The organism is Acutalibacter intestini (assembly GCF_034334985.1).
Classification (GTDB): domain Bacteria; phylum Bacillota; class Clostridia; order Oscillospirales; family Acutalibacteraceae; genus Acutalibacter; species Acutalibacter intestini.
The window spans coordinates 1-88,714 of record NZ_JAWXXL010000013.1 but is presented as its reverse complement, the minus strand read 5'-3'; the positions used below and the strand labels follow the sequence as shown (position 1 = coordinate 88,714).

At 54.3% G+C, this 88,714-nt stretch carries 82 protein-coding genes, 1 tRNA gene and 2 pseudogenes; 33 read left to right on the top strand and 52 right to left on the bottom strand.

Annotated elements, in window-relative coordinates; genetic code table 11:
* Positions 1 to 106, top strand: a pseudogene (locus tag U8U68_RS11235) (IS5/IS1182 family transposase); the annotation flags it as partial.
* A 215-nt stretch (positions 107 to 321) separates the two neighbouring features.
* Here U8U68_RS11235 and U8U68_RS11230 read toward each other — a convergent pair.
* The 9 genes from U8U68_RS11230 to U8U68_RS11190 form a co-directional block, all read right to left on the bottom strand.
* Entirely contained in the window at positions 322 to 531 is a 210-nt protein-coding gene (locus tag U8U68_RS11230; RefSeq protein WP_322200886.1) for a hypothetical protein, read from the bottom strand.
* A gap of 357 nt (positions 532 to 888) precedes the next feature.
* Positions 889 to 1,401, bottom strand: coding sequence for an Abi family protein (locus U8U68_RS11225; RefSeq protein WP_322200885.1), 513 nt, complete (start codon positions 1,399 to 1,401; stop codon positions 889 to 891).
* A 337-nt stretch (positions 1,402 to 1,738) separates the two neighbouring features.
* Positions 1,739 to 2,185 (bottom strand): hypothetical protein, encoded by a 447-nt coding sequence (locus U8U68_RS11220; protein WP_322200884.1) that lies wholly within the window; start codon positions 2,183 to 2,185, stop codon positions 1,739 to 1,741.
* A 13-nt stretch (positions 2,186 to 2,198) separates the two neighbouring features.
* Entirely contained in the window at positions 2,199 to 2,330 is a 132-nt protein-coding gene (locus U8U68_RS11215) for a DUF6440 family protein (protein ID WP_322200883.1), read from the bottom strand.
* 289 nt (positions 2,331 to 2,619) lie between these two features.
* Positions 2,620 to 3,357, bottom strand: a complete 738-nt coding sequence (locus U8U68_RS11210; protein WP_322200882.1) for a LytR/AlgR family response regulator transcription factor — start codon at positions 3,355 to 3,357, stop codon at positions 2,620 to 2,622.
* Positions 3,354 to 4,673 carry a sensor histidine kinase gene (locus U8U68_RS11205; RefSeq protein ID WP_322200881.1) on the bottom strand — a complete coding sequence of 440 codons (1,320 nt, stop codon included), beginning with the start codon at positions 4,671 to 4,673 and terminating at the stop codon, positions 3,354 to 3,356. The genes U8U68_RS11210 and U8U68_RS11205 overlap by 4 nt, the downstream gene beginning before the upstream one ends.
* 85 nt (positions 4,674 to 4,758) lie before the next feature.
* On the bottom strand, positions 4,759 to 6,402 hold the full coding sequence (locus U8U68_RS11200) for a glycoside hydrolase family 2 protein (protein WP_322200880.1): 1,644 nt from the start codon (positions 6,400 to 6,402) through the stop codon (positions 4,759 to 4,761).
* 78 nt (positions 6,403 to 6,480) lie between these two features.
* Positions 6,481 to 6,702: a hypothetical protein gene (locus tag U8U68_RS11195; RefSeq protein ID WP_367575812.1), complete on the bottom strand. Its 222-nt coding sequence runs from the start codon at positions 6,700 to 6,702 to the stop codon at positions 6,481 to 6,483.
* 260 nt (positions 6,703 to 6,962) lie between these two features.
* Positions 6,963 to 7,970 (bottom strand): LacI family DNA-binding transcriptional regulator, encoded by a 1,008-nt coding sequence (locus U8U68_RS11190; protein WP_322200879.1) that lies wholly within the window; start codon positions 7,968 to 7,970, stop codon positions 6,963 to 6,965.
* Positions 7,971 to 8,097: 127 nt separating this feature from the next.
* Between U8U68_RS11190 and U8U68_RS11185 the strand changes: the two genes are divergently transcribed.
* From U8U68_RS11185 to U8U68_RS11165, 5 genes are read left to right on the top strand one after another with little or no spacing between them, the layout of a single operon-like run.
* Entirely contained in the window at positions 8,098 to 9,498 is a 1,401-nt protein-coding gene (locus U8U68_RS11185; RefSeq protein ID WP_322200878.1) for an L-fucose/L-arabinose isomerase family protein, read from the top strand.
* Positions 9,488 to 10,324 (top strand): transketolase, encoded by an 837-nt coding sequence (locus U8U68_RS11180; RefSeq protein ID WP_367575811.1) that lies wholly within the window; start codon positions 9,488 to 9,490, stop codon positions 10,322 to 10,324. Before U8U68_RS11185 ends, U8U68_RS11180 begins: the two co-directional genes overlap by 11 nt.
* Positions 10,317 to 11,258, top strand: a complete 942-nt coding sequence (locus U8U68_RS11175; RefSeq protein ID WP_322200877.1) for a transketolase family protein — start codon at positions 10,317 to 10,319, stop codon at positions 11,256 to 11,258. The genes U8U68_RS11180 and U8U68_RS11175 overlap by 8 nt, the downstream gene beginning before the upstream one ends.
* Entirely contained in the window at positions 11,255 to 12,694 is a 1,440-nt protein-coding gene (locus tag U8U68_RS11170; RefSeq protein WP_322200876.1) for an FGGY-family carbohydrate kinase, read from the top strand. The genes U8U68_RS11175 and U8U68_RS11170 overlap by 4 nt, the downstream gene beginning before the upstream one ends.
* Before the next feature lie 13 nt (positions 12,695 to 12,707).
* Positions 12,708 to 14,228, top strand: a complete 1,521-nt coding sequence (locus U8U68_RS11165; RefSeq protein WP_322200875.1) for a DUF5605 domain-containing protein — start codon at positions 12,708 to 12,710, stop codon at positions 14,226 to 14,228.
* Between the two features lie 157 nt (positions 14,229 to 14,385).
* Here U8U68_RS11165 and U8U68_RS11160 read toward each other — a convergent pair whose 3' ends face one another.
* Positions 14,386 to 14,532 carry a helix-turn-helix domain-containing protein gene (locus U8U68_RS11160; protein ID WP_322200891.1) on the bottom strand — a complete coding sequence of 49 codons (147 nt, stop codon included), beginning with the start codon at positions 14,530 to 14,532 and terminating at the stop codon, positions 14,386 to 14,388.
* A gap of 32 nt (positions 14,533 to 14,564) precedes the next feature.
* On the opposite strand from U8U68_RS11160, the gene U8U68_RS11155 reads away from it, so the two are divergent.
* From U8U68_RS11155 to U8U68_RS11135, 5 genes are all read left to right on the top strand, one after another.
* Complete coding sequence (locus U8U68_RS11155; RefSeq protein WP_322200874.1) at positions 14,565 to 14,816, top strand: hypothetical protein; 252 nt, start codon at positions 14,565 to 14,567, stop codon at positions 14,814 to 14,816.
* Positions 14,779 to 15,387, top strand: a complete 609-nt coding sequence (locus tag U8U68_RS11150; protein ID WP_322200873.1) for a hypothetical protein — start codon at positions 14,779 to 14,781, stop codon at positions 15,385 to 15,387. Before U8U68_RS11155 ends, U8U68_RS11150 begins: the two co-directional genes overlap by 38 nt.
* A complete protein-coding gene (locus U8U68_RS11145; protein ID WP_322200872.1) occupies positions 15,368 to 15,796 on the top strand; it encodes a hypothetical protein in 429 nt (142 codons plus the stop codon). The genes U8U68_RS11150 and U8U68_RS11145 overlap by 20 nt, the downstream gene beginning before the upstream one ends.
* A gap of 121 nt (positions 15,797 to 15,917) precedes the next feature.
* Positions 15,918 to 16,649, top strand: a complete 732-nt coding sequence (locus U8U68_RS11140; protein ID WP_322200890.1) for a tyrosine-type recombinase/integrase — start codon at positions 15,918 to 15,920, stop codon at positions 16,647 to 16,649.
* Between the two features lie 174 nt (positions 16,650 to 16,823).
* Complete coding sequence (locus U8U68_RS11135) at positions 16,824 to 17,030, top strand: hypothetical protein (protein WP_322200871.1); 207 nt, start codon at positions 16,824 to 16,826, stop codon at positions 17,028 to 17,030.
* Between the two features lie 483 nt (positions 17,031 to 17,513).
* On the opposite strand, the gene U8U68_RS11130 is transcribed toward U8U68_RS11135, so the two are convergent.
* The 9 genes from U8U68_RS11130 to U8U68_RS11090 all read right to left on the bottom strand — a co-directional run bounded on the left by U8U68_RS11130 (position 17,514) and on the right by U8U68_RS11090 (position 23,888).
* Complete coding sequence (locus U8U68_RS11130; protein ID WP_322200870.1) at positions 17,514 to 18,179, bottom strand: phosphotransferase; 666 nt, start codon at positions 18,177 to 18,179, stop codon at positions 17,514 to 17,516.
* 3 nt (positions 18,180 to 18,182) lie between these two features.
* Positions 18,183 to 18,485: a hypothetical protein gene (locus tag U8U68_RS11125; RefSeq protein WP_322200869.1), complete on the bottom strand. Its 303-nt coding sequence runs from the start codon at positions 18,483 to 18,485 to the stop codon at positions 18,183 to 18,185.
* Positions 18,486 to 18,616: 131 nt separating this feature from the next.
* Positions 18,617 to 19,075 carry an HD domain-containing protein gene (locus U8U68_RS11120; protein WP_322200868.1) on the bottom strand — a complete coding sequence of 153 codons (459 nt, stop codon included), beginning with the start codon at positions 19,073 to 19,075 and terminating at the stop codon, positions 18,617 to 18,619.
* Positions 19,072 to 19,920: an MBL fold metallo-hydrolase gene (locus tag U8U68_RS11115; RefSeq protein WP_322200867.1), complete on the bottom strand. Its 849-nt coding sequence runs from the start codon at positions 19,918 to 19,920 to the stop codon at positions 19,072 to 19,074. The genes U8U68_RS11120 and U8U68_RS11115 overlap by 4 nt, the downstream gene beginning before the upstream one ends.
* Before the next feature lie 12 nt (positions 19,921 to 19,932).
* Positions 19,933 to 20,553 (bottom strand): AAA family ATPase, encoded by a 621-nt coding sequence (locus U8U68_RS11110; protein WP_496196378.1) that lies wholly within the window; start codon positions 20,551 to 20,553, stop codon positions 19,933 to 19,935.
* A gap of 261 nt (positions 20,554 to 20,814) precedes the next feature.
* Positions 20,815 to 21,090 carry a HepT-like ribonuclease domain-containing protein gene (locus U8U68_RS11105; RefSeq protein WP_322200865.1) on the bottom strand — a complete coding sequence of 92 codons (276 nt, stop codon included), beginning with the start codon at positions 21,088 to 21,090 and terminating at the stop codon, positions 20,815 to 20,817.
* A gap of 53 nt (positions 21,091 to 21,143) precedes the next feature.
* A complete protein-coding gene (locus U8U68_RS11100; protein ID WP_322200864.1) occupies positions 21,144 to 21,446 on the bottom strand; it encodes a nucleotidyltransferase family protein in 303 nt (100 codons plus the stop codon).
* Positions 21,447 to 21,626: 180 nt separating this feature from the next.
* Entirely contained in the window at positions 21,627 to 22,829 is a 1,203-nt protein-coding gene (locus U8U68_RS11095) for a retron St85 family RNA-directed DNA polymerase (protein WP_322200863.1), read from the bottom strand.
* Positions 22,830 to 22,991: 162 nt separating this feature from the next.
* Entirely contained in the window at positions 22,992 to 23,888 is an 897-nt protein-coding gene (locus U8U68_RS11090; protein ID WP_322200862.1) for a retron St85 family effector protein, read from the bottom strand.
* 201 nt (positions 23,889 to 24,089) lie between these two features.
* On the opposite strand from U8U68_RS11090, the gene U8U68_RS11085 reads away from it, so the two are divergent.
* Entirely contained in the window at positions 24,090 to 24,377 is a 288-nt protein-coding gene (locus U8U68_RS11085; protein WP_322200861.1) for a DUF6809 family protein, read from the top strand.
* 7 nt (positions 24,378 to 24,384) lie between these two features.
* On the opposite strand, the gene U8U68_RS11080 is transcribed toward U8U68_RS11085, so the two are convergent.
* From U8U68_RS11080 to U8U68_RS11060, 5 genes and pseudogenes are all read right to left on the bottom strand, one after another.
* Positions 24,385 to 24,867: a DUF2971 domain-containing protein gene (locus tag U8U68_RS11080; RefSeq protein WP_322200860.1), complete on the bottom strand. Its 483-nt coding sequence runs from the start codon at positions 24,865 to 24,867 to the stop codon at positions 24,385 to 24,387.
* A 633-nt stretch (positions 24,868 to 25,500) separates the two neighbouring features.
* A pseudogene (locus tag U8U68_RS22785) lies at positions 25,501 to 25,944 on the bottom strand (YfbO family protein).
* 27 nt (positions 25,945 to 25,971) lie between these two features.
* Positions 25,972 to 26,520: an SMI1/KNR4 family protein gene (locus U8U68_RS11070; RefSeq protein WP_016304741.1), complete on the bottom strand. Its 549-nt coding sequence runs from the start codon at positions 26,518 to 26,520 to the stop codon at positions 25,972 to 25,974.
* A 35-nt stretch (positions 26,521 to 26,555) separates the two neighbouring features.
* Positions 26,556 to 27,356, bottom strand: a complete 801-nt coding sequence (locus tag U8U68_RS11065) for a helix-turn-helix domain-containing protein (protein ID WP_322200859.1) — start codon at positions 27,354 to 27,356, stop codon at positions 26,556 to 26,558.
* Positions 27,357 to 27,392: 36 nt separating this feature from the next.
* Positions 27,393 to 28,112 (bottom strand): MBL fold metallo-hydrolase, encoded by a 720-nt coding sequence (locus U8U68_RS11060; RefSeq protein ID WP_016304739.1) that lies wholly within the window; start codon positions 28,110 to 28,112, stop codon positions 27,393 to 27,395.
* A gap of 370 nt (positions 28,113 to 28,482) precedes the next feature.
* Here U8U68_RS11060 and U8U68_RS11055 point away from each other — a divergent pair, with 370 nt between their 5' ends.
* From U8U68_RS11055 to U8U68_RS11035, 5 genes are all read left to right on the top strand, one after another.
* Positions 28,483 to 28,896, top strand: a complete 414-nt coding sequence (locus U8U68_RS11055) for a cysteine-rich VLP domain-containing protein (protein WP_322200858.1) — start codon at positions 28,483 to 28,485, stop codon at positions 28,894 to 28,896.
* A gap of 111 nt (positions 28,897 to 29,007) precedes the next feature.
* Complete coding sequence (locus U8U68_RS11050; protein ID WP_160203196.1) at positions 29,008 to 29,403, top strand: replication initiator protein A; 396 nt, start codon at positions 29,008 to 29,010, stop codon at positions 29,401 to 29,403.
* Between the two features lie 173 nt (positions 29,404 to 29,576).
* Positions 29,577 to 30,518, top strand: a complete 942-nt coding sequence (gene mobV, locus U8U68_RS11045; RefSeq protein WP_066534335.1) for a MobV family relaxase — start codon at positions 29,577 to 29,579, stop codon at positions 30,516 to 30,518.
* Between the two features lie 4 nt (positions 30,519 to 30,522).
* Entirely contained in the window at positions 30,523 to 30,714 is a 192-nt protein-coding gene (locus U8U68_RS11040; RefSeq protein ID WP_430981912.1) for a hypothetical protein, read from the top strand.
* Positions 30,715 to 30,808: 94 nt separating this feature from the next.
* Positions 30,809 to 32,320, top strand: a complete 1,512-nt coding sequence (locus U8U68_RS11035; protein ID WP_160203198.1) for a recombinase family protein — start codon at positions 30,809 to 30,811, stop codon at positions 32,318 to 32,320.
* Between the two features lie 433 nt (positions 32,321 to 32,753).
* On the opposite strand, the gene U8U68_RS11030 is transcribed toward U8U68_RS11035, so the two are convergent.
* Positions 32,754 to 33,296 carry a DUF6076 domain-containing protein gene (locus U8U68_RS11030; protein WP_322200857.1) on the bottom strand — a complete coding sequence of 181 codons (543 nt, stop codon included), beginning with the start codon at positions 33,294 to 33,296 and terminating at the stop codon, positions 32,754 to 32,756.
* Positions 33,297 to 33,310: 14 nt separating this feature from the next.
* Positions 33,311 to 33,718 carry a hypothetical protein gene (locus U8U68_RS11025; RefSeq protein WP_322200856.1) on the bottom strand — a complete coding sequence of 136 codons (408 nt, stop codon included), beginning with the start codon at positions 33,716 to 33,718 and terminating at the stop codon, positions 33,311 to 33,313.
* 191 nt (positions 33,719 to 33,909) lie between these two features.
* Between U8U68_RS11025 and U8U68_RS11020 the strand changes: the two genes are divergently transcribed.
* From U8U68_RS11020 to U8U68_RS10995, 6 genes are all read left to right on the top strand, one after another.
* Positions 33,910 to 34,515 (top strand): AAA family ATPase, encoded by a 606-nt coding sequence (locus U8U68_RS11020; RefSeq protein ID WP_322200855.1) that lies wholly within the window; start codon positions 33,910 to 33,912, stop codon positions 34,513 to 34,515.
* A 5-nt stretch (positions 34,516 to 34,520) separates the two neighbouring features.
* Entirely contained in the window at positions 34,521 to 34,874 is a 354-nt protein-coding gene (locus U8U68_RS11015) for a hypothetical protein (RefSeq protein WP_322200854.1), read from the top strand.
* Between the two features lie 469 nt (positions 34,875 to 35,343).
* Complete coding sequence (locus U8U68_RS11010; protein WP_322200853.1) at positions 35,344 to 35,664, top strand: plasmid mobilization protein; 321 nt, start codon at positions 35,344 to 35,346, stop codon at positions 35,662 to 35,664.
* A complete protein-coding gene (locus U8U68_RS11005) occupies positions 35,628 to 37,013 on the top strand; it encodes a relaxase/mobilization nuclease domain-containing protein (RefSeq protein WP_322200889.1) in 1,386 nt (461 codons plus the stop codon). The genes U8U68_RS11010 and U8U68_RS11005 overlap by 37 nt, the downstream gene beginning before the upstream one ends.
* A 12-nt stretch (positions 37,014 to 37,025) precedes the next feature.
* A complete protein-coding gene (locus tag U8U68_RS11000; protein WP_322200852.1) occupies positions 37,026 to 38,186 on the top strand; it encodes a tyrosine-type recombinase/integrase in 1,161 nt (386 codons plus the stop codon).
* Between the two features lie 149 nt (positions 38,187 to 38,335).
* Positions 38,336 to 39,517, top strand: coding sequence for a tyrosine-type recombinase/integrase (locus U8U68_RS10995; RefSeq protein WP_322200851.1), 1,182 nt, complete (start codon positions 38,336 to 38,338; stop codon positions 39,515 to 39,517).
* A 36-nt stretch (positions 39,518 to 39,553) separates the two neighbouring features.
* Here U8U68_RS10995 and U8U68_RS10990 read toward each other — a convergent pair whose 3' ends face one another.
* The 6 genes from U8U68_RS10990 to U8U68_RS10965 form a co-directional block, all read right to left on the bottom strand.
* Positions 39,554 to 39,979: a hypothetical protein gene (locus U8U68_RS10990; RefSeq protein WP_322200850.1), complete on the bottom strand. Its 426-nt coding sequence runs from the start codon at positions 39,977 to 39,979 to the stop codon at positions 39,554 to 39,556.
* Between the two features lie 4 nt (positions 39,980 to 39,983).
* Entirely contained in the window at positions 39,984 to 40,613 is a 630-nt protein-coding gene (locus U8U68_RS10985; protein ID WP_322200849.1) for an AAA family ATPase, read from the bottom strand.
* Between the two features lie 64 nt (positions 40,614 to 40,677).
* Positions 40,678 to 40,754: transfer RNA gene (locus U8U68_RS10980), tRNA-Arg, on the bottom strand.
* Positions 40,755 to 40,848: 94 nt separating this feature from the next.
* Complete coding sequence (locus U8U68_RS10975; protein WP_322200848.1) at positions 40,849 to 41,301, bottom strand: helix-turn-helix domain-containing protein; 453 nt, start codon at positions 41,299 to 41,301, stop codon at positions 40,849 to 40,851.
* Positions 41,302 to 41,684: 383 nt separating this feature from the next.
* On the bottom strand, positions 41,685 to 44,582 hold the full coding sequence (locus U8U68_RS10970) for an insulinase family protein (protein ID WP_322200847.1): 2,898 nt from the start codon (positions 44,580 to 44,582) through the stop codon (positions 41,685 to 41,687).
* A 371-nt stretch (positions 44,583 to 44,953) separates the two neighbouring features.
* Entirely contained in the window at positions 44,954 to 45,997 is a 1,044-nt protein-coding gene (locus tag U8U68_RS10965) for a glycosyltransferase family 2 protein (protein WP_322200846.1), read from the bottom strand.
* Positions 45,998 to 46,261: 264 nt separating this feature from the next.
* Between U8U68_RS10965 and U8U68_RS10960 the strand changes: the two genes are divergently transcribed.
* Positions 46,262 to 47,635 carry an MATE family efflux transporter gene (locus U8U68_RS10960; RefSeq protein WP_322200845.1) on the top strand — a complete coding sequence of 458 codons (1,374 nt, stop codon included), beginning with the start codon at positions 46,262 to 46,264 and terminating at the stop codon, positions 47,633 to 47,635.
* A gap of 173 nt (positions 47,636 to 47,808) precedes the next feature.
* Positions 47,809 to 48,573, top strand: coding sequence for a sporulation transcription factor Spo0A (spo0A, locus tag U8U68_RS10955; RefSeq protein ID WP_322200844.1), 765 nt, complete (start codon positions 47,809 to 47,811; stop codon positions 48,571 to 48,573).
* A gap of 188 nt (positions 48,574 to 48,761) precedes the next feature.
* On the opposite strand, the gene U8U68_RS10950 is transcribed toward spo0A, so the two are convergent.
* Entirely contained in the window at positions 48,762 to 51,416 is a 2,655-nt protein-coding gene (locus U8U68_RS10950) for a calcium-translocating P-type ATPase, PMCA-type (RefSeq protein WP_322200843.1), read from the bottom strand.
* A gap of 124 nt (positions 51,417 to 51,540) precedes the next feature.
* Between U8U68_RS10950 and U8U68_RS10945 the strand changes: the two genes are divergently transcribed.
* A complete protein-coding gene (locus tag U8U68_RS10945) occupies positions 51,541 to 52,113 on the top strand; it encodes a phosphatase PAP2 family protein (protein WP_322200842.1) in 573 nt (190 codons plus the stop codon).
* Between the two features lie 470 nt (positions 52,114 to 52,583).
* On the opposite strand, the gene leuA is transcribed toward U8U68_RS10945, so the two are convergent.
* The gene (leuA, locus tag U8U68_RS10940; RefSeq protein WP_322200841.1) at positions 52,584 to 54,278 is read right to left on the bottom strand and encodes a 2-isopropylmalate synthase; all 1,695 of its coding nucleotides are present in this window, start codon (positions 54,276 to 54,278) and stop codon (positions 52,584 to 52,586) included.
* A gap of 428 nt (positions 54,279 to 54,706) precedes the next feature.
* Positions 54,707 to 55,486 (bottom strand): methyltransferase domain-containing protein, encoded by a 780-nt coding sequence (locus U8U68_RS10935; RefSeq protein ID WP_322200840.1) that lies wholly within the window; start codon positions 55,484 to 55,486, stop codon positions 54,707 to 54,709.
* Positions 55,487 to 56,207: 721 nt separating this feature from the next.
* Here U8U68_RS10935 and U8U68_RS10930 point away from each other — a divergent pair.
* The gene (locus tag U8U68_RS10930) at positions 56,208 to 56,753 is read left to right on the top strand and encodes a methylated-DNA--[protein]-cysteine S-methyltransferase (RefSeq protein ID WP_322200839.1); all 546 of its coding nucleotides are present in this window, start codon (positions 56,208 to 56,210) and stop codon (positions 56,751 to 56,753) included.
* 266 nt (positions 56,754 to 57,019) lie between these two features.
* Here the strand turns inward: U8U68_RS10930 and U8U68_RS10925 are convergent, their stop codons facing one another.
* Positions 57,020 to 58,678 (bottom strand): DUF4091 domain-containing protein, encoded by a 1,659-nt coding sequence (locus tag U8U68_RS10925; RefSeq protein WP_322200888.1) that lies wholly within the window; start codon positions 58,676 to 58,678, stop codon positions 57,020 to 57,022.
* A 302-nt stretch (positions 58,679 to 58,980) separates the two neighbouring features.
* Positions 58,981 to 60,987: a DUF5054 domain-containing protein gene (locus tag U8U68_RS10920; protein ID WP_322200838.1), complete on the bottom strand. Its 2,007-nt coding sequence runs from the start codon at positions 60,985 to 60,987 to the stop codon at positions 58,981 to 58,983.
* Between the two features lie 280 nt (positions 60,988 to 61,267).
* Here U8U68_RS10920 and U8U68_RS10915 point away from each other — a divergent pair, with 280 nt between their 5' ends.
* Complete coding sequence (locus U8U68_RS10915) at positions 61,268 to 62,896, top strand: leucine-rich repeat protein (protein WP_322200837.1); 1,629 nt, start codon at positions 61,268 to 61,270, stop codon at positions 62,894 to 62,896.
* Between the two features lie 196 nt (positions 62,897 to 63,092).
* Here U8U68_RS10915 and U8U68_RS10910 read toward each other — a convergent pair whose 3' ends face one another.
* From U8U68_RS10910 to U8U68_RS10850, 13 genes are all read right to left on the bottom strand, one after another.
* Positions 63,093 to 64,097 (bottom strand): glycoside hydrolase family 130 protein, encoded by a 1,005-nt coding sequence (locus tag U8U68_RS10910; RefSeq protein ID WP_322200887.1) that lies wholly within the window; start codon positions 64,095 to 64,097, stop codon positions 63,093 to 63,095.
* A gap of 92 nt (positions 64,098 to 64,189) precedes the next feature.
* Positions 64,190 to 64,501, bottom strand: a complete 312-nt coding sequence (locus U8U68_RS10905) for a class I SAM-dependent methyltransferase (protein WP_322200836.1) — start codon at positions 64,499 to 64,501, stop codon at positions 64,190 to 64,192.
* A 55-nt stretch (positions 64,502 to 64,556) separates the two neighbouring features.
* Positions 64,557 to 65,213, bottom strand: a complete 657-nt coding sequence (locus tag U8U68_RS10900; RefSeq protein ID WP_322200835.1) for a V-type ATP synthase subunit D — start codon at positions 65,211 to 65,213, stop codon at positions 64,557 to 64,559.
* A gap of 6 nt (positions 65,214 to 65,219) precedes the next feature.
* Positions 65,220 to 66,593: a V-type ATP synthase subunit B gene (locus U8U68_RS10895; protein WP_322200834.1), complete on the bottom strand. Its 1,374-nt coding sequence runs from the start codon at positions 66,591 to 66,593 to the stop codon at positions 65,220 to 65,222.
* Positions 66,593 to 68,362, bottom strand: coding sequence for a V-type ATP synthase subunit A (locus tag U8U68_RS10890; protein ID WP_322200833.1), 1,770 nt, complete (start codon positions 68,360 to 68,362; stop codon positions 66,593 to 66,595). Before U8U68_RS10890 ends, U8U68_RS10895 begins: the two co-directional genes overlap by 1 nt.
* A gap of 120 nt (positions 68,363 to 68,482) precedes the next feature.
* Positions 68,483 to 68,803, bottom strand: coding sequence for a V-type ATP synthase subunit F (locus tag U8U68_RS10885; RefSeq protein ID WP_322200832.1), 321 nt, complete (start codon positions 68,801 to 68,803; stop codon positions 68,483 to 68,485).
* The gene (locus U8U68_RS10880) at positions 68,796 to 69,761 is read right to left on the bottom strand and encodes a V-type ATPase subunit (protein ID WP_322200831.1); all 966 of its coding nucleotides are present in this window, start codon (positions 69,759 to 69,761) and stop codon (positions 68,796 to 68,798) included. Before U8U68_RS10880 ends, U8U68_RS10885 begins: the two co-directional genes overlap by 8 nt.
* A 30-nt stretch (positions 69,762 to 69,791) precedes the next feature.
* Positions 69,792 to 70,385: a V-type ATP synthase subunit E gene (locus U8U68_RS10875; protein ID WP_322200830.1), complete on the bottom strand. Its 594-nt coding sequence runs from the start codon at positions 70,383 to 70,385 to the stop codon at positions 69,792 to 69,794.
* Between the two features lie 37 nt (positions 70,386 to 70,422).
* Positions 70,423 to 70,920 (bottom strand): V-type ATP synthase subunit K, encoded by a 498-nt coding sequence (locus U8U68_RS10870; protein ID WP_322200829.1) that lies wholly within the window; start codon positions 70,918 to 70,920, stop codon positions 70,423 to 70,425.
* Positions 70,921 to 70,923: 3 nt separating this feature from the next.
* A complete protein-coding gene (locus U8U68_RS10865; RefSeq protein WP_322200828.1) occupies positions 70,924 to 72,975 on the bottom strand; it encodes a V-type ATP synthase subunit I in 2,052 nt (683 codons plus the stop codon).
* An 18-nt stretch (positions 72,976 to 72,993) separates the two neighbouring features.
* Positions 72,994 to 73,311, bottom strand: coding sequence for a hypothetical protein (locus U8U68_RS10860; RefSeq protein ID WP_322200827.1), 318 nt, complete (start codon positions 73,309 to 73,311; stop codon positions 72,994 to 72,996).
* Positions 73,312 to 73,691: 380 nt separating this feature from the next.
* Complete coding sequence (locus tag U8U68_RS10855; RefSeq protein ID WP_322200826.1) at positions 73,692 to 74,984, bottom strand: hypothetical protein; 1,293 nt, start codon at positions 74,982 to 74,984, stop codon at positions 73,692 to 73,694.
* A 305-nt stretch (positions 74,985 to 75,289) separates the two neighbouring features.
* Positions 75,290 to 76,558, bottom strand: coding sequence for an HlyC/CorC family transporter (locus U8U68_RS10850; RefSeq protein ID WP_322200825.1), 1,269 nt, complete (start codon positions 76,556 to 76,558; stop codon positions 75,290 to 75,292).
* A 369-nt stretch (positions 76,559 to 76,927) separates the two neighbouring features.
* Here U8U68_RS10850 and U8U68_RS10845 point away from each other — a divergent pair, with 369 nt between their 5' ends.
* The 5 genes from U8U68_RS10845 (at position 76,928) to U8U68_RS10825 (ending at position 85,614) form a co-directional block, all read left to right on the top strand.
* Entirely contained in the window at positions 76,928 to 80,674 is a 3,747-nt protein-coding gene (locus U8U68_RS10845; protein WP_322200824.1) for a phosphoribosylformylglycinamidine synthase, read from the top strand.
* 142 nt (positions 80,675 to 80,816) lie between these two features.
* Positions 80,817 to 81,851 carry a 3-deoxy-7-phosphoheptulonate synthase gene (locus U8U68_RS10840; protein WP_322200823.1) on the top strand — a complete coding sequence of 345 codons (1,035 nt, stop codon included), beginning with the start codon at positions 80,817 to 80,819 and terminating at the stop codon, positions 81,849 to 81,851.
* A gap of 224 nt (positions 81,852 to 82,075) precedes the next feature.
* Entirely contained in the window at positions 82,076 to 82,567 is a 492-nt protein-coding gene (locus U8U68_RS10835) for an NUDIX domain-containing protein (RefSeq protein WP_322200822.1), read from the top strand.
* 742 nt (positions 82,568 to 83,309) lie between these two features.
* The gene (locus tag U8U68_RS10830; protein WP_322200821.1) at positions 83,310 to 84,515 is read left to right on the top strand and encodes a Gfo/Idh/MocA family protein; all 1,206 of its coding nucleotides are present in this window, start codon (positions 83,310 to 83,312) and stop codon (positions 84,513 to 84,515) included.
* A 271-nt stretch (positions 84,516 to 84,786) separates the two neighbouring features.
* Positions 84,787 to 85,614, top strand: a complete 828-nt coding sequence (locus U8U68_RS10825; protein WP_322200820.1) for a sugar phosphate isomerase/epimerase family protein — start codon at positions 84,787 to 84,789, stop codon at positions 85,612 to 85,614.
* A 162-nt stretch (positions 85,615 to 85,776) separates the two neighbouring features.
* Here the strand turns inward: U8U68_RS10825 and U8U68_RS10820 are convergent, their stop codons facing one another.
* Both U8U68_RS10820 and U8U68_RS10815 read right to left on the bottom strand, forming a co-directional pair.
* Positions 85,777 to 86,763 (bottom strand): ComEC/Rec2 family competence protein, encoded by a 987-nt coding sequence (locus U8U68_RS10820; RefSeq protein ID WP_322200819.1) that lies wholly within the window; start codon positions 86,761 to 86,763, stop codon positions 85,777 to 85,779.
* A gap of 156 nt (positions 86,764 to 86,919) precedes the next feature.
* On the bottom strand, positions 86,920 to 88,714 hold a 1,795-nt coding region (locus tag U8U68_RS10815; protein WP_322200818.1), incomplete at its 5' end, for a DUF4097 family beta strand repeat-containing protein.

The window sequence follows — 88,714 nt, the reverse complement described above, 5'->3', positions numbered from 1 at the left end:
GCTCGACAAATGTCGGAGACTCTGGAAAAACTGCGAACGTAAATTACAGAACTCTTTTCAAATGTTTTCTCTTGCCTTTATTCGTCTGCTCTTAAATAGATGCTAAACAGATTCTAAGAAATGGGTACATCACGCTAGAGCACTCCTAATTGAAGGGAAAGGCCCTACAAAGGGCCTATTCCTTTTCGCTATTTGTGTCCAGCAGACACTGGATTCCATCATCCGTATACGACAGTAATTTTCCATACCGCCGAGCGATATCTTTGCGGCGATCCTCGTAATTACCCGCCGCGATTGCCTTTTCTTTCTCTGCCTTCAAGTCTAGATACTCCGCAAGGCCGATTCATCCTGGTATAAAATCACATTGAACTTTCCCTGATTCAGCGACAGGGGAAAGAGGTCGGTCAAAAACGCCTCATCCTCCACATAGTAGTGAACACCGTACTTCTCACACAGCCTACCGAACTCCGGCAGAAAGCTGTCCCGCTCCTCTTTTGAATCACATGGATGGGATAGCGCGATGCGTTTCACCCCAGCCCGAACCATCTCACAAAAACAATCTGCCGCGCCTAAGTGCTAGGAGAATTTATCGATTTTCATAATGATGCCCTTTTCTAAAATTTATAGTAAAAAAACCTCCAAGAGTTCAACTCCTGGAGGCTTTGGCGCGCTTGACTGGAATCGAACCAGCGGCCCTCAGAGTCGGAGTGATCAGGCCGTAAAGGGGGAAAGCCCGAAAACGTTGGGTTTTGTCCAGAGCGCACAAAAATAGCAATATATTGGTCCTGTGCCGGGAGTTCAAGAAACAGTGGGGTTCCGGCTATTTTATTGATTTTTTAAAATAGTAGTCAAACAGTAGTCAGAGAAATCGCCTGCAAGGTTATCAAACTAAACATCCCCGTCCAGAAGACTTTGCCAGTCTTCTGGAAACCCCATAGTTTCAATTTTTACTGAACTGTACTTATCGATTAATATGGCAATGGTGTCCACAAAATCTTTCCAATGAGTATCATGGGGAACCAAATGGCTGATGCACAGCAACACTCCATAAATCCTGATATTACCAATGCCTTGCAGGGCATATTGCTTGTATAGAATCGGCGTTTTCGCAAGTTTGGCATTATATAGCCGACCATAGTGGGCACAGAGATTACGGACAAAGGCAATACTCTCAATCCAGCTTTCAAAGTATGTATAGCCCACATTGTAGATGGAGGCAACAGCTTTCTTGTCCGGGTTCTTCATGTTCTTAAAAAACTTTGACAGGGTTCCAAAGCTGAATAACTCCACCAGAGCGTACATCGGGATTTTACCGTCTTTATAGTTTGTCCTGAAATTTCTAACAAAGGGAGATTTCGAATTGCGGCGAATCTCCTCGGTCGACCTTATTTGTGCGCCCATAAGCAGTAAATGCTTTGCGGAGCAGTTTCAACCGTGCGTTGAAACGAATGATAGGCGTTTTTACGGCCTAAAGTCAGATTTTTTGGGGCAAGTGCCTATTTCTCCATAGTCGCATGGCGGCATCCTCCCACGTGCCGCCGATGAATATAAAAGCGGCGGTCTTGAAATTTGTTGTTTCAAAACCGCCGTTTGGTGTTCGTTGCAGTTTAGGGCGCGTTGATAGACAACCTCCATCCAACGGTTTTTATATGTCGTTTCCATTGGCATCTTTGTGTCCATGATTCACTTTTACGATACTTACACAATTAATACCGGCACTCTCACCGTCAATTCAGTTTCAGTTATTTCCTAATTCGGTTAGCGCTTTCAGCGTACCATCCAGATTTTCCTTATGCCAGTTTTTGAAAAAACCGGCATATATGGTGGCGTAGATGCCGGAACTCCGCAGGTCGCTTAGCTCCGCCTGCTGGGTGGTCAGGCGAATGGTGTCCGACCCGGTACGGATGGTGATGACCGTGTTGAGCAGGTCATCCCGCAGCTCCACTGACTGGATGTCCCCATAGGGAAGGACCAAGGATACGTCTTTGCACAGGTTGCCCCATGTGGTGTTGAAGGGGAGCAGGATGATCTCGTGTTCACACATCTGGAGAACATAAAATTCCGAGTTAAAAAACGCCGCAAATTGTTCGCTCAGGTTTTCCGGGGCGTATTTGACGATGATGCAGCGGTTTTCCAGTGGCTTATATCCGGCCTCCTGGGTGAATTTCTGGACTTCTCTTGCCATGGTTATGTGCCTCCTATATCGTTGCAATTCGTTTCAGTGCGGACGAGGCCAGCACATAATTCACGCCGGTCTGGGTGTCCACGATAATTTTCTCCGCATTGGTAACTCCCTGGGAGTAAACTTCCACAAAGCGGTCCTTGGCCATAGCGGTTCCCTCCTTTCACATCCCGCCTGCCTGTGAACAGAAGAATAGCACAATGCGGTCCCGCTGTGGGCAAATCTTCCTGGACGGCACAAATCGTTCCTAGGGCTTGTTTGAAAATAGAGGAAATGACGAATTTTGGGCCAGAAGGGGACAATTTCAAGGAGAAAACCGCAAGGCAATCTCGCGATTGACGAGGATTTTCGACGTAGAAAGTGGCCTCTTATGGCAAAAAAGACGACGTTTTCGATTTTTCAAACAAGCCCTAAGTGGCAAAAATAAAGAGGGAACCTCAAAAGTTCCCTCTCAGTTTCTTCTTCAATTCGGCTTTTCCAGTTCGGGACAGCAAACACATTCTGCCGCCCACCCGGACTTGATTTCCCTTTCCATCCACTGCCTCAATTTTGTCCCACGCCGCCAGAAAGGACCGGTGGACCCGGACAAATTGCCCGTCCAGTTCCTTTTCCAGCTCGTTCAAGCTGCCCACGAAATCCAGACGGCTGTCCGCCGTATGAAGATATACATGGTGAGCTTTGGGAGCGGACTCAAAGAACAAGATGTCGGCCAGGGGAATGTGGCGGGTTTCATCACCCGTTCGTAAAGAGAACATCTCTGCCGGGTCATGGCGCTCGTCCAATAAGCGGGCGTGGACCGCCTCCAGGCAGCGGGTGATGGCAGGGCCGGTCTGCTCTCCCTCCTTCACGATGTAGTCGAATGCCTCCAAATGGTATTGGAAGGTTTTCCAGGCTAGATCGCCATAGCTGGTAATGTAGACCAGTGTGCCATGGGGGTCCCGCCGCCGCAGTTCCCGCCCCAGCGTAAAGCCGTCCCACGCTCCATCCTTCAAATCCACGTCCAGAAAATAGACTCCGCGCCGGCTGCTCCGCGCCATGTCCAGCAATTCTTGGGCAGTCGATGCGGCGCATACCACTTTCATGTCGTAGTTCTCTATGAAAATCTTCCACTCCAGAGCGGTTTTGAGCTGGTGGCGGACACTTTCTTCATCGTCACAGAGATAGATCGAGATCATGCTTTTTCCTCCACCGTCAATTCCTGAATAAACACGCCGTCCGCCCAACTTGTGGATGCCGCCGCATTGGGATAGTCCACCAAAATCCGCTGGTAGCTGGGCAGTCCCAATCCCCGGCCCTCTCCCTTGGTAGAAAAGCCCTCCGTCCAAATTTTATCCGGATTGATAGTGCCAGTGTAGGGGTTGGAAACCCGAAGGGACAGCCTGTCCTTTTGAGGCAGCAGAATAATCTCCACCCAGGGCATTTCCGTTTCCAAAGCGGCCTCGGCAGCGTTTTCCAGCAGGATGCCCAGACAGCGGGTAAAGTCCCATGGGTCCATGCCAATCCTCTCCACAGGGTAGAGTACCTCCAGGCGGCAGTTGATACCCTGCTCCCCCATAGCGGCCAGCTTGGACAGTAGGAGGCTGCGCACCTGGGGAACGCGCACATTGCCGATTTGAGTGGACGCCTGAATTTTTTCTCCTATGCGCCGGTCAAAGCCCGTGTCCAGTTCCGACAAGGCGGCGCGCAGTTGGTCCAGTTCCCCCTCGTCCGCCTGCTCTGACAGCCCCGCCAGCAGGTTTTTGTAGTCGTGGCGGAAAGTCCGCACCTCCTGTCGGATGGCCTCCAGGTCCCGCTCGTAGAGCTGCTGCTGTGCGATGACATCCTGCTGGGCCGCTACCTTCCGGGCGGCGCCCAGCCGCTGGGCCAAATGGACCACCAGCCCCGCCTCCAGCGCCGCCATCGCCAGCACCAGCATAAAGTAGGGGACCAGATATTCCGGTTGAATCCCCGCCTGCAGGATTAAGAATGTTTCCATAGCCGCTTCCAGGGCGCAAAGGAACAGGGCCGTCCGGCGCTGGCCGAAGCTCTCCTCCAGCAGAAAGCGGAACCAGCGCCCGAAGCGCAGACGGTGCAGCAGGAGGGCTGAGATCGGAACCACAACCAAATACACCACCACTGTAAACTGGAGTTCGCTGTTCAGGAGCAGGATCTGGGATAGGCAGGACGTGGACACTTGAAACACGCCTCCCATACATACGGCGGAAAAGGCCCTCCAGAATTCGGTTCGCCAGGCCCACCGGGTCCAAAAGGTACACATCAGCAGGACGGCGAAGGAGCTTATGTAGTAGCGGACCAGCACGTGGCAGGGAATGAGCACATACAGGCCCACCTGTAGCAAGGAGGCCGCCAAGGGGGAGAGCAGCAAGGCGGGCAGCTTTTTCAGTATCCGCCACCCCCGCACATCCATCATCACAAACAGGTAGACTGCCAAGGCGGCATGGGCTGTCAGAGAACCGACAAATGCAGTCAGGTAATCCTCCAACGTGAGCATAGCGGTCATCTCCTTTCTGCGGGCTATTATACCATGTAGCCCTATGATAGCGGCGTTCTTTGACCTATGATTTACGCTGCAATACTCAGCTTTTCCACATGCTTTTCACGCCGCCGCACCCAATTTCCACTGTAACTTCCCCCTGGCCTGTGCGCCTCAAAACCGCCAGGGCGCAGCCATCGGTAAGGGTGGCGGCGGTTTTTTCATAGCCCTGGTGGTGTCTTGCCCGCTCGCTGCCAAAGGCCAAAAGCTCCGCCGAGCCCGTGAGGTTTATGCCCACCTCGCCCAGATAGTCCCAGCCCGTCCAGGTGAAGTCCCCCAGCACGGCGGAGGTCCGGGTAATGGCGTCCCAGTTTTCGGCAATCTGCTTGGGGTAGGTCTCGCTGCCCACCATCACCCGGTGGGGGTACCGGGCGGCATCCGTCCGATAGTGGGCGGTCATGTAGTTATAGCCCAGCACGTCCATGGTGGGCTCCAGCTTTTCCAGGATATCCCCTACGATTTTGTGCCGGGTGATTTCCGGCACATGGTTGGCCATGGCCCCCATAAAGACGTTCACGTCCCCGGGCCCGGGCTCCTGGCCTGTGATATCCCTGACGATCTGCGCCAGTCCGTCCCCGGCGGCAAAGGCCCCGTTGATGCCGTTGGTGGTGAAGCGGGTGGGGTCCAGCTCATGGAATTTTTCCCCCAGCATCCGGCTGGTCTCCAGGCCCTTTTCCGTAGCGATCTCAAAAATTTCATTGCCGGTAGAGTAGAGCACCGCGCTGGGGTGGTTGTAGTCCGCTGTGACCATGGACTCTACGTCCTGCTCCCAGCTGTGCTCAAAATCCTCATACGCTGCCGCCCCCAGAAGCCCCTGGTCGTGGTGCAGGCAGGCCCCCCGCAGCTTCACGGGCATGCCGTTGACCCGCAGGCCGTGCTTGGCGTCCAGGGCCAGCAGCCGTATGCCGGTGGTGGTTTTGTCCCTGTCCCCGCCCTCTATGGCCAACTCCGCGGTGTAAAGCTCCGGGTGCTCTGCGTCCCACAAACAGGCGTTTTCCAGGAAGAATCGCCTGTGCAGCCGGACCTTCTGCCCGGGCCGCACCCGCAGAGGGTACTCCGCCTGCAAAACGGCCCGGCCCGTTCCCTCCCGGATGGTAACGGCTGCTGTGAAGCTGTGAGGAGTGACGTCCCCATTTTCGATCTCTGCGGCGATTTCTACCGCAGCGCCGCCCTCTTCCACGCTTAGGGTGGTCAGGCGCAGGCTCCCCGGCAGCACCCGCAGGGCCGGGCTGTGCAGCAGGTACACCTCCCGGTAAATACCGGCCCCGCTGTACCAGCGGCTGTTCTGTGTGCCGCATTTCACGGTGACGAGCACTTGGTTCTCCTGGCCAAAGCGCAGGTAGTCCTGTATCTCCACGCCAAATTCACTGTAGCCAAAGGCCCGCTCCCCCGCCAGAGACTGGTTGACGAACACAGCGGCGTGGCGGTATACGCCCTCAAACCAGAGCATAACCTTCCCGCCCCGCCAGTCCTCCGGCACAAAAAAGGTTTTGTGATATTTATACGCGCCGCCGTCCAAAAAGCCTGTGCTGCCCTTGTTGACGCTGTCCTCCTGCTGTTCTTCATGGAACATGGCGTCATAGGGCAGGGTGACGGGCTTGGCATGGGGCGGGACAGCGGCCACCAGTTCAAAGGGGTTTTCGTCCTTCCACACTTTCCAGCCGGTGTTGAAATTTTCGCGTTTCATACGCAAAACCTCCGTCTTTGCAATATTGTTGTAATGATTATATCACTTGCAGGCTCCCTGGTCAAACAGGGGGCGCCCCTACTTTTCCTTCTTTGCCAGCAGGAAACACCCTAAAAACAATAGGATCTGTACGGCTGTAGAGCTGGGTGTGGCCAGTCTCACCCGGAACAAGCTTACAGGCGTGAGACGGCTCATCAGGAAGGACACGGGTATCCGCACCAGGAACGCCGCCACAACGCCTTGGATCATAACGAAGGCGGTCTTGCCGCAGCCGTTGAAATACCCCACAAAGCAGAACATGATGGAGCTCAGCAGGGTGTCAATGGCATAGGCCGCAGGTAGTCGGCTGCGGCGGACACATCGGCAGGGGAGCCGAACTGCCCCACCACCAGCAAGTCCACCGCGCCATACATGGCCTGCAAAAACAGCGCCGCCAGCAGCGGCGAGAGTATGGGCCCCTTGGTAAAGGAAATCTGGCAACACTCGCAAAGAAGTGGGAGTACCTAATCCCAAGAGTTTGTGCCTCTGGCTGCCAAGGGGCATGGGGGCGCTGGCACCGCTCATACACTTTTACGCTTTATCAGCACCGCGCTGATTTCAATTTTCATGGCATGACAATCCTTTTTCTCTACCATTTCCGCCAGCCTGCCCACGGCCGTTTCCCCCATGAGCTGGGTGGGGACGTGGACGGTGGTCAACGGAGGGTCCATGTAATTGCAGAGGGGCAGGTCGTCAAAGCCTACCACGGCCACGTCCTCAGGGATCCGGTACCCGGCCTCCTTCAGCGCCGCGATGGCCCCGATAGCAATGTGGTCGTTGTCCGCAAAGTAGCAGTCTGCCGGTTCTTCCCCGCTTTCCAGCAGGGCCTTCATGTCGGCGTAGGCGCCTTCCTGGGAGGGCGTAAGCTGGTGGACAACAGACTTTGCGGTGGACATGCCGTTTTTGCGGATAGCCTTGTAAAAACCGTCGGCCCGCTCGGCAAAATTGCTGATTTGATAGGAGGAGCACAGGTAGCCCGGCTGCGCCCTGCGCTTAGAAATAAGATACTGGGTGGCAAGGAACGCGCCCTGGATATTGTTGATGAGGACATAGTTATAGTCTGCCGTTTCAAAATAAGCGTCTAAGATGACAAGAGGCATTTTGATTTGCGAAAAGCGGGAAAGCGACAGGGCATCCAGCTCTGTGGCCAGAAGGATGATCCCCCGGAAGCCGGATGCCTCTAAAGTGTAAAGCTGGTCGGGCAGGGTCTCATCCTCGTAGAGATAACGGATGAGTAAATCATATTGCGCTTTTTTACAGCCAACGCTTACGCCGTTTGTCAGGTCTGCAAAAAAGGGGGTGTCCCCCACGACCGCGCCGCTGCGCCTGTATACCACCAGGCAGAACTGCCCTTTCCAGTTGCCGCGGGCAACGGCCTTCCGAGAGAAATCGTACCCTAAGCGCTGAGCGCCCTCTATCACCTGCCGCCTTGTGGCGGTGCTGACGCCGGGTTTGTTGTTCAGCGCCATAGAAACCGCCGCTTGGGAAAGCCCCAGCGCCTTTGCCAGCTCTTTTGCTGTAATCGCCATACTGCTCACCTCCGTTCCAGTATAGAAGATTCAGTGAATTAAGTCAAGAAACACTGAATTTTTTCTGTAAATTAAGCTCCCGGTCTGGTATCCTTTTAAATATGGAAAACTTTGAAGGAGGAATTTTATGGCAGCTATCAAGCTGGGCTTTGCGCCTACCAGGAGAAGTATTTTCAGCGCGCCGGACGCGGTGAAATACCGGGGCCTTACCGCCGCCCGCCTGCGGGAGCTGGGCGTGGAGTTCGTAGAGATTGACGACATAAACGAAGAGGGCCTGCTCTATGATGAAAACGACCAGCTGAAGATCCTGGAAAAATTCACGGCGGCGCAGGTGGACGGCCTTTTCCTGCCCCACTGCAATTTTGGCACAGAATACCTGTGCGCCAGGCTGGCAAAAGACTTGGGCGTGCCCGTGCTGCTGTGGGGTCCCCTGGATGAGCGGCCTGAGCCAAACGGCGTGCGGCTGCGGGACACCCAGTGCGGGCTGTTTGCTACCGGGAAGGTGCTCAGGCGCTTTGGTGTGCCCTTTACCTATATGACGAACTGCCGATTGGAGGATCCTGTGTTTGCCCGGGGCATAAAGGATTTCCTGGCCGTGTGCAATGTGGTGAAAACCTTCCGCCATATCCGCATTCTACAGATAGGGCCGAGGCCCTTTGACTTTTGGAGCACCATGTGCAACGAAGGGGAGCTGCTGGAAAAATTCGGCGTAGAGCTGTCTCCCATCCCCCTGCCGGAGCTGACCTCGGAAGTGAAGCGGGCCATTGCCGATAAGGACGAGGTGCGGGAAACCATTGCCTATTGCAGGGCCAATATGGAAATCAACGTCACCGAGGAGCAGCTTGAAAACGTGGCGGGGCTGGCTGTGGCCATGGAGCGCCTGATGGAAAAGTACCATTGCAGCGCCGGAGCCATCCAGTGCTGGAACGCCTTGCAGGGCGAGCTGGGCATTATGCCCTGCGCCGCCAACGCCCTCCTCAACGAAAAGGGCCTGCCCGTTGTTTGTGAAACGGACATCCACGGGGCCATCACCGCTTTGCTGGTGGAAGCCGCCGCAGGCGACGGGACCCGCAGCTTTTTTGCCGACTGGACCATCCGCCATCCGGACATTAAAAACGGCGAGCTTTTGCAGCACTGCGGCCCCTGGCCCATTTCCTGCGCCAAAGAGAAGCCATGCATCACGTACCCGCTGGCTTTCGATTCCCCCGGTGCCATCACAGCCGAGGCAAAGCATGGGGAGCTGACCCTGGCCCGGTTCGACGGCGACAACGGCCAGTACAGCCTGCTTTTGGGCAACGCAAAAGGCGTGGACGGCCCCAAGGGCATGGGCACCTACCTGTGGGTAGAGGTGGAGAACATCAAGCGGCTGGAAGCCAAGATCGTGGAGGGGCCATATATCCACCACTGTGTGGGCATACACAAAAACGTGGTGCCGGTGCTGTATGAAGCCTGCAAATACCTGGGCGTTGCGCCCGACCTTTACGATCCCATTGAGGAGGAAGTGAGGGCGTATCTCCGTGGGGAATAAGGAATTAGAGATGCTCTCGTGGGACCTGCGCCGAGACGTGCTGGAGATTATCATGGCGGGGGGCGGCGGGCACATCGGCGGGGATATGAGCGTGCTGAACGCCCTGCTGGTGCTGTACAAAAACCACCTGCATATTACGCCGGAAACCACCGATGACCCGGACCGTGACCGCTTTGTGCTGTCAAAGGGCCATGCCATGGAAGCCTATTACGCCGTGCTGTGCCACCAGGGGTTCCTTGACCTGGACGACGTGAAGGCACGGTTCAACAAATACGGCTCGCCCTATATCGGGCACCCCAATAACAAGCTGCCGGGCATTGAGATGAATTCCGGCTCGCTGGGCCACGGCCTGCCCGTCTGCGTGGGCATGGCCCTGGCAGGCAGGCGAGATGGCAAACCGTATCGGGTCTATACCATTTTAGGCGATGGCGAGCTGGCTGAAGGCTCGGTGTGGGAAGGGGCCATGGCCGCCGGCCACTATAAGCTGGACAACCTCTGCGCCCTGGTCGACCGCAACGGCCTGCAGATCTCCGGAGCAACGAAAGAAGTCATGGGCCACGAGCCCCTGGGTGCCCGCTGGGAAAGCTTTGGCTGGCATGTGCTGGAGGTAAACGGCGACAGCATTCCAGAGCTGGACGGGGCTTTCTCCCAGGCCAAGTCCCTTAAGGGGAAGCCCACGGTCATTATAAGCCGCACTACCAAGGGCTTTGGCAGCCCGCTGATGGAGAACAAGGCCGAGTGGCACCACCACCTGCCTGTTGCTGAAGAATATGAAGCCATCAAAAAAGATTTTCAAAAGGGGAAGGAGGCGGCTGCCCGTGAATAATATCCCGAACCGGCAGGCCATCTGCCAAACGCTTCTGAAGTACGCTGCACAGGACAAAAGCATCTTTGCCCTGTGCAGCGACAGCCGGGGCAGCGCCAGCATGTCGCCTTTCTTTGAGCGGCTCCCGGAGCAGTCTGTGGAAACGGGCATTGCGGAGCAGAACCTGGTCAGCATAGCGGCGGGCCTGGCCGCCTGTGGGAAAAAGCCCTATGCCTTTTCCCCTGCCTGCTTCCTTGCCGCCCGCTCCTACGAGCAGGCCAAGGTGGACTGCGCCTATTCCAACACCAACGTGAAGCTCATCGGCATTTCTGGCGGGGTCAGCTACGGCGCTTTGGGCATGAGCCACCACAGCGCCCAGGACATTGCCGCCATGGCGGCGCTGCCCAACATGCGGGTGTATCTGCCCAGCGACCGCTTCCAGACGGAAAAGCTGATAGAAGCCCTTTTGCAGGATGAAAAGCCCGCCTATGTCCGGGTGGGCCGCAACCCTGTGGAGGATATTTACAGCGAGGGGGCCTGTCCCTTTCTGCTGGATAAGGCCGCATGGCTGCGGGGGAAAGGGGAAGCCGTGCGGGCCGCCATCATTGCCTGCGGGGAGATGGTGCGCCCGGCCCTGGAGGCGGCGGAAGCCCTGGCAGAAGCGGGCATAAGCGCCAGCGTGCTGGATATGTACTGCGTAAAACCATTGGACAGGGAAGCGGTTTTGGAAGCTGCCGGGCTGGCGGATATTGTAGTTGCCGTGGAGGAGCATGGCCCCTTTGGCGGGCTGGGAAGCATGGTGGCACAGGTGGTGGGCGAACGCTGCCCCAAACGGGTAAAGTGCCTGTCCCTGCCGGACGCGCCTGTGATAACCGGCACCTCGGCAGAGGTTTTTGAGCACTATGGGCTCACCGGCCGGGGCATTGCAAAAACGGTGAAGGAGCTGCTGGGATGAAATACGTATTAGCCATTGACCAAAGCACCTCCGGCACCAAGGCGCTGCTTTTGGACGGGGCCGGAGCGCTCCTCAAACGGGCGGATCTGCCCCACCGGCAGAAAATCAGCAGCCGGGGCTGGGTCAGCCACGACCCTATGGAGATCTACCAAAACACCATCGAAGCGGCCCGCCGGGTAGTTTCCGGCATCGCCCCGGCAAAGGTGGCGGCTATTGGCATCAGCAACCAGCGGGAAACCGCCCTTGTCTGGGATCGTGGAACCGGGCTGCCTGTAGCGGACGCCGTTGTGTGGCAATGTGGGCGGGCGCAGGAGATCTGCGGTCGTTTGGAAAACCAGGCAGAAGGCATACGCAAAAAAACCGGGCTGCGGCTTTCCCCCTATTTCCCCGCGGCAAAATGGGCGTGGATCTTGGAGAACACGCCAGGCCTTGAAAACCGCCCGTTATGCGCGGGAACCATCGACAGTTGGCTCATCTACAAGCTGGCCGGGGAGTTTAAGACTGATTTTTCCAACGCAAGCCGCACCCAGCTTTTCAATATCCATTCGCTGCAATGGGACAAAGAACTGTGTGGGCTGTTCGGCGTGCCCTTGGCATCACTCCCCGAGGTCTGTATGAGTAACAGTTGCTTTGGCGAGACTGACATGGAGGGCGTGCTGCCCAGGCCTGTCCCCATATGCGGCGTTCTGGGCGACTCCCACGGAGCGCTTTTCGGCCAGGGCTGTGTAAAGCCTGGCATGGGGAAGGCCACCTATGGCACAGGCTCTTCCGTTATGGTAAACGTGGGGGAAAAGCCCGTGTTCAGCGACGGCGGCATCGTGACTTCCCTGGCCTGGGGCATGGGCGGCAAAATCAATTATGTGCTGGAGGGGAATATCAACTACACCGGCTCTGTAATCAAATGGCTGGTGGACGATGTAAAGCTGCTGGGTTCCTCGAAAGAAGCCGGGGAAGTGGCCGCTGGCGCAGACCCGGAGGACGGCACCTACCTGGTCCCGGCCTTTACCGGCCTGGGGGCGCCTTACTGGAAGCCGGATGCCAGGGCCATTCTCTGGGGCATGGGCCGGGGCACCGGCCGCGCTGAGATCGTCAAGGCCGCGGAGGAAAGCATTGCCTACCAGATCGCGGACGTGGCCTTTGCCATAGAACAGGGGGCCGGGATAAGCCTCAATGAGCTGCGGGCAGACGGCGGGCCTACCCGGGATAAATTCCTAATGCAGTTTCAAAGCGACCTGCTGGGCCGTCCCATGGCTGTTTCCCAACGGGAGGAGCTGTCCGGCATAGGCGCGGCCTACTGCGCGGGGATCGCCTGCGGTCTGTATGACTGGGGGATACTGGAAAAACAGGGCCGCACCCGGTTCCTTCCCCAAAGGGAAGCGGCCTGGCGGGAAAATAAATATGATGGCTGGAAACAGGCAGTAAGCCTGTTGCTATAAGGAGGATAGTGTTATGTTAACTAACAGAACAGAACGCTGGGGCGTGTTTGAAATCGCTGTAAACGGCCCGGAGGCGGGCAACCCCTTTACAGAGCGGGAATTTTCCGGGGTGTTCCGGGGCAAAAACGAGGAAAAGCTTGTCTCAGGCTTTTATGACGGCGGGGGCGTGTACCGGGTGCGCTTCATGCCCAGCTTTGAGGGGGAATACACCTACGAGACCACCGGCAATTTCCCGGGAGCCCAGACCTCCGGCAGCTTTACAGTGACGCCGCCCAGGGAGGGAAACCACGGCCCCATGCGCGTTGTGAATCAATTCCACTTCGCCTATGAGGATACTACGCCCTATTATTCCGTGGGTACCACCTGCTACGCCTGGGCCCATCAGCCCGAGGAAATCCACCAGGAGACCCTTAAGGAGCTGGACAAGGGGTATTTCAACAAAATGCGCTTCTGTGTGTTTCCCAAGCACTATATCCATAATTTCCGGGATCCAGAGACCTTCCCCTATGAGGGTACGCCTATGGATAACTCTGGCCTGTGCGAAGAAACCTTTACTTATGAAATGGATATCTCAGGCAACCACTGGGACTTCACCCGTTTCAACCCCGAGCATTTCCGGCGCATCGAGCGGTGCATTTTAGAGCTACAGGAGCGGGGCATCGAGGCGGATTTGATTGTTATGCACCCCTACGACCGTTGGGGCTTCAAATCCATGACCCCGGAGCAGGACGATTTGTATTGGAAGTATGTCATTGCCCGGTTTGCCTGCTACCGCAACGTGTGGTGGAGCCTGGCAAATGAATACGACCTGCTTTTTGCCAAGAAACTGGAAGATTGGGAGCGCTATGCGAAAATCCTCTGTGAAAAGGATCCGTATAACCACCTGCGGGGCATACACCAGTGCTTGAAGTTTTACGACCATTCCCGGCCCTGGATCACCCACTGCAGCCTGCAAAGGCAGGACCTTTACAGGCATGTGGAATACACCGACGAATACCGGGTGCGCTGGGGCAAGCCTATCGTCTGGGATGAGATCAGCTATGAGGGCAACATCGACATGGGATGGGGAAACATCTCCGGCCAGGAACTGACCCGGCGCTTCTGGGAGGCCAGCCTGCGGGGCGGCTACGCAGGCCACGGGGAGACTTTTGTGAACAACGAAAACGATATCCTCTGGTGGAGCCACGGCGGGCCCCTGCACGGGGAGAGCCCCCAGCGCATTAGGTTCCTGCACAAGATACTGTGCGAGACCCCCGGCTGCGGCCTCAAGCGCGGCCAGGGAAGCTTTGACGAAACAGTAGGCGTGCCTGACGGCATTGACTTCCTTCCCGGCGGGGCCTCCTACGAGATACACTACTACGGATTTGGCCGGCCCAGCTTCCGGGATTTCATGAAGCCTGAGGGTAAGTGGAAGGTGGAAATTATCGACACCTGGGGGATGACCATCACCGACGCCGGGGTACACAGTGGGAAATTCCGCGTTTCCCTGCCGGGCAGGGAGTATATGGCTGTGAGGCTTAGGCGGCTTTCTTGAGGGGAAGAAAAGGTACTGGCAATAAAAAGAATGCTGTAAGGAACCTTCGGCATAAAAAAGACCCAGAAAAACGCTCCCTGAATTACAGGGAGCGTTTCGCTTTGGCGTACTCGACCGGTGGGTTACAAGCTTTTCCCGGCAGATGTGCATACAGGTTCTAAGAGGTGGCGCCCTCGCCCCCCTGTTCCAAACGCATCATCTCCATGGTAAGCTGCAGGCATAGCCGTACATGCCCGTCATTCAGGTCAATGGGGAAAAGCTCCTTGAGCTTGTTCATCCGGTAATACAGGGTATTCTTATGGATGTGGAGGCGTTTTTATTTTTGCCGTGGCCCTGATGGACACGGACAGGATCCGCAAAGCAGCCACCGTGGTCTCTTACATCCTAATGATTGGTATCCTTTGTGTTTTTATCCCAAACATTATCGCCCAGTGGGGGCCCATCACCCAGACCATAAGCCAAATGGCGGCCGGGGCCCTGCCGGTAGGCTCTCAGGAACGCGGCAGCTTTGGCAGCGCTTTGTGGTACTGCGTGCTGTACGGGGCCTACCATGTGGCGTCGATTGGGCTGTATGTGGCCCAAGTTTGAAAGCCGCAGGCAGTGCCTCACCAGCATGGTGTATGGGTTTGTTATCAACACGGTTGTGATCACCCTGGTAGCGGTGGGCCTGCTGGCCATGAGTCCCATGTGGAAAATCATCGACAACGACAAGTTCCAGTGGAGCAAGACCATCCTGATGGACGACGAGGCCCTGGCCCGCGCCCACCAGACCGGCGTAAACCTGGCAAAAGCCGCCGAGGACATAGAGCACGCCGCCTGGCAGGGCCCCGAGGGCGTGTGCCCCCACTGCCACACCAACAATTTCTATATCGAGCCCGGCACCACCCACGCCATCTGCGGTCTGTGCGGCATGGAGGGCGAGATGGAGGTTGCTGACGGCAAGATCAACTGCCCAGAGGAGCAGTACGCTCTGGCCCACGGCAGCATGTCCGGCAAGCTCAAGCATGGCCAGGACATCCAGTACAACGAGGGCAGGCTTGCGGATCTGCAGAAGAACAGCGAGAAATTCAAAGCCCGCAAGAAGAAATATATGGATTTCATCCAGTCCATTTACCCGGGCATGGAGGAAGGAGGAAGCCATGCAAAAGCCAAGCGCTAAATTTATTGTGGTGTTCAACCTGGTGCAGAACATCCCCACGGCCATTGCCATGTCCGTCACCGCGCCGCTGCTGGTGCACCAGCCTGTATTTACCATAAACCTGCTGGCAAATATCCTCATCGGCTTCGTGCTGGCCACCCTGATCAACCTGCTCATCCCCATTCCCAAAATCGCTATGGGCTTTCCGGCCCTGTTCAAGCTGAACCCAGAGGGCTTCGCCGGGCGCATAGTGGGGAACATTCCGGTGTGCTTCATTTTCCATGTCATCATCGGCCTGGTGCTGAACCTTTATAATGTCCGCGCCGGATTTCCTGTTCGCCTTTTTGGGGACATTTATCCCCATGTACCTGGTGCTGTTTGTGGTAGGGCTGATTTTCGTGCCCATCGCCAGACGGCAGATAAAAAATAGAATCACAGAAAAAGCAGGGCTGGCTGCCGGCATGGCACCAGCCCTGTTTTTTCTATGGCCAGCCCGGTGGACACCGGCCGATATTTTGTAAAGAAATCATCAACAGCCAGATCGCTGTGCCCTGCACCAGCTGCTCCTGCTGCACCGAGGGCTGCTCCCAGAAGATCTGCATCCCCCAGTATTTCTCCCTATACAACGAGGAAATGCGGGAGAGCGTGAGCCGTTTATTCCTACCGAGGAAGATGCCAACCCTTTCCTCAATGCACTCCTGGATGAACCGCAGGAGTATAAAATTTTCTATGTGCTGGCGCTCTACACTGGGTGCCGCCGTGGAGAGTTATGCGCTCTGAAATGGCACGACTTTATCATGACGGACAAATACCGCTGTGTGCTTACGGTCAGCCGCTCCCGGAGCCACATACCGGGGCAAGACGTGATGGAGGGGCCGACCAAGAATGGACACAGTCGCACTATTGTTATCGAGGAAGATATCACTTCGCTGCTGTTGGGGTATTGCAGCTACAAGACTGCCCAGGCTGAAAAGGTTGGGCGCAAGGTCAGCCCGTATCTGTTCGTAGATGAGTACGGTCACTTTATCCACCCGGACACGTTCACAAAACATCTTCGCAAAATTTTTAGGGAGAATGATTTTCCAGAGTCTTTCCATCTTCACACCTTGCGCCACTATGTGATTTCATCTTTACTTCATCCTGGTGTGGACAAGCAGACTGTGGCTGAAATAGCTGGTCACGCCGACACCTCTTTCTTGGAGCGAACCTACTGTCACCCGCAGATGGAATTGAAAAAACAGGCCGCGAATGTTATGACAGACGTGCTCCTGCACAGTGCATAACGGCAGGGTGATGGACATACAGACCGCCATAGCAAGCGCATTTGGTTGGGTAGGTAGAAAGTGAAAATGCCCATGGACTTCCGGCGGACGGTGTGGTATCGTGAGGTTGCCTCAACAGGGCAAATCACAAACGGAAAGGAGGTAAATCGTTGACGTTGCACGTCAACGATCACTATGGCAAGCATCCGCAAACGAGGAAACAGCTACCTGCTGATCGTCTCCATGGGCTATGATTTCGATGGCAAGCGCCGCAAGCCCCAGCAGAAAACCGTCCATCCACCCGAAGATTTAAGGCAATACCGCAGAATTCTAAGTACCGTATTGTGCAGTCAGATTTTTCGTCAGAGTGTACAGATTGAGCTCCGTCCATCTCACCATTGACCAGCGAAAGCTGTGCGCTATCACGGAAAATCTGCAAGCAAGACGGTGCTTAAGGCGCCACCCGCGAATGGTGCGGTGTTGCCTTAACACCAAAGGCCAAGGAGAAATGGCTTGAGGAATAGACCGCTCTCTTTGAACGCCAGTGTAAGAACGAGCTGTTGAAAGTGGATAAGTCCATCACCCTTGCAGACTAGACTGCGATATAGCTCCGGAAGATTGCTCCATCCAAACTGGCAAAATCACATTGGCCCGGGACAAGCAGGACATCGACCGTTTTATGCCGTACCTGGGTGGTTACAAATTAACCGACCTAAAGCCAGAACACTTTCGAAATCTCTACGCTGAACTTCGTAAGCAAAAGAATTTTGTGACAGGAAAGCCGCTCTCCGAATGTACCGTTGAGGGTGTCCACGCTTGCTTGTGTGGCATCCTCTCCGACGCGATGGAGGGCGGCTTTTTGTCGCATAATCCGGCGTGGCGCACCTATAAATACGCTGGCAAAAAGAAGAAAAAGCAGAATGTTGCTGACGAGGAAACGACGCAGAAACTCATCGCCGCGCTGGAGGAAGAAAGCATCAAATGCGAAAAACCTGGGACTTTTTCTCTTTCTGCCAAGTCCAAAAGCATATTCGCACCGAAATCGTGTATGCACACAGCGTCCAGAACCCGCTCCACAAATACTTCCGAATCGGTGTCCACAAACATCCGCAACAAATCTTCCCGGCAGTGAAATAGCTCGAATACCAGCGGGGCCAACTTATACCACCACGGCGCAAGGCAGGCATCAGCGCAATCGATAATCACCAGGCTACCACCCTCATCAACCAGAATATTCTCACCTGTCAAATCCCCAAGCACCAACACCGTATCCGTCAAATCAAGACTTGCCGCGCGCGCAGCCATCTCAGCACGCAGACTCTCTGGCAAGCGCTCCAACCTAGGATTTTCCAATACTCGACCCAGCAAATCAACCGGCGGAATCAACCGCGCGAAAGACCGCATTGGTGCCGGGAGAGTGAGGTTTTCCAGACTGGTAAATTCCAGCTGTTCACGATGGAAAATCTCCTGCGCTAGAGGCGTGAATTCCTCGATTAATTGGAACACATTACCCCAATCAGCCCAATTCTTAATCGTGTAATGGAACAGCATTTCTTATACCTCAATCTCGCTATTTGTGTCCAACAAGCGCTGAACCCCCTCGTTAGTATACGAGAGCAGTTTGCCATACCGACGGGCGATATCTTTGCGGCAAACATCGTAATTACCCGCAGCGATCGCCTTTTCTTTCTCTGCTTTCAAGCCAAGATATTCTTCCAGCACGGCCTCATCCTGATAAAAAATCACGTTGAACTTGCCTTGATTCAAGGACAGGGGAAAGAGGTCGGTCAAGAACGCCTTGTCCTCGACATAGTAACGAACGCCGTACTTCTCACACAGCTTATCAAACTCCGGCATAAAGCTATCCCGCTCCTCCTTGGTATCACATGGATGGGACAACGCAATACGCTTTACCCCTGACCGAACCATCTCACAAAAACAATCTGCCGCGCCCAGTTGGTATGAAAATTTATCTATCTTTATAAAAATCACTTCCCGAAAGTTTCTTTAATGGCGCAAACCTTGTCCGCCACCACCAAAATCCAACTCTCCTTACACTTCGGCGGCGGGAGCGTCAGCGGAAACATATGCGTTTTAATCATGTTGCGCTCGGTGGGAGAGAGGGAGAAGTCACGCTCCGCATTTCTTAGCGCCCGGCCAGGGTGGAAGAATCCGTGCAAGCTGTGTCCCTCATGCTTGGTGTGCCAGTCATAGAGGAAATAGTCATGCAAAAGCGCGCCGCGCACCAGCGCCCGCTTGTTCAAGTGTTTCGATAGGAACTTCGGCAGAAAATAGGCAATCTGGACGCAAATCAAAGCCACCGCCAGCGAGTGCGCGAACACGCTGGTGTCCCCGTGCTGCATGAACCCCTTGCTCATTTCCATACCGGGCGATTCCAGAATATCCCTGCCGTAGTGCTGGACGATTATCAGCGGGTTGATTTTCATTGTAAATCCTTTTTCCAGATACGATTTTTGGCGTAGGCAATGTTCGCCACGCCGCCGTCCAAGCGCTGAAAACGCTCGTTCTTGGCCTTGGCGTACCAGCAGGGCCTGCCAATACTAACAGACTCGACCCCGTCATCTGTCCCGGCCATGATTTCGTCGCAGAGTTGGAGCGCGTCCTCGATGATAGATTTCTTTTCCGCTTGACCGCCGTGGCCGCCCCACAGCAGCTCAAAAGTGTCCGCAAAGCTCTGGAAGTGCAACAGGCTCTCCTTGTACTCTTCAATAGAGGTGGAGAACTCCGTGAACAGCAAGGTATTGCGGTTACAGGCGTCACCGGAGTACACCACGCCCCTTGCCCGGTCAAGGAAAACTACCGTACCTCTGGTGTGGCCGGGAACAGAAATGGTTTCCAACTGAACGCCGCCCAAGTCAAAGATATCACCATCTTTCAGCGGCATGGTCTTGATGGGACCGGGTACAGTTACATCGTCCAGTCGAGGCTCAACAGGCAGCGGCCCGAACATGGCGCCGCTCTTGGCAAATCCCAGGCGCATTTCACGGTCGGAGTGCTCATACAGCAGGGCAATGTCTGCCGGGTCGATGTAGACCTCGCCGTACTCGAAATCTGCGCCGATGTGGTCGACATGGCCGTGGGTATTCACCAGCGTAACAGGCAGGTCGGTCAGTTCCCTCACAAAAGATTTCAAACTTCCTACACCGGCTAGTCCATCAATAAGCAGGGCCTTCTCGCTGCCCTCGATTAAATAGCTTTGCTCACCGCCCAGACCGGCAATCAGGGTCACGTTGTCGTAAATCTTCTTTGCTCTGAAAAATTTGGATTCCATAATTTTTCTTCCTTACCTTTTTGATATGTCCTTGATGATTTTATCAAAAACGGATTCTCGCTCCATTGATGTATCGTAGATTGCGAAACCATACTTTGTCAAATAATCGGTCATAGTACAATTAAACGGAATGGCGTCTTGTGTAACATAATCTCTCAGTTCATCCTCGCTCAAATTGTACGTCCAATCGTCCTTAGTGTCGTACTTTTTGAAGTCGCTTACATACTCATCAACTGTCTTTTGGCCCTGTACCAAGCCAATCAGTATGAACCTATCTTTTAGTTCTTCCGTTCCGTACTCCTCCAAAATGGACGATATCATCTCAAAATTGAAATACCCACCCTCCAGCACAAAATGATTCCCTTCAACATGATGTGCGCGGAGGTTCAAATCATCTTTAATTCCGTCATCGGAAGAGAAAAGGCCCAGAAAATGGCCGATGAACGGCGCTATGTTTTCCGTTGTTTTATCCCTGTTCCAGTTCAGGCGAATGTCCAGTTGGGGATAAGCCGCTTGGAATGTAGCGACCAGCTTATCAAGGCTGATGACAAAATAATTGAATTTTTCGTGGAGTCGTTTTGCCAAAGTTGTCTTCCCGGCCCTGGACGGCCCGACAATAATTATATTTTTCATAGCACACCTCAGAGCAGATAATTTGAAAAAAGCGGAAAAGTTCACACTGAACTTCTCCGCTTTTTGGCGCGCTTGACTGGATTCGAACCAGCGGCCCTCAGAGTCGGAGTTATCAGGCAGTAAAGGGAGAAAGCCCATGATAGCGGACTTTTTGTCAGGCGCGCACAAAATAGCAAGGTGTTTCCAAGAGCTTGGGAGCCTTAGAAACGCCTTGATTTATGCGGATTTTTGAGTTTCCCGAAAATAGTAGTCTGGTAGTAGTCAGAGGGTTCGGAGTTCCTCCAAAAAACCAGGCAACTCGTCAAAAAGAACAGCACAAATCAACGACCAGTTTGTATTATCATAGTCATGAACCAGCCGATGCCGGAGGCCGGATATTTTCGCCCAGGGAATTTGGCCATGCCTCTGCTTGAAATCATCTGGGAGGTTGTAGATCTGTTCGCCAATATTGTATAGCGGAGTTGTTATCGTCCAACGGATCGTTTCCTCTGCCATAACTTTTTCGGCGGTGATAGATTCATCACGCAGATAAGCCATCAGCTTTTCGGTCGTGGTGCATATCTTCTCAAGCCGCTACTTGTCTGTATACTTCACGCAATCTGCACTCCTTCCGCAAAAATAGTGTTGTAAAAGTCCGAGCCAGCGTTAATCTCGCACAACTCATATACGTCCACATTTTTTGCAAGAATGTGGTAAAGATCATCTGCGATACAAAAGACATCCGTAGGCACGAAATGCTCGCCGCCGATGATAAGGAGATCTATGTCCGACTTGCTATCGGCCTCGTTTCTGGCGTATGAGCCAAACAGGATAGCTTTCTCGGCCCGATACTTTTTGAGCAAAGGAAGAATTGCTGAGCGTATCTCTTCGCCTGTTAGAATTTTGTCAGACATTAGTTCCACCTCCACTTCCAGTAGCTCGTCCAGCGTTCATTCCACATTCCCACGTTTATCTCTATAATTCTTTCTGACAAGGTTTGCTTTCTATTTTTCATATGTTGTGTATCCACTTCATCCTTTCGGAGCCAGCTAACTGTGTCACATTTTCATTTGCGCTATTAATTTATACATTTTTCAAAATGGCGAATCGTCCTCATCTTCACAGATAGATTGCTCCAACTCATCTATCGAAACAGGCCAATCATTATATTCACATATATCGTCTATCTGATGCTTTTTCAGGAACTCGCAACGATCAGATAACAAGTAATATAGATACTCAATATCTTCTTTGCGCAACGATGCAGTGTCTTGTACCACGTCAGGTTGGCATGAGTAAAATTTATTTTCATTATAAGCATTTACCAGTTCTGGGAAAGAGGATATTTTTTCGACCAGTCTAGAGATATATTTCTTGATGCTTTCTCTGTAATTAAAATCGCATTCTCTCTCAATATAATCTACGTAGGCTATTTCACCCAAAATATGGCGCCTTTTAGTATAATCACCAGAGAAAATGCAATTATGTATCTCTGCTCTAATCTTGCGCTTTAATTCTCTAGGGGCTTTTAATTCGGATTTGTAATCATCTTGAACGACTGTAATACCCGTAATAAGCTTTTTCCCTGATGGCGTTTGGTAGTGTGTTTTGTGCTCGTTGATTTCAAAACCAAAGGATTCAATTATTTCTCGGATCTGAATAGATGCTTTTTTCAAAAGATCCTTATTGTCGCAAGAGAAATACATATCATCTGCATACCGTGAATAACGAATGCCGCGCTTATCACATAAACCTATCAGAGCTTTATCAAACTGTATACATACAGTATTAGAAAGTGCCGGAGAAGTTGATGCTCCTTGCGGAAGTTGATTATTTACGGTACATAAACGTGATAGAATTGTGGCAGCAAAGTCATTATACCCTATGGAGGAAAAGAAGGAAAAGATACGTTTCCTGGTAATACTAGGAAAGAAGTCCTTTAAATCGATGGAAAGGCCGTATAATGTATTCATGTGACCTGCCGCATTTTGCTTTTGCCCAAATGAAGTCCCTATACGGAAAGCCATTGCCCGATTAGATGGGGGAATTTTATTTAGGATTTCTGTGAGTATCCAGTGCTGTACAATGGAAAGCGTGTAGGATGGCACGGACAAAACCCGAACGCCGCCCCGACGTTTTGGAATTTCTTTACCCGTATAATACTTTTCGGTTTTCATGGATAGACAGTAGAGTAAGCGCTTACTTAATCTAATTATCTCTGATAATTCATCCAAAGTTTTGAAACGGGGCAGTCCAAGTGAATCCATAAGCAGTACGTTTGTACTATTTTGGGGCATGAAAAAGCCACTCCTTTTACCAAAGTCTTTCGTTGAGGTTCGGTGAGGGTTCCACTCAAATGTGGAAACATCGCCGAAGCTCGAGGAATCCATAAGTAGCTGATATACCAGAGAAGGCGAATCGCCTTCCTATAGGTCTCTAGACTAAAAAGAGTGGCTTATTCATTTTTGCCTCCTCATTATAGCACATCTGATTTGATCATGCAAGATGGTTTTTTCTCGTGCAGTTGAAGTCTGCAGTATTGCGCTAGTAATATGATATCCCTTTTGTGAGAGAGATAGTATTTCTTTATATTGTGGGGATTTCTTACTCTTTTCCGTTTCGCTTTGATTGATTGCGCGATAGGTCGTTTCAATAACGTTTGAGTTGAGCAGGTATTTTATGGATGCATTGAAAATATCATTATACTCTTTTGGAAGGTTGCCATTCATTTTAATCATATTTTTAATGCCATTAAATACTGCATTCCGGTTAATGCTGCGATAAAAGAACAAAGCAAGAGGAATAAAGCTAATGTAAAAAGAAAGGCTTGAAAATGAGGGTGTTTCTTTTACCCAATGTTGTCTTTTCATCCTTTTAGCTTGCTTAACAATTGCACTGACTAGATCGTCTAGTGCGTCCTTACGGTACTCTATGACCGCATCCTTCCGCTCTTTTTGAATATGTTTTATTGGGCCCAACATGATAAAGCTTCTGTCACGCGCATAACGCTTTTCAATACCTACTATCATTTTATCTCGAATCGCATCAACTTGGCAAAATGCTCCTAACTCTACAGCAGATCCGAAACTCTCGCATAATACACATATTATGTCGGCGTTCTGTGCTAGCAGGTTCTCGTATTCCAGCAAATCCGCATACTTATTCCGATTGAGAAGTTCCATAAAAAGGTCTTCGGGATAAAAAATGCGGAGGTCCTCCTTTTCTAAAAGGGAACGCACCTTGTTCCGTACATTATCTTTACCTGCACCTCCGCAGAGAAATAAGTATATTGATTTAGCGTAGACTTTCAAAAATACATCATCATATATTTGTTTGAATATATCAAGGCAATCCATATATTTTCCCCTTACAATTTCTTGTTTCAAGCCTTTAATGATATTATACTATAAGCTGGTCAAATAATCAACTGTTCGCTGGGATGTCGACTCTCGCAGTGTAGTGTATTTCCTCAGTCAGCACATTGAAAAAAAGGAAAAATTTCTCTGGACTTTTGCAAAAAAATGTGGTAGTGTCGTGTTGAAAGGCAGGGAAAGAAAATGAAAATTTTAGAAGAATTCTGGTACGGCAACATACAACCCAACGAGCGGGACATTATACCTAACAGTCGGTTTGCTAAGCTGCTTAAACTAGTCGCTAAGAATGAGGAGAACTTGGCCCCCATGCTATCAGAAGACGCAAAAGTGGTGTTTGAAAAATTGAAAGACACTCAGGATGAATTGTCCAGTATAAGCGAGCGTGATTCGTTTGTACTGGGTTTTCGTTTGGGTGCAAGGTTTATGCTAGAGGTTATGGAGGATATGGATGTGCCGTTTATTGATAGATAAGGCTGGCCTAAGTTGAGTTTCCTATTTCCTCTGGCATTAGCCTGTAGTAATCGGGTTGTAATTCCATCTTGAAAACTTTCACATCAGTCCCACGATAATGCGCACAGATTTTTTCGCAATCCTTTTCTGAGGCTTTTGCACCAAGATATACGGCAGTTATGTAATTGTGTACATCAAAGTAATAACGAGATATGTCGAATGGGAATGGATTAAGGTTTTGACGGTGAAACACGCAACGCCACTCTTCTTCATACTTCCATCCCTCGAATTTATGCAAAGCTGCCTCATAAATAATATGGTTTGCCATTGCTCCATCTGAGTTAGCAAAGGTTCCAGGAATAAATTTTCGTTCTTTAGTGTATTGCACAGGGTGGAGATGTTGCTTCAAAGGGGAGTGACTAAAATCATACTCAATACAAAATCCTGTATGATTTTCAGCGTAGTGGCTCCACATTAAGATGGAGTTCTTCACCTGCGAGAAACAAGCCACTCTGAAGTCTCTTTTGAGTTCCTGGAAGGAATTATTTATACAATTCATTAGGTCAGTTTACAAGGAACTACACGCAGACCGTGAAACGGGCTGCTGACAACAAACGGCGCTATGCTCCCGGTAAGGGGCATAGCGCCTGTTTATTGTGGGGGTATCCAAAGGGGGCAGCGCCCCATTTGGCACACGACTTTGCGAAGCAAAGTGTAGTGTGTTATACGCTCTGTCGGCGTTGCCGTGAAAATGCCGTTGCCGCCGGGGAGGGCAAGGGCATTTGAAGCGGCAGGAAAACAGGGCTTTGTTTGGGGCTGGGAAGCCGGAAACAAAGGGCTGGTTTCAGCAGCAGACAGGGCGTATATGAAAGCCCTCGTCCACCGTCCTCAGCCTATGGGACAAAATGTGCCAAACCTTTAGACACCGTGACTATATGTGTGGCCACACTCATTTATTTTAGTGGTCGTTCTTTTCTCAAAATTGAAATGGGCGGGAAGCCATTTTAGGGCTTTCCCGCCTTGATTGCCCATCAGCAAAGGCAGGCGGGGCTGTCAACGGCGGCGCATTTGTGCGCCGTTCATCTTGACCGTTGACTGGCTCGGCTGCCTTTGCTATCTCCCCCGATAAACTGAAAGTTTTAGATTAGTCCCACACGATTTCCAAACAATCGAAGTTATCTGGAATTGGTGGTACGCACGAATAAGTATTTAATTCAAATGCCTCTATTGTAATTACTCCATCAGAGCATAGCCATTCGCAATTTACTAATTTTTCTAATTCCGCAGGCAAAATGGTTGTGCAAATCACGATTGTATCTCCTGCAAGAACTAATTCTTCTTTCCCATTGTTTTCTACGATTTCTGTATCATCGTGGAGAGCAACACGCACCCATGCTATGTCAGGCATTAACTCAATCTTTTGTAGCATATTTCGTATTTCAGAAAGCGTTGGACGGCCAAATTCCCATTAGTTCGGAGCAATGGAATCCTCCTCTGTGTTTCCATCGAAAAATTCATCAAGCGTTAGTAATGGCAAGCGTTCTTCATTTTCTTCCAATATTTTTTTGAATGTATTCAACTCTATCATAGTCACAATTCTCCTCGCAAATCAGAATTAGTTGATTTTATCCTCTCCCCGGATTTTCTTGTTTTTCCGTTCTTCTAACTCCGCAATTTGGTTCATCAAGCAATCTGAAAAAGTCCCCTCAATCGGTGTAGCTTCTCCTGTTGTGTAGTAGTCAAGAAGGACTATGTTATTATTCTTGTCAAAACAAAATATTTCATCACCATTCCCTATAATGGACAAGAATGGGATAAAATCAGTAAAACCTTCATCGTGTAGTTCTTTCGTTTTTTCACGAATATCCAAAAAATCGGGTATTCCATTGGCAATTCCATAGACTATAATTCCTCGACAGAACGACCAAAATGGGCCTATGTCATATTGTTTCGCTTGTGGCCATATTTCTTCTCGAACCTCCATATAAAGCCCACCTAATGGGGACATAGTGAACTCTCTAAAATCAGCAGGAAGATTTATCCCATACTGATTTTCAAAATCCTTTATATCCTGCTCCGATGGCTCATTTCCCATACAAGCTACAACCTGATAAGTCTGCTTATCATAATTATGGAAATAATCATAAACTTTTTCCAATGACATAATATACCTCCTACAAAATGCGATTTTTTATTTTCTTACTTCCGTCCCCGCTGTGGGGTTGGTTTTTTCAGCAAGTCCGACTTCTGTGCAATCTTTTTCAGCCACTTCTTTTCTTCCCCGGACAGCTTCTTAAAGTTCAGCCGCAGCCGTTTGCAGATAAACGCCAAAGACGCTTGCTCCGGGTCACTGTCTGGGTTGGTAATTTCGGTAGCGGCTTCCAATAATCCTTTCAGCGGGTTATCCTCCGGGACGCTGAAAAAATCCTCCCTGTGGGCTTCCCGCAGGCCGGCGGCTATCTCGTCTATGTCCTGCTGGATTATGTAACGGCAAAAGCTGTCATCATCAATATGGGCAGCGATAAGCTGTCTTAACTGCGGGTCGGTCAAGCCGGGATTGTGCTGTTTCATAATCATTGCGCTCATAGCGTCCACAATGGCGTTTGCGCTCTGTACCTGCTTCACCGCCGTTCCGTTCACATAGATTTCAAGGTCGGCCATCAGCTTGATAAAATCCGGGTGCGCCGCCAATTCGCACAGCAGAGCATTATCCACCCGCCCGCTTTTCAACAGGTCAATCATTTCGTCACTCAAACGCAGGCCTGCAAGATCAGCGTTTGGGTGACGCTTCATTTCAGACAGCCCCAGCAGATAGTCGGTGGTCACGCCGTAAAACTTCGCCAGCTTGATAAGAGCATAGTGGCTGATGTCCTTAAAATCGTCCGCTTCATAACTGCCCAACGCAGACTTGGAGAGGTTCGTCTGCTCTGCAAGCTGTTCCAGCGTCAAGCCATGCTGCACACGCAGGTCTTTCAAGCGTTCTTGAATGGATAAAGACATTTTCTCGCCCTCCTTGTCTGTTCGATAAATCGGAAGTTAGTGAATCGGTAATAATTCCATATTTTTTGCCCGCTTTAGATTTATTTTAAGGTCGTCATATCCAAACGGCTTGCCATGTCCCGGATATATTAGATTTGGTCTAAGTGCGATGATTGTTTCCCAAGATTTTAGGAAATCCGTTTTATCCTCCGCCCAAATAGTTATTCTGTGTAAACTTGGCAATCCGTTCATAGCAGCGTCGCCGCAGAATAGAGAACCGTCATTAGTTAAAAGAGATATGGAATCGGCGGTGTGACCGGGAGTATCAATGATTTTTCCTTGCAATAAAAGTTCCACTTGCTTACGGTTTTGTTCGGTCACTTGAATACATCTACATGAATATTCTTGCGTTATTGGAGGAAACAAATGCTTGCCCTTGCCAACAAATTTCATTAAGAAACAAAAGAGCAAGGCAATCTTGGTTGTGCAACCGCCATGAAAAGAGTTTTGCCCTTTATATAATCTTTCTAACGCCTTGTCACTCATAACGATTTGAATGTCAGAGCATTCCGAGAGTATTTCATTCAAATAGCCTGCATGGTCATCGTGAGCGTGTGTCAGAAAAATATATCGTATCTGTTGAGGGGCTATTTGCATCTTTGCCAGTTGCTTTTTGAAATGTGCAAATCCTCTTTCATACCCTGTATCAATCAGTACATAGCCGTTGTCAATAGGATATATCCAATTATTTACTATCCTGCTTCCTGCATTGAGCATAGATGTTCTCTCTTTTCATTTATTTTCATCGGCGTCAACTTTCAATTTACTGTTCTGTATTTTCCCATTATACCACAATTCCGAGAGCGTGGAAATAGCGAGTTTTCCGGGCTGATTTCCTACCTCTTGGATATACGGCACAGGCAATCAAAAAAGTATACACTTGAGATAGTTCATCGATGGACAAGCCTCTTGAAAACTAAATGACCGTCTGAAAAGGAATACCCCGGCTGGGGAAGTGTGCTGTGACCCCGCTTCTGGACACCGTGACCAGAGAGGGTGAGCGTACCAACGCCGGAACACGCCGCAGGAATGGGGCAGGAAGCCTTTTCGGGGAAAACGGCAGCAAGAAGAACAACGGAGGGAGTGCATGAAAGAAAGACCCTATCAACATTTGCCACCGCTGGAACACAGGCCGGACAGCTTCCCCTACCGCATGACCCCGGCGCAGAGGAAGCGGGCCAGCAGCCTGATCCGCCGGGAGTGCTGCAACTGTGGTGGTGGAAACTGCTTTGCGCTGGACGATGGCGACACCTGCACCTGTCCGCAGATGATTACATTCTCCGTCTGCTGCAAGTGGTTCCGCTGGGCAGTCTTACCGCTGGACGGGACGCTGGAAGCGGAGATTTACCGTGACAGTGCTTTGAAACGCTGCTCGGTCTGCGGAAAGCCCTATGTGCCAAAATCCAACCGGGGCAAATACTGCCCGGACTGCGCCGCCAGAGTTCACAGGCGGCAGAAAACAGAAAGTGAACGGAAAAGGAGGTCTGCTGTGGACAGTTAAGGCGGGAAAAAGCCTTGATTTGCAAGGCTCCGCAAGTCCCAAACCGGGGCGGGCGGTATGTTTTATCGCCCACCCCGGAAAACGGGCTTCTAACCGTCCACAAAACACGCTATGACAAACACGATTTACATTCACCAGCCGGAGAAAGTCATCAGCTTCACCCGGCTCCCCAATTTCCTTTTTGAAGCCCCATCATTCAAGCCCCTGTCCAACGAAGCGAAGGTGCTGTACGCCTTTATCCTGCGGCGGGCGGAGTTATCCCGGAAAAACGGGTGGGCGGACGAATATGGGCGGATTTACCTGTATTACCCCATCTGCGAGGTGGTCGCCCTGCTCCACTGTGGGCGGCAGAAGGCGGTGAATACCCTGCGGGAGTTGCAGTATGCGGGGCTGGTGGAAATACAGAAACAGGGCTGTGGAAAACCCAACCGCATTTACCCAAAATCCTATGAAGCGGTTCCAAACACCGACTTCAAGAAGTCCGGCTGCGGTACGCCGGAGGGATGAAAACCGTACCCTACAAGTACGAAAATCAATCCTCTTGGAGTACGGAAACCGGACGATATATAGAAATACAGAGATTAAAACCATCTATTTATATCGATTCCATTCCAATCCTATCAGAGATATTTTCGGCGGGAAAACCCGCCGGAAAGGAATGGAATGGGGAAAGGAGTTCAATGGCGCAACACGCAATTTTGCGATTTGAGAAACACAAGGGCAACCCGGCAAGACCGCTGGAAGCCCACCACGAACGGAAAAAGGAGCAGTACGCCAGCAACCCGGACATTGACACCAGCCGGAGCAAGTACAATTTCCATATCGTCAAGCCGGAGGGGCGCTACTACCATTTCATTCAGAGCCGCATTGAACAGTCTGGGTGCAGAACGAGGAAAGACAGTACACGCTTTGTCGATACGCTGATAACCGCCAGCCCGGAGTTTTTCAAGAAGAAATCCCCGGAGGAAATACAGGCGTTTTTCAAAAGAGCGGCGGACTTCCTCATTGACCGGGTAGGCCGGGAAAATATCGTGTCGGCGATAGTACACATGGACGAGAAAACGCCCCACCTGCATTTGACCTTTGTTCCGCTGACGAAAGACAACCGCCTGTGCGCCAAAGAAATCATAGGCAACCGGGCCAATCTGACAAAGTGGCAGGACGATTTTCACGCCTATATGTTGGAGAAGTACCCCAGCTTGGAGCGTGGGGAGAGCGCAAGCAAAACGGGAAGAAAGCATATCCCCACCCGGCTTTTCAAACAGGCGGTTTCCCTCTCCAAACAGGCGAGGGCGATTGAAGCCACGCTGGACGGTATCAATCCAATTAACGCCGGAAAGAAGAAAGAGGAAGCCCTCTCTATGCTCAAAAAGTGGTTTCCGCAGATGGAGAACTTCTCCGGGCAGTTGAAGAAATACAAGGTCACGATAAATGACCTCTTGGCAGAAAATGAAAAACTGGAGGCAAGGGCAAAGGCCAGCGAAAAGGACAAGATGAAAGGCGTTATGGAACGGGCAAAGCTGGAAAGCGAGTTACACAACATTCAACGGCTGGTTGACCGTATCCCGCCGGAAGTGCTGGCAGAGTTGAAGCGGCAACCGAACTATGGAAAGGAAAGGTGATTTTATAACGAATATCAGATACAAAAAGGAAACAGAAATCGTGACTTTTCAAGGAAAGGAAATCACGCTGGAAAATCTCTCCCCGGTATTTACACCGGAGCAGGAAGCGGCCAAACGCCGGGAACTGGAACAGCAGCTTTATGAGGTGTTCCGCAAGTACGCCGACAAGCGGCAGAAAGAGGAAGCCGGGGCGTAAGTTTTTCCAGCCACATCATTGATTTACGGGGCTGTTGGCGGTATAATAAGACTGTCAGCAGCTCCGTTTCTTTTTTAAGAAAAGGAGCGACAATATGAATAATCGGATAGACGCAATCTATGCAAGACAATCGGTAGACAAAAAGGACAGCATTTCCATTGAAAGCCAGATTGAGTTTTGCAAATACGAATTGAAAGGCGGTAGTTGCAGGGAATACACAGATAAAGGATACAGCGGCAAAAACACAGACCGCCCGAAATTTCAAGAGTTGGTGCGGGATATTAAAAAGGGCCTGATAGCAAAAGTCATTGTCTACAAACTTGACCGTATCAGCCGTTCCATTCTGGATTTCGCAACCATGATGGAGCTGTTCCAGCAGTACAATGTGGAGTTTGTTTCTTCCACGGAAAAGTTTGATACTTCAACCCCGATGGGCCGGGCCATGCTGAATATTTGTATCGTGTTCGCACAGTTGGAACGGGAAACGATACAGAAGCGGGTGACGGACGCTTACTATTCCCGCAGTCAGCGGGGCTTCAAGATGGGCGGGAAAGCCCCCTATGGCTTCCATACGGAGCCTATCAAGATGGACGGTATCAATACAAAGCGGCTGGTAGTGAAGCCGGAGGAAGCGGCAAATATCCGGCTGATGTTTGAAATGTACGCCGAGCCGACAACTTCCTATGGGGACATTACCCGGCACTTTGCGGAACAGGGCATTTTATTTAATGGCCGGGAACTGATACGCCCCACGCTGGCGCAGATGTTACGCAACCCCGTCTATGTGCAGGCGGACTTGGATGTGTACGAGTTTTTCAAGAGCCAGGGGACGGTGCTTGTCAATGACGTCGCCGACTTCACGGGCATGAACGGGTGTTATCTCTATCAAGGCCGGGATGTGAAGCCGGGCAAGGCCCAAAGCCTGAAAGACCAAATGCTGGTGCTTGCGCCCCATGAGGGGATTGTCCCCTCGGATATATGGCTGACCTGCCGCAAGAAGCTGATGAACAACATGAAAATCCAGTCCGCCCGGAAAGCCACCCATACATGGCTGGCGGGGAAAATCAAGTGCGGGAACTGCGGGTACGCCCTTATGAGTATCTTCAATCCCTCCGGCAGACAGTACCTCCGCTGTACGAAACGGCTGGACAACAAAAGCTGTCCCGGCTGTGGGAAAATCATCACGGCGGAACTGGAAGCGGTGGTGTATCGGCAGATGGTGAAAAAGCTGGACAGCTACAAGACACTGACGGGCAGGAAGAAAGCGGCAAAGGCCAATCCCAAAATCACCGCCCTGCAAGTGGAACTTGCCCATGTGGATAGCGAGATTGAAAAGTTGCTGGACAGTCTGACAGGCGCAAATAATGTGCTGCTCTCCTATGTGAATGTGAAGATAGCCGAACTGGACGGACGCAAGCAGGAACTTCTGGCGAAGATGGCGGAGTTGACCGTGGAAGCCATCAGCCCGGAACAGGTCAGCCAGATTTCCGGCTACCTCGACACTTGGAAGAACGTATCCTTTGACGACAAGCGGCGGGTGGTGGATTTGATGATTACCACCATTGCCGCCACAAGCGACAGCTTAAACATCACATGGAAAATCTGACGGGCATATCAGCGCCCGTCAGACCGTTACCTTGTGTAGTCCCTTGTAAACTGTACTTTAGGTTTGTCGCAAGACTGCCCGATAACGACATTTGCAGAATAGATTCCAATGCGGTTTTCCAATCTTCCGTAGTTCGTAACAGCTGTTTCTCTTGCTCCGTTAAGGCTTTCCACTGTTCGACCGTTTCGATGTATAGCTCTCTGGCTGCTTTCTCATGTAAAAAGCTACCCTCAATGACTAAATCACAATCATAAGGATCGTTAAAGACTGTGGGTGGAACAGGAGATATCATACCATCAAAGAGTTCATGCTGCCATTTAGGTTTCTGCTCTCCGCTGGGTGTATTTATCCTATCGCGAATAAAGCATCTATATTTATAAAGCTTGGGTATCTCCGTGTCAGTCTCTCCTATGTGAGTTTGTATAAGTTCGCATTATTCAGCACAAATGAGTTTCAGCGCGTCCTCTTCTTTCATTTTGCCCGCCAGATAACTGTCCCTGGCCTGCATCGCTCTGTCCAGCCACGCGTAATAGTCAGCATAGCTCAAATTTTTATTCGCTGGATTTGCTCCCATATTGTCCGTTCTCTCATACCGTTTGTACATCCTGCGCTTGGCCCGGTCGAACTCCTCAATGACCTTTTTGCTTTGGGCCTGCAGTTTATGTTTCAAGAATGGAGCCAATTCCTTGCAGGTCTTTCCGTCTTTCAGCACCCTGTCGCAATACAGGGTGCGCTTTTTTGTTTTGGGAATGAAATAGCGGCCACAGCATTCGCACAGAGAAATAGTGGGGTTGAACTCGATAAAATGAACCAGCAAAAAGTAATAGTAATCTTTCAGAGAGCGAAACCTGTAGCGAGAGGTCCATCCCTCTCCAAACTCAAAAATCTGAGTAAAAGCCAGCATTTGTAAATAGCTATGTTTCTTTTTAATATCAGGCGGCAGCCCCTTCCTCATGTCGCTTAGGATCTCGTTCATCCTCATCTGGAGAATCATCGCCTCACTACAAACAGCAAAATCCTATCAGCCGCCCGATAGATGTACAAGCCGGTTCCGTTATCCTCCGGCACTTGATCTTCCAGAGAGGTTCGGGTCAGAGTACCGTGCAGGGGATGCTCAGACTCCAGTGAAGTTACTAAATCATTTGCGGTGTCCACCAAAAACTGGAACTCCTCTACATCAACTTCTTCCATGCACCTTTCTGCAGATAAATTGGATGCAGAGTAGGCAAGAAGATCAACGATTGCCGCATATGGGCCGAATTCCAGTTCAGAAAAAGTGATAATCTCCTGTTCAACAGTAGTGCTTTCCAAGCAGATTTTTCCGTTTATAGTGGCAAGTTCTCTTTCAATTTTTCCGTCCGGGAGAACTTCTACATACAGTGCACAGTCCTTTTTCATGGGTATCTCCTCTGTCTGAAAGTGAACTTTGCCATTTAAGCAAAAGATCACTTGTGGATTTCAAAGTGAAATCTTTTCTTGTATTATAGCATAAGAGCAGGAAAACGGAAAGTCCTTTTGAAATATGGCGATTGGTAACATGAATACTGCTCCCACTTTTCACAGAGCGGCAAACTGAAAGGAGGGTTTCAATGACTCAAAATCAAACCAAACTTCGCCTGATCCGAATGTCCGAAGTGGAAACCCAGGAGGTACACTGGCTCTGGCATCCCTACATACCAGAGGGCAAGCTGACCATCATCCAAGGCAACCCCGGCGAGGGAAAGACCACACTTGCACTATGGATCGCCGCCATGTGCAGTCAAGGGTTAGCGCTACCTGACATGGACCCGACCTCACCCATTAACATTCTCTATCAGACCGCTGAGGACGGCCTGGGTGACACAATCAAGCCCCGACTCATGACCGCCGGTACTGACCTCAACCGCATCATCTGCATCGACGAAACTGAGCACTCCCTTTCCCTGCTGGATGAGCGCATTGAGAAAGCGGTCAAAGAAACCAATGCCAAGCTGATGATCCTCGACCCGCTCCAAGGCTACCTGGGCCGGAACGTGGATATGAATCGCGCCAACGAGATTCGGGATGTGCTCAAGCGTCTCACCACCATTGCCGAGCAGAATGGCTGCGCAATCGTTTTGATTGGCCACCTTAACAAAGCTGTCGGGGCAAACAGCGCCTACCGCGGGCTGGGGTCCATGGACTTCCGTGCGGCGGCTCGGAGCGTCTGCTGGTAGGCAGAATGAAAAAAGAACCGCACATCAGAGTAATCGTCCACGACAAATCCTCTCTTGCGCCAGAGGGAAAGTCGATTGCTTTCTCCATCGAAGATGGCGTCCTGCATTGGGTAGATGGCTACGACAAAATCACCGCAGAGGATTTGCTGAACGGCGGGCCAGCAAATTCCAAGGTCGAGCAGACCGAAAAATTAGTAAGGGAGCAACTGGCAAAGGGGCCTACACCAGTTAAGGAAATTCAAAAACTCGTCAAGCAGGCGGGGATTTCATCAAGAACACTGGACATCGCAAAGAAAAATATGCGCGATGTGGTTTCAAGGAAGGAGGGTGGACATTGGAAATGGGTGTTGATAAGTTGAAGGGCGTAAGAGCGCAAAGGCACTTAAGGTGTGTTCTTCTATTTTGTGTCCTTGATATTATGGTTGCATATATCTTGTGTGCGGCAAGAACACAGATAAACAAGGTTTGCGTCCTTGCGTTCTTCCATGCCTCGGGTCAGCCAAGTGACAGCCACCCGCTGTTTCGCCCGTGTCGGCCCCGTGGGGCGCATTTATGGGCCAGGTGGGGTAGGAACCGCAGCCCGCCAGTACAGGCCCGTGTGGGGCCGCACAGGGGCGATTCTGAGAGCGCAAAGGGTTGACGCGCAGATATTTTTCTTTTCTGCAAATGCCCTAAACTTGAAAATCCGCAACCGATTGTGTCCTACAAAAAACCTCCCCTTTGGGGAGGGCAAGCAGAGCGCTCGTCCGACGTTGTCGGACGGCACATAAGCGGGCAGTAGCCCGCACCCACTTCGGTGAAAGACCGCTATACGATTGGAGGAATCACATGAGTAATAAAAAGGACAGGGCTTTTACAGTCCGATTCACGGAAGAACAATTCCAGCACATTTTGGAGCAGGCAGAATTGGCTATGATGTCACCCAGCAACTACCTCCGCGCAGCGGCGATGCGCGGCAAGGTAAACGTCATTCTTGACGGTAAGTTGGTGGCGCGAGAGTTGAAAGCCATCGGCAATAACCTCAACCAGCTGACGGTGCTGGCGAACGTGGGCCACATCAATACGGTGCATTTGGAGCAGGCACATGAGGATTTGAGCAAGCTCTACGATACATTTTTCGCACTGACCGACAAGGAGGCGCGCCAATAGCTACCGTCAATTTTATCCGATACCAAAAGCAATCTACCACAGCGCTAAGCAAGGTTGCAGCCTATATTTCTCAAGAGCAGAAGACCCAAGACGATTTTTCCGGTCAGAAATTCGTCAGCGGAACCAACTGCTCTCCGCAGTTCGCGGCGCAAGAGTTCAGAGCAACCCGCGCGGCCTGCCACAAAGATAGTCCTGTGTGGTTCTATCATTATACGCAATCATTCTCGCCGGACGAGTCTATTACCGGGGAACAGGCTCACAAATTGGCGATGGAGTTTGCGGAAAAGTCTTGGCCTGACAGCCAGATTCTGGTGGCAACCCACATTGATAGGGAGCACATTCACTCGCATTTTCTGGTCAATGCAGTGTGCTACGAGAGCGGCTATATGCTCCGCCAGGGGCCGACTACGCTCACAAAGTTACGAAAGCTCTCCGATGAAATCTGCTTGGCTCATGGGTTCTCGGTGCTATCTCCTGATCTTCCCAAGCACAGTAAGCAGCTTAGTGCCCGCGAGTACCGTTCCATGGAGAAGAACCAGAGCTGGAAGATGCAGCTGGTGATTGCCATCGAGGACGCCATGGCGCTGGCGCGATCCAAGAATCATTTCATCAAGCTGTTAAGGGAAAAGGGCTATCAGGTCAAGTGGACAGACGAGCGAAAGAGCATCACGTATACCACACCTAGCGGTATGAAGTGCCGTGATGTTAAGTTATATGAATCAAAATTTCTGAAGGAGATGATGGAGAATGAGTTCGAACTTCGAGCGAAAATCCTTGGGGGAATTGAAAGACCAGGCTCGCAGGCTGGCGCAGGCGGCATCAGAGATGGAGCCTTGCCTGACAGTAACAGAGAAAAGCTGGAAGGCTTTGATTGGCCTGCAAGATACGCTAGTTCAGTTGCTAGTGGAGGTGCAAACAGCGGAAGCGCGGCTGGCAACCAAAGAGGAACTGGTGGAGTACCTCGACCAGCGAGTGCAGGAGTTGGAGAATTGCACTCTGAAAATGCAGTCCTCAGCGCAGAGGTTCCAGCGGGAGATGGAACGGTCTGCCTCAGAGATAGCGAAGAACTTGTCGTTACAGGCTGGGAGAATGAGCGAAGATTTTTCGAGGAATCTCTACTTGGAGCAGGAGAGAATGAGGAAACACACGGACAGACTGTTCTGGACAGCGCTGATTCCATCGGTGGCGCTGGTGATTTTGGAACTGATCTCGCATATCTTTCCGCTGATATTGCCGGGATAATTGATGACCGTCGTCCGCAGGACAGCGCGACCTTGAAGAAACAGAAGAATAAAAAGCGCGCGCTGGGTCAGAAACCTGACGAGCGTGACTTTGAACAGAAGATGTAAGGGGGAATTTATTTGGCAAGTATCAAGCAGTTAGATGAACGTAAATTCAAGATTACTGTCAGCAATGGCTACCGTCCGGATGGCAGGAAAATTTCAAAGGCTAAGACGATTACTGTGCCGGAAAGGGTGGGCAAACGCGGTATCCGGCAGTACGTTTCTCATGCCGCTGAGGAAATGGAGCGTACCATTAAGCAGGGCTTCTGTGAGGATGGGGAGATGACCTTTGAGGAATACTCCTTGCGCTGGCTGGACAGGCAGGTAAAGTATGCAGCGGGTACTATCGCCAGCTACCGGCGAATGTTGAAAGTAACCTACCCTTTCATCGGAGCCATCAAGCTGAATAAGTTGCGGCCCATTGCTCTGGAGAATATGCTGGTGGAGCTTCGCAAGCGCAGTAATCACGGCAAGCCTGTGCAGGAGGCCACAGTGCAGAAATATTTGACGGTGGTATCAGCGGTGCTCAGTGATGCCAAGCGGAACGAAATCATCCAGAAGAACCCGGCACGGATGATTGACTTGCCCGGCACTGAAAAGCGCGAGCAGTTTATTCCCAGCGAGGAAGATGCAAACCGTTTCCTCAATGCTCTCCTTGACGAGCCGCAGGAGTACAAAATTTTCTATGTGCTGGCACTCTACACCGGGTGCCGCCGGGGTGAACTCTGCGCTCTGAGGTGGCACGACTTTATCATGACCGACAAATACCGTTGCGTACTTACGGTCAGCCGTTCCAGGAGTAATGTGCCTGGTTTGGGTGTGCAGGAGGGGCCGACCAAGAACGGCCGCAGCCGTACTATTGTTATCGAGGAAGATATCATGTCGTTGCTACAAGGATACTGCTGTTACAAGACGGCCCAGGCAGAAAAGATTGGGCGCGAGGTTAGCCCATATCTGTTCGCTGACGAGTACGGTAACTTTATCCACCCGGACACATTCACAAAGCATCTGCGGAAGATTTTTAGGGAGAACGATTTTCCTGAATCTTTCCATCTACACACCCTGCGCCATTATGTGATCTCATCTTTACTGCATCATGGCGTGGACAAGCAGACGGTTGCTGAACTGGCAGGCCATGCCGATACTTCTTTCTTGGAGCGTACCTACTGTCACCCGCAGATGGAGTTGAAGAAACAGGCCGCAAGCGTCATGACAGATGTGCTCCTGCACAGTGCATAACAGCAGGGTGATGGACATACAGACCATCATAGCAAGAGCATTTTGTTGGGTAGGTAGAAAGTGAAAACGCCCATGGACTTCCGACAGACGGTGTGGTATTGTGAGGTTGCCTCAACAGGGCAAATCACAACAGGAAAGAGGTTATTATAGTGGCGAGCATCCGTAAACGAGGGAACAGCTACTTGCTGGTCGTATCCATGGGCTATGATTTCTATGGCAAACGCCGCAAGCCCCAGCAGAAAACCGTACATCCGCCCGATGGTCTAACGCCGAAGGCCAAGGAAAAGTGGCTCGAAGAAGAAGCCGCACTCTTCGAGCGACAGTGCCGTAATGAGCCACTCAAGGCGGTGGATAAAACCATCACTCTCGCAGCTTATACCGAGATGTGGCTGCGGGAAATTGCTCCAAATAAGCTGGCAAAATCCACCTTGGCCCGCGACAAGCAAGATATTGACCGCTTCATGCCGCGCCTGGGCGGCTACAAGCTGACCGACCTCAAGCCCGAACATTTCCGAAACCTTTACGCTGAACTTCGTAAGCAAAAGAATTCTGTGACCGGAAAGCCGCTCTCCGAATGCACCATTGAAGGTGTCTATGCTTGCTTGTGTGGTATCCTCTCTGATGCGATGGAGGGCGGCTTTTTGTCGCATAACCCTGCTTGGCGCACCTACAAGTACGCTGGCAAAAAGAAGAAAAAGCAGAATGTGGCCGACGAGGAAACTACGCAGAAACTCATTGCCGCGCTGGAGGAAGAAAGCATCAAATACGAAACTTACTTCAAACTAATCATTGCCACTGGTATGCGCCGAGGCGAGTGCTGTGGGCTGAAGTGGTGCGATGTAAACTTCAAGGAGAAGTCCATCCACATCTGCCGGAACGTGGTTAAAGTTACAGGCGAGGATATTATCGTCAAGGAACCGAAGACTGCTTCGGGTGACCGTTACGTTTATTTCTCGGCTGAGATGGCGAGTCTTCTCAAAGAGTACCGCAAGTTCTGTGAGCAGGAAACGGAAACCTATGATGAACGCGAACTGACTCCCGATGACTACATTTTCCGTAGACATGGAATGGAGCTTCCTATGACCCCCAGCAGCTTTACGTGGCGGTTCAAGCTGATTCTCAAGAAACATGGCCTACCGTCAAATCTTAATGTCCACAGCCTCAGACACACTGCGGCGAGCCTTATGATTGCAGGCGGGGCCGATGTAGCTACGGTGTCTGGTTTACTCGGACACTCTCAGGTGTCCACTACGCTGGACATCTACACCCACGCCTTCGATGACAAGAAGAAAGCAGCCAGCGCGGTTTTGCAGGAGAGTCTTGACATCTGACAGAAGAAAAAGAGTTCAAGTCCTCATAAAGAGGGCTTACTCTTTCTCTGTGTTGGCATCCAGTAGTCGCTGGATGCCTTCGTCAGTGTACGAGAGCAGCTTGCCATATTGATGGGCAATATTTTCGCGGCACTCTGCATAAGTACCAGTAGAGATAGCCTTTTCTTTTTCTGCCTTCAAATCAAGATATTCCTTCAACGCCGATTCATCCTGATAAAAAATCACGTTGAACTTGCCCTGATTCAGCGACAGGGGAAAGAGGTCGGTAAGAAATGCTGCATTTTCAACGTAGTAATGAACGCCGTACTTATCACACAGCTTATCGAACTCCGGCAGAAAGCTATCACGCTCATCTTTTGAATCGCAAGGGTGTGACAGCGCAATGCGTTTTACACCTGCGTGAACCATCTCGCAAAAGCAATCGGCAGCGCCTAAGCGGTAGGATAATTTATCGATTTTCATGAAATCAACTCTTATTAGCAATCATGATATCTTCAATAATCTTATCAAAAACACGCTCTCGATCTGACGATGTATCGTAAATTGTGAATCTATATTTTGCCAGATAATCCATCATAACCCGGTTAAATGGAATAGCGTCTCGTGTAACATAATCTGTCAATTCGTCCTTACTCAAATTATATGTCCAGTCGTCTTCTGTATCGTACTTTTTGAAGTCGCTTACATACTCATCAACCGTCTTTTGGCCCTGCACCAATCCGATCAAAATAAAGCGGTCTTTCAATTCATTCACTCCATATTCTTTCAGGATAGAGGTGATTTTTTCAAAATCAAAATACCCGCCTTCCAGCACAAAATGATTCCCTTCAACATGATGTGCGCGGAGGTTCAAGTCATCTTTGATTCCGTCATCTGAGGAAAATAGCCCCAGGAAATGCCCAATAAACGGCGCTATATTTTCCGTTGTCTTATCCCTATTCCAGTTGAGCCGGATGTCAAGCTGGGGATAGGCCGCTTGGAATGTAGCGACCAGCTTATCAAGGCTGATGACAAAATAATTGAACTTTTCGTGGAGTCGTTTTGCCAAAGTTGTCTTCCCGGCCCTGGACGGCCCGACAATAATTATATTTTTCATAGCACACCTCATGCCAGATAATTTGAAAAAAGCGGAAAAGTTCACACTGAACTTTTCCGCTCTCTGGCGCGCTTGACTGGATTCGAACCAGCGGCCCTCAGAGTCGGAGTCTGATACTCTATCCAACTGAGCTACAAGCGCATATTTCGTCTTTACAAAACGAAAAGACATTTTACCAACGAAACTTAGTATATCACAGCCAAAAGAAAACCCGTGTCGAATTGTGTCGAATCCTTTAATAAGTTTTAGGAATATCCGGCATACTATAAAAACGCTCTAACAGTTCAATGATTTTTTCTGAAGAAAGATTTCGGTCACGAATAAACGCAATAATCGTTTTTTCGTCCACACTCAGGTCTCCCACCTTCACTGGGTCCGCTTTCACCTTTTTAGGCGGCCGGCGCGCTCCGGAATCATATAAAATTAATTGGGAATCCAAACTACTATCCGACTCTGGGAAAAACTCCTCAATCGGCACTCCAAAAATCCGAGAGATCCGGGTTAAAGTAGCCGGATCCGGCGTGGTCTTGCCTGTTTCATAATACGTATATGTGGAACGGCTGATGTTCAGAATGTCCGCAACATTTTTCTGCGAAAAGCCCGCCTCTATCCGCAGTTTTCGCAGTTTTTCAGCAAATGAAAGAATTATATTTTCCTCTTGCGCAAAATATCCCGAGTTTGTATTCATTAATTATTTCCTTTTCCTTAAAAATTCCCCATAATATCCCTTGCATACCGCGCGTAAAAGTGATACGATAGTAATAATTTGCAAACTATGGTTCATTATATGCGAAACAATTTTAGAAATCCAGTAGGTTTGCAATATCTGTTTGATAGGGTGAATTATTATCACGAAATATATGCCTAAAAAGAAAAGGCAGCCGCGTTTTTTTAGCGACTGCTTTTTCTTTTATATATCATGAGTTATAATGTGTAAAAACTATCCTTTCAAATAGCGCAAGCAAGTAAAATATATAGCAAGATTTACGCGAATCTCCTTGGCACAAAAAGCATATGCCGGTCTACTTTTAATACGAACAATTCCACCTTAATTTGTTTCAAAAATAGACTTTAGAGCACACTAACTTGCTCCAGTTTTTCTCCACATTCATCCACCTGCCGCTGAGCCCCCAGCACGCACACCGAGCCCTCTTCTGTCAACCGCTCCAAGTCCCCGGCCAGCTTAGGCAGGTCCCCGGGCATGGTCTGAAGCATCTCCCGCCGGACGCGTGCCAGCTCCTCTCGGGTAATTCCACGCCAATACCTGGCGTCCGCTGTCTTACCCTTCAACCGGGGGGAAAGCAGTGGGTCCGACTCTGCCACAGCCCCGATGATCATACCGGTCAAATCCATTTCCTGTGTCTGGCGCAGATATTCCCCAGCCTTTTGGTAGCAGTCCAACGTACGGCTCGCGCTGGGGTCCCGGTAGGAGTAGAATCCGCCAAAACCCGTATCTCTTAGCCCAAGCCCCACGCCGTAGGCGCCGCCCTGCACCCGCACCGCGTTCCATAGATAGCCAAGGGACACCGCCCGGGCCGCCACTCGGGACTGGCCCTGCTTGGCGGCGGGAAAAAGTCCTCCTGCCGCAGCGTAGGATACGTCCGCCGGAATGACAATGCCCTCCCGCCGGGGCCCCCAGGGTTTCACAGCGGGTCCCCCCGGCAGGGAAAGGCTGCCTTCTGGCAAGCGCGTGGCCAGCAGCCGGGCCGCCTCTTCCACCGCGGTTTCCTTTGTGCCGGTTACGCTAAGGGTCAGCGGCTTTTGGGTAAAGATCGTCCCGCTCATCTCCGCCAGCTCTTTTGCCAGGTCAGGGAAGCGGCTGTCAAACCGCTCTTCCAAGTCTTTCAGCCAGCGCAGGTATTCGATACCGCCGCAATATTCCTGAACCATGCCCTCGGCCGTAAAGCCCGCCTGCACCCGGGTCATGGCGGCCTGGTGGCCCGCCATGGAGATCTGCTCGGCAAAAGCCCCCCGGTGCTGAAGCAAAAATTCTCGCACCCGCCGGGGATCATCCAGCTGGGTCTGAGTCAATATTTCAGCCAATAGGGACAGGGCGTCCTCCAGTTTGCTGTCCAAAACACTGCATCCTGCGCAGAGAAAGGCTTTGCACTGGGCCGGGCTGCCCTGTTTGCCATAGGACTCCACCCCAAAGCTTACCTGCCCAAAGAGAGCGCGCAGTTTTCTTTGCAGTTCTTCCAGTTCCGTGGATTCTGTCGCTAACTGTCCCAGCAGCTTAGCCAAAAAGCTGGCGCGGCTTAGCCCGGGACCGTCTAGGCCATCCAGCGCGAAATATAGGTTCAGATAGGTGATGCCCCCGGTAGGCAGCCGGTGGCTGAACACCCGCAGCCCATGGGACTCCTCCATGCTCATGGGCAAGGCCTCCGGATGCGAGGAAATCTGGTCCAGACGCAGCATGGGGATGGCGGCCACGGCCTCCGGGGCATCCGGCGCAGCCTGCCAGGCCTCTATATTGGCCTGATACCGGCGCAGCTCCTGCTCCTGCACAGGGGTCCACTGGGCCCGGGCCGCCTGTAGGCGGGCGTCTTCCCTCTGCTGGCGCTCCTGCCCCAGGGTATGAGAAGGGCGCGCCAGCACCCGGCAGCGGTGGGCGTTTTGCAAAAAGACCCGCCGGGCCAGCTCTTCAAAATAGCCCTTTTCGCACTTCTCCCGCAGCCGCTGGAACAGGTCCCCCACACTTAAAAAGGCCCCGGGCTCTCCCCCGTACAGCCAGCTCTGCAACACCTGTAGCCCCAGCCCCAGACCCTGGGGCATCCGGCCAAAGTCCCGCTCCCGCTCGTTAAACTCCAGGTTATCCAGGGTGGCTAAAATACGTTTGTGGTCCAGGCCTTCCTGAGCCAGCCGGGCCAGCTCCCCATACAGCGCGTCGGAAACCTCTTGAAAACGCTCTTCCTCCACGTCCCTGGCCTCTACCGTGACAAAGGTCTGCAAAATATGGCCGCCGTTTACATCCATCATCAGGTCCCGGGCCAGGCCCTTTTCCAGCAGGCAGCGCTTTAAGGGCGCCTGGTTGTCCCCGCACAGGGCGTCGGCCAGGGCGTGCAGGGCCATGAGCTCTTCCCGGTCCGCAAAGCTTCCGGCCACAAAGCCGTCCACCAGCCGGGCCCGGCCCGCCAGCTCCTCCCCGGCAGAGAGCTCATAGCTGATCTCACTGACGCCGCCGTCTACGGGCTGCTGATAGGGGATAGGCCCTGGGGCCTCTGCCCGCTGGAAACGGCATAGGTACTCCTGGTCCAAAAGCCGTAGAAGCTTCTCAATATCCATCTGACCGTCCAGGAAAATATAGGCGTTAGAGGGGTGGTACAGCCGCCGGTGGGCCTCGCAAAACTGCTCATAGGTCAGCTCGGGGATATGCTCCGGGTCGCCGCCGGAGACAAAGCGGTAGCAGGTGTCTGGAAACAGCCGGCGGGCCACCTCATAGGCCGCGATGGTGTCTGGGGAGGAGAAGGCCCCCTTCATCTCGTTAAACACCACACCCTTATAGCTGGGAGCACCCTGCTGGTCCAGCTCATAGTGCCAGCCCTCCTGGCCGAATATTTCAGGTTTTTGGTGGATAACAGGGAACAGCACAGCGTCCATATACACCCGGATCAGATTGATAAAGTCCTGGTCGTTGCGGCTGGAAACCGGGTAGACCGTCTTGTCCCAAAAGGTCATGGCGTTCAAAAAGGTGTTCATAGAGCTCTTCATCAGCTCCACAAAGGGTTCTTTCACCGGATACTTCTCCGAGCCACAGAGCACAGAATGCTCTAAAATATGAAAAAACCCTGTGTCATCCCAGGGCTGGGTCTGAAAGGCAATGCCAAAGGTTTTGTTTTCGTCGGGTCTGTCCAGCCACACCAGCCGCGCCCCAGAGCGCCCGTGCTCCATCTCATAAAGAGTGGCCTCCAGCTCCTCCACAGGCTGAATGGCAGTTACCGTAAAATTTCCGATCATTTGGTTCTGTTTCATTGAGAAACCTCCTTTATTTATAGTGTCTAATCTTACCATGAATGGAAAACGAAATACAGGCGCCCGGTCCATTATCGTAAACGCACTTGAAAATCGGTACATACCGATTTTCAAACAGAGCGCGCGGGCATACCCGTGCCGCCAGGTTCAAAAAAGGTGATACTTCTTTTGGACCGCGTTAACTATAAGAGTAAAAGTTTGCGGGGAGAAGCGGAGAGCTCCCTTTCGGCCAGCGGCCAAAACACGCAATAGAAACACAGCTTTAGCGTAATACCAAGCAGCCTCTTGGGCATCCGCCCAACCCCACCAATGCTTTTCCAGGACCCGTAAGGAGCCTGCCGCGCCTTGACCGCATCTCTGGTTAAGCCCATCTACGATTTACGCCAGCCTGCCAGGGTCCACAAGCCCCAAGTTACCGGTCCATACCAGCGCCGCCGGCAGGCCAGGGCCATGCCCCGCATTCCCCACCGCCAGGCCAAAGAGCGGACCTCCCCCACATACTTGCCCTGGCTTAGCGCCTCGATTGTTTGGGCCGCCAGGGGAATTTGCGCCTGCCTGCCAAAAGCCTTTGCCACCGCCCCCAGCCCCTGGCGGCGGAACGCTCTCTCGTGAAACACAAAAGAGACCAGGCCAAAAAACACTTGAAAGGCCACCAGAGCGGCGAATTCCTCCTCCAACCCCCGACTTATCAGAAAGGCCTTTAGGTCCTCCGCCACGCCAAACCAAGCCCCGGCCATATCTGGGGTATAACGGGCTGTGGCAGAGCTTTTATTGTCCCGGTACAGGTAGACCGTTTCCTGGGTAAAAGCGTACGCTGGCCCACAGGCGCAGCAGCATAGATTAAAAAATTTGTCCTCCATCAGCCGCCGGCCCCCACAGGCCAAGCGGTTCTTCTCCACAAACTCCCGTCTATAAAGCTTGCCGCACAGAGACACCATAAAAGCCTGGGAGAAAAAGGCCCGGAAGAGAAAATCCACCTGCCGGCGTACCCCGGCAGGCTCGGCCCCGGGGGCCACCCGGCCAAAAAATCCCCCTTCCGGTCCTTGCCTGCACACCCCGCCCAGGACTACGTCCGCCCCCTCCCGCCGGGCCAGCTCCGCCAAAAGACCTACCGCGCCGGGACCGGCCAGCAGGTCGTCGGAATCCATAAACATCAAGTATTCCCCCCGGGCCAGGGCCATGCCGGTGTTTCGGGCTGGTCCCGCCCCCTGGTTTTCTGTATGAAGCGCCCGCCAGTCCTTGTGTTCCTGGACATACCGCTCACAAATGGCGGGGGAAGCGTCCGTGGAACCATCGTCCACCAAAACCACCTCCAGGGCTGAATAGTCCTGGGCCAAAATACTTTCCAGACAGGCAGGCAAATATGTCTCCGCGTTGTAAACCGGAATGATTACACTAATAAAAGGATTGCTCATAAAAACCCCCTTGTCAAAAAAAGCGCCCAAAACCACACCCAAAACCAGGAAGGGTTGGCGGGTCATCTTTATTGGGGCGGATAAGGGCCTCCGCGTTTCTCCGCGCCTTGCGGGTCATCGTAAATGGGTCTCTCCACCCCGTGGACAATATATACATTATTATAGTCCATCCCTCCCCACTTTTCAATGTAAAATACCTCTTTCTTTTTTCGTCATTTTATGATAAAATGTGAGGTGTAAATTATAGTAATAAGGAGGTTCCTTATGAGCGAAAAAGTGCAGGCTCAAAACCGGATGGGCACAGAAAAGATGCTGCCCCTCATTTTTTCCATGGCCCTGCCCGCCATGTTTTCCATGCTGGTGCAGGCCCTTTACAACATTGTGGACACGTACTATGTCTCAAAGGTCAGCGAAAAGGCCATGTCCGCCGTATCCCTGGCCTTTCCCCTGCAAAACCTGCAAATCGCCTTTGCGGTAGGCACCGCGGTGGGCGTTACATCCCTGATCTCCCGCAGGCTGGGGCAGGGATGCCGGGAAGAGGCCGGCACCGCGGCGGTGCACGGCATTTTGCTGGGGCTCGTCACCTGGCTGGCTTTTGCGGTGTACGGCGCGTTTTTTACCACACCCTTTTTTGAAATGTTCGAGTCCGACCCGGAAATTGTCCTCATGGGCGACCAATACATTTCTATCTGCTGTATCTTTTCCTTTGGCAGTTTTGTGGTGGTCATGCTGGAAAAGATCCTACAGGCCACAGGCAACATGTTTTGGCCCATGATTTTCCAGCTGGTGGGCGCTGTGGCCAATATCTTGCTGGACCCCATCTTTATTTTTGGCTATTTCGGCCTTCCGGCTATGGGAGTCACCGGCGCGGCGGTGGCCACCGTAAGCGGACAGATTCTCTCAATGCTGTTGGCCATTCTGGTTATATCCCACCAGGAGCACGCCATTGACATTCGTTTCAAAGGCTTCCGACTAGACTGGAAAACCGTAAAAGACATCTATGCCGTGGGGCTGCCCGCCATTGTCATGCAGGCCATTGGTACTGTAATGAATATGGCCATGAACGGCATTCTCTCCGGTTTTTCCACCGCGGCCTATACTGTGTTTGGACTATACTTCAAGCTACAGTCCTTTGTGTTTATGCCCGTGTTCGGCCTTACCCAGGGGCTGCTGCCCATTATGGGCTATAACTACGGTGCGCGCAACAAGAAGCGCCTAAATGCCGCTCTGCGCCAGGGCTGCGTCATTGCCCTGGTGATCATGACCGCTGGTATGCTGGCATTTCTGCTTTTACCAAAGTATTTGCTGGGGATCTTCAACGCCTCCCCAGAACTTCTGGCCATTGGTGTGCCGGCCCTGCGCATCATCTGCACCTGCTTTTTGTTTGCCGCCCTGGGCATTGTATCCTCCACCCTATTTCAAGCCACAGGCCGGGGTACCTACAGCCTGGTGGTCTCCCTTATGCGCCAGCTGGTGGTTTTGGTACCGGCCGCGTGGCTGCTGGCCCAAACCATTGGGCAGGTCTCAGCCGTGTGGTGGGCCTTCCCCATTGCGGAAACCTTCTCTTTATTAGTAAGTATTATTTTTTATATCCGATTGAACAAAAAGGAAATCAGTAAAATGGACATTATAGAATAATTTACAAATCACTTTTGTCGAAATATGCAGAAAAAGGGCGCATTCTATAAATGCGCCCTTTTTTGACACGTAGTTACAGTTTATTCATACTCTTTTTTCTCATTTAGGCCTTGCGAGAAAACTCAAATTATGGTAAGATTTATTCACATCAAAAAGCCACTAGGAGGTTTGGCATGGAAAAACAAATAAAAATACTCATTTGTACGGAAGAAGACGAATGGACCCAAGAAGCCCTGGAACTCATCCAGCAGCGGGGGGGCACCGCCATCCTGGTAGAAAAGCACGGAGGCACCGCGCTGGAGCGTATTGCCCACGAAAAGCCCCAGATCGTTCTAATGGATCTGTTCATGCCTGGCAGAGACGCCATTGGAGTGATGCGCGAGGCGGCGAAGCTGCCGGACCTGGACCGTCCGGTTTACATTATCGCCGCCCCTTACACCACACCGATGCTAGAGCGTGAAGTAATGGCCGCAGGCGCCGCCTACTTCGCCCTTTCTCCCTACAAGAAAGAGGAAATGGTGGAGCGCATGTTTTCCATTTACGCTACCAGGGGCAAGCATTTCAGCACAGAGCCCGCGGACCCGGGCCTGAAGCTGCAAATTACCGAGATCCTCCATCAAATCGGTGTGCCCGCGCACATCAAAGGCTACTACTACCTTCGGGACTCTATCTTAATGGCCATAGCGGACCCAGAGATTATCAATTCCGTTACCAAACGGCTGTACCCCAGTGTGGCAAAAATCTATAATACCACCAGTTCTCGGGTAGAGCGGGCCATCCGCCATGCTATCGAAGTGGCCTGGGACCGGGGAGACGTAGAGGTGCTTACCTCTTACTTTGGCTACACCATACATACTTCCCGGGGAAAGCCCACCAATAGCGAATTTATCGCTCTGATCTCGGACCGGCTGTGCCTGCGGGCGGCAGGGACCTCGTAAGCCAAGGGGGCAGTGCCGCTGCCCTAGCTTTCGCCTACCACTGACAGTACTATATCATAGTATATGTGGAAAAATTGTCGAAACTTGGGGTGAAATCGGGTTTGTTGTAAAAAAAATTTGAACAAAGGCTATATCCTGTGATTTTTTGGAAGAATTTGGGGGTGAAAGCTCATTATGTGGGGGACCGGCTACCGGGTCCCCCTCTTCTTTTTCAGACGTTCCGCAGCTATTCCTCCACGAGTTGTCAACCACTTTTCCCCTTCCACCGCAACCAGGGGGAACAGCGAAAGCCCTGCCACCAGCAGCCACTGCACAGGGTTCAGGGCAGCGGTTTTAAAGATGGCGGAAAGGGGCGGAAACACCAGCACGCTTACCATCAAAAAGGCGCAAACCCCACAGGCTAAGTTCAGCTTTTTGTTGGAAAAGAGGCCTACCTCCAGCACCGAGTGGGAAGAGCGCATGTTAAAGCTGTGGACCAGTTGGGAGAGACTGAGCACCCCAAAAGCCATGGTGCGGCCAATGGCCGGCTGGGCGGGGTCCAGATCAAACCAAGCCCGGCCCATGGTATATGCCAAAAGTGCCAGGGCCCCCACCAGGCAGCCCTCTAGGGCCACGGAAAGACCCATGCCGCCGGAAAACACGCTTTCGTCCCGGGGGTGGGGGGGCTCCTCCATCACGTCCCGGGGGATAGGCTCTGCCCCCAGGGCCAGGGCGGGCAGGGAGTCGGTGACCAGATTGACCCACAGCAGCTGAATGGCCAAAAGGGGCGCCGGAGCCCCCAGCAAAAAGGCGGCAAACACCACTAGGATCTCGCCAATATTGCAGGAAAGTAAAAAATGGATCGTCTTGCGGATGTTCTGGTAAATCCCCCTGCCCTCCCGGACAGCGGAGACAATGGTGGAAAAGTTGTCGTCGGTCAGCACCATATCTGCGGCGGACTTGGCCACCTCTGTGCCATTTTTGCCCATGGCGCAGCCAATGTCCGCGGCCTTTAGGGCTGGGGCGTCGTTTACCCCGTCGCCGGTCATGGCCACCACCAGGCCCCGGCGCTGGCAGGCCTTGACCAGCTTCACCTTATGCTGGGGCGAAACCCGGGCAAACACCCGGCAGCTGTCCAGCTTCTGGGCCAGTTCCCCATCAGTAAGCCGGTCCAGGTCCGCGCCTGTCAGCGCCTGGTCTCCCTCTTTGGCAATGCCTACCCGTTTGGCCACTGCCAGGGCCGTGGCGGCGTGGTCCCCTGTAATCATCACTGGAACAATGCCCGCCTGCCTGCACTGTAATACCGCCGCCCGCACGCCCTTGCGGGGTGGGTCCTCCATGCCAATGAGCCCGCAAAAGGTCAGGCCGGTTTCCATCTGCTTGTCGTCTCCGGGCAGGCGGTCTACGTCCTTATACGCTACGGCCAGCACCCGCAGGGCCCCCTGGGCCAGCCGGCCGTTGTCTGCCAGCAGCTTTGCTTTGTCTGAGCCAGAAAGGGCGCCCTCACTGTGCCCCCGCAGCTGGTGGGTACACCGGGGAATGAGCACATCCGGCGCGCCTTTGGCAATGATCCGCCAGCCGGTGGAGGTCTTGTGCACAGTGGTCATCATTTTTCGGGATGAGGTAAAGGGAATCTCCCCCACCCGGGGAAAGTCCTGCTCCAGCCGGGCCTTGGGGGTAGGACAAGCCAGCAGAAACGCGGCCTCGGTGGAGTCCCCTGTCACCACCTCCCCCTCTTGTTCCGAGTTATTGCACAGGGTTGCCAGCTCCAGGGCAAACCGGGCATTTGGGCTCTCCAGCGGTTCGCTGCCAAAGGCTCCACAAAAAGCTGTGACCGTCATTTTGTTTTGGGTTAGGGTGCCTGTTTTGTCCGAGCAGATGACCTGGGTGCTGCCCAGGGTCTCTACTGCCGGCAGGTGCCGGACAATGGCCCGCTTGGCCGCCATGCGCTTTACACCCATGGCCAGCACAATGGTGACCACTGCCGTAAGGCCCTCGGGAATAGCGGCTACCCCCAGGCTAATGGCAATCATAAACATTTCCAGGGGCTGAATCCTTTGCAGCAGTCCCAAAAGGAAAATGAACCCGCAAATGGCCACCACCCCCAGGCCCAGCACCTTGCCAGTTTGTTTCAGCTTGCGCTGCAAGGGGGTCTGGGGAGACTTCTCCTGGTCCAGCATTCCGGCGATCTTGCCCATGGCCGTGTCCATGCCTGTGGCAGCCACCAGCCCCACCCCTGCCCCCGAGGCCACCCCAGTGGACGCAAAGGCCATATTTTTTCTCTCCGCCAAGGGGGCCTCTCCCCCGCATACAGCGGCCGCGTCCTTTTCTACTGGGAGAGACTCCCCAGTGAGAGCGGATTCCTCTGTTCGCAGCTCTACAGACTTGATCAGCCGCAGGTCGGCGGGCACCAGGTCTCCGGCCTTTAAGATCACCACGTCCCCAGGCACCAGCTGGGCGCTTTCCAGGGTCAAGCGTTTCCCGCCCCGCAGCACCCGGGCATGGGGAGAGGAGAGCTTCTTCAAGGCGTCGATGGCCTTGTCTGCCCGCAGCTCCTGGACCGTTCCAATTATGGCGTTGCAAATCACAATGGCAAGGATTATAATAGAGTCAAAGTACTCCGCGTCCCCCCGCAGGTGTGAGGCCCAAAAGGAGACCCCGGCGCTGACCAAGAGAATCAGCACCATAAAGTCTTTGAACTGCCCCAGGAACCGGGCCAGAATGCTCTGCCGCCCAGACTCCTTAATCTCGTTGGGCCCGTACTGGGCATAGCGCTTGGCGGCCTCGGCGGGGCTTAGGCCCCGGGCGGGATCCACGCCCAGCTTTTCAGCGGCCTGCTGCCAGCCGGTTTGATGGAGCTCCATAGATAACTTCCCCCTAAAACTTGATTGGGAAATATATATGAGCGGCGGAGGGCGATTATGTTCCCAGGGCAGCGCGGCCCTCTGGGACGGCGGCCATCCTAATCCCCAAGAAAGGACTCAACCCATGGAAATGCCAAACCCCTTCGACAACGCAGTGATGTCTTTTGTGCAGAACCACTGCCACAACCCCTTTACCGACACGGTGTTCCCCTCCATCACTTATTTGGGCGAAAGCGGCATCGTCTGGATCGCCCTAGCGGTTCTGCTGCTGTATTTCGGCAAAAAGAGCGGCTGGCGCACCCAGGGGCTGCTCATCCTTGTCGCCATGCTGGCTGGGCTGCTCATTGGCGAAGTGACGATTAAGAACTTAGTATGCCGGCCCCGTCCCTTCCAGCTCATTTCAGGGGACATCCGCCTGCTGATCCCGCCGCCTTCTGGCTGGTCCTTTCCCTCTGGGCACAGCTGCTCTTCCTTTGCGGCGGCCACAGTGGTATTCTTCCGAGACAAGCGCTGGGGTGCGGCGGCCTTGGTTTTGGCGGCGCTGATCGCCTTTTCTCGGGTGTTCTTATTGGTCCACTATCCTACCGACGTGTTGGCCGGAGCGGCGCTGGGGGTACTATGCGGTACAGGGACCGTGCTGGTTTACCGAAAAATCCAGGCGGCGAAAAAGGAGAAAGCGGGAGAGAAGCAAAAATAAAACTTCTGTCCTCTGCCGGTTCGGTAGGCGCTGGTCCCCAGTGGGGGGCCAGCGTCTTTTTTAGCGGCCGGGTCCTTCGGGTTCGCGATATGTCCGGTGGCACACGGCCAGCCAACCGGTAAAACACCCCCACGCCGCTGAACACCGTCCCGCCGTAAAACAAAAAGGGCATTTTCTATAAAGAAAATGCCCTTTCGTTCTGGCGGCTTCCTATTGAAATGCCTCTGTACAAGAACCTGCCGCCAGCCACGATTTTTTACCCTTAGGGCCAGGAGCCCCCCCAGATCCCCTGCGCGCCGCTTTTTAAGGCCAAGGAGGCCTTGGGGCCCGGCCTCGCGTCAGGTCAGAGCCCTCTCTGCCAGGGCGCTTCCCAGCCCGGCCGGTTCGCGGCTTGCTGGCAGGCGCTCACCAAAAACCCCGCCAGGAACTTAGCGGCTCCCGCAATGTGCCCCACACAAGGCCCCTTCGGTTTATTCCATGCCCTCTTTTTTCAGCTGCCGGTTCATGGCGCAGATAATGCCCTTTACCGAGGCAATGCTGATATTACTGTCTGTGCCCACACCAAAGATAATCTGCCCGTTATGCTTCAGCTGGATATAGGACACGGCCTTAGAGTCCGCTCCCGCTGAAATGGCGTGTTCGCTATATGAGACGAACTCAAAATTGGTCAGGCCCACTCCCTGTAGAGCGTTGAAGAAAGCGTCTATGGGCCCGTTGCCCTTGCCAGACACGGCCTTGGTCACGTCGTGGTGGCGCACCGTGCCTTCAAAGTCTACCACCACCTGGCCGCTGCCTCCGTCCTCCTCAAAAATCTTGTAGGTCAACAGCTCATAGGGGGCTTTTACGTCCAAGTATTCCTCCTTAAAGATGGCAAACACCTCCTCAGGGCTGATCTCTTTCCCCTTCTGGTCGCAGGCTTTCTTCACCAGGGCGCCGAACTCGGGGTGCATAGCCTTGGGCAAAATATAACCAAAGCTCTGATGCATTACAAAGGCCGCGCCGCCTTTGCCGGACTGGCTGTTGATGCGAATAATAGGCTCGTACTGGCGGCCCAGGTCCGCGGGGTCTATGGGCAGGTAGGGCACCTCCCAGTAGGGGGACTGCTCCTTTTCCATAAAGTTCACGCCCTTGTTAATGGCATCCTGGTGGGACCCGGAAAAGGCGGTGAACACCAGGGCCCCCGCATAGGGGTGGCGGGGATGCACCTTCATCTCTGTACAGCGCTCGTACACTTCCCGGATGGCGGTCATGTGGCTGAAGTCCAGCCGGGGGTCCACGCCCTGGGAATACAGGTTCATCGCCAGGTTCATAATATCGCTGTTGCCGGTGCGCTCGCCGTTGCCAAACAGGGTGCCCTCCACCCGGTCGGCCCCGGCCATCATCCCCAGCTCAGTAGCGGCGGTGGCGGTGCCCCGGTCGTTGTGGGGATGCAGGCTGATAATGGCGCTGTCCCGGTGCTTCATGTTCCGGCAGCAATACTCAATCTGGTCCGCGTAGGTGTTGGGGGTGGACATCTCCACTGTGTTGGGCAGGTTGATGATCACCGGGTTCTCTGGGGTGGCGCCCAGCTCCTCCAGTACCTGGTCGCAGATAAGCACCGCGTTTTCCATCTCCGTGCCGGAGAAGCTCTCGGGAGAATACTCGTAGCGGATGTTGATATCGCTGCTTGCGGTGATCTCGTCCGTCAGCTTGCGGATAAGCCGGGCCCCCTCTACAGCAATGTCAATGACCCCCTGCATGTCGGTGTTAAACACCACCTTCCGCTGAAGGGTGGATGTGGAGTTATAGAAGTGGACAATCACATTCTTTGCTCCATCAATGGCCTCAAAGGTCTTGCGGATAAGGTGCTCCCGGGCCTGGACCAGTACTTGGATGGTGACGTCGTCTGGAATTAGGTCCTGGTCGATGAGGGCCCGGAGGATCTCATACTCGGTCTCGGAAGCGGAGGGGAATCCCACCTCGATCTCCTTAAAGCCGATGTCGCACAGCAGCCGGAAAAACTCCAGCTTCTGGTCCAGGTTCATGGGGTTCACCAGGGCCTGGTTGCCGTCCCGCAGGTCCACGCTGCACCAGACAGGAGCCTGGGTAATGACCTTATCCGGCCAGGTACGGTTAGGAAGGGCAATGGGCTGGAAGGGCTTGTACTTTTTGTAACCTACATTCATGGGAATCGTTCCTTTCAAATAAATATAAAATGAAGATAAACATAGCGAAAACTAATTACGCCGGGCAGAACCCCAGCGGGCGCGCCACGGCCTTGCCGTAGCCGGCGGGGAAGGTCTCCATTGGAGACCGTTCTGACCCGACCGAGGCAGGAGCCGAGACCCTGGCCCGGCGAAAGCATATTCAGTTGGTATTGATGGCGGTTATCATTGCTCCTATTCTTAGGGCAACCCCGCACCATTCGCGGCTGGCGCCTTAAGCACCGTCTTGCTTGCACATTTTCCGTGATAGCGCACAGCTTTCGCTGGTCAATGGTGAGATGGACGGCGCTCAACCTGTACCCTCTCACGAAAAATCTGACTGCCCAATACGGTACTTAGAATTCTGCGGTATTGCCTTAGCTTTCATTTCCTAAACCCGCCTTATTTTCCTATTGTCCCTCCGCTTTCGCAAGAAAGAACAACCTGGGAAACCGGAAAATAATCTCTCCGTTGGCCCGCAAGGGGTAGGCCTCCCGCACCTGCCGGAACACCTCCTGATAGAAGCCCTCCCGGGCCTCCTCGTTCACCGCCGCGTCCAGGTAGGGCCGCAGCCCTGTGGAGCTGTACCAGTCCATAATGGCCTGATGCGAAGGCATTCGGTGCATGTAGACCGTCTCCCACATGGTGAAGTCTCCAGAATGTTCCGCCAGCAAATCAAAGTATTCCTCCGGCTTCAGGGTGTAAAAGCTTCTGTGATAAGGAATTCTCTCCCGCCATTCCGGCCTCTCCACTGTGCGGGTGATGATCTGGTGGATGGGCTCTTCAAAATTCACCGGCACCTGTACTGCCAATAGTCCACCGGGGGCCAGCAGGCTCATCAGCCGGGGCAGCAGGGTGCGGTGGTCTGGCACCCACTGGATACAGGCGTTGGAAAACACCAGGCCATAGCCGCCGCCCAGGCCGTCCAGTGGGCCGCTGACATCATACCGCGCAAACTTCAAGTTCGGGTGCTCCTTCTGGGCCGCCTGGATCATGGCGGCAGAGGAGTCCACCCCGGTTAAATCTGTGTAGGGAAAGAAATTTTTCACCACCTGGGTGCTGTTGCCGGGGCCGCAGCCGATATCCAGGGCCCGGACCCCGGCACTTTTAATGCGCGACGCTAGGTCAATGGCGGGCTGGGTGCGTTCCTTTTTAAACTTTAGGTACTGCTCTGGGTTCCACTCCGACATATCAGCCGTCCTTTCCTGTTTTTTGCCCTGCTGGCTTCTTCGGGAGGGCACGTAAAAAAAACCCCGGGCGCATTGCTGCACCCGGGGCGAAAATCTATTGATTTACGCGGTACCACCCGTGTTTTACAGAGAGTTGCCCCTCTGTTCTCAAAAGCCTCTGACAAGGCCCGGCGGGTAACGCCGCCACGCGTCCCGGCTTAATAGGGGCCCCGCATAGCCCAAGAGATAGACTCTGGGACCAGCCAGCCGCCGTTCAGCAAGGAGACTCGGGGATCAGTATACGCCATACGCCGCCTGTCCGCTCACACCACCCGCGAACTCTCTGAAAAGTCAGACCGTATAGCCTTCTTCCCGTCACAGTCTTTCATTTATTTTGCTATTATACACAGTTTTGTTGCTTTTGTCAAGACTTTGGTAAAAAAAGAGTTGATGATGACATTTTGGAGTCTTGCCCACCAATGAAATCCACCGAGTTTGGGCGTTGCATCTCGGTGGAACGCGAGGCCAAAAGCAGTCCGGATTCAAAGCCCCCTCCCTGCTAAAGGCCATTCAGTCCTTCATCGCAAAACTTGTTCCATAAATATTCAGCCCGGCCGTTCCGCCAAAAAAGAACTTACACCGGACTTTTTACGCGAAACCCGTGACTTTCCTCTGCTCTTTCTGTATAATGAGAAAAATACCACAATGCCGCCCCAAAAACTCTCTGTAAGGAGGAAACCGCGTGTTTTATTATACCATTTACCCATCTCCTCTGGGCGAACTCACCCTGGCCTGTACAGAGAATGGCCAGGCCCTGGTGGGCCTCTGGATTGCGGGACAAAAATATTTTCTGGCCCCTTTGCCGGAGCCCCCAGAACGGGGAGACCATCTGCCGGTCTTTACTCAGGCGCGGGCTTGGCTGGGCCAGTATTTTGCCGGAGAACGGCCAAGCCTTAGCAAACTAAGTCTGGCCCCTGCCGGCGGGGCTTTCCGGCAGCGGGTGTGGCAGCTCCTGCGTCAAATTCCCTATGGCCAGGTGACCACCTATGGGAACATCGCCCGGCAGCTAGCCGTCAAGCAGGGGCTGGCCAGCATGTCCAGCCAGGCCGTGGGGGGCGCGGTGGGGCATAATCCCCTGTCTATTATCATCCCCTGCCACCGGGTGGTGGGCACAGGCGGCAGCCTCACCGGCTATGCAGGAGGCATCGACAAAAAAATTTGGCTGCTGGAACACGAGGGCGTGGACACAAAGGGGCTGACCATCCCCAAAAAGGGCGCGGCGCTATAAGCAGACTCTCTGAATTTCATCGCTTTTGGGTTTGGCCATAACGTTCGCCGCCCAGGCCCCTGTCCTCTCTCCCTTTTTTTACCCGAAACTGGATTACGTCGCGGCATTATTGTTGAAAACTCTGTGAAATTCGTGGATAACCCCTTGTCCACTGTGGCTTTTCCTTGGTTTAAAGTTTTTTTCAGTCAAAACATTATGTAAACTGACGTGCGTTTATACGCCAGGAAAAACAAAGGAGGCGCTTTAAAAGCACCTCCCCGTCTGCTTTATCCCTTGTCTCTATCCTGATCCAATGCCGCCTGAATGGCGTGGTTAATCCTTTCGCGCAGGGCCAGCAGCTGCACTTCGTCCAGCAGGCAGTTGTGAAAGCTCAGGTCTTTGTTAATGCAGGCCAGGGCTTTTTCCCGTCCCGCCAGCTGTTCCAGAACCGTCAGCGCGCAGTAGTCACTCATGGCTTGGTCCATGAGCATTAGCCGCTGGGATTCCTCCGGCCTGCCGTCCTTGCCCGGGTACACCAAAAAGGGGTCCCCGCTGGGGAACGCGCCCCCGGCGTCTGTGCAGCGGTAGGGGTCAATGGGGTATAGGGAATGCTGGGCATTGTAGAAGTTGTAGCCCCAGTGCAAAAACCCGTCCAGCCGGTATTTGTACAGCAGCGCGCCCAGCACCCGGGTTCGTCCCCCGGCCTGGGCAATAAAGCGGTTGGGGACGTCCACGCATTGGCAGGTGCAGTAATAGCCCCATAGGTAGGGCGGGCGCTGCTCCAGAAACGGCCCAATATGGTCCAAGGAGCACACTGGCTGCTGCACCAGCCCCTCTTGATAAAAGGCATGGTCCGAAAGAGCATCCATCATGGCGTAACCTTGCAGTTCCTTCCGCACCGCCTCCCAGGCCCTTCGGTAAGAGTCCAGCTGGGTCTGGTTGGGCTCGTCGGAAATATGGAAATAAGTCCTTTGGCCCATCCCCAGCCGCTCCAGCTCGGGCTTTAGGGCCCGCAAAAACTGTCCCAGAAAGTCCGCATATTCCTGGCCTCCCGCGTCGGTATCCCAGCCAAAAATCTTCTGAAGGCGTCCTTCTTTCATGGCCATAATTTTCGGCGCCGCCTTGGCCCCCCACTGAGTGAACAGGTGGCTGATCTCAATATATTCCATGCCGCAGTTTCGGGCCATTTGCACCCAGCGGCGGAACTTCTCAAAGCCAAAGGAATACCCTTGGCCCTGAACCTCCACGTCCACCAGCTGCACGGTACGGCGTTCGCCCCCCACGGCAGTGTCCAAGGGCGGGGTAAACACAGGGGTCAGCAGCATATTGCAGTGACGGCGGGCCGCGGTTTTCACAAATTCCTCCACGATCTCCCACCAGCGGGGCGAAAACACCTCCACCTGGTAATAGTCGGCCAAGCAATCGCTATGAAACCACTCGGTGTGGGGAATGGGCAGTTTGGGCAAAACCTGGTCCAGCACCTGGCAGCGGGCCTCTACCTGGCAGAGCTCCTGGTCCTGTGCAGAAAGAGTAATCCCCACCGGGTACTCCCCAGGGACAGTGGTTTTCTCCAGCTCCACATCCACCCACAGGCTCCGCCACTGGCCGGAAACCAGCGGAACGCCCCAAGGGGACAGGTCCTGGAGTAAGTCGGGATACAGGCCAGGGGTAGTGGCCAGGTATCCCTGGTCGTGGGTTTGGTGGCAGGGATATTCGCAGGGGGACAGCTCCACGGTACGCACCCGTACCGGCAGAGGCGACTCCACAGTAACAGCACCCCAGGCCCGGTCGGGCTCGTCCCAGCAGTAGGCAATCTGAAACGACAAAATCTCGCCCTGAAGGCCTGTAAGAGCAAGGCAGCGGGGCGCGGAAGCAGGCTGAACCGCGGGAAAGACCTTGTGCAGGGAAGAAACCGGTAGATAGGAGAAGTTCATCATATTCCTCACTTTCAAACATTATTGTAACCGCCAATTGGTATATGCCGGTTGTCAAGCAAGAGGCCTTGCCACCAATTCAAAAAGATATTAGGGCCTGTTTGAAACATTGAAAACGCCGTCTTTTTGCCCAGAGGCGGCCAACCTCCTGTGTCGAACCTCCTCGCCGTACAGGCGGGGCACAGCCTGCGGCTTTCTCCTTGAAATTCACCGCTTCTGCACAAAAAGACCTTATTCCCTCTATTTTCAAACAGGCCCTAAATCTCTTTTTAAATTATGTGAACGATTATTGCTTTGGACTTTTGAAACAGACGTTAGACCTCCACCTGGAAGCCGAACTTAGCGTTTTCCCCATACCACAAGGGGAAGTTGGTCCCCCAGCGGTTATTGCACAGCAGGTAATACATGCCCTGGGCCGCGTCGCCATACTCTTCGTTTTCGTCGTACAGGTGCCGTCCGCCTACAGATACCAGGGGCGCGTGCAGGCTGTGCACAGCGCCCTGCCCGCCCTGTACCACAGCGGAGCAGTGCAGCTTCCGGTTGCCGCCCTCCCGTACCTGGTAGGGGTCAATGGACAGGCCCAGTTTCTCCAGGGTAATCTTCTCCCCAGTCTGATAGCCCAGGTTAAAGCCAAAGAATAGCCCCTCTGGAATGCGGCTCTCGTCCTTCTGGAACCATTGCAAATCCACGTCCACCCGCTGGCCAAAGGTATAGGTGACCACAGCCAGCCGGGGGGCGCCATACTTCTCCGCGGCACGCTCTGGGGCGGCCAGCCACAGCCGCAGCTGGTTCCCACTGTGCTGGACCTTCTCCACGGAATAAGAGAAGCTCTCGTCTTGCAGATCCTTCACGGTATCCAGGCCCGGCTTACAGAAGTCTCCCTCTGCCCAGACCCGGGTGTGCTCCAGGTCCCGGTTATAGGCTTCCAGGTTATCAAACACCGTCTTGGCGCTGTACACCTCATACACCAGCCGGCCCAGCCAAACATTGTCAAAAGTCCGGCCCTCATGCTCCGCCAAACCTAGGCTGCCATCCTCCAGAATCTCTACTTTATAGCTGCCAATCTCAAAGCTCCGCTGGTCTGTGGGCTCCTGGCAGGGGGCGGGTTCCTGGGGCCTTAGCAGGGCCAAACGCTCCTTGGCCTTCTGCTGCCAGGGGGCGGGCAGGGCGGCCACGGCGTTTTCCACATATTCCCTCTGCTCGTCCCATGAATCCTCCATCTTCTGGTAGCTGCACAGCCCGGCCACAAAGGTGGGCTCGTGCTGGAGGGTAAACTCCCGCAGCTCTTTCCCGGCGGGCATCACGTCCTCTGGGGTGATATGGTCCCGCTTCCGGGCCGCATAAAAGTCCGCCTTTTCCCAGTTGCGCCAGTCCGAGAGCCAGCGTTTTACATCACGGCCCCAGCTATGCTCGCATACCATCAGCAGCCCCCGGCAAAACTCCCGCCAGGCGGGGGAGTCTACGACGGCGGGGTCCTGCTGCTCCCACTGGTCCCGCAGGCGCAGCAGCTCATAGTAGGCGGCGGTCTTGTAGGGGTCGGTGGAAACCCCGTGTATCCAGGTGTCTCCCAGCTCTTCGGTAACCACAGGCAGCTCTTCCTTGTGTGCCAAAACGATTTCCGCGAACTCATCCATGGTACCGGAGACAATCTCGGCCCCAGGGTACTTTTTGTGCAGGCGTTCCATCTCAGCAGCCACGCTTTCAGGAGAGGGCGGCCCGCTGTTGTCTGGCGTGTGGGCAAACTCCATAGCATACTCCCCAAAAGAGCTGGAGGCCCCGTACAGGGCGGCGTAATCCAGCACCACCTCGTCCTCGCCATAGCGCAGGCGGCACAGGGGCGGCAGCTTCACCATCTTGGAAGAGCCATTAATGCCAATGTGCAGGTACTTAATCCCCGCTTTTACCAGATGGGGCACCATGGCATGGGTGTGGCTGGGAACATCGGTCATTTTGGCGGCAATGGTATGCCGGCCAAAGCGCTGGTCCAGGCGCTGGGAGATGCTTAGGCCGTAGTCGAACAGCTTGCCGTCCATCAGCTCGGTGTGGGTGGTCACGGGCAGGCCGTGCCAGGCAATAACTCCATCCTCAATGGCTTTCACCAGCAGGTCCGGGTCTTGGCCCCGCTCCAGGTACAGCTCAATAAGAAAAGAGCCCACGGTCCAGACAAAATTTTTCTGGCCGTCCTGGTTACAGGCCCGGGCCGTGGCTATGGCCCCGGGGATGAAGGTTTCCAGATAGCGGTGGAGGACATTGGCGGCGGAATCGGTAAAGCCAATGTCCAGGTGGGTCTTGTGGATGACGAAAACTTTTTTGATGTCCATGGCGGTAACTCTCCTGGAAATAATAATACAGCCCAGCCGACCCGCAGCGTAAAAAGTTTTAGAACAGGGGCTTGGGCTTTTCCCAGATTATAGCCTGTGGGGCGGGGGTTGTCAAGAAGAAAAGAAGGGAATTTCCGGCAGGCGGCTTTTTAGAAAAATATTGCAAAATTATGAACAATATGTTAAGATGAAAATGGTATCTTCATTTGGAATCGATTTCTCCTTTTTAAAAGGAAGTTCCGCGTGAAGAAGGCTAAATTTTTTATTAGGGGGACCATTTATGAAGAAACGAGTTCTATCCATTTTGCTGGCCCTGGCGCTGGTTTTCACCCTGGCGCCCATGGGGCTGGCGGCCCACGCCGAGACCTACGAGGGGCTGCTGGGCCGGAACATCCACTACAGCATTAACGCCACCAACGGCGTGATGACTGTCAGCGGCAGCGGGCCTATGGAGGACTACAACCAGTGCCCTGTAAGCAGCTACAGCAGATATATTAAGAAAATTATTGTCGAGCCCGGCGTTACCCGTATCGGCAATAGCGTCTTTGAAAAGCTATACGATTTGGTGGGTGTTTCTCTGCCGGATACGGTAACGGAAATCGGCGAAAACGCTTTTTATGCCTGTTATGACTTAAAAAGCTGCCCCCTGCCTTCTAAGCTAAAAAAAATTGGATATTATGCTTTCGGCAGCTGTATGGAACTAGTTGGAATGACCCTGCCCAATACCTTAAAGGAGTTAGACAAAGGTGCTTTCAACTCTTGCGAAAAAATTTCTTCTATTAACATTCCTGACGGCGTAAAGGAGATCCCCTATGCTGCCTTTGCCAATTGCCGTGGCCTAAAGAAAATCACGATTGGAAAGGGCGTTAAAAAAATAGGCGGGCAGGCTTTTGATGGAGCTGGCCTCACGTCTGTGGTTCTTCCCGCCAACGTGACGGAACTAGAGCATGCCTGCTTTTCATCCTGCAAGGATTTAAAGTATGCTTCCGTTGAAGGAAAACTCAAAGAAATCCCAAAAGATGCTTTTGCCCACTGCAAATCTTTGGAATATGTAAAACTGCCCAAAACCATTGAGACTGTGGATTCCTATGCTTTTTGGAACTGCCCCTCGCTGCTTTATGTGGATTTAAGTTCAGTCCAAAAAATTAACGGCAGCGCTTTGGGCGCGACCAAGTCTTTAAAGACCGTCATTATCGGCGATAAAAACTGCAAGATTCGCGACTCTTCTGATACAATTGGCAAGGCCGGCATCACCACCATCTACGGCAGGTCCAACTCCACCGCCCTGGACTACGCCCTCAAGTACGGTCTGAACTTTAAGGACCTCAGCGCCGCCCCCGCCGCGCCTGTGATTCCTGGCACCTCCGGTGCCGGCTTTACCGACGTAAAAGAGGGCCAGTGGTACACCGAGGCCGTGAAGTTTGTCACCTCCATCGGCCTGATGAAGGGAAAGGGCGACGACTACTTTGACCTGAACAGCACCACCACCCGGGCGGAGATTGTCACCATGCTCTACCGCTACGAGGGTGAGCCCGCCGTTTCCGGCGGCGGCTTCTCCGACGTGACCGCCAACTGGGCTAAGGCCCCCACCAAGTGGGCCGCTTCTAAAAAAGTGGTGAACGGCGTGGGCAACAATAAGTTTAACCCCAACGGGAAAATTAGCTGCCAGGACTTCGCCACCATGCTGTATAACTACGCCAAGTTCAAGGGCTGCGACCTTTCCGCCAACGTGGACCTGAACCAGTACAGCGACGGCAAAAACGTGAGCAAATACGCCCAGACCCCCATGAAGTGGGCCATTGCCAAGGGCGTCATTGTGCCCAGCGGCAGCAAGCTGAACCCGAAAAGCCAAACCAGCCGGGCCCAGGCCGCAGTGTACCTGAAGAACTTCTGCGACTTCGCGGGGTAAGACCGCCGGAAGCACGCCATGCACACAAAAAGGCCGCCGGAAAAACCGGCGGTCCTTTTTTATTTTATGTGAAAAACGCGCTTAGAAATTAGCAAACACCATATCTTAAACTGGGCGGCCTTTGCCGCTTGGCTCAAAGGGGCTTCCTCTCAAAGAGGGCTTCCCCCTTTATGAGCCGCCTTAACGATATGAGAGATTACTTATTCTCCTGGTCTCCCAGCGGATAGGGGTACTTGCGCATATAGTCCAGCAGCTCGTCCACTGTGGTAAAGGCCAGGCCGGTTACGGTATCCGCCGCGCCATAGTAAATGGTGATGCGGCCGGTCTCCGGGTCGGTAAGGGTGGCGCAGGGGAAGGTGACGTTGGGCACGTCGCCGGTCAGCTCGTAGTCCTCTTCGGGCCCGAACACATAGAAGCGGCTGCGGCCCTTGACAATCCAGGGGCGGTCAATGTCCAGCAGGGCCACGCCGAAGCGGTACACAAAGCCGTTGCAGCTGTTCAGCACGCCGTGGTAAATCATCAGCCAGCCCTCATCCGTCTCAATGGGGGTGGGGCCAGGGCCTACCTTTTTGCTCTGCCAGCCGTTGGCAGTGCCAAATACCCAGCGGTGCTTGCCCCAGTAGCAAAGGTCTGGGCTCTCGCTGTAGAAAATATCGCCAAAGGGGGTGTGGCCGGTGTCGCTGGGGCGGCTGACCATGGCGAACTTGCCGCCGATCTTCCGGGGGAACAGCACGCCGTTGCGGTTATAGGGCAAGAACGCATTTTCCAGCTGATGGAAGGTCTTAAAGTCCTCAGTCCAGCCAATGCCAATAGTGGGTCCATGGTAGCCATTGCACCAGGTGATATAGTACTTGCCATCAATCAGGCACACCCGGGGGTCATAGCGGTACTCTTTGCGAATCACGTCCTTCTCGCCCTCAAAGACAATGGGGTCGTGGTTGATGTCCCAATGGATGCCATCTTTAGAAAAGCCAGCGAAGATGTCCATCTCCACGCCCCGGTTGTCGCAGCGGAACACCCCGGCGTAGCTGTCGCCAAAGGGTACCACGGCGGAGTTAAAGATACTGTTGGAGGTAGGGATAGCGTCCCGGGGGATGATGGGGTTCTGGTCATAACGCCAGACAGGCTTGTCGCAGCCAGCGGGCTTGTCCTGCCAGGGCATGTTGGGAAGGGCGGGCCGGCCGATGATCTTTGCCATGATAAAGCACTCCTTGTTTTATACGATTTGAGTAAAGCGGCATAGAGAGAATTTTTTGCTTGTTCTAAAGAGTTAAGTGCCGCTTGTTATTGATACTATAGCACAGAAAAGGTAAAATTGGAAGGGGTTTTTGCGAAAATTTCACAAAAATTTGAGGTGCGGCAGGGGGTCCGCCTTGCCCCCTCCCGGATAAACTCGCCGCAGTTGTCCACGCCGACTCCCCTGATGCCAAAAGCCTCGTGCCACACTTTCCGCATTTCTCCATAGCCGCAGCACAGGTCCAGGACCGTAGAGCCGCTGGCCATGCCCGCGCTGTAGCCAATTTCTACCATGCGCTCTATGGGCGTCATGCTGATAAGATATTTGGCCTCTTCCAGTTTTTCAACCAGCTCTTTATAGGAGTCCATTGATCCATCCTTTCTGAAAAGGCCCCTCCCGGCTGGGAGGGGCCTTTGTTCTGTTTTAGAAGTCCTCGTAGTGGTGGGCTTCTTTTAGTACCATGTCTTTCACCTTCATCAGGCGAATCTGGGTGGAACGCTCGTTCTCGTCCAGCTTCATGGAGATGTACTTGATGTTCGCCTGTAGCTCCGGAATCATCACATGCTCCAGGGCGTTTACCCGGCGGCGGGTTTTTTCGATCTCCGCGGCCATCAGCTGGCAGGCCTTTTCGCACTGGGCCAGCTCCAGCATATCTGGGAAGATGTCCGCCAAAGACTGCACCGCGCCGTCCAGGTCACTGGAGGTAAAGGCAAAGCCATAAGAGAAGATGTCGTTCTGGTCCGGGGACCGGGTCTTAAAGCTGAAAGTGGGAATGTCCACGCTCATCACGTTTTCCACGCCGCTCTCCACGCTCACCCGCTGCTTTGGGGCCAGCATGGCGGTGTTCAGCACCTGGTCCTGCATCCCCGCCCGGGCCAGCAGGAAGTTCTTGTTGGCGGCCATAATGCCCGCCTCCACTTTTTCCCGCAGGCTGCGGTTTTCCCGCACCTTCTCCAGAAACTGCCGCATCAGCTCGTCGCGCTTGTCTTTCAGCAGCTTATGGCCCCGGGTGGCGGTGGCCAGCTTCTTCTTCAAGCGGGTCAGCTCCATGCGGGTGGGAGTTATTTGTTTACTCGCCAAGGTGCATCACACCTTTCCGTAATACTGATCCAGGAACTTGTCGTTAATACGCTTCAGCTCGCTTCTGGGCAGGATGGAAAGCAGTTTCCAGCCAATGTCCAGGGTCTCCTCAATGTCCCGGTTGGCGTTGTAGCCCTGGGACACGTACTCGCTTTCAAAGGCGTCGGCAAACTTGGCGTACAGCTTGTCAATCTCCGTCAGGGCAGCCTCGCCCAGCACCACCATCAGCTCCTTGGACTCCTTGCCGCGGGCATAGGCGGCGAACAGCTGGTTCATGGTAGCGGCATGGTCTGCCCGGGTGCGGCCCTCGCCAATCCCCTTATCCTTCAAACGGCTTAGAGAGGGCAGCACGTCAATGGGCGGCGCCACGTTCTTGCGGTACAGCTCATTGCTTAGAATAATCTGTCCCTCGGTGATGTAGCCGGTCAGGTCGGGGATGGGGTGGGTCTTATCGCCTTCAGGCATGGTCAGAATGGGAATCATGGTGATAGAGCCATTCTTTCCCTTCTGCCGGCCAGCGCGCTCGTACATGGTGGCCAGGTCGGTGTACATGTAGCCAGGGTATCCCCGGCGGCCAGGCACCTCTTTCCGGGCGGCGGAGACCTCCCGCAGGGCGTCGGCATAGTTGGTAATATCCGTCAGGATGACCAGCACGTGCATGTTCTTCTCAAAGGCCAGGTACTCGGCGGCGGTCAGGGCCATCTTGGGGGTGGCAATGCGCTCTACGGCCGGGTCGTTGGCCAGATTCACAAACATAACGGTGCGGTCAATGGCCCCGGTCTCCTTAAAGCTCTGCACAAAGAAGTTGGACTCTTCAAAGGTAATGCCCATAGCCGCGAACACCACCACAAAGGGGTCGTTGGTGCCGCGCACTTTGGCCTGGCGGGCGATCTGGGCCGCCAGCTGGGCGTGGGGCAGACCGGAGGCAGAGAAGATGGGCAGCTTCTGCCCGCGCACCAGGGTGTTCAGGCCGTCAATGGCGGAAACGCCGGTCTGGATGAACTCCTGGGGATAGTTGCGGGCGGCGGGGTTCATGGGCAGGCCGTTAATGTCCACCCTGCGGTCGGGCAGGATCTCCGGGCCGCCGTCAATAGGCCGGCCCAGGCCGTCGAATACCCGGCCCAGCATATCCTCGCTAACCCCCAGCTCCATGCTGTGGCCCAGAAAACGGACCTTGGAGTTAGAAAGGTTAATACCTGTGGAGTTTTCAAACAGCTGCACCAAGGCGTTGCCCTCGTTAATTTCCAGCACTTTACAGCGGCGGCGCTCGCCATTGGCCAGCTCAATCTCCGCCAGCTCGTCGTAAGAAACGTTCTCCACGTCCCGCACCAGCATCAGAGGGCCTGCCACTTCCTGAATGGTTCTATATTCCTTTGGCATTAGAAGTCCTCCTTTGCTTCTTTGGCTTCGTTCAGTTCTTTATCCAGCTGGGCCATCACCTGGTCGAAATTCTGTTTCAGGTTGGCCGGCTCGGTATACTTGAAGCGGCCGATCTGCTCGCGCACGGGCAGGTCGATGAGCTTCTGAATATCCACCCCGCCGTTTAGGGCGGCCAGGGCTTTCTCGTAGTAGCCGGTAATCAGCAGCATCATGTCGTGCTGCTTCTCCAGGGAGGTGTAGGTGTCAATATCGTCAAACGCGTTCTGATGCAGGAAGTCCTCGCGGATAGACCGGGCGGCCTCCAGCTTCAGCCGGTCCGGGGCCGAGAGGGCGTCCATACCTACCAGCTGCACAATTTCCTGCAGCTCGGCCTCGTCTTGCAGCAGACCCATAATCTTGGTGCGCTGGGCGGTCCAGTCCTCAGCCACATTGCTGTTGAACCAGTTTTCCATGTTGTCCAGATACAGGGAGTAGCTGGTCAACCAGTTAATGGCCGGGAAGTGCCGCTGCTGGGCCAGGGAGGAGTCCAGTCCCCAGAACACCTTGACAATACGAAGGGTGGCCTGGGAGACAGGCTCGGAGATGTCGCCGCCGGGAGGGGATACCGCGCCAATCACGGACAGGGCGCCTTCCCGGTCCCCAGAGCACAGGGTCTTAACAGAACCAGCACGCTCGTAGAACTGGGCCAAACGGCTGCCCAGGTAGGCGGGGTAGCCTTCTTCGCCGGGCATCTCTTCCAGACGGCCGGACATCTCGCGCAGGGCCTCGGCCCAGCGAGAGGTGGAGTCCGCCATCAGGGCCACCGAGTAGCCCATGTCCCGGAAGTACTCGGCAATGGTAATGCCCGTGTAAATAGAGGCCTCACGGGCGGCCACGGGCATGTCTGAGGTGTTGGCGATCAGAACGGTACGCTCCATCAGGGACTTGCCGGTTTTGGGGTCCACCAGCTCGGGGAACTCGTTCAAAACGTCGGTCATCTCGTTGCCGCGTTCGCCGCAGCCGATGTAAACCACAATGTCGGCTTCGGCCCACTTGGCCAGCTGGTGCTGCACCACGGTCTTGCCGCTACCAAAGGGGCCCGGAACTGCCGCCACGCCGCCCTTGGCAATGGGGAACATGGTGTCCACCACCCGCTGGCCGGTGATGAGGGGCATGTCGGGAGAGAGCTTCTGCTTATAGGGGCGGCCCTGGCGCACAGGCCAGCTCTGCATCAGGCCAATGGCCTTGGGGCCTTCCTGGGTCTCCACAGTGGCCACTGTGTCCGTCACCTTAAACTTGCCGGCCTTGATGTCCGTTAATTTGCCAGAGACCCCGGGGGGAATCATAATTTTGTGGGATACCACCACGGTCTCCTGCACAGAGCCGATAATGTCGCCGCCGGTCACCTCCTGGCCCACTTTAGCGCTGGGCACAAAGTCCCACTCCAGGTCCCGCTTCAAAGAGGGAACCTCCACGCCGCGCTCCAGGTTGTTGCCGGAGATCTTCATAATATCATCCAGCGGACGCTGGATGCCGTCGTAAATACTTGTGATAAGGCCTGGGCCCAGCTCCACGCTAAGGGGCGCGCCGGTAGATTCCACCGGAGCCCCAGGCCCCAAGCCGGAGGTCTCTTCATAAACCTGAATAGAGGCCTCGTCGCCGTGTATCTCTATGATTTCGCCAATCAGGCGGCGCTCGCTGACACGTACCACGTCAAACATGTTTGCGTCACGCATACCCTTGGCGATAACAAGAGGACCGGCCACTTTTTTGATGGTGCCATTGCTCATGTTTACCGATCACCCATTTCTAAAAATAGTTTCGTGTGGCGATTGTACTGTAATAGACTAAGCCTTTTCCATAGGGCAAAAGGGGCAAAGATGCCAGCTCCCTTTTGGGTGCGCCCTTCCTTAGTCGCCATTAAAGATAATATCCGAGCCCACCGCCTGCTCTACGGAATGCTTTACCATGTTAATGCCCATGCCGGTATTGCCGTGCACCCCGGGAATGGGGATTACCGCTGGCAAAAGCCCTTCACGGTAGCGGTCCAGCTCTGAGACTAGCCCCTGAGCCAGGGCCTCGGTAATGTAGATCACCGCATACTCCTGCTCCGCCAGGCGGCGCAGGGTCTTGGCGCCGGTTTCGCTATCAGCCACTGGGAAAACCTCCAGCCCCAGGGCCGCAAAGCCGTAGATGCTGTCGCGGTCGCCCAAAACTGCTATTTTATACATACATTTCCCTCAGTCTTTCCCGAATCATCCCGTCGTCCAGCTCGTTGAGCTTTCCGGAAAGGATAATCCGCACAGTGCTGATCTCATTGCGCCGGGCGATAACATAGGCGAACAGCGGACCGATGCCAAAGGGGTTCATTTTCTGCTCCTTCACCAGGTCCATCACCTTGTCGTCACACCATTTTTCAAAAGCGGAGTAGGAGTCTTTCAGCCGCTCGGCAGCCTCGCCATAGGGCGTTACCGCCAGATAGGCAAATAATTCGTCCAAACCCTTGCAGGCCGCCACAGCCAGGCCGGCCACGTCCAAGCTGCCGCAGGGAGCCAGGGCCATGTCCAAAAAGGCGCGGCTTTTGCCTGTCTTGCAGGCCCGCACCGCCACCTTGATGTTACTGGTGGCTGCCAGCATTTCGGCGTATGCTTCTAAAATATCGCTTTCGCTGTTTCTGCCGCAGTCCAGCACGTCCGCCAGACACGCCTGGTCCAAAATCACGTCGCACAGCTGGCCGTCCTCTGTTTGCAGCAGGGTATGGTAAGCGTCGTCCGCCGCCTGGGCCATACGGCCAGGCAGCTCGGTGAAGTCGCCCTCCCGTACGCAGCGCAGCATCAGCTGGGGGTCTACGGCTCCTCCAGGCAGGAACACATCCTGGGGCTGGACGCTGGTAACCACGGCCTTGATAGCGGCCTTCAGATTATTGTAGTCGGTGGGGAACAGGAGCACCTGGAAAGGCGTGAGATCGTCTGTGAGCTCGTGGATGAACGCCCAGGTTTTCTCCTCTTCCGCGGCCAAAACAGCCTCTGAAGAAGCGCCCTCTCCCGCGCCCCAGCCCTTGTCACTTAGCACCCGCAGGCACTCGTCATAGCTGCGGCAGGCCATCAGCTGGTCCACGTCCTGGCGGCCCAGCAGGCCCAGCTCTCGGGAGCGCACCCGTGCCACCGCATAGATGTAATTGTCACTCATAGAAGATGGCTTCCTTTCTTCGGGCGGGGTTTACGCCACTGGGAACAGCAGCCTGCCGGCCGCGTCCCGCAGCTCTTCGTACGCGTCCTCGAACACAGCCTTGAAGGTGCAATTAATGTCCACGCCGCCGTAAACCAACAGGAACCCGTTGTCTACTGGGTGGGACTTAGGGCTGATGGTGACCTCCGCCTTGGGAACGGCTGCGCGCATTTTGGCCAGAAAATCATCGGGCAGCCGGGCAAGGTCCCGGGCTCCCAGCCGCATCTCGCCCCGGCCTTCCAGGGCAAAGCGCTTATAAAGATCCAAAAGCATGTCGAAATATTCCCCGTCCGGGGCATTCTCCATGGCGTCCCGGGCGGCGTCCACGGTCTCGCGGATGAGTTCCTGCTTGAAAAGCAGCATCTGGTTGCGCTGCTCCAGCTCGGCAGAGGACTTCGCCCTGTCGCGGATGTCCTGGGCCTGGCGCTCGGCGTCTTTCAGCACAGCGGCGCTCTTTTCGGCAGCCTGGGCCTTGGCCTTTTCCATTGCCTCGGCGGTCTGGGCTTTGGCCTGATCCAGAATTTCCTGGGCCTCTTTTTGCCCGTCACCGGTAATTTGGTTGATAATAGCTTCCAGTCCGGTCATGGAACTACCTCCTCTCTCTCAGGGTTCAGCGGGCGCCTCATACGTTAATGCCGGCAATGCTGGTGATGGAGAGGATGGAGATCAAAAGGGCCAGAACCGCGTAGGTCTCTACCATGGCGGGGAAGATCATGGACTTACCGAACTGGTCGGGCTTCTTGGCCACCAGGCTGATGGAAGAAACCGCGGCCTTGGCCTGCCACTTGGCGGAAACCATGCCCACAATGGCCATGGGCAGGCAGGCGGCCAGGTACAGCAGGCCCTTGGAGAGGCTCATCTCGGCGCTGCCGCCCAGCACGCCGATCTGGGTGAGGGTGACAAAGCCGATGAGCAGGCCGTAAATGCCCTGGGTGCCGGGCAGCAGCTGAAGGATCAGAACTTTACCGAACTTGCTGGGGTCCTCGGTAACAACCCCGGCGGCGGCCTGGCCGGTCATACCTACGCCGATGGCGGAACCAATACCGCCCATGAGAGCTGCCAGAACTGCGCCGATTAGCGCGAAAACAATACCCATCTGGCTCCAATCAAAGTTTTCCATTTCTTATTCCTCCGTAAATTTGAAATATTTTGTCTTGGCGGCAAAAGGCTCAAATTTGCGTCCGCCGCCCTCATAGAACTTGCCAAAGAACTCTACGTACTGCAAACGGTTGGTATGTACGTAAGCGCCCAGCAGATTGATAAGCAGGTTAAGAACATGGCCGATCAAGAACACCACAATGAACAGCACCACACCCACAGGGCCGCCGCCCGCCATGGTGCCCAGCAGGTTAAACACCTGGGCAATGACGCCGGTGGCCAGGCCCAAGGCCAGCAGGCGGGAATAGGACAGAATGTCCGAAAGCCAGCTGGAAACCCCATACAGGCCGTATAAACCCTTTAGCAGGCGCTTAAAGCCCCGGCTCTCCCGGCCGCTGGTGGCAATGATGCCCACCGCGCCAATGCCCGCGAATACCAGGGCAATGGTGGTAACCACTGGGGGAATATTTAGCGAAAGGCTCATCATGTCCTGGAACATACTGGTGGAAACCAAGGCAATGATCAGCCCCCCCACCAACATGTACCAGAAGCCGCTGTCGTACAAAGCGTCCAGATACTTGCCCCGCCGGCACAGCTGGTAGATCTGCATGCCGAGGCCCGCGAACAGGTGGATGATGCCCAGCAGAAAGCTGAATAACATCAGCCGCATGGGCTCGGCCAAGGGGGCAAACCACAGGGGCGGGGTCAGGCTGGGGATCTGGTCTGCGGGCAGGCCCGCGCCATAGCCAAAGAATGTCTTTGCCACCACGTCCACTACGTCGCCAAAGTAACTGCCGAACATTACGCCCCAGAACACGGTAGAAAGGCCGCAGAAGAAGAACATTTTCATGGTCTTGCGCAGGCCGGCCTCAATGTTTTTGAACTTTAAGAGCACAATGCCTGTGCCCAGGGCAATCAAAAAGCCGTAGCCCGCGTCGGAGAGCATCATACCGAATAAAACATAGTAGAACACACACATAACCTTCGAGGGGTCTACCTCATGCTTGCCAGGCAGGCTGTAACCCTCCAGTACGCCCTCTACCGGGGCGGAGAAGAAACCGTTTTTCAGCTTAATGGGCAGGTCTTCCTCTGGCCCTGGGGTCTCTACCTCTACAAAGGCTTGGTACTTCTCCTCCAGCTCCTGCTGAAGCCAGGGGGCTGCGGCCGCGTCAACATAGCCAGAAAGATAGAACACATGGGGGCTCTGCCACAGGTCCCCCAGCACCTGGTACTTGCTGGCGCGCATGGAATAGTAGTCGGAAGTGAAAAGCAGCTCCCGCCGTTTTCCGGCGTAGGAGGCGATTTCTTTTTCGGCAGAGTCAATCTCCGCCTGGGCCGCTTTAATCCTGCCCTTTAGGTCCTCCAGCCTTTCAGCCGGCGGCTTTTTCGAGGGCGCGGCCGGATAGGTGAAGCCCATGCCCCGCAGGGCCGCCTCCACCTTTATGCCCACCCGGCCCAGACACACCACAAAGGCGCAGGTCTGCTGGGGCTGGGCGCTAATAATTTCCACCTCTATCCCGGGCACGTCGGGCAGGGCCTGGGCCAGGCGGGTGCGGATCTCCCCTTCGGTAAGCTCCTCGGGGAACGAACCGATAAATACGCTAGAGCTGTTGGTGCCCACGGTCCGCATGGAAATGTCTAAGGGCAGCCAGGGCTTTAGGGCGTCCATTTGGGCTTCCAGCCGGGCTATTTCCGCCTGCTGGTCCGTAATCTGTTTGCCCAGGGCATTGATGCGGGAGGCCGCTTTGTTCAGCTCTGGGGCGGCTTTGGCCGTCTCTTCATACTGGGCGGCGGTAATACCCGTGCGCCCCTCCAGCATAGAGAGCATGGACTTTTGGGGTGGAGCATAGTGGTCCAAGGTCTCCACAGCGTTTAGGATAAGCTGGGAGTTTTTTTCGAACGTGAGTCGCGCGGAAGCAGTGTCCGTTTTCGAGAAGGGGCCCCCCTCCAGTTCTTGGCTGGCCTCTTCCGGGTCGTTGACCTCCAGGACGGCTTTGCGCTGCAGCATTTCCAGAATCTTTTTGCGGTTGTTCTTCAGCGCGTACACATGGATGCGCTTTATTTCCACTACCGCCATCTGCATCGAACCTCCTTGTCAGGTCTTGCCCAAAACGATTTTCCGGATCTCTTCCACGACCCTGCCGCGGCTTTCCTCCGCGCTGTGGCGCAGGCGTTCCTGCTGGGCCTGGGTCTCTTCCTTCACCCGGGCGCCCAGCTTTTCCGCGTCCGCACGAGCCACGCCGCAGAGGACGCCGGCCTTTTTCCCGGCCTCCTTCACGGCGGCCTGTACAGCCTGCTGGCCCTGGGCTTGGGCCTCGGCTTCCAGCCTGTGGGCTTCCTCTTTGGCATTCAGCACGGTCTCGCGAGCTTTCTGCTCCGCATTGCTGATGGCCTGCATGGTCTCTTTCGCCAAACTATTTCACCTCCTGCACGCATAATCCTCATTGTTTCCACTCCAGGGCCCAAAAGCAGGTCCTTTGGCGGAACGCCGCACTATTTTTTTATAGCTGCTCCCCCTACCGGCAAAGGACCGGCGGGGGCCTGTTAGTATGCGACATCACCATTATACCTCGCGGCTTTGTAAAAGTCAAAACATAAATGTAAAACTATGGAGGGTATTCGATAAAAAAAGCCGCAGATGAAACCTCTTTTCATCCACAGCTTTTTCCTACGAAACATTCTGTCCGAAATGATATAAAAAACTTCTAACCCGTTGGTTCAGAAACACGATTGCTGGCAAGCCAAGCCTTCCGTTTTAGAAGCAGCGCTCCCGCGCTCCGCTATCTATCGTCCTTACTCTTCAGAAGAAGACTCCCCCGAGGATTCCACCGCGGAACTCTGCTCCTCAGAGGATTCCGAACTGCTCTCGGCAGAAGAACTGCTCTCGGCAGAAGAACTGCTCTCTGTAGAAGAACTGCTCTCTGTAGAAGAACTGCTCTCGGCAGAGGAGCCGCTCTCTGTAGAAGAACTGCTCTCGGCAGAGGAGCTGCTCTCTGTAGAAGAACTGCTCTCAGAAGAGGCGGAAGAGGAACCATCCTTACCCATCGCGTCCGCAATGGCAGAAACCTTTACCCGGTCAATAGCCTTCTGATTCACCTGGAAGTCCACAGAAGCGCCCTGCTCAATGGTATAGTCCGTGAATTCTGTAATCTTAATGCCCTGAAGCAGGGAATCATACCGGTTCTGGTCCTCCAGAAGGGCCTTGAAATCCTCCTCAATATCTAGCTTCTGCATAACATAGCAGCCAGAAGAGGCGTCCACAAAGGCGGCCTCGTTCACATCCAAATCCTTCAAAGCGTCAGAGAACAGGGTGCCCATATTGGAAACCGGGCTGGCCACTGGGTCGTTGTGGCTGGTTTCCACGCCAGTGGTGGTAGAGAAGTTTGCCTCGGCCACCCCAAACTCCTGGTCGCCGGAATTAATCTTCTCCACATATTCCTTCAGCTTGTCTTTCAGCTCTTCCTTTTCCTCGTCGCTGCGGTCAGAAGAGGTGCCGTCCTCATTTTTCGTGGACATAGACACATAGAAGTACTGGTAGTAGGTGTAGTTATCAATATAATAGGTATGAAGCTCTTCCTCCGGCACTTCCAGTTCGCCGCCCTTGCCATACATAGCGGCCAAAACTTTGGTCAGCTTCATATTATACTGGGCATAGGCCTGGTTAAAAGAGGCCTCGGCACAGCCCAGCTTTTCCATGGGGGTCTTAAAGCCATACACGCTCCACATGGTGGTGGCCGTACTCCGGATAGTCTCTTGGTCCTCCTCGGTAAGGCTAAGGCCCAGCTCGTCGAACTTTTTGCTTACATAATAATAGGAACGCATATAGTCCTGGGCCCGGCCGCTAATCCAGCTCTCTGCGTTTTCGCCTTCCACCTGACCCTTCAGCACCTGGGCGCTGGTATCAATCTGGGCCTTGGCTTCGTTGTAGGCGCTGGTAAGATAGTAGATATAGCCCCCAATGGGCAGTACATCGTCCCCCATTTTAGCGGCCCATGTGTTCTCTTCACTATAGCAGGCGGTTAAACTGGCGCACATAGCCAGGCTAAGAATGCCGGCAGCGGCGCGCTTTAAAATTTTTTGAATCATGATGGCAACATTCCTTTCTATACGCTCACGCAAGTAGTCTTGCCCATAAAGCGGCTTCTTCCCGTTGAACCCATCTATTATAACGTATATTTTGAGAAATGTCTACTATAATTTTCAAAAAAGGCTGATTATCTCTTGGCCGCGATCGTCCAATCTGAATGATCCGCCCCTCTCCTTTTTCGCCTCTCACAATATCCCCGCCAGCAAAGCCCCTAAAACCAAAAGGCCGCGCCCAAAAGGGCACAGCCTCTGATGTATGATACAAAATCATGTTATAAAGTTGTTTGGGTTTAAGAACCTTCCTCTCACCCCGCCGCTTCATCTGCGGCTTTAGGCGCCGGCGGCAGCTTAACCCGAATCTCCTCGGCGCGGTTCCCCGCAGATTTGGTCACCAAAAAGCTGATGCCCCGGTACGCAAAGCTGTCTCCCGCCTGAGGAATGCGGTCCATCTGCTGGGCCGCCCAGCCGTTCACCGTGGTGGCGTCTGTCTCGCAGTCAATGTGCAAGAATTCGAACAGGTCGCCCGTGGCCACAGAGCCGTACACCCGGTATAGCCCCTCGCCCAAAGGCAGAATGCCCTCTTGCACCACGTCGTCGTGCTCGTCCCAGATCTCCCCCACCAGCTCTTCAATCACGTCCTCTAGGGTGACAATGCCCTCTGTGCCGCCGAACTCATCCACAATAACGGCAATATGCAGCTTCTTCTGCTGCAAAAGCTTCAAAAGGTCTGAAATCTTCATAGAGGGAGGAATATATTCGGCCGGTTTTAAAAGCTCGTTCAGTCCGCCTGGCCCCCAGCCTGTTCCATAAAAGTCCTTCTCGTGGACAATTCCCACAATACTGTCAATGGTCTCGTCATACACCGGCAGCCGGGAGTAGCCGGTCTCTTGAAAGACGATCGCAATCTCCTCTCGGGTCGCCTCTTTGGGCACAGCCTCCACGTCCACTCGGGGGGTCATAATTTCGATGGCCTGAATGTCGTCAAATTCAATAACGTTGCGCAGCATAGCGCCCTCGTTTTTGTCAATGCCGCCGTCCTGCTCGGCCTCTTCCACAATCGTCAGCAGCTCGCTGCCCGTCACCGAATGCTTGGGGCCCGAGCGCACCAGCTTGCCCAATGCGTGTTTAAGCTGGGAGAACAAAAAGTTCACCGGCTTCAGCACCACAATAAGCACCCGGATAAAGGACGCGGACATCATGGCAAAGGACTCTGCGTTCTCTTTGGCCAGGCTTTTTGGGGAGACCTCTCCAAAAACCAGCACCACAATGGTCATGACAATGGTGGAAACCGTGGGCCCCGCGCTGTCTCCCAAGGCCGAAACAAACAGCACTGTGGAAATAGTGGTAGAGGCAATGTTCACCAGGTTGTTGCCCACCAGAATGGTAGAGAGCAGCTCGTCGTAGTTTTCCGAAAGGGTATAGGCCAGCTGGGCCCGCTTGTTGCCCCCAGCGGCCAAATTTTTTAGGCGAATGCGGTTCAAAGAGGAAAAGGCGGTCTCGGTGGCGGAAAAATAAGCGGAAAGGGCCACCAGAACAATAAGAATAAGAACGAGGGCCGTACTGTGACTGTCCATAAGGGAAAAACCAACACCTTTGTTTCTATGTTTAAAGATTACGGCGCGAAAAAGCCGCGCGGCTAAATAGTGGGAACATTATAGCATATACAGCAAAAAAAAGCAAGGGGCAGGACAGAGAGGGATATAACCCCCACAAATCACGGCTTTACCAGGGGGCCGCGCTTTTTGGCCCGCTGCCGCTTTTACCATTATAATATGAAGTCCGTCTGGTTTTGTCCCCGTTGGGCAGGGAATATTTTCCCGTAGCTGGCGCGAAAGGCCCCAGGGGGCTTCCGGCTTTCCGGGGATTGCAAGACCGCCGTTTTTGTGGTAGAATACAGGCAGTACCACTTCTCAGCGCCTTTATTGCAATGGAGGGTTTCATTTATGGTTACCAGAGTTTTTGTGGAAAAAAGAAAAGGCTTTCACGTGGAGGCCCAGGGCCTTTTGGCCGACCTGCGCCAAAACCTGGGCCTTGCCGGCCTGGAGGATGTGCGCATCCTCAACCGCTACGATGTGTCCGGCCTAACCCCGGACCAGTTCGCCGCCGCCCAGCAGGCGGTACTTTCCGAGCCAAACATGGATAACGTCTATCCCGAGGACTATGCCCTTCCTTCCGAGTACCAGGTGTTCGCCATGGAGTATCTGCCTGGTCAGTACGACCAGCGGGCAGACTCTGCCGCCCAGTGCGTCCAGCTGTTGACCCAGGGCGAGCGCCCCGCTGTGCTTACCGCCAAAGTGATTGGACTGAAAGGACAGCTGGCAGAGGAAGATCTTGCCCGGGTAAAGGGCTATCTGATCAACCCTGTGGAAAGCCGGGAGGCCTCTATGGACAAGCCCCAGTCCCTAGAGCTGAACGCCCCCGTTCCGGCGGACGTGGCCCGGGTACAGGGCTTTACCGGATGGGGCCGGGAAGAAATGAAATCCTATTTTGACCAGATGAGCTTTGCCATGACCCTGGACGACCTGCTCTTTTGCCGGGACTATTTCCGGGACCAGGAGCACAGGGACCCCAGCGTCACCGAGCTGCGGGTCATCGACACCTATTGGAGCGACCACTGCCGCCACACCACTTTCCTCACCCGGCTGAACCATATTGAGGTGGAGCCCGGGCCCTTCTCAGCCGCGGTGGAGCAGGCCCTGAAGGACTATCTCTCTCTGCGCCAGGAGCTGTACGGCGATACGGACCGCCCAGTCTCTTTGATGGACATGGCCACCATTGGCGGCAAATATCTGCGCAAAAAGGGCTTGGTGCCGGACTTGGACGTAAGTGACGAGATCAACGCCTGCTCCATTGAGGCCCCCATTACCATTGACGGAAAAACCGAGACCTGGCTGATCCAGTTTAAAAACGAGACCCACAACCACCCCACCGAGATCGAGCCCTTTGGCGGCGCAGCCACCTGCCTGGGCGGGGCCATTCGGGACCCTCTCTCGGGCCGGGCCTATGTGTACCAGGCCATGCGGGTTACCGGCAGCGGCGACCCCAACGTGCCCTTTGAAAAGACCCTGCACGGCAAGCTGCCCACCCGGAAAATCACCACCGGGGCGGCGGCTGGCTATTCCAGCTACGGCAACCAGGTGGGCCTGGCCACCGGCCAGGTGACAGAGCTGTACGACCCCGGCTATGTGGCCAAGCGCCTGGAGATCGGCGCGGTGGTGGGGGCCTCCCCCAAAGAGAACGTCCGCCGGGAAGAGCCTGCCCCCGGAGATGTGATTGTGCTGCTGGGCGGAGCCACCGGCCGGGATGGCATTGGCGGGGCCACCGGCTCCAGCAAAGCCCACACGGAAAAGTCCGTGGAGGTGTGCGGGGCCCAGGTGCAAAAGGGCAACCCCCCCACCGAGCGAAAAATCCAGCGGCTGTTCCGAACCCCGGAGGCCGCCCGGCTCATCAAGCGCTGCAACGACTTCGGCGCGGGGGGCGTCTGCGTGGCCATTGGCGAACTGGCCCCGGGCCTTTCCATCGACCTGGACCAGGTGCCCAAGAAGTATGAGGGCCTGGACGGCACCGAGCTGGCCATCTCCGAGAGCCAGGAACGTATGGCCGTGGTGCTGGCTCCAGAGGATGCAGCGCACTTCTGCGCCCTGGCCGCCGGGGAGAACCTGGACGCCCAGCGGGTGGCCACAGTGACAGAGGATCCCCGGCTGAAAATGACCTGGCGGGGAGACCGCATTGTGGACATTTCCCGGGCCTTTCTGGACACCAACGGCGTGACCCAGAATGCGGACGCCAAGATCAGCGCTCCTAAGGGCCCCAACTACCGGGAAAGCGTTCCCGCCGCTCTTGGGGACAAGGAGGGGACCGAGGCCCTTTTGGCCAACATGGCCCGGCTGGAGGTCTGCGGGCAGAAGGGACTTTTGGAGCGGTTCGACTCCAGCATTGGCGCGGCCACGGTGCTCATGCCCCTGGCGGGAACCTACCAGCTGACCCCCGAAGAGGCCATGGTAGCCAAGGTGCCCGTGCGCAATGACCAGACCGACGACGCCACGGCCATGAGCTACGGGTATATTCCCGGGGTGGCCAAGTATTCGCCCTTTATGGGCGCTGCCTACGCGGTGGTGGAGAGCCTCTCAAAGCTGGCGGCGGTGGGGGCCGACCCCCTAAAGGCCCGGCTCACCTTCCAGGAATACTTCCCCCGGCTGCATGAGGACCCGGCCCGCTGGGGCCAGCCCACGGCGGCCCTGCTGGGGGCCCTTGTGGCCCAAACAGGCATGGGCCTGCCGGCCATTGGCGGAAAGGACAGCATGTCCGGCTCCTTTGAGGACCTGGACGTGCCCCCCACCCTGGTGAGCTTTGCCCTGTCTATGACCAAGGCCACCCGCACCCTTTCTGCCTGTGTGCAGCACCCGGGAACCCGGCTGGTACTGCTCCCCGTGCCAGAGGATGGGGATGGAATGCCCTGCTGGCCAAGACTAAAAGAGTTGTATACCGCGGTACAGGGCCACATCCAGTGCGGAGACGTGGTGGCCGCCGGAGTGGTTCGGGAAGGCGGCGCCGCCGCCTGTGTGCTGCGCATGTGCTTTGGCAACAAACTGGGCTTTAAGTTTGAAAAGGGCCTGTCAAAAAAGACCCTCTTTGCCCCTGCCCAGGGCGCGCTGGTGGTGGCCCTTTCGGACGAGGCCCAGGTCACCGGCGGCACACTGCTGGGCAACACAAATGGATGCGGTCAGGTGGAGCTGGAGGGAGAGAAGATTTCTATAGACCGGCTTATTAACGCTTGGACCAGTACCTTGGAGGCCACCTTCCCCAGCCACGCCGCCCCGGTTCCAGTGGCTGTGGACGCGCCCCTTTATACCCAAAAGTACAGCGGCGGACCCGCCCCGCACATTGCCCGGCCTCGGGTGTTTATTCCCGCTTTCCCGGGCACCAACTGCGAGGTGGACTCTGCCCGGGCCTTTGAAAAAGTGGGGGCCCAGGCCCAGGTGCTGGTGGTAAAGAACTTGACCCCCCAAGATATTGAGGAAACGATTCAAGCCATGGAAAAGGCCATCCGCCAGAGCCAGATTATCATGATCCCGGGGGGCTTTTCTGGCGGCGACGAACCCGAGGGCTCGGGCAAATTTATTGCTACCACCTTCCGCAATCCCCGCATTGCCCAGGCGGTGACTGACCTGCTGGAGGCCCGGGACGGGCTGATTTTGGGCATCTGTAATGGCTTCCAGGCCCTGATCAAGCTGGGCCTGCTGCCCTACGGGAAGATCTGCGAAACACTAGACCCCAACTCGCCGGCTCTGACCTTCAACAGCCTGGGCCGCCATGTTTCCCGAATGGTATACACCCGGGTGACCAGCGTAAAATCCCCTTGGCTGGCAGGCGTGCGGGCCGGAGACGTGCACACCATTCCAGTATCCCATGGCGAGGGGCGCTTTGTGGCAGACGAGGCCACCGTGCGGCAGTTGGCCCAAAACGGACAGATCGCCACCCAGTATGTGGACCCGGATGGCGCGGTAAGCGGGGACATTTTGTGGAACCCCAACGGCTCGGTCTGCGGCATTGAGGGCATTACCAGCCCAGACGGCCGGGTGCTGGGCAAGATGGGACACTCGGAGCGCCGGGGCCGGGACCTGTATAAGAATGTACCCGGACATAAGGACCAACTGCTGTTCCAGTCCGGCGTAGAGTATTTCCGGTAATCAAAAGGCACGGAAAGGCGGTCTGCCGGCACCGTGCCGCCCCAGGAAGGGCCCGTATCCGCCGGAAGAGATCTTTTGGGCCATACGGGCTTTTTCCTTCTTCTCAATTCCCGCGAATTTTTATGCAGAAAGCGTGATACCAATGTCCATGTCTCTTAACCGCCAGCTGCCCCTGCCCGCTGACCTAAAGGCGCAGTATCCCCTCTCCCCCAAGGTCCAAGAAATCAAGGCTGCCCGAGACCAGGAGATCCGGGATATTTTCCTGGGGCGTTCCCAAAAATTCCTGGTTATTATAGGCCCCTGCTCCGCTGACAACCAGGATGCCGTACTGGACTACGTCCATCGTCTAGCCGAGGTCAACCAGGCTGTAAAGGACAAGCTGGTGCTCATCCCCCGGGTCTATACCAACAAACCCCGCACCACCGGCCAGGGCTACAAGGGAATGCTCCACCAGCCCAGTCCGGACAAGGACCCTGACCTTTTAGAAGGCATCATTGCCATCCGCCGGATGCACATGCGGGTCATGGAGGACTTCGGCCTCTCTGCTGCCGACGAGATGCTCTATCCGGAAAACCGCAGCTATTTGGACGACGTGCTCAGCTACGAGGCGGTGGGAGCCCGGTCTGTGGAAAACCAGCAGCACCGGCTGACAGCCAGCGGCATGGACATCCCTGTGGGTATGAAAAACCCTACCAGCGGCGACCTCTCGGTTATGCTGAACTCCATCCAGGCTGCCCAAAGCGCCCATAACTTCCTCTACCGGGGCTGGGACGCGTCCACCACCGGTAACCCTCTGGCCCATGCCATCCTCCGGGGCGGGGTGGACAAGTACGGCACCTGTGTGCCCAACTACCACTACGAGGACCTTATGCGCCTGTGTGAGCTATATATGGCCCGGGACCTGGAAAACCCGGCGGTGATTGTGGATGTGAACCACTCCAACTCCAACAAGCAGTACAAGGAGCAGGTGCGCATTGTCAGCGAAGTGCTTCACAGCCGAAACTATAACCCGGACCTCCACCGGCTGGTAAAAGGCGTGATGATTGAGAGCTATATTGAGGAGGGCTGCCAGCCTATTGAGGGCCAGCGGGTGTACGGCAAGTCCATTACCGACCCATGTCTGGGCTGGGCAGACACCCGGAACGTGATTTTTAGTATTGCGGAGAAGGCTTCTTAAGTCATTGGTATTCCCTTCTTAAAACACAAACACCAGAGAGCTTTTGAACAGAAAGGTCTTTGGTTGTTATGAATCATCCCGGACCCGCAAACATCCCCTTTATAAAGAGGGGCGGGGAAAATCCGCAAAGGCCTTTGGAGGCCTGCCGTTATACCCTTTGTTGATAGGCGGCTTCTTACGGCTGATTATAAGGCCCTAAAGGCTGCCTAGGGAGGAATACAATTTTGAAATCAGACATAATTCGAAACTCTGCAAAGGCCCTGTTCCTTCGAGAGGGCCTGCTTCTGTTAAACCAGCACCGGACCAGCCTGGGAGAGGTCTACTACGACCTGCCCGGTGGGGGCCAGCACCCATATGAAACAATGGAAGAGGCCGTGGTCCGGGAAGTTTTGGAGGAGACAGGCTTTACCGTGGAGCCCCTGCGCTTTGCGGCCCTGGCCGAGGAAATATTCACCAATGAGGATATGCGCCAGCGGTATCCCCAGTACTGCCACCGGACCATGCACATCTTTGTGGTGCGGCAGGCCCCGGGCACTGGCCAGGGGGCCCTCTGTGAGCTGGACTTTCAGCAGACCGGCAGTGTCTGGGTCACACCAGAGGAGGCCGGGCGGCTGCCTTTGGTGCCCCTTCAGCTGCGGGGGCGGGTGGCAGAGGTGCTAAAAGCCCCAGGCCCGATCTATTTGGGCTCTGTACGCCGGGATGAGGTGTGTATGTAGAGTCCGTGTATCCGGTACCGTGTGGGCCTACAGGTTGGAGTACATGAAACGCTTCTGCCCGCTTAGCGTTGGTTTTTTCCAACTCTTGGACTTAAGTCTCATCCGCCGCTAAAATTCGCTGGACAAGCCCTTTGTTCTTCCCAATCAGTACACAGTCCCCCCAAGAATTCCATAGCATTTAATCATAAAAAGAGATGCTAGCGTCTGTTCTAAAATCGGAGAAATGCTGGATTTATGCTCAGAAACAAGTAGGTCCCAGGAAAAAACCGCAAGAAATGCTGGCGCCTTTCCAGGATTTTTGACGCCAAAGCCACCCTTCCTGAGCAAAACAGACCGTGTTTCGGAGCTTTCAAACAGACTCTTGGGCTTGTTGGAACCTAGAGAGAAAGACGAATTTTGGAGCAGGGAGGTCTGTTGCAAGGAGAATTCCGCAAGTCAACCCAGCGGTGGACGAGGATTTCCCACGCGGAAAGGGGCCTCTTCTGGGCAAAAAGCCGGCGTTTTCGATGTTTCCAATAAACCCTAGTCCCTGGGAGGCGTTTTGTCCCAGTCTCATCCCGCCTTGGCTAGAACTGGTTTCTCCTATAAACGCATCCTGGGCTTTCCCAAATCTTCCCCCTCATCTGGACCGCTTCCTTCTTCCTCTTTGCTGCTCCGCCCCATTTTTTTCAACTTTCCTATAGCTTTTCCAATCAAGCCACGCTATAATAGACACAAACCAACCAAGAAAGGATGGAACAAAATGGAAAACAAACCGGTTCGGGTTGCCATGGTGGGCGTGGGAGCCATCAGCGGCATTTACCTGAAAAGTCTTACCCACACGTTTCAGGAAGTAGAGCTAATTGGCGTCTGCGACCTAATTCCTGAAAGAGCGGAAAAAGGCGCGGCCTATGTAAAGGAAGCCATAGAACAGGGAGCCAAGGTCCCAGAGCCAAAGATCTATAAAGATATGTACGCGGCCTTTGAGGACCCCCAGGTAGAGGTAGTCCTAAACCTGACCCGTCCCTATGAGCACTTTGAGGTGACAAAGCAGGCCCTGCTGCATGGCAAGCACGTGTACAGCGAAAAGCCCCTGGGGGTGGACATGGACGAGGCGGCGGAGCTGATTTCTTTGGCAGAGGAGAAGGGCCTGCGCCTGGGCGGCGCGCCGGACACTTTTATGGGCGCGGGCATTCAGACCGCCCGGCGGCTCATTGACAGTGGAATGATCGGCGATGTGGTGGGAGCCAGCTGCGCCATGGTCTGCCACGGCCACGAGACCTGGCACCCAGACCCGGAGTTCTACTACAAGCGTGGTGGCGGACCCATGCTGGACATGGGCCCCTATTACATCACGGCTCTGGTGCAGCTGCTGGGCGAAGCCAAAGGCCTGATGGGCCTGGCCAAGCGCAGCTTCCCCCAGCGGCTGATTACCTCCCAGCCCCACCAGGGAGAGACCATTGAAGTGGACGTGGACACCTGGCTTTCTGGAAATATCGAGTTCACCAGCGGGGCCATTGCCCAGGTGTTTACCACCTTTGACGTGCACTATACGGCCCAGTCCCGGTTTGAGGTGTACGGTACCAAAGGCAGCATGATGGTGCCAGACCCCAATACTTTCGGCGGACCGGTGCTGGTGCTAAGGCCCGAGGACGCGGCGGCGGCCCCAAAAGCCGACCCAGGCCTTGCCCGCCACGGGGTGCCGGACTTCTACCGGGGCTGGAAGGAGATGCCCCTGCTCTATGACTACCCTGAGAACAGCCGGGGCCTGGGCCTGGCAGATATGTGCAAGGGCATCCGCACGGGCCGGGACCACCGGGCCAACTACCAGCAGCAAAGGCACGTACTGGAGATTATGACTGGGTTCAGCAGGTCTGGGGAGAGCAGGGCCTATGTTCCCATGACCACCAAGTACACCCGCACCGCGCCTATGGAGAACAACCCCATGCACGGGGTGCTGGACGACTGAGAGGGATAGAGAAACGCGGAGCTTCGCGGCCCGGATGACAGTAAAAGTTTCGTCCACCTTTTCAAAGGTGGCAGGGGACGGGGGGCAGCGCCCCCAGCCGCCGGAGGCTTTCTGGTGCTTTCAGCACAATAAATGGGCATTTTCATAGAAAATGCCCATACCCCTTCGGAAAAATACCGGGACTGGGAGATGGTCCACCACGGACACGCCTAAGAGCGTATTATTACCAAGAAATCAACATAAAAAGCGTCTATGAAAGGAAGTTATCATTATGAAAGCAGCATATACTGGCTGGACATGGATTCACGGAGACCAGGACACCGCCAAAAAACAACTGGAGCAGAGCTTTAAGGAGTGCAAATTCCTGGGCTATGACACAGTAGAAAACTTCGCCTTTATCCGGGACTATTACAAGGACGACCCCAGCGAGCTGAAAAAGCTGGCCGAAACCTGCGGCGTGGAGCTGGTGAATCTATACGGCCACTTTGACTTTGATGTAGAGGCCTCTCTGCAAAAGGGGATGGAACAGGTAGACTTTCTGGCAGAGATCGGCGGTAAATGGTATAACTGCCAGAACGGCGGCTTTGGGGACGACGGCCCCATTGAACGGCCCACCAACCCCGAAATGCTGGATAAAACTTGTGAGATTGCCAACCGCCTGGGCCAATATGCCAAAGAAAAGGGCGTTACTGTGTGCTTCCACCCCCATTATGGCACCTGTGTGTTCAGCCAGAGCGACATTGACTACTTTGCGGCCCACACCAACCCGGAATATGTATCCTTCTGCTTGGATACCGCCCATACCACCCTGGCGGGCATAGATCCGGTGGCGCTAATCCGCCAGTATGGAGACCGTATTGCCTATATGCACCTAAAGGACGTGGATACCTATGCCTTGTCTAAAGCGGAGGGCCGGGCCAAAATGGCCACCTTCCGGGCCCTTGGCCACGGCACTGTGAATTTTCCCGCTGTAAAGGCCGCCCTGGAAGAGGTGGGCTATGACGGCGTGGTCTGCGTAGAGCTGGACCGGCCCGAGGTGTGCAACTTCCACTCCGCCGAGGTATCCCGTATCTATCTGCGGGATGTGCTGGGAATTTAACGCCGCGCTCTCTGCTTGAAACATTTCTAACGCAAAAAGATAACCCTGCGAAAACCTCGCGGGGTTATCTTTTTATTAGCTTCTCTCGACCAGGCGCTCTGCCGGTTTCACCCACACATTTATCATGGCCCACCGTTTCGATTCCATGCCCGGCCGCTGGCACTAATCCTTCCCCTCTACGGAAGGCAGGTTTTTGGTAAACGTGATCTTTTCCCCGTCGCTTTGGGCCAGCACCGTGCGATCTTGGTCGGTACGGAAAATCTCCACGTTTGCGGCGTTTAGTTTTTGCAGGGTTTCTCGATGAGGGTGACCATAACGGTTGTCCTGTGCACAGCTGATCACCGCGTACTGTGGGTGTACTTCCAAAAGGAAGGGGTCGCTGGTGGAAGAGCTGGAGCCATGATGTCCGCACTTAAGTACATCCGACTCCACTAGGTATCCGTCCTCTAGGATGATCTCCTCGCTCTCCTCTTCCGCGTCGCCGGTAAAGAGAAAACTCGTCTCCCCATAGACCAGGCGGACCACGGCGGAGTAGTTGTTGGCCCCCTCCCAGTCCGCGTCTACCGTGGGAGACATTACCTGGAACAGAGAGCCCGCCGGAGATTCTATGGCCGCGTCCTCATGTAAAGGGATAATGGCTAAGCCCTTTTCATAGGCCGCGTCCACCAGGGCCTCATAGGCAGCGGTGGTGGGGGTCTTATCGTCTGGCAGTCGGGGCATGTAAAGGGCGTCTACTTCAAAACGCTGGACGATGCGGGCCATACATCCCATGTGGTCCGTGTGGGGGTGGGAACAGACCAGGGCGTCAATCCGCTGGACTCCCAGATCTTTTAGATAATCCGTAAGGCCGTCAGCATACTGATACTCGCCGGTATCGATCAGTACGTTGAAATAGCCGCCCTCCCCAGGAATGCGGACCAGCTGGCTATCTCCCTGGCCCACATCCAGGTAATAGACCTCCAGCAGCTGGCCGTTTTGGGCGTCGGCAGGCAGGGGAACAGACTGCACCCCCTCTGGAGAGGTGCCGCCCAGAAGATTCAGACGGTTGGATAGAATCAGCGCAATAATGATAATGACCAGCCCGGCCACTGGACCCAGGGTGTAGGGCCTCCGGCCCCTGCGGGGAATAGGAAACGGGGATTTTGCCATTGGGGCTTCCTCCTATATTTTTACTCTGTTTATCCTAACACAATCCACGGCAGGTTGCAAGATATTTTTCGCGGCCGCCTCTGTTGGCCCTCCCATCAAAAAAAGAACCGGCCCCTGGGGGCCGGTCCACAGCAGAAAGTCTTGTACTCTATAGAATTACGCTTTCAAAATCTCCATCGCGCCAGAGGTAGTCTTAAAGCTGATGTCGGTATCGCCGCCGTCCTTGTACACCACCACCTTTTTGCCTTTTCCCTCTTTGGAGACATCCACTGGGAATTCGCACCGCAGGCGGCCGGACACGCTGCTGCATTTAGCGGTAAAGCCATTGTTTTCCGGCAGATACAGGGTGGCGCTGCCAGAGACTGAGGAGAAGCTGGCGCTCTCTGGGCACTGGTCCACCCGCAGCACGGCCTTACCTGAGGTAGTGCTCACCTGGAAGCTCTCCGCGTTGCCTTGGGCCTCAATAGAGCCGGAAACTGTGTGCAGGTGGGCGTTTTCCGCCTCAAATCCCAGGGCCGTCAGTTTTCCAGAGGTACACCCCAGGTCCAATGTCTCCACCGATGAGCCCTCCATGTTCAGAGCGCCGGAAACACTGCTGGCCTTCAGCGTTTCCCCGTGGATGCCTTGCAGCGAGATGGCGCCTGATACAGCCCCCAACTTGACGCTCTCTCCATGAACCTCTTGGAGGAAGATAGCCCCCGAGGTGGTATTGACCGAAAATCTCTCGCCAGAAAGCTCCTGGATATTCACCGGGGCGCTGACGGTATTCACCTTCAAGTTTTCAATCTCAGCGGCCAGCCGCCGGGGCAGGCTTACGGTCAGGTTCTTGCTCAGGCCCCCGAGGGGGCCAATCAGCTTGGAGACCAGGCCTTTTCGCTGGTCCGGCATATCTTTAATGAAGATTTTCTCCGCGTCGGTTACGCCCCACATCATGCGCTGGTCTGCCCTTAGCGGCTGCTTGCAGCGCTCGGAGACCTCTACATAGTCCTTGTCCCAGGGACGCAGCAGCACCTGGCCGTTGGACCACTGAATCTCCACCCGCTCCAGGGCGTTCATTCCCGCGTTGGCTGTGTAAACATACCAGTCCCCCTGCCGCTCTACCCCAGGAACATCCACCGCGTTTCCGCCGCCAAAGGGGAAGTCCTGGTCATACTCGTCCTCTTCTTCCTCTTCATCTTCTTCCAGCTGCTCTTCCCATGCCTCGAAGAGCTCGTCGCGCATCTCGCCCAGGCCCTCCGAAAGCTCCTGCATGGCCTCGCCAATGGTCTCGTCAATCTCGCTGCCCAGCCCGGACATAGCCTGGTCGATCTCCCGGCCCAGGCCGCTCAGGGCCTCGCCCAGGTAGTTCACCCAGCCCTCCCAGCCGCCTTTTTTTGGCTGGACAGCGTTCAGCTTTTCCACCCGGGCGTTTTCCACCGCCTGGTGGGCGGCGGCGTCGGCCTCTTCCGCAATGCGGCTGACCGTCAGGGGGTCCACTTGACCCCCCTGGGAATACAGGCGCTCATAGGCCGGGTCGTAACGCTCTTTATAGGCCCGGCTATAGATTTCGTGGTACTCCTGCTCTGTCAGGGGGGCATACCAGCCGGGGGCCTGGGGCGCGGGGCCCTCTATTGGCTCGCCCTCCATGCGGACGGTCTCTCGTATCTGCCGCTCATACTCGGCCAGCTGATCCTGGTAGTCCCGCAGCTCTTCCTCATACCGGCGGCGGCCCTCCTCCTGCTGGCGGCGGTAGTCCTCCAGCTGGGCCTGGTAGTCCAGGTTTCTCTGGGTGATCTCCTGCTGATATTGGGCCAAAGCCTCCTGGCGCCGGGCGTTCACTTGCTCCAGCTCCTCCTGGTAGCGGGCCATGGCCTCTTGGTCCCCGGGTGTGGGGGGCGTAGGAGGCGTGGGCGGGGTCGGCGGAGTCGGGGGTGTGGGCGGAGTCGGCGGCGTGGGCGGGGTCGGCGGCGTT

Excerpts from the sequence above, each read along its gene's own strand:
- U8U68_RS11225 (WP_322200885.1), bottom strand. The coding sequence starts at position 1,401 with ATGGGCGCACAAATAAGGTCGACCGAGGAGATTCGCCGCAATTCGAAA.
- U8U68_RS11220 (WP_322200884.1), bottom strand. The coding sequence starts at position 2,185 with ATGGCAAGAGAAGTCCAGAAATTCACCCAGGAGGCCGGATATAAGCCA.
- U8U68_RS11215 (WP_322200883.1), bottom strand. The coding sequence starts at position 2,330 with ATGGCCAAGGACCGCTTTGTGGAAGTTTACTCCCAGGGAGTTACCAAT.
- U8U68_RS11210 (WP_322200882.1), bottom strand. The coding sequence starts at position 3,357 with ATGATCTCGATCTATCTCTGTGACGATGAAGAAAGTGTCCGCCACCAG.
- U8U68_RS11205 (WP_322200881.1), bottom strand. The coding sequence starts at position 4,673 with ATGCTCACGTTGGAGGATTACCTGACTGCATTTGTCGGTTCTCTGACA.
- U8U68_RS11200 (WP_322200880.1), bottom strand. The coding sequence starts at position 6,402 with ATGAAACGCGAAAATTTCAACACCGGCTGGAAAGTGTGGAAGGACGAA.
- U8U68_RS11195 (WP_367575812.1), bottom strand. The coding sequence starts at position 6,702 with ATGTTCTGCTTTGTGGGGTATTTCAACGGCTGCGGCAAGACCGCCTTC.
- U8U68_RS11190 (WP_322200879.1), bottom strand. The coding sequence starts at position 7,970 with ATGGCGATTACAGCAAAAGAGCTGGCAAAGGCGCTGGGGCTTTCCCAA.
- U8U68_RS11185 (WP_322200878.1), top strand. The coding sequence starts at position 8,098 with ATGGCAGCTATCAAGCTGGGCTTTGCGCCTACCAGGAGAAGTATTTTC.
- U8U68_RS11170 (WP_322200876.1), top strand. The coding sequence starts at position 11,255 with ATGAAATACGTATTAGCCATTGACCAAAGCACCTCCGGCACCAAGGCG.
- U8U68_RS11165 (WP_322200875.1), top strand. The coding sequence starts at position 12,708 with ATGTTAACTAACAGAACAGAACGCTGGGGCGTGTTTGAAATCGCTGTA.
- U8U68_RS11155 (WP_322200874.1), top strand. The coding sequence starts at position 14,565 with ATGGACACGGACAGGATCCGCAAAGCAGCCACCGTGGTCTCTTACATC.
- U8U68_RS11150 (WP_322200873.1), top strand. The coding sequence starts at position 14,779 with ATGTGGCGTCGATTGGGCTGTATGTGGCCCAAGTTTGAAAGCCGCAGG.
- U8U68_RS11145 (WP_322200872.1), top strand. The coding sequence starts at position 15,368 with ATGCAAAAGCCAAGCGCTAAATTTATTGTGGTGTTCAACCTGGTGCAG.
- U8U68_RS11135 (WP_322200871.1), top strand. The coding sequence starts at position 16,824 with ATGGCAAGCATCCGCAAACGAGGAAACAGCTACCTGCTGATCGTCTCC.
- U8U68_RS11130 (WP_322200870.1), bottom strand. The coding sequence starts at position 18,179 with ATGCTGTTCCATTACACGATTAAGAATTGGGCTGATTGGGGTAATGTG.
- U8U68_RS11125 (WP_322200869.1), bottom strand. The coding sequence starts at position 18,485 with ATGCCGGAGTTTGATAAGCTGTGTGAGAAGTACGGCGTTCGTTACTAT.
- U8U68_RS11120 (WP_322200868.1), bottom strand. The coding sequence starts at position 19,075 with ATGAAAATCAACCCGCTGATAATCGTCCAGCACTACGGCAGGGATATT.
- U8U68_RS11115 (WP_322200867.1), bottom strand. The coding sequence starts at position 19,920 with ATGGAATCCAAATTTTTCAGAGCAAAGAAGATTTACGACAACGTGACC.
- U8U68_RS11110 (WP_496196378.1), bottom strand. The coding sequence starts at position 20,553 with ATGAAAAATATAATTATTGTCGGGCCGTCCAGGGCCGGGAAGACAACT.
- U8U68_RS11105 (WP_322200865.1), bottom strand. The coding sequence starts at position 21,090 with ATGGCTTATCTGCGTGATGAATCTATCACCGCCGAAAAAGTTATGGCA.
- U8U68_RS11100 (WP_322200864.1), bottom strand. The coding sequence starts at position 21,446 with ATGTCTGACAAAATTCTAACAGGCGAAGAGATACGCTCAGCAATTCTT.
- U8U68_RS11095 (WP_322200863.1), bottom strand. The coding sequence starts at position 22,829 with ATGCCCCAAAATAGTACAAACGTACTGCTTATGGATTCACTTGGACTG.
- U8U68_RS11090 (WP_322200862.1), bottom strand. The coding sequence starts at position 23,888 with ATGGATTGCCTTGATATATTCAAACAAATATATGATGATGTATTTTTG.
- U8U68_RS11085 (WP_322200861.1), top strand. The coding sequence starts at position 24,090 with ATGAAAATTTTAGAAGAATTCTGGTACGGCAACATACAACCCAACGAG.
- U8U68_RS11070 (WP_016304741.1), bottom strand. The coding sequence starts at position 26,520 with ATGTCATTGGAAAAAGTTTATGATTATTTCCATAATTATGATAAGCAG.
- U8U68_RS11065 (WP_322200859.1), bottom strand. The coding sequence starts at position 27,356 with ATGTCTTTATCCATTCAAGAACGCTTGAAAGACCTGCGTGTGCAGCAT.
- U8U68_RS11060 (WP_016304739.1), bottom strand. The coding sequence starts at position 28,112 with ATGCTCAATGCAGGAAGCAGGATAGTAAATAATTGGATATATCCTATT.
- U8U68_RS11055 (WP_322200858.1), top strand. The coding sequence starts at position 28,483 with ATGAAAGAAAGACCCTATCAACATTTGCCACCGCTGGAACACAGGCCG.
- U8U68_RS11050 (WP_160203196.1), top strand. The coding sequence starts at position 29,008 with ATGACAAACACGATTTACATTCACCAGCCGGAGAAAGTCATCAGCTTC.
- mobV (WP_066534335.1), top strand. The coding sequence starts at position 29,577 with ATGGCGCAACACGCAATTTTGCGATTTGAGAAACACAAGGGCAACCCG.
- U8U68_RS11035 (WP_160203198.1), top strand. The coding sequence starts at position 30,809 with ATGAATAATCGGATAGACGCAATCTATGCAAGACAATCGGTAGACAAA.
- U8U68_RS11030 (WP_322200857.1), bottom strand. The coding sequence starts at position 33,296 with ATGAACGAGATCCTAAGCGACATGAGGAAGGGGCTGCCGCCTGATATT.
- U8U68_RS11025 (WP_322200856.1), bottom strand. The coding sequence starts at position 33,718 with ATGAAAAAGGACTGTGCACTGTATGTAGAAGTTCTCCCGGACGGAAAA.
- U8U68_RS11020 (WP_322200855.1), top strand. The coding sequence starts at position 33,910 with ATGACTCAAAATCAAACCAAACTTCGCCTGATCCGAATGTCCGAAGTG.
- U8U68_RS11015 (WP_322200854.1), top strand. The coding sequence starts at position 34,521 with ATGAAAAAAGAACCGCACATCAGAGTAATCGTCCACGACAAATCCTCT.
- U8U68_RS11010 (WP_322200853.1), top strand. The coding sequence starts at position 35,344 with ATGAGTAATAAAAAGGACAGGGCTTTTACAGTCCGATTCACGGAAGAA.
- U8U68_RS10990 (WP_322200850.1), bottom strand. The coding sequence starts at position 39,979 with ATGAAAATCGATAAATTATCCTACCGCTTAGGCGCTGCCGATTGCTTT.
- U8U68_RS10985 (WP_322200849.1), bottom strand. The coding sequence starts at position 40,613 with ATGAAAAATATAATTATTGTCGGGCCGTCCAGGGCCGGGAAGACAACT.
- U8U68_RS10975 (WP_322200848.1), bottom strand. The coding sequence starts at position 41,301 with ATGAATACAAACTCGGGATATTTTGCGCAAGAGGAAAATATAATTCTT.
- U8U68_RS10970 (WP_322200847.1), bottom strand. The coding sequence starts at position 44,582 with ATGAAACAGAACCAAATGATCGGAAATTTTACGGTAACTGCCATTCAG.
- U8U68_RS10965 (WP_322200846.1), bottom strand. The coding sequence starts at position 45,997 with ATGAGCAATCCTTTTATTAGTGTAATCATTCCGGTTTACAACGCGGAG.
- U8U68_RS10960 (WP_322200845.1), top strand. The coding sequence starts at position 46,262 with ATGAGCGAAAAAGTGCAGGCTCAAAACCGGATGGGCACAGAAAAGATG.
- spo0A (WP_322200844.1), top strand. The coding sequence starts at position 47,809 with ATGGAAAAACAAATAAAAATACTCATTTGTACGGAAGAAGACGAATGG.
- U8U68_RS10950 (WP_322200843.1), bottom strand. The coding sequence starts at position 51,416 with ATGGAGCTCCATCAAACCGGCTGGCAGCAGGCCGCTGAAAAGCTGGGC.
- U8U68_RS10945 (WP_322200842.1), top strand. The coding sequence starts at position 51,541 with ATGGAAATGCCAAACCCCTTCGACAACGCAGTGATGTCTTTTGTGCAG.
- leuA (WP_322200841.1), bottom strand. The coding sequence starts at position 54,278 with ATGAATGTAGGTTACAAAAAGTACAAGCCCTTCCAGCCCATTGCCCTT.
- U8U68_RS10935 (WP_322200840.1), bottom strand. The coding sequence starts at position 55,486 with ATGTCGGAGTGGAACCCAGAGCAGTACCTAAAGTTTAAAAAGGAACGC.
- U8U68_RS10920 (WP_322200838.1), bottom strand. The coding sequence starts at position 60,987 with ATGGACATCAAAAAAGTTTTCGTCATCCACAAGACCCACCTGGACATT.
- U8U68_RS10915 (WP_322200837.1), top strand. The coding sequence starts at position 61,268 with ATGAAGAAACGAGTTCTATCCATTTTGCTGGCCCTGGCGCTGGTTTTC.
- U8U68_RS10905 (WP_322200836.1), bottom strand. The coding sequence starts at position 64,501 with ATGGACTCCTATAAAGAGCTGGTTGAAAAACTGGAAGAGGCCAAATAT.
- U8U68_RS10895 (WP_322200834.1), bottom strand. The coding sequence starts at position 66,593 with ATGCCAAAGGAATATAGAACCATTCAGGAAGTGGCAGGCCCTCTGATG.
- U8U68_RS10890 (WP_322200833.1), bottom strand. The coding sequence starts at position 68,362 with ATGAGCAATGGCACCATCAAAAAAGTGGCCGGTCCTCTTGTTATCGCC.
- U8U68_RS10885 (WP_322200832.1), bottom strand. The coding sequence starts at position 68,803 with ATGTATAAAATAGCAGTTTTGGGCGACCGCGACAGCATCTACGGCTTT.
- U8U68_RS10880 (WP_322200831.1), bottom strand. The coding sequence starts at position 69,761 with ATGAGTGACAATTACATCTATGCGGTGGCACGGGTGCGCTCCCGAGAG.
- U8U68_RS10875 (WP_322200830.1), bottom strand. The coding sequence starts at position 70,385 with ATGACCGGACTGGAAGCTATTATCAACCAAATTACCGGTGACGGGCAA.
- U8U68_RS10870 (WP_322200829.1), bottom strand. The coding sequence starts at position 70,920 with ATGGAAAACTTTGATTGGAGCCAGATGGGTATTGTTTTCGCGCTAATC.
- U8U68_RS10865 (WP_322200828.1), bottom strand. The coding sequence starts at position 72,975 with ATGGCGGTAGTGGAAATAAAGCGCATCCATGTGTACGCGCTGAAGAAC.
- U8U68_RS10855 (WP_322200826.1), bottom strand. The coding sequence starts at position 74,984 with ATGATTCAAAAAATTTTAAAGCGCGCCGCTGCCGGCATTCTTAGCCTG.
- U8U68_RS10850 (WP_322200825.1), bottom strand. The coding sequence starts at position 76,558 with ATGGACAGTCACAGTACGGCCCTCGTTCTTATTCTTATTGTTCTGGTG.
- U8U68_RS10845 (WP_322200824.1), top strand. The coding sequence starts at position 76,928 with ATGGTTACCAGAGTTTTTGTGGAAAAAAGAAAAGGCTTTCACGTGGAG.
- U8U68_RS10840 (WP_322200823.1), top strand. The coding sequence starts at position 80,817 with ATGTCCATGTCTCTTAACCGCCAGCTGCCCCTGCCCGCTGACCTAAAG.
- U8U68_RS10830 (WP_322200821.1), top strand. The coding sequence starts at position 83,310 with ATGGAAAACAAACCGGTTCGGGTTGCCATGGTGGGCGTGGGAGCCATC.
- U8U68_RS10825 (WP_322200820.1), top strand. The coding sequence starts at position 84,787 with ATGAAAGCAGCATATACTGGCTGGACATGGATTCACGGAGACCAGGAC.
- U8U68_RS10820 (WP_322200819.1), bottom strand. The coding sequence starts at position 86,763 with ATGGCAAAATCCCCGTTTCCTATTCCCCGCAGGGGCCGGAGGCCCTAC.